We start from the raw sequence: 109796 nt of genomic DNA, 5'->3' as shown, positions 1-109796 counted from the left end.
CGGTGAATATCGCGATTACCTCGACTTTGTCAGTGAATGTAGGATCGACCCTTGCGCCCCATACCACGTTGGCCGTTGGCGCCGTCTGCTCTGTGAGGCGCCTGCCTATCTCGTTCGCGTCCCCCAATGTCAGTTCAGGGCCGCCGGTTATGTGTATTAGCGCGCTCGTCGCACCCTCGTAGTTGACATCAAGGAGCTTGTTCCTGAGCGTGTCCTCGACGACGTCCTCTACCTTGTTGGAGCCTTTGCCCTCGCCCACGCTTATCATGGCGAGCCCGCCGCCGGACATTATGTTCTTAACGTCGGCAAAATCGAGATTTATGAAGCTTGGCACGTTCACGGTCTCGGTTATGCCGCGCACCGCCCTCGCGGTGACCTCGTCTGCTACCTTGAACGCCTGCTCAAGCGCAAGATTCGGGTACAGCTCCACGAGGCGCTGGTTGTCTATCACTATGAGTGTGTCGACGTTCTTCCTGAGCTCCTCTATGCCCTTGAGAGCGACGTTGAGCCTGACGCGCTCCAGCCTGAACGGGAATGTCACGATGCCTATGACTATGGAGCCGTTGCGCTTTGCAGATTCAGCAGCAACGGGCGCCGCTCCTGTGCCTGTGCCTCCGCCCATGCCTGCTGTTACGAACACCAGATTGTAGTCGTTGAGCACAGCATCTATGTCGCTCTTCGAGTACTGCGCGGCCTTCTCGCCTATTTCGGCAAAACCGCCAGCGCCTAGGCCTCTGGTAAGTGCGCCGCCTATGAGCACGCGCCTTATCGACGGGTCAAGGCTGTTGATGTGCTTCGAGTCTGTGTTTATGGCTATCAGCGAGGCGCCCTTTATGCCGAGCCTGCTAATCCGCTGCACAGTGTTGCTGCCGCCGCCGCCGACTCCGCAGACCGCTATCTTGGCCCTGAACATGCCCTCTTCGTCGTTGGAACCAAGTGCATCTTCGATAAGCTCCATCCTACCGCCCTTAATATTTCTAGGCGCAAGTATAAATTAGTATGGCGCCGCGCCGAAAATACGTTTTTATAGGTTCTTGTGCATAATGATAGCGTTAGCTCTTTGTAGCCGGGCACATGGCCGGCTTACAGGATTACTAATGATGGCGATACAATGGGAAGGCTAAGGCCGGCGCGCACGTTCAGGTACATCTCATCGCAGTCGTGGTCACGCTATTCGCAGAAGAAGCCGAAGAAAAACTACATACGCTCGCTTCCGCACACCAGCTTGCTCATATTCAACATGGGCGTCGACAACAAGAGCTATGATGCCGCTATAACCCTCAACACCAGGGGTGCAGTGCAGCTGCGCTCCAACGCGATAGAGGCAGCAAGGCAGCAGGCCAACAAGTACCTGGAAGGAGCAATACCGGGCGGCTACTACTTCAAGGTGCTTGTGTATCCGCACAGCATCATAAGGGAGCACAAGATGGCAACCGGAGCTGGCGCCGACAGAATATCGCAGGGAATGAGCCACGCCTTCGGCAAGTCGACGAGCGTCGCGGCCAGGCTCAGGGAGGGGCAGCCGCTATTCATGATAAAGACAACGAGGCAGAACATAGGCCACGCGAAAGAGGCATTCCGGAAGGCAGCCAACAAGCTTTCCGGGCTATACAAGGTCAGCGTAGCATAGAGCATATGCCTGCCCTCATTATAAAGGTAAACAGGTCCTGCGCATGCGCATACTATTGCAGTTTCCCGAAGGGCTCAAGCAAGAGGCGCTGAAGCACGCCAAGCGCCTCGAGAGCGAGGGCAACGAGGTGTTCGTGTCGGCCTCGCCCACTTTCGGCGCCTGCGACCTCGCGCTTGACGAGGCGCACGCCATAAAGGCCGACAAGCTCGTGCACTTCGGGCACGCCGAATTCCAGCACGTGGACTTCAACGTGGAGTATGTCGAGTATAGCATCGATGCCCCGCTGGCGCTCCTTGGCAAGTCGCTGGGCATGCTCGAGGGCTTCGAAACTATAGGTATAGTCACTACAATACAGCACGTGCACCAGCTCGATGCCATAAAGGAATTCTACGAGCGCAACGGCAAAGTTGTTGTGATAGGCAAGCCGTACGGTTTCGCGAAGAGACCGGGCCAGATCCTAGGGTGCGACGTGGGCAGCTCTGCAAGCATCGACAAAGCTGTAGACGCGCACGTGTATTTCGGGGGAGGCATATTCCATCCGCTCGGCGCGCTGCTCGCCACGACCAAGCCTTTTCTGGCCATCGAGCCTTTCGAGAACAGGATAGAGTTCATTGACGGGATGCGAGATACCTATGCGAAGAGAAGCAAGGGCAAGGTGCTGGCTTCGTTGGAAGCCAGGAACTTCGGCATAATGCTTACCACGAAGAACGGCCAGCACAACGCGCAGCTGGCCGGGCTTCTCAAGAAAATGATAGAGAGCAAGGGCCTCAGCGCAGCGATACTCACGGCCAACACCTTCGATTTCGAGTCGCTGAACAACATGCTGGAGTTCGACGCCTTCGTCAACACCGCATGCCCGAGGCTCGCCATAGACGACACCGACAGGCTCAGGAAGCCCATGCTCAGCGCCAACGAGCTTATGGAGGTGCTGAGGATGAAGGCGGAGCTAAAGAAGATGAGAGCTGGCGCTGAGGGCTGACTAAGAAAAAGAAGAAAGGAAGGCGAGCCGATCAGACTGCCTTCAGTGACACAGTGCCTATCTCTGCTATTAGGCCGCTTGTAGATGCAGTGCTGTAATCTGCCCACAGCGCGCCTGCAACTGAACTTCCGACAGTGCTCGGGAGCGCGGTGCATGTGGTTGCGCCGCTGCCAGTCATGCCGTCAGACACTGAGAATGTAACTGTGCTGCCGCTCGATATCCCGTTGCTGGCGGCATATGCGCATCCGGCAGTGAAGGAAGTCGAAGTTGGCGTGCCTGCACCTGACTCAACGAATATTATGTTGGCAGAGCTCCAGCTTGTGCCTGTGCCCTGACCCACCAGCGCATTGAACGTGCCAGCATGCAGAACTGGGCCCGAGCATATGTATCCCGTGCTAGAAGAGCATTCGGTCCCGAGGAACGAAGTGCTGAAGACGTTCAGTGAAAACAGTGCTGCCAGCACTACTGCTATTATTAGGATGGCCCAGCCGTAGGTCATCAGGTATTCCATAGCGCTTTGCGCTTTTCTGCCTGCGCGGTTCATAGCATCAACTTTCTGGTCTAGCTACAATGAGAAAGGCATATATAAAAAGCTTTTTCATTTTCATATTTAAGTCTCATCTTTGGCTTCGTGCTGTACTCTCTGCAATACGTCGTAACTTTCAAATTAGATTGGAGGCCACACCGTCTGTTTCAAAAGGGCAAACGCTTAATAATCTGATATGCTCCAATACGATTTGTTGAAGGGAGGGCATCATGGCAGGTAATGATGGTTTGGGCTTCAAGGACGCGCTCAGGCTCATAAGCGAAAAGGATACTAAGCTCGTATGGCTGGGCGCAGAGCCAAAGGAGCGCATGAGCAAGCTGCTCAACGTCGGCAAGGACAGGATAATCAGCATGGACCCGGAGCAGCTCCTTTACAGCGACGAGAAGGAGCTAAGCAAGCTCGAGAACCACGTGTTCTTGTGCTACCACGGCAACACTTCCAGCTTCATGTCAAAGCACCTTAGGAAGGCCCACAAGCTGCACAGCTACCACGTCAAGGGCGGCGCTGCAAGCGTGATAGGGGACATACTGTAATCTGCGACCTTGCTAGGCTCAATGTTTTAGAACGCCGACTTTGTCGACGTTAAACTGCGAATGGGCCCGCGGAGAGTCGAACTCCGACCTCTAGCGTGTAAGGCTGGCGTCGTAACCGTTAGACTACGGGCCCGTTTCATTGCTTCCTGGCGTTTCGCGCGCAGAAATCATCTATCTTGTCCATCGCATACTCTAATATCTTTTTCTGCGGGAGCGCGACGATCCGTATGTGCGATGGCGCGCCGAAACCCGAACCCCTGCTCAGCTGCACGCCGGTGCTCTTAAGCAATTTGTCTACGAACTCGTGGTCGCCCTTCAGCCTGAGGGCCTTGAAGTCAACTCTCGGCAGTATGTAGAAGGCGCCGTTCGGCCTCACTGCGCTCAGGTATTGGTTCGCATTTATGCGCTTCATTGCGTAGTTCACGCTGCGCTCTATAGAGCTCACCATTTTGCTGATAGACCTTGCGTGCTCCTTCACGTTGTTCATTGCTTCTGCCACCGCGTACTGCGCGGGCGTGTTGACCGAGAGCCTGACGCGCGCCATGTCGGCCAGCTTCTCCTTGAGCTGCATGGATACCTTGTCACGCTCCGGCACGAGCGCATAGCCTATCCTGAATCCGGTCGCATCGTAGTCCTTCGACGCGCCGTTGAATATTACATGCGGCATGCCCTTCGCTATCTTGCTCATTGTGGTGAAGCTCGCCCCGTTGTATATTATTTCATCGTATATCTCGTCGCTTACCAGGAGCACGCCGTAGTCGTTCGCTATGTCAGCTATATCCTCCAGAACAGAGCGCTTCAGCACCGTGCCAGTGGGGTTGTTCGGATTCGTTATTATCATGTATTTTACTTTGTGCAGCTTCTTCTGCGCCTTCAGGCGCAGCAGCGAGCGCTTGACGCCATCCGTATCGATGTTCCACGAGTTTGACTCGTCGTAGCGCTCCAGTATAGGCACGCCGCCGTCCATCCTGAGCTGGGACATGTACTGGTTGTAATACGGGCTGAAGATTATCGCCTGGTCGCCGCCGTTTATCAGCGATGCGTTCAGGAAGTGCAGGCCTTCGGTTATGCCGGCCGTTACTATAATGTCATGCTCGTCGGCGCTCACGCCGTACATCCTGGAATATCTCTTCAGTATTGCGTCGATGAGCTCGAATATTCCTTCTGCTCTGGAATAGCCGGTATGATTGGCACGCAGCGCCCTCACGTACGCATCAATTATGTACTTTGGCGTGGGAAAATACGCTGGAGGGTCGCCCCTGTTGAGCGCTATAACCTTCCTGCCCTCCTTTTCCAGGCTCTCCACCACGCGCTCCTCTTCGAGTATCGAATTCTTCGCGAATGCGCTTCTCCTAGAAAGTATGCTTTTCACCACATCGCCGGGATTAGAACGCATGGCAACTATTTATTCCTGCGCACGCTGCTGCTTTTCGGCCAGTATTGCATCGTCTATCACATAAGTTCCAACGCTGCCTTGAATCTCGTTGTGCGCCTTCCGTACTACGATGCGCTTACTGAACATCGGAGCATCGAGCACGAACGACTCAGCCTCTCCGCCTTCGAATATCAGGCTTATTCCGTAACGCCTGTTCAGCTGTGCAAGCCTTTCGGCCATTGCAGTGTCAATACGCGCGCCAAGGAAGCTCGCATCCAGGCCTTCGGCGGCAACGTGCGTTATTATGGCTTCGTAATTCTGCGCAAGCTCCCTGAGCTCTTCCGCTGGATCGATGCCCCATAACGGCGCCACGTGCTTTATGCCGAGCCTGTCGCACATGTCCTGTATGCGCTTGCGTTGGTAGTTGCTTGCTATTGCACCAGTTATCAGCGTACTGATATTGTTGGCATAGAGCGCACTCTCCAGATCATCAAGCTCCTTCTCTTTCTCGCCCTCAGTCTCGACAAATACCTGCCTGATTCCCAGCGATTCAGCCTGCAGTCTGGTCTGCATTATGTTCGGCTTGTGAAACATGTAGCTTTCGGGGCTCTCTGGCACCATTGTGAGCAGCAGCTCTGCCTTTGAGCCCTGTTGCGCGGCTTTGTGCAGTGCCAGCGTAGAGTCCTTGCCGCCGCTGAACAGGCACGCTATCATCTTTTCACCGTGCTTGATGGGCATAAGCCATTTAGCACGCATCTCTCGCAGCGCTTTTCCTTGGCGGTGCAGACGTCCCTGCCCAGGGCTATGAAGAGGTGCGTCAGGTTGCCCCAATCCTTCCTCGGGACTATCGTCATGAGGCGCTTTTCTATCTTTTCAGGATTTCTAGTATGGTACAGGAAAAGCCTGTTCGAGACTGTTATGCAGTGGGTGTCGATCGCTATGCCCGCGTTGGAATTAAATGCATTTGACAGAACCACGTTCGCGGTCTTCCTACCTACGCCGGGCAGTTCCAGCATGCCCTCAATTGTCCTTGGCATTCGGCCGCCCAAGCGATTTTGTATGTGCTTTGCAGCCGCGACTATGTTCCTTGACTTGCTCCTGTAGAGGCCCAGCGTTTTTACGTATGGGTACAGGCTGGAAGGTTTAGCGCGTGCAAAGTCCGCAATCGTCTTGTAAGCTCTGAATAGCTTCGGGGTGACTTTGTTCACCTGTGCGTCCTGCGACTGGGCTGAGAGGATTGTGGCAACGAGCAGCTCCCACGGACTTGAATGGGAAAGCGTAGTGTGCATCTCGCCGCCGTACCGCCTTTTCAGCCTGCGGATTATGATGCCTATTTCCTTTTCGTGCTTGTTTGCCATGCCGGTTCAACTTTGAAAAGCTGCGAAGCTGCTGCCCACAAGGCCCGCAGCAACGGTATATAGCTCTAATGCTATTAATTCTTTATGGCAGGGGTGAAGCTTCTGGACAGGGGCACCGCCCAGAAGGCAATCGCGATTCTCAAGAAAGAGTATCCTGATGCGAGGGAGATACTCAACTTCTCCAATCCGCTCGAGATGATGGTCGCTATAATCCTTGCGGCGCGGTCGAAGGATGAAACGGTAAACGCGTGCACCAGTGAGATATTCAAGCATTACAGGACTGCCAAGGACTATGCATCGGTAAAGCCGGAGGACCTGCTCAAGTACATACACGGAATACTCTTCGCAGGCAACAAAGCCAAGAACATAATAAATGCGTGCCAAGTTCTCGAACAGAGGTATGATGGGAAGGTTCCGGACTCGATGGAGAAGCTCATCGAACTTCCAGGCATAGGCAGGAAATCCGCCAACACTATACTGATAAACGCCTTCGGAATTGCAGAGGGTATACCGGTCGATACGCACGTGATGAGAGTGTCGTACAGGTTAGGCCTTACAGGTAGTCAGGACGCTGATCGGATAGAAAGGGACTTGATGCTGCTTGTTGATAAGAAGGACTGGGAAAAGATATCTTACGTGATAAAGTTTCATGGCCGGGCCGTATGCAAGGCGCCTGCACCAGAATGCAGCAGGTGCGTGCTGAACAGCATCTGCCCGAGGAACGGGGTCGCAAGGAACATATGATATTCGTGATTTGATGGTAAAGAAATGCATAATAGCAAGCGGCTTGGTAATCAGGAATGGTAAGATACTGTTCGTGAGGCACAGGAAGCTTGGCGTATGGCTGTATCCCGGAGGGCATGTCAAGAAGGACGAATTTCCCAGCGAGGCTGTGATAAGGGAGACGAAGGAGGAGACTGGCTTCGATGTGGAGATAGTCTCAGACAAGAGCATGAAGGTAGGAGATGGCATGGCGCACAATATAGCGCAGCCGTTTGTCATAATGCTTGAGAACGTTCCGTACAAGGACGGGCCACACACCCATTTTGACATGCTTTATGTAACCAGGATTATTGGCGGAAGGCAGCAGCTGGACGAAAAGGAGAGCGATGACATCAGATGGTTCAGCATTGACGATCTCAGAACGCTGGACACATACGCCAACGTAGTGGACGTTGCGATTGCGGCGCTTGAAAAGTATGGTGGTTAGACGAGGGTCATAGCCGACCTGCATACTCATTCACGCTTTGCCAGAGCATGCAGCTCAGCGATAAACATCAGGTCGATGGAAGGCACGGCTGTCGAGAAAGGACTTACAGTTGTTGGCACTGGCGACTTCCTGCACCCGGAATGGCTCGCGGAGCTGAAAGCAGAGCTTGCCATGGACGGCGATTCCGGCCTGTTCATGCGCAGAGGTTCGCCGAGCCCAGTCAGGTTCGTGCTGAGCGATGAGATATGCACCGTGGAGAGCGTAAACGGCGCATCCAAGCGCATACACCACTGTGTGCTGCTGCCAAGCTTCGAAGCAGTTGATGCGCTAGCTGACGCACTTAAAAATTATGGCAGCCTTGGCAGCGACGGGCGCCCTATACTGTCTATGAGCGCAGCGCACCTTGTAGAGGAGGTTTTCAAGGTTGATGAAAATGCCTTCGTGTTCCCGGCGCATGCCTGGACACCGTACTTCGGCGTGCTTGGGGCCATGTCGGGATTTGATTCTATAAAAGAGGCATACAGCGACCAAGAGAAGCACATACATGCGCTGGAAACGGGATTGAGCTCAGACCCTGCCATGAACTGGCGCATATCCGAGCTCGACAAGTACGCCCTAGTCTCAAACAGCGACATGCACTCCCTCGGCAATATGGGGCGCGAATCCAACGTCTTTGAGATTGATGGCGCGCTTGAATACGGAAAAATCATCAAGGCCATAGTTGATAAGGACGTCAACGCTTTCAAGATGACAGTGGAGTTCTATCCTGAGGAGGGCAAGTACCACTATGACGGCCACAGGGACTGCAGCTACTCCGTGAACCCCGAGCTGGACGGCTCTAAGGTATGCAGGGTATGCGGCAAGCCGCTTGTCGTAGGAGTGCTGCATAGGGTCAACGACCTGGCTGACAGGCCTGCAGGTTACATACCAAAAGGCGCAGTGCCTTACACGCACCTCGTGCCTCTTGCTGAGGTGATATCGTACGCGCTTAGGAAAACGAAGTATTCTATGGCTGTCCGCGAGGTATACAGCAAGCTCGTGGGGCGCTTCCATGACGAGTTCGCAGTGCTGGCGGAGGCGAAGCCAGAAGACATAGCAGAAGTTTCGAACGACGACATAGCGCGCTGCATAGACAACGTCAGGCACGAGCGCATAAGCATAAAACCGGGCTATGCAGGCGTATACGGCGAGCTCGACCTTCTAGGAAGGAAGAAAGACGTAGCCGCAAAGCCAATCAGCCAGAAGAGCCTGCACGAGTTCCCTACTTGACAGTCTCCTGCACAAATGAGGGATAGACGCGCCTCACCCCTTCTATCTTCGAGAGCTCCGCGAGCCTGCGCTCAATCTCTTCTGATTCTGCCACCGCTATTGCTATGGCGACGTGGTCACCGGTGGTGCGGTACACCTCGCGTATGAAGCCCTTCTTCTTTAGGGAGTCTATGGCTGCCAAATAACGCTCCGGTGCTATGTCAAAGCCGATGAGCACTTCTTCCATGCCTAGCTTTCCGAGGCGCACCCTCGCCTTGTAGCCCACTATGGTCTTTGCCTTCGAGAGGTGCATGAGCCTGTTCCTGACAGTGCCCTTGCTCACAGACAGCCTCTTAGCCATGGAGCTTATCGGCGCGCGCCCGTCCTGCATCAGCATGGAAATAATCTTAAAGTCAAGGGAATTGTCCATTTAATCAATTATATTGATTGAAAAGCAAATATTTATATATTATCATGTACAGTATAGTAGTGCTGCAGCCCAGCGCTGCGGCTGTGATTCTATGAATATGGTAACTATAGGGGAAAAGGCCCCAGTGATAGAGGCAGACACATACTTCCCGAAGGAGGACAAGATAAAAAAGGTGAAGATACCAGCAGGCAAGGGATGGCAGATCCTAACCTTCTACCCTGGCGACTTCACGTTCGTGTGCGCCACAGACATAGAGGCATTCATGGCGATGTACGACAAGTTCAAGAAGAACGACGCAGAGGTATACGCCATAAGCACCGATAGCGTATTCTCGCACAAGGCTTGGGCACAGAGCTCGCCGAGGGTCAAGACAAGCTCAATACCTATGATAGAGGACTTTAACAAGAAGGCTACGCAGGCATACGGCCTACTCAACGAGCAGAGCGGCGCTGCCAGGCGCGGCGTAGTGATAATAGACCCGAATGGCAACGTGCAGTATTTGGCAGTATTCAACGACGGCCTGGGCAAGGACGCCGAGCATATCTTCACTGCGTTCATGGGCCTGAAGTACATGCATGACCATCCGCAAGAGGCGGGCCACATGTGCGCGATACCGGCCAACTGGCGCGTGGGCAAGGAAGCTCTAGAGATAGACGTCGTCAAGGACATAGGCAAGCTATGAGCGTGACAAGGGCACAGCAGCCGACAATACAAAAAGCATATATATCTTTTACGGCGCTAAAATCAACGCTGGCAGAGAACGTCGCATACCTCTGGATTTCGAGAAGGCACTGAATAGGGCCAAAGAGCATCTAAAATAATTTTAGCAGGCGGTGCAGGACCACGAATAAGCTTAAAAGCTTTTGATTCTATACTGTGCTGGATATAAGGACTAGTCTTAGCTGTTTGCAGCTTTCGAGTGTATTTACATGAGTGACAATTCGCTAAACAACAAGCTGGTCGCTATCGTAAGGATACGCGGCCGGGTAAACGTCAGGGGCAGCATTGCCGAGACGCTGGAGAGGCTGAACCTCAAGCGCGTCAACAACTGCGCCCTGGTCAGGGTGAATGACTCCTATTACGGAATGATAAAGAAGTGCAACGATTATGTGTCGTACGGCGAGATAGACGCTGCAATACTGGCAAAGATGCTGAAGAAGAACGGCATAAGCGCCGACGCCAAGGCATTGGTCGATGGCGGCGACCTCGCCGCGATCAAGGACGCGATGCCGTTCAGGCTGCACCCGCCGAGGCACGGCTTTAGGAGCACGAAGCTCGGTTTCAGGCAGGGCGGGAATCTGGGCTACATGGGCGATGCTATAAACGGCTTGATAAACAGGATGATCTGATGGTAATAAGGAAGGAGAAGCGCAACAGGAAGTACCACGGCACAAGGCGCTGGGGAGCCGGCAACATAAAGAATGCGAGGGGCGCTGGCGACCGCGGCGGAGTTGGCGTGGGCAGGCGCAAGCATAGGTTCACCTACTTCACGGCGAAGGAGCCGTGGATGATAGGCAGGAAGGGCTTCACGAAGTGGAAGCCGAGGAAGCTGGAGAGCATAACGCTTGACGAAGTGAACAGGATGGCTGCCAGGGCAGGGAGCAAAAGCCTTGAGCTGCCAGGCAGGAAGGTTCTGAGCAATGGCAGGCTCGAGAACGGCATAAGCGTTAAGGCCAGCGCCTTTTCGAAGAAGGCGCTCGACAAGATAAAGGAAGCGCACGGCGAGGCCGTGACGATAGGCTGAACATTTATTATCATACAGGCAGAAGCATGAAAAAGAAGCTCAGGATTTATTTCTACACCGACACGTTCCTGCCGGCAGTTGACGGCGTGGTCACATCGATGCTCGGCTTCAAGAAGGAGCTCGAGCGCCGAGGCCACGAGGTGTACATTGTCACGCCCGGCGATTCGGAAACCAAGAAACTGGCGATGATGCACGACCACATCATACTTGTGCCAGGGCTGAAGTTCAGGAGATACCCGCAGTACAGGTTCGCGCTGATGCCTTTCATCGCCGCGATGAAGAACGACCTCAATAATGCAGACATAATACACCTGCAGACGCCGTTCTTCATGGGTATATACGGCCTGCTGCTGTCAAAGATGAGCCGCATACCTGCGGTGGGGTCGTTCCATACGCTCTTCACCAGCTCCAATGTAATAAGGGAGTACGCATCGGCGAGCAGGCTCGCCAACAACGTGCTGGTGCGGTACGCATGGCCATATGCAAGGTTCTTCTACAACAAGTGCACTTCGGTGATAGCTCCGAGCGCCTCGATAGACGGGCTGCTCAAGCGACAGCAGATACACAACGTCTCAGTTGTGCCCAACGGCATAGACACCGAGCGCTTCAATCCGAAAGTGAGCGGCAGGCGCGTGCGCGCCAGGCTTCTAGGCAGGAGCAGGGACAAGCTCGTGCTTTACGTAGGCAGGCTGAGCACTGAGAAGAACGTCGAGACGCTTATAAGGGCCGCGCACATACTGCGTGGCAAGCCAATAAGGTTCGCGATCGTGGGCACCGGGCCTGCGATGAAGAAGTACGTGCGCATGGCGGCGCGCTACGGACTTGACAGCAAGGTAAGGTTCATCGGCTTCGTGCCGGACAAGGAGCTGCCGCAGTACTATGCGGCTGCCGACCTCTTCTGCATGCCATCAACGTTCGAGACGCAGGGCATCGTTGCGCTGGAGGCAATGGCATGCGGCAAGCCAGTCGTGGGCGCTGATTATATGGCGCTGAAAGAGCTGATAAGGAACGGCAGGAACGGCGAGAAGTTCATGCCCAGGAACAGCCGCGACTGCGCCAGGAAGATAGAGAAGGTTATAAATAACATGAGCTCTTACAAGATGATGGTAAGCACGGCAGACCAGTACTCTGTTAAGAAAACCACTGACAGGCTGCTTGATGTTTATGAGAGGGCCATAGAGAAGGGAGTGGTCAAAAATAGTAACTCTTATTATAGCAGTTTAGTAGGGAGATTGAGTGACAGATGAAGGCCAGGCGGCCGGAAAGCAGGAAGAGGCAGGGCGTACGGTGCAGAACGCCGAAGGTGCGACGCATGTGCAGGCACGCGCAGCAGACACTGAAGCACCGCAGCACAAATCTCTCAACGACCTGATAAAGGAGTCGGGGAGCCCGCAGGCGCTTGAGGTAAAGAAGGCTATAGACGACATGCACAAGGAGCGCAGCGCGCTGATAGTACAGATAAAGCGGGCCAGATCCAGGCTGGAATACAAGGAGCTCGAGTTGACGGCCATATCGGGGTTCCTCGAGAGCGAGAAGACGAAGGCGGCTCATGATCCAAAGAACGGCGGGAGCCTCAAGCGCATGAAGAACAGGCTGGAGTTCAGGCTCTCTACCGATGCGAAGATGTCTCTGGCTGGAGAGAAGGAGATAGTGAGGCGCATAAACGAGATAAACGCGCAGCTGGACGACTACTACAAGGTGGTCAGGCTCGAGCGGAAGGTCGGGTTCATAAAAGGCGACATAGAGCAGTACAGGACTAGCCTTGCCGGACTGGAGAAGAAGGTGTCCGACATGGATATGGCGCTCGACGATATGTACAGGAACCTCAGGAGGCTCCTAGGCGTATCCAGGCAGAAGACGACGAAGGCTAGGCAGAAGCCGCGGCACATCCAGATACAGCAGCAGGAGATAAACCTAGAGGACATAGCAGTAATAAAAAAGAAGGAACCGAAGGAGAACCATGCAGTACAGGCGTGAGCGCCGGCGCATGGTTAAAGACAGTTTGAAGAAATTAAAGGTGTTTTATTGGAAATAGCTTTTTTTGGAGCTGCAGGCGAAGTAGGCCGCAGCTGCATAATGGTAAAAGGAAACGGAACTAAGATACTCCTCGATGCAGGAGTAAAACTCGGAGAGCAGACGGAGTACCCGCAGCTGCCGCAGGAAGAGATAAAGGACATTGACGGCATAGTGATAAGCCATGCCCATCTGGACCACTGCGGCTACCTGCCGCACATCTACAGCCATGGCTACAAGGGCAAGACGTACGCCATGAAGCCGACGCTTGAGCTCATGAACGTGCTGATAAGCGACTACATGCGGCTCTCCAGCCCCAAGGACGTCACAAAGGAGGGCCTTGCTGGGATGAACAAGGGCTCTGTGGCGGTTGAGTACAAGAAGGAGTTCAAGATAAAGGGGCTCACCATAACGCTGATACCCGCAGGGCACATACTCGGCAGCGCGCTGATAAAGGTGAGCGACGGGCACGATGCATTGGTTTACACGGGCGACATCAACCTCTCGAAGACGAGGCTGCTCAATGGAGCGGACCTTAGGGGTCTGACGGCTAAGACGCTGATAATGGAGAGCACATACGGAGGTGAGAATGACCATTTCAAGCCTGAGCACGATAACATACACGACTTCATCGGCAGCGTGAGGGAGTCGATAAAGGCTGGCGGCAAGGTCGTTGTGCCGAGCTTTGCGGTCGGGAGGAGCCAGGAGGTACTTTTCATCCTCGACGACTATATGAACTCCGGAGCAATACCGAAGGTGCCGATATACGTGGACGGCATGATAACCAAGGCCATGCGCATACACAGGCACAACGTGATCTACTGCAGGAAGGAGCTTCAGAGCATGATACTGATGAGCGACTACGATCCGTTCAAGAGCGAGAACTTCGTTCATGTGGAGAAGAAGAGCATGAGGAGCACCATAACCAGCAAGGACGAGAGCTCCATAATAGTCACGACAAGCGGCATGATAACCGGCGGCCCGATAATGTTCTACCTGAAAAAGATGGCAGGCAACCCGCTCAACAAGCTCATACTGGTAGGCTACCAGGCGGAGGGCACGCTGGGGAGGGCGCTGCAGGATGGCGCGAAGAAGGTGAAAGTCGACGGCAAGGAGCTGAACGTCCAGATGGACGTCGAGCGCTACCACATGTCCGCGCACGCCGACAGGAAGCAGCTGGAAAGCCTGCCGGGAAAGATAAACGGCATCAGCAACATATTCATAGTGCACGGGGAGCAGACGAAGAGCGAGTCGCTCAAGAAGTTCTTCGAACATAAGTACAACGCGATAGTGCCGCGTCTTGGCGAAAAGTTCACTATTTAATCTTTCGCCCGGCATTAGCGGAATAACGAATGGCAGAACGCTGCCCGATACCAGACGGCAAGGCATAAATAGGGATGTGGGCCTATTTACGAGAAATTACCGCGTGAGCCGATGAAGCGAAGAAACAGCAAGGCAGACAGCAGGGAGATAGAGCAGATAAGGCGCATGAAAGACCTAGAGGGCATCATAAAGAAGAGCGATATAGAGAACGCCTTCGTCTCCACCATATCGAAGGATTCTGAAGCTGTGAGCAGCAACATAGCCGACAACATAATAGGCAAGCTCGCCGCAGAAAAGATAAACGAGAAGGAGCTGTCGCTCATCGAGCGCATGACCACAGGGCAGAAGCCCGCTCAGGCAACCCATTCGAAAGGGAGCCGAGACAGGCGCATCCATCTTGTAAAGAGGGCGGGCAAGCCAAAAGGAAAAGCGAAGCACAAGCCTGCCAAAAAGAAAAGCATAAAAAAGAGGCACAGGTAATCTATTTCTACCGGGCTCTTGGCTCAATGGTAGAGCGCCCGCTTTGCAAGCGGGAGGTTGCGGGTTCGATTCCCGCAGAGTCCATTGCGTGCATCTGAATAATTACCATCGGGTTTATTAGGTATAATTATCCTACGCCGGTTCTTGTCGTGTTGCCGCATTCTGTGCACTTCGTTATTATGAGGGGCGGCTCGTCGCCTATGCGTATCCCGTAATATATAACCCATGCGCTGTTGTTGCCGCAGACGTTGCACAGCTGCTCGATCTTCTCAGGCTTGAGCTTGAGGCGCGGGTCAGCCATGAAGTCCTTAAGCGGCATTGCCGAATGCAGCAGCATATCTGAAAACTCCCTGTAAGCATTGACCTCTGTTGCATCTGTTGTTTTGCGGCCCTGCACGCTGTCCGTCCGCTTGGCACGGTCGACATCATGCTTGATGAGCAGCACAGCGTCGTCGGCCAGGACGAAATCGTTGATTTCGATGCCTTCAGGTGTATGCATCTCGAAAAATTTCTGCTTCTCTATCATGTACACCTTGCCGCCGCGCTCCTCTATGTGGGCATCGTGCGCGATCTCAAGCTCCATGTAGTTGGTTAAGGGCAGCGACACGACATGCAGCAATGAGAATGCGGCGCCTCTTGAGGCCATAGGGCCTAGCTGCGAGTAGTCGGCGAATGCCTCATCAAATATGATATCAAGTTCTTTGGGCGACAGACCGCGCTCCAGCTCGGCCAGGATCTTCAGCTCGTCCACCACGTCATACCAGTCAAGCATACGGAACTCGAATGCATTGCGCTTTGCCGCGGCTAGCATGCGCCTCTTCTCCATGAAGCATTCTGCATTGGATAGTATTTCGGCCAAGGTCGCACCCGCACCAGGAAGTTGGGCTTGTAACCTTTTTATTTTGAACGGATAGATATTTAACCGCGGCAGAGTTGCACGCTGACGTAAAACGACAAACGGTGAATATTACTTATGATGCCTAACATAGACCCACGCGCGCTGAAGAGCATGATGGCCAAGATGGGGATAAAATCAACAGAGATAGACGCGAGAAGCGTGGTAATAGACTGCCAGGACAGGCAGATAGTCATAACCAATCCGCAGGTCACGCAGATCGAGGCGCAAGGTACGGTGAGCTTCCAGGTCGCCGGCGAGGTGGAGGAGCGGGCGAAGGAACAAGAGCACGCGGCTGCAGAGATCACGGATGACGACGTCAAGCTCGTAATGGAAAGGACCGGGGAGAGCGATGCCGCGAAAGTGAAGGAAGTGCTCGAGAAGAACAACGGCGACCTCGCGGCAGCCATACTCGAACTAAGCGGTCACGACTGACCTGGCTTGCCGAACCAGTAGGCGTGCGCGTAAGGCACGCCTTTTATTTTCTTGACGTTCTCCTCTTTTATCAGCTCCCTGCCTATGGCCAGGCCGACCGATTCCTCGCCCACTATGTTTGCGGAGCTTATTCCGGCAGTTTCAAGTTCGGAGAACTCCTTGGCTCCTACCAATGAGCCCTTGTAGAAATCTGCATAGCCCTTTATGTCGACATAGGCGTCGCCCTCTTCGAGCACGCGGTCTATCAGCGATTCGTCGCACATAGCCAGTATGCGGCCCTCGTTAGTCTCGTGGAGCTTTAGGTATATCATACGATCAGCCGTACTTGTACAGGAACGCCGTAGTGAGCAGGTACATTACGCCATAGCCGAACAGCCACAGGCTGCCGGTAAGGTTCTGCATCACAGCGGCGACGGTGCTGGACGACAGCACTACCGAGGCGAAGAGGAGCTCAAGCTTGGTGTTGCGCAGCGACATGGCGAACCTGCTCCCCATCGTGGAATTATCGCGGTTCCACTTCAACAATGGATTCGAGTGCAGCAGGGCCGCGAGGGCGGCCTTCGCCCTCACAAATGCAAGCGCGTAGTTCAGCGCGAAGAGCATCATGCCTTTCTTGATCGAGCCGAAATACAGCTTGGTGAGCGCGATGGGTGCAAGTATAGACAGCAGGAGCGCCACGCTGCCCACGAACTCAAGGTCAAGGCTGACCATAGGCGTGGAGAGTATCTGGTGCAGCGTAAGGTGCGCTATGGGCACTGACGAGAAGACTATGAATATCGAGATTATCGTGAAGAATATCAGCACCACCGATATGTAATTGAGGCCGAGGCCGTGGGTTATGTAGTCCATGCTAGAGATAGGCGAGCTGCGGGCCTTGTTCCTGCGCTTCAGGAAGTAGCCTATGAACTGCGTGTCGCCATAGTTGTACCTCCACTGCTGCTTGGCCAGCTCGGTGAACGTCTTTATAGGGCCGCCGACGGCATATACCTTGGGCACGTAGATGCTCTTGTAGTTGTTCCTGTCGGATTCGAAGCTGAAGAATGTGTCCTCTATCACGTATTCTGGGAAGCCGTGGAGCTTATTCAGGATGGAAGTGCGTATAAGGCCGCAGGAGCCCGCGAATATCGCGGTGTTGTTCAGGGCCCTTGCCGGCTCTATGAACTTGAAGAAGAACGCATCGAACACGTTGACGGTCTCGGAGAACAGGCTGCCCTTGGAGCGCGTCTTCTCTGTCTGCACGTATGACATGCGCGGGTCGTTGAAATAGGGCAGCAGCTCGTTGAGGAATTCCGGATTCGTTATCTTCTCGTCGTAGTCGAAGATCGCGACGAACTCCTCCTTCGAGTACTTGAGCATGTTGTTCAGGGCACCGGCCTTGAAGCCCTTCCGGTCGTCCCTGTGCAGGTAAGTTACGTTGTGGAGCGCACTGTACGACTCCAGCGCAGCGCGCGTCTCTGGCACTGTTGAATCATCCAGCAGGTACATCTTAAGCTTGTCCTTTGGATAATTGAGCTTCGACATGCTTTCCAGCGTAGCTTCCACCACCTCGACATTCTCGTTGTAGACGGGAACCGCTATTGCGACGTGAGGCTTGCGGCGCATCGGCTTCAGGCCGGTCTCTATGCCACGGAGGTGCTTCAGGTAGAAGTACGATCTGTAGTAGAGCACAGACGCCGAGATGTTGAAAAAGCTGGAAAATGCGGACATGCTGAAAAAAGCAGTGGCAAGCAGGTACATGTACAGGCTTGACGCAACAAGGAACAGGTATACCGAGAAGGCCATGCCCGCAACGGTAAGCGCCGAGAACAGCACTATCGTTAGTATGCGAAGCGTGAAACCATCGCCAAAGAACTTTCGGTTCGTGCGAAGCATCAGAAATCCCCAGTGCTCTGTATCTAAGTCTCAGCAAAAAGCCTATTTATTGGTTTGCGTTTAATTTGGTATTGCATTTTAATGCATGCGGCCCTTATGATGCTTTATGCCGGGGTGGCAGAATCCGGTAATGCGCCGGTCTCGAGTTTACAAAACGTCGAGAGCTGACTTGTGATGCGACGGGCAAACCGGTGCCCCTTTGGGGCGTTAGGGTTCAAATCCCTACCCCGGCGATTTTACATAAAACCAGAATGCGCCATTAATTTTACGCATCGGCTTCCGACCGCCCGAGCTTTGAATCGATGAGCTCGTCGAGCAATGCAGTTGCATAGGAGCCCGCAGGCAGCGAGAACCTCAGTCTCGCCTTATTTTCGCCGAAACTGCGCTCCATGCCGGTGTATGGCGCGAAAAGCACCCTTGACGAGCCCTTTGCATTGAGCTCGGGCATGCCATTGACTTTGAACATGTCCTTAGTTATGCCGAGACGCTCAAGCTCAGATGCTTCTGCCGCGCTTGTTTCGCTGTCATAGCCCACCACAGACCCTACTATGAACATGCCGCTTTCATTGGCATTGAAGGCATGCGCCTTGCTGTAGTCAGGGAAGCCCAGCGCGTCGGCAGGGCATACGGTGTCGCCATTGATCGGCGAGACAAGCCCTGCGCGTATGCGCTCCTCCAGAACAGAGTTGAACACCTGTGCCTCGACAGCATGCACGAACATCAGCAGTATGGAGCGCGGAAGGCGCCTGAGCGCATTCGCATAGTTGCCTGGAAACCTGTGCAGATACTCTATGACCGTGCGTTCGTACTTCAGGTAGCTGGGAAAATACTGTAGCGCGTTTCCGAAATCCCATTCCTCTGCCAACTTTTTCCTTGCGGCCACAGCGTCTACGTTATTCTCGTTGGTGGTGCTCGTCAGGAAGGCGCGCGCTGCGCCTTCGAAGTCGCCATGCAGGATCAGCATGCCTATGTCTGCATTGCTGCCTCGCGTACCGAAGCGCTGCTGACCGAAGTAGTTGGGAAACCTTCCGTCAAGTGCGGCAAGCGCGTTGTCGAGAAGGCCTTGGCCATCGAGCTTCCTTATCGTAACCGTAAACCTGTTGCCGGCCAGCCCCCCCATCTCCACTGCATTATACGACCTCCACGCCCCGTTTATCGATATGTCCTTTACGTGAACGCGCATCAGCGCGTCCGGCTTGGCGCCGAAAATGCTGCATAGCTGGACGCTCACCGCGTTCCTGTCCTTCGTTCCGGCGAAGCCCATGGACCTTATGCCCCTGCCTGCCCTCTTTGCGATGGCGGCGAGGGCCTGCGAAGTGTTCCACGAACGTTTCTGCATGACGAATGCGGAGAACTTGGCTTCTTCGCCTGCTTCGTCCATGCCAAGCATCTGCGCCGTGTAGGTCTGCCCGGCTTCGAGCACCGTGGCCGTCTTGGTGATCTCCTCTACTATGAAGTCCTCTGGCACCGACTTCAGCTCGCCCGACGGGCGCGCGCCCTTGTACAGATGCTCCATTGTACCATTAGGGTTTTGTGGCTGCCTAACAAAAGCCTTGCGGCGCGGCGCCGGACAGGCTTTTAAATGTTTTCCCTACAATAATATCTGCACGGGGCAAACTTTTGCCTTTTCCTTAAGGGATTCTGATGACAACAGTGTATGACGTTGAGGCAGGGGACCTGATACGCGTCGCCTCCGAGAGGCTGAAGGGCTCGGCAAAGAAACCAGGCTATGTGAACTTCGTCAAGTCCTCGCAGAGCCGTGAGAGGCCACCCGAGGATCCAGACTTCTGGTACAAGAGGTGCGCTTCCATACTGAGGCAGGTGTACGTCAACGGCCCTATCGGCATATCGAAGCTCAGGACGCGCTATGGCTCCAGGCAGGACCACGTAGTGCACAGGCACCATCACCTGCGCGCCGGCAGCTCCATCATAAGGAACGCTTTCGCTGAGTTGGAAAGGCTCAAATATATAAAGAACACGGGCAGAGGCAGAACGATAACGCCAGAGGGCAGGGCTTTCCTTGACAAGATAAGCAGCGAGATAAGGCAGGGCAAGGTACAGGAACATAAGGCTGCGTGATATGGCAGCGCAAGACAATGGCGATGAGAGGAACAGCGCCGACATGAAGAAGGCGATGTCTAAGCTCTACAAGCAGATGGAGCAGGACCAGCAGGTTAGGTCGATGCTGCGCCAGCTGCTCGATGACGGGGCTTACGAGCGCATGATGAACATACGCGTATCCAACAACGAGCTTTACACGCAGCTTGCTAGGCTCATAGTCTCGCTCGCGCAGTCGAACCAGATTGCCGGGCGCATCACGGAGCCGCAGCTCGTGAGCCTGCTTGGCAGGCTTACCAGCAGGCCTGATACGAAGATAGAATTCAAGCATAAGTGAGGCATCGAAATGTCAAAGAAGAGCCAGTACAAGAAGCGCAGGCTTGGGAAGCAGCTCAAGCGCTCAAGGCGCATGCCGCTCCTTGCCACGCTGAGGACGCACAGGCGCGTGCAGTACAACCGCTACACCAGGGACTGGCGCAGGATGAAGCTGCGAAAAAAGATAAAGCTGGATTGATCGAATGGCGAACAGGCTGATAACGATAAGCATACGCAAGTACCTTGTGGCGCAGCCAAGGACCAAGAGGGCGCGCAAGGCGGTGCGCTACATCAGGGAGCGCATCGCGCATTTCACGAAGCTGAGCAGCGACAGCGTGAAGCTGAGCCCAGAGCTCAGCGCGATGATATTGAAGAAGCATGCGAGAAGCATGCTGCCGGTCAAGGCTAGCGTCAGCATAGAGAACGGCATTGCTACAGTATCGCCGCTGAAGGAGGCGCGGCCCGGCGCGACGGGCGCAGACGCCAAGGCCCAGCAGAAGGGCAAGCCCGAAAAGGCCAAGGCAGCAGAGGCAGGCAAGCCCTCGCAGGCAAAGGCCCCTGCACAAAAAGCCTGATTCCCAGGTCATGGCGCTTTGAATGGGAACCGTCAAGTACAGGATAAGGGGGAGCGACTATGTCGGCGCCTACGCAGTAGCTACGGAGCGCTACTGCTTCGTGGGCATCGACGCGAACGGCACGATGGAGAGCATAATCGCAGAGGCGCTTAAGGTTGATGTGGTGCGCGTGTCGGTAGGCAGCTCCGGATTCATAGGCGTGCTGGCCAAAGCCAACTCCAATGGCATGCTATTGTCCAACCTCGCTGAGGAGCGCGAAGTCGAGGCGCTGAAGAAGGCGCATACCGGCATGAACATAAGCGTAATGAGGAGCGCGCTGAACGCCACAGGCAACAACATACTCGCCAACGACAAAATAGCGATAGTAAACCCCGACTACGATGCGGACGACGTCAGGCAGATAAGCGACATCCTGGGAGTCGAGGTGGTCCGCGCAGAGGCGGGCGGCTTCAAGACGGTCGGGGCCAACAACCTCCTCACAAATTCTGGGTTTGCCGTGAACAACAGAAGCACGGATCCGGAAAAGGAGCGTATGGACGCATGCACTGGCTTCGGATCTGTGCGCACGACGGCCAATGGCGGCTCGCTCAGCATAGGGATCAGCGCCCTGGCGAACTCGAAGGGCATCATAGCAGGTGCGGCAACTACGGGCTTCGAACTCGCTAGGATCATGGAGGCGCTGAATTTGAATGATTAATTAGGTGATGCAATGGATTACGTGGTAAAAGGAAGCATAACCGAGAAGGCGAAAGGCAGCTTCGAGATAGTCGTGACAGCGAAGAGCGAAAAGCATGCAAGGGCCCTTGCCACTACGACGATAGGCAGCAGGCAAGGTATTAATAAGAGCAAGATAGAGATAAGCTCTGTTGAGAAGCGGTGAACGCATGGCTGAAAAGGCGCCAGATGGGCGCACCACAATCGGCGAGGAAGCTGCGGAGCTAAGCTACCTTCAGCAGCTCTATCAGGGGCAGTATGAGGAGCTCGGCAGATCTGTAAACGCGGCGATCCAGGAACTCAACGAGCTCAACCGTGTGAAGGAGACGCTGGACAGCACTGAAAGCATAAAGGACAGGAACATGCTCTCACAAATAGGCTCTGGCGCATACATACACTGCAAGGCCGACAGCATGGAGAAGGTAGTCGTCAATGTAGGGGCTAACTACTTCGTAGAGAAGGGTATAGACGACGCAAAGCAGTTCATCACTAAAATGACCGAGAGGCAGACTATGACGATAAACGCCCTGCTCAAGAGCAGGGACGAGCTTGAGGGCGCCCTCATCGACGTGTCGATCAGGCTGGAGCGCCTAGCCAACAGGCAATGAAGGATCATCATGTTTGATGAACTCAAAAAGAGGCTTTCTTCTGCGATACGCGGCCTGGTGAAGCGCGAAGAGACCGAGATCGGCACGGGGGAAGGAGCCGCTGACGCAGAACATACGGGGCGGGCAGAGAGCGCAGGGCAGACCGCCAAGCACGATGAACCGGCCGCTGTAGCAAGGCGTGAGGGCGAGGCCAGGAGCGCCGACAGCATGGTGAAGCTCTCGGCCAAGACAAGGATAAAGGGTGTATTCCTGAAGTCCGTGTCGCTAAGCGACTCGGACATAAACAATTTCTTGGACGGGCTCAAGCTGTCGCTGCTGCAGGCTGACGTTGCGTATTCCACGACGGATGATCTGATTGGCACATTGGGAGGGGCGCTCCGCTCAGCGAAGTTCGATTCACGCAACATACAGGCCCAGATCGTGGGCAATGTAAGAGCCTCGATCCTTGAGGTGCTAGGCAGGGGCAAGCCAGGTTTCGACTTATACGTCCGCATAAAGGAATTGTCGAAAGGGAACAGCGCGCCTGCAAAGGTGCTCTTCCTTGGCCCGAACGGCACAGGCAAGACCACCACGATAGCCAAGGTGGCGCACGGGCTCAAGCTCATTGGCGTGAATGTGGTTCTCTCGGCGAGCGACACGTTCCGCGCAGCAGCGATAGAGCAGACGGAGTTCCATGCGATGAAGGTAGGCGTGCCTGTGGTGAAGAGCAGGTACGGCGCCGATCCGGCGAGCGTTGCCTTCGACGCAATAGCCTATGCAAAGTCCCATGGCATAGGTGCCGTGCTGATAGACACCGCAGGCAGGCAGGAGACAAACAGGAACCTGATAAGCGAGGTGGAGAAGATAGTCAGGGTGGCGAAGCCAGACATAACCGTATACGTGGGAGAGAGCACGTCGGGAAACGCGATAGCAGAGCAGATAATGGAGTTCAGCAAGCACGTCGCTATAGACGGCATAATACTTACTAAGCTCGACTGCGACGCGAAGGGCGGAAGTGCGCTCTCGATAACGAACGTGACCGGCATACCTGTGCTGTTCTTCGGCACCGGCGAGTCGTACGATGCGCTGGTGCCCTACGACCCGAACTTCATAGTCGACGCAATACTGCCTGCTGCTGGCTGACGGGTACGCAACGCTTTTATTATGTGGCAAACAAACCCGTTATAGCTGGCGTGGTGCGATGGACGAGAAGCTTTACAAGGTCGAGGATGCGCTGCTCGATGGCCTTGCCGGGAAGTTTGTTAACATCACGAGCCAGGAGAAGCGCAACAGCCTAATCACGAGCATGGCTAAGGGCATATCGCCGGACATAACCCGCGATGAGATAGACGTCATAATACAGGACCTCAACGACCTGAGGCCCGTTGCTGAGCTGGTAACGGACGAACACATAGAGGACATAATGATCAACAACACCAAAAGCATGTTTGTGTATGACACCACCGAGGGGCAGAAGAAGCTTGGGTCTGGTTTTGGGAACAAGGACGACTTGGACAGGTTCGTAAAGAAGCTGAAACTCTATGCGACCAACGAGGCAGCGAACGGCAACATAATGGACGTGCATCTGCCGAGCGGGAGCAGGGCGAACATAGTCTCGTCGCCCCTTGGCTACGACATAACGATAAGGAACTTCAAGAAGAATCCGCTGAGCATAATAGACCTGATAAACTACGGCACTATGGATTACAGCATAGCTGCCAGGCTCTGGCTTTACATGGACGGCTTCAGGGTGAGGCCTGCCAACCTGCTCATAGGGGGAATGCCGGCATCGGGCAAGACCACGCTGCTCAATGCACTGTTCTCGTTCCTGAGGCCCGAGCAGAGGATTGTCACGATAGAAGAAACATACGAGCTTGACACCAGCACTATGGAGAACTGCGTCAATCTAGAGACCAGCGAGGATCTGCCAATGGAGGAGCTGGTCAAGAACGCGCTCCGGATGCGCCCGGACATGATAATAATAGGCGAGGTGCGCGGCAGCGAGGCCAACGACATGATAACTGCAATGAACATAGGAAAGATAGCCATGGGCACGATCCATGCGGCGTCGTCGCGCGACATAATAAACAGGCTGCAGCATTCGCCAATGAACGTGCCCAAGGACATAATATCCGTCATAGACGCGCTCATCGTCACTTCGATAGTGTACGAGAAGGGCGTGCCGCACAGGAAGATAGTGCAGATATCGGAGCTGGCAGGCATGGAGACCCAGATCCTGCTCTCGGACCTGTATAAATTCGATTACAAGACGCACAAATCTGCGCCGATACTGCCCAGCGTGGCGTACAGGGACGCGCTCTCCGGAGTGATAGGCGTGCCGCCTGCCGACCTGCTGGCGGAGGAGAACGTCAGGGCTACGCTGCTCGCACAGATGAACAAAATGGGCAAGCGCGACATAAGGAGCATAAGCGAGGCGGTGCGCGACTACTACAATGATCCTGATGCCACGCTGAAGGCTCTCGGCCTTGGGCAGTTGCATCCTATAATAAGAGTCTAGGTGACGTGCTCCTGGTTCTCAGGTTTCTCGGCGCCTTGAGGCGGCTGCTCGCTTATCAACGGATACAGCGACGACAGCATGGCAGATATCTGCTCGCCCTTGCCGGTAAGCCTGATGGTCTTCGTCTTGCCATGACGCTCGCCGGTGGTTATGCCGAGCCTTTCGCACTCCTTGACGAAGTTGCATGTGTGGACGTAAGTGGCGCCTGCCGACTTCGCGAGCGTGGCCACATACCAGTCCTTGCTCGTGTCGCGGAGGGCCATCAGTATCCGCGCCTGCTTGCCCTTGATTATTATGCTGCCGGGCATTGTATCGTTAGCATGCCTACATTGCCTGAAAAGGCTTAAATTTTAGTCCCCACAAGCATTACGGGTGCGCTGCTAGATGCTGACATACATAAGCGGGAGAGACGTGCGCCTGTTCGCGCTGGTTATAATAGTGGTGGGTTCGCTCCTGCTCCTCGCAGCAGTGGTTAGGGGCGCAACGCTTGCCATCGCACTAATAAAAGGCATACCGCTGCGCTCGCTCAGCGAAATCAGCTTTTCCATCATCAACATGCTGTTCGATTTCATAATACCTGTAGCAGGAGGAGGCCTGCTAATAATTGCGGGCAACACGTTCCTCCACGCACAGGATGCCGCACAGGAGAGGCTCATGGCGCGCGGACGCGCCGAGGCCGCGAGCACGGAGCGCGCCAGGATAATAAGCAGGGTGCTTGGCCCGGAGGAGCGTGGCATGCTCGACCTTCTGAAGGGCAAGGACTTCATCCTTCAATCCGACCTGATGGCGCTCACCGGTTATTCGAAGGTAAAGGTGCACAGGGTGCTCAAGAAGCTTGAGGCAAAAGGGCTCATCAGGAGGAGCAGGTTCGGCATCACAAACAGGGTTTTCGCCGTGCAGGAGCGGTAGTTCCGCATTTCCGTGCCAAACATATACCTATTAATTAATTCCTGTTGAATATGTTATGAGGAGCCAGTGGTGAAAACATGGTGAAGTTTATAATAGGGCGACAGCTAGTTGGGAAGAAAGTTGTAACGAACGACGGCTACGATGTGGGAAGGTTTGTCGACGCAGAGATAAGCCCCGTTACGGGCAAGATCAACGCGTTTCTCGTTGAGCCCAACCTTGACAGCAGCTTCGCAAGCAAGCTCAAAGTCGACAGCGGGCAGCTCAAGGTGCCTTATGCTTCAGTGCAGGCAGTAAACGACTACATCGTTGTAGATAGGAAGAACATTGTCTGATTGCTGCTTCTGGTGGTTGCATAATCATCTGCGGCGGGGACGAGGCAGGTAGGGGCGCCCTTGTCGGGCCGCTCGTGATAGCGCTTGTAGTCAGTAAAAGGGACGCTGAGAAGCGCTTCACTGCAATAGGCGTGAGAGACTCGAAGCTGCTCAGGCCAAAGCGCCGCGAGGAGCTGTACGGGCAGATAAAGAAGCTGTCGCTTGAGGTTAAGGTCGACTGCATAGAGCCTGGCGAGATAAACGAGGCTATGAGGAGGCGCATCTCGCTCAACGAGCTCGAAGCCATACACTTCGCGAAGCTCTTCGACCAGGTGGAGAACGAGGTCGGCGCCTTCTACCTTGACTCGCCGGACGTCATCGCCGAGAAGTTTGGCGTGAGGGTCAACATGTCCAGCGCAAGGGCCGCCAGGGTCAACGGCATCAAGGCAGACCGGCCAAACGCCGGACGCGCAACAAGGATAGTTTCGGAGCACAAGGCAGATTCCAGGTACCCTATAGTGAGTGCAGCGAGCATAATAGCCAAGGTCACGCGCGACAGGGAGATGCGCAAGATAGAGCACAAGCTTGGAATCAAGATCGGCTCTGGCTACCCCTCTGATTTTTCGACGGTCGATGCGGTGCGCGAGCACATGAACGAAAGCGCGTTCCTTGAGCATCTTAGGGAGTACTGGTCGACGATGGACAACATACGGCAAACCAGGATAACAAGCTTCGTGCGGCCACATTGACACGCACTAATTTTTATATCTGAGACCAGCAAGCCTATTGTCGGATCTGTGGCGCAACTTGGATAGCGCGTCGGGCTTCGGACCCGGCGGTTGCGGGTTCAAAATAAACTTCCTGGAAAAACTCAATCAGGAATCTATGAAAATCCCGCCAGATCCGCTCATGCTTATCCAGAGCAGGCGCACGCGTCAGCTCGGCGCCGTCACGAAGTTTGCCGAGAGCGTTCCGTTGCCGGTCACTGTGGCGGTGGTATTTTGCGAATTCTGAGCAGAGACAATCACGTTGCCTCCGGCAGTCCAGCTGCTGAACGCGTAGCCTGACGGCGGAGAGCCGTATACCGTGTACTTCCCTGAAACGAGTACGGCCTCGGTGCCGGTGTAGTAGTTAAGGCCGTTTATCACTATGTGACCAACATTGGGCGAGGCTGAAAGCGTCACATAGGCCAGCGCAAATTGCGAGGCCATAAGCGACTGCGTCGACGTACCGGTTGATATGTACGGGCCGGTGCATGCGCCGCTGGATGCGCACAGGTCGTAAGATATTGCGAACAATGCGCTGCTCTGCGAACCGACGGCCGGTTCGGTGGTGCCAGGCACCTCTACTTTGCAGATTATATGCGCGCCGTTGGCGGCCTTTGAAGGGTTGCACGAGCCGTAGTAGCTGTTTGTTCCAGAGCTGCCTAGGTTCGTGACTGTCAGGTTTATCGCGTTGGCCGGGAACTCCATAGTGACGCCCAGCTGGTTGACAAATTCCATGATAAACGATATGGGCGCAGATGAGCTGTAGCCTGTCAGTAACGTCTCAGCGCACGGGAGCAGAGGCTGTATGCTGCATGTGCCAGGCAGGTAGCCAGACGGCTTTGTCGAGCCGGATATGACCAATGCCAGCGCCACGAAAATCCCGATGAGTAGTATTGCCCACGAGTAGACGACCAGCATCTCAAGCGCTGACTGCTGTTTCATGGAAGACACGATTAGATGTAATGTCGTCTATTTAATAGTTAACATTAATATTTTGATGTTCGCATGAGGGGCAAGTTTGCAGCCGTGCTCAGGCTGACCAGGATAGAGCATAGCCTAATGCTGGCTATCGCGGTGGTGGCCGCGGAGCTCATAGCAGGTGGTCTGCCCGGGCCTTACAGGTTCCTGCTGGCTCTGGTGCCCCCTATACTGGTAAGCATGGCCGCGTTCGCCATAAACGACTATTACGACGTCGAGACCGACAGGCTTAACAAGAAAAGGCGGCCGCTCGTCGAAGGCGCGCTGAGCATGACAGAAGCGCGCAACATCGCCGTAATTCTTTTCGTTGTGGGAGTTGCAACTGGGACGCTCGTGAACTGGTATGCATTCTCAATAGCGCTTGCATTCGCCGTGCTGGCATGGCTATACAGCTACAGGCTGAAGGAGATGCTGCTGGTAGGCAACGTCTACATAGCATTTACCATGGTCATACCGTTCATATACGGCGACTTCGTCGTGTCGAGGGTTATACCGGCCAACATAGTGCTCGTATCCTTCGTGATATTCCTGAGCGGATTGGCAAGGGAAGTGCATGGGATGATGAGGGATGTTAAGGGCGACATAAAGGCAAGGCACGCAAGGAGCCTTGTTGGCAAGATAGGGGCGATACGCTCGGCTGCAATCGCACTGGTGCTCTATGTAGAGGCGATAGCGATAAGCTTGCTCATGTTCTTCCTGTTCCTTCCGTTCGCATACAACCTCGTCTACATAGCGCCTATAGTCGTGTCGGACTGCGCGCTGCTATACGTTGCAATAGGCCACATGTACAGGCGCGATGCGCGCTTCTATTCGCTTTCGCGAAGCGTGAGCCTCGGTGCAATGAGCCTGGCGCTCATAGCGTACCTAGCAGCTGCCATCCTGTATATAGGGGTATAGGGCAACGGGTTGGCATGAAGCAGAATCAGTCTTGAGGAGCAGAGAGCGACGTCTTCTGCTGGATTTCGCTCTTGAGCTCGAAGTCCCCGACCTGGTGCTTGAACTCGTCGTTGTCTTTTATCTCCCCTCTTTGTTTGAGCACCTCTCTGGCCAGTAGGAAATAGACGAACGCGAGGGAGCGCCTGCCGCGGTTGTTGGCCGGTATGATCAGGTCTATGAACTTTGTGGAGTTGTCAGTGTCAGACAGACCTACTATAGGTATGCCGACCATGCTTGCCTCCTTGACGGCCTGCTTCTCGTTGCGCGAGTCGCTTATGACCAGCAGCTTCGGCTCCGTGAAGTCCTCGCGCAGCGGATTGGTGAAAATGCCGGGCGTTACGCGACCGCGTATGAACTTCACGCGTATTATCTCCGCAAACTTCTCAGCTGCAGCTATAGCATATATCCTCGAGGCAGTGACTATCACGTCCTTGGGGTCGTATCTAGCTATCATCGTCGCCGCTATCTTTATCCTCGAGTCTATCGTCGCGAGGTCTAGCAGGTAGAGGCCGTCTTCTCTTACCTTGTAGATGAAGCGCTCCATGCCGGGGCTCTTCACCTTCGTCGCAATGTGTATGCCAGCCTCCAGATAGTCGTTCTGGTTCGCTATGAATTCTTCTTCAGCCATATCAGCACCTTATGGGGCCGCCGAGATTTTCAGGCACGCCTTTTGAACTCGGGTCGCTGCCACCCCAAGGCAGAAGCCTAGCCAAGCTAGCAGACGGCCCCGTGTTAATTGATTCCTTAGCGCCATCATTTCCTTCCCGTTTCCATGAACTCGTCGATGAGCTCGACGTTGCTTATGAACATGCGCCTGCAGCAGTACCGCTTTATGCCCATGTCATCGAGCACCTTTGCTGAATCCTCGTGCTCGACGTTGACGCGCTTGGCGTATTCCTCCCAGCGGTCAGCCAAGACCGCGCCGCACGTGAAGCACCTCACCGGCATCATCATTCAATCACCAACATCATCTGTAAGAGGTTTGTGTCCTAGCCCTTGCCTTCGGGCCCCTGAACTTCTTCGGCTCTACGCGCCTCGGGTCGTCTATTACCAGGCTCCTGTCGAAGCGCAGGTATTCCTTCTTGACGGTATCGCCATTGGAGAATCCCATTATGACCCTGGCTATTGCGCCACTGACGGCCTGCGCCCGCGAGCTCACTCCACCGCCGCTCACATTGACGCTTATGTCTATTTTGTGCGCAAGCTCTTTAGTCATGTCAGACACGTAGACCGGCCGGAGCATGATCGCGCGCAGCTCCTTTGGCTCGTAGACGCTTATAAGCTTTGAGTTGATGCGTATCGAGCCGGAACCCTTGCGGCCTGACGCCCGCGCCACGCTCTCCTTCCGTTTGCTCTTTGCGAATACAACCTGCGGCTTCGCGGCGCGCTTGCTCGGCTTCTTCTGCGCCGGCTTCGGCTCGTCGGCCTGCGGCGCTGCCGCTGGCGGCTGCACCCCGACTTGCGCGTCCTTCATTGCATCAACTGCGCTTTCAACCATCAACATCACTTGACCCTGTATCCTAGAAGCTTGGAGAGCTCGCCTACAGTCACGTACCCTGTGTATATGTGCGCTGGGTTCTTCATTTCCAGCTCGACAGGCTTCGTTCCCTTAAGCCCCTCGGGCACGTTGGTAAACACGCGAAGCCTGCTGTATGCCTCCTTGCCCTTCGGGCGCCTGTATGGCAGCATGCCCCTGATTATGCGCTTCACAAGCATGTCTGGCCTTCTTGACCAGTAGGGCGAGTGCTCAGGGTTCTCGCTCTCCTTCAGATTGAGCCTTGTGCGGTACCTGCTGGCTAGCACGCCGGCCTTTCCGCTTATCACGGCCCTGCCGGCGTTGACCACCGCGACGTTCTTGCCGAGCACGAGCTGCTTCGCGACGATGCTGGCAAGCCTGCCGAGCACCATTCCGCTGGCGTCATACACTTCAACCTTCCGCTCCGGCTTTGTTTCCATGTAAGCACTCATATTATTATTTTCAGCCTGCTGCGCTTCATCATTTCAGGAAGCGCAACTATCTCGCACTTGGAGCCCTTAAGGCTCTCAGTGGCGCTGCCTGAAAACGCTATCGCGGTTATCGAGACCGGATGGCTAAGCGCCCCGGCAGAGAGTACCTTGCCAGGCACTATTATGTTATCGCCAGAGCTACTATTTTTGTCTATCTTGTAGAGGTCAACCTCGACGCGCCTGCGCGTGGGCCTGGCCGTTAGCTTATAGAGCCGCTTCCAGAGCTTGGCTCTCTTGGCGTCGCCCTGCGCATCCGCCAGGGTGGCCAGCCAGCTCTTCACGTCGCTCCTCTCTACATTCAGCTTCATACGTTTCACTTCGTTATGCGGGGGATGGGATTTGAACCCATGCAGTCTCTAAAGACACAGGAGTTCTAAACATAATTTCGCTAAAAATTACGATCCTCAGTCCTGCGCATTTGGCCATGCTCTGCCACCCCCGCGTCAAATCTTCTTAGCGAATTTCTCGACATCCTTTATCTGTTCCTTAATTGCCTCGCAAGCCTTATTAACTATTTCTCTGGGCGGCATCTGCCCGAAGGCCTCGACGGTGAATTCATAAACGCCATTGTTTTCTTCGTAGGTCACAAGCCCTGGCTGGAACTTGGCATGTCTCAAGGCAGTGCCCATGCGGGCCTTGCCCTCCAGCCTGACTCTCTGGCCTTTGGCCAGCTTTATTATAGGTATGCCGGGGATGGCAACCTTTACCTCCTTGTCGCGGCTCTCGAGATCCTTCGAATAGACTGTGCACGGGCCCTCGGCCTCAATGGAGAACAGTATCTCGTCCTTGTCGGTATAGCCCTTGGACGGGGTAACTATCGGCACCAGCCCTATCCTGTGCGCTATGTATTCGTCGAAAAGTGCGCTGGTGTTCTCGTATAACGTCACCGTGTCTATGGCGAATGTGCTTACGCTGTTTATTGCGGCTCGGCGCAATGCGTTCGCATAGTATGGGCTTGCGCCCTTCAGCCTGAATCTGAACGTTTTCGCGTTCTCTTCCATGGGTTCTATCTTTATCTCCATTAGGTCATCTTTGCATAGGCGATCCGCCGAATAAATACTTAATAACTATACGGCACAATAGGAACTGATTAAGGAGCAATCAGCAAGTATAGATTGTGGTAAAAATATTTATAAAGGTGTCAGGTGGCAGGGTGGGCTTCGAAAAAGAGCTGGCTGAGGCGCTGGAAGCGCAAGGCGGCTCGGGCAAGGCGCTCCGCATGTGCTCAAAGGAGCGGCCGCACGCGTCGCGCTCCAAGATCGAGGCGTTCGATAATGCGCTTTACATAGGCACTGACGGAATGGAATCTACTGGATACGAGGGCGAAGGCTCGGGGCTGAGGCGCTACCTCGCATGCAAGGACCTAACGTACGACCTGATGCTCAGCATATACGACGTAAATACCTGCTCGCTGGCGTGCGCCAGGACTTTCTCTGACTACAGCAAAGCAGAGAGCCGGCTCAGGAGCTTCGTGGCAGGGCTCAGAAAGCCAAACCTCGAGGCGAGGCTCATAGGCCTCCAGGACGGCCAGGACACAGGGGCGCTCTCGAAAGCCATCGCTTTCCTGGCATCGCTGCATGCACCGGTCGTCGAAGCGGACCTTTTCGGCACAGATACAAGACACGTGGCAATCGATGCCAAGCAGGGCATGAGCTTCAACGTGCTCATCGAGGACAAGTTATACAGGCCGGGCGAACTCATGAACAGGCTCACGATGGACCAGTTCAGGCGCTCGCTCATGGCGAAGGGGCCTTGAGGAATAAGCGTGTGTAAGTCGCGCCGTTTTGGTTAAGCTCGCTGCGTATCAGGCTTACGCCGGGCATTCGCATGGAGCCCAGCTCATGCACAGATGCGATTGCGGCGAAAAGCCTTTCTGCGGAGGACTTGCCCAGCCTGCGGTGCAGTCTTGCTACCGTTATGTGCGGAGAGTAGGCACGCTCCTCGACATGCATGCCAATGTCTTTCAGCACAGGGAGCATGCTGTCGTATATCTCAATCAGCTCTCTGCTTCCTTCTCCGATGCCAGCGTACACGACGCGGGGATTCTTTGCATCGAACGTGCCGAACCCGCGCACCGTTATTAGGAATGGGGTTATTTCAAGATCCGACAGCAACGACGTTATGCGCTCGCGCACCTGCGCGCTCGTGTCGCCGAGAAAGGCGAGCGTTATGTGGAGGTTCTCTTCCTGGACTATGCTCACGCCCGGCATGGAAAGTGCCAAAGCAGCAGAATGTACGGATCTGCTGAGTTCCCGCGTGAGCTCAACGCCAATGAACACACGTGCCTTGCCGTTGGCCAACGCATCATCTGCCATGCAATTGGTTTGGCGCAACAAGCTAAAATAATGTTGGCGCAGCGCAAGGTTTTTTTAATCTATTGCACAATACGCTTATGCCAACCGAATACATAGTAGTGATGGGCTCGCTGCTGAGCGGGATAGGGAAAGGGATAGTGACTGCTTCTTTGGGCAAGATGCTTGCAATGCACGGCCTGAGGGCCATGCCGATGAAGTTCGACGGCTACCTGAACTACGACTGCGGGACCATGAACCCGTTCAGGCATGGCGAGGTATATGTGCTCGACGACAAAAGCGAAGTCGACATGGACTTCGGCACCTACGAGCGCTTCCTTAACGTGAGCATGACGAAGGATTTCTCCATGACGGGCGGCAAGCTCTTCAGCGAGATAATAAAGAAAGAAAGAAACGGGGACTTCTTAGGGAGGGACGTGCAGATAATACCCCATCTCACTGACCTTATACTCGAGAAGATAGAAGATGTATCGAAGAGGAACCGGCTGGACGTGATGCTCATAGAGGTCGGCGGCACAGTGGGCGACATAGAGAACAGCTACTTCGTGGAGGCGATGAGGCAGCTGGCGCTGAGGCACACTACGGTGTTCGTGAACGTCGTGTACGTGCCCGAGCTAGGCACTGTCGGCGAGCAAAAGACCAAGCCGACGCAGATAGCGCTTAGGAGCCTCATGCAGAGCGGCGTGCAGCCGCATTTCATAGTCTGCAGGTCAGAGAGGCAGCTTGGCGACTCTGCCAGGGACAAGATAGCGCTATTCTCCAACCTGACAAAGGAGCGCATAATAGACGACCACGACGCGAAGAGCATTTACTCCACGCCGCAACATTTCATGGCGCAGAGGCTGGACAAGGAGATCCTGCATGAGCTAGGGTTCGAGGGCCTGAAGCTCGACAACGAGGCGTTAAAGCGTTGGAACGGCTATGCTCGGAGCGCTGAGGAGAATGGGGGGAAGCCTGTCAATGTCGCCATAGTGGGCAAGTACGTCGGCCTGCACGATTCGTACGCGAGCGTCAAAGAAGCTCTCGTGCATGCAGGAGTGGCGAACCGCGCCTCGCTCAGGTTGGATTGGATAGAATCGGAGGAGCTCGAGGGCATTGGCGACGATGCTATAGCAAAGAGGCTTGGCGCCAGCGACTGCGTGCTGGTGCCCGGAGGCTTCGGCAACCGCGGCATAGAGGGCATGATCAATGCGATACGCTATGCAAGGGCGCACAGTGTGCCGTTCCTAGGCCTGTGTTTGGGCATGCAGCTCATGACGATTGAGTACGCAAGGAACGTATGCATGCTGAAAGACGCCAACTCTTCAGAATTCAATCCAAAGGCCAAGCACAAAGTCATAGACATAATGGAGGACCAGCTTACAGTAAGGCAGAAGGGAGGCACAATGCGCCTTGGCGCATGGCCTTCGAAGATAACCAAGGGCACGATGGCAAGGAAGGCCTATGGCAAGGCTCTGGTTTACGAGCGCCACAGGCACAGGTACGAATTCAACAACGCATATCGAAAGAGGTTAGAGAATGCAGGACTTGTGATAAGCGCCACCACCCCCGACAACAGGCTCGTTGAGATTATCGAATGGAAGGGCCATTTCGGCATTGGAACGCAGGCGCATCCGGAGCTAAAGTCCAGGCCTGAGGCACCGGCCCCGCTGTTCGTCGAGTTCATAAGTAATGCAATGCAGGCTCATCCTACAAAGAAGCCGTAAGCCAGCAGCGCGTTTATTATCCTGCCGACGACGGGTACGTTCGATGATACCGCACGTATTCTCCCGAGGTCGCTCTCGGATATGCCGCCTACGAGCACCAATACCGGCGTGTACAGCAGCAGCATCGCCGCAGCGGATGTCGCTAGCAGCGGGATGTAGTTGCCGCCCCATAGGATGCTGAGCGGGAGGGCCGGGGCTATGCTGATGACGTTGGCCAGGAAGACCCGCGAAAGCTTGCCGAGAGAGAAACGCACCTTCAATACGCGCACTATGCCGCTTATGTATAGGATGTCGCCCGCGAGCGGCGTTATTATGAAGAGCAGCGTGATCAGGCCGATGCCCTTGAACTCCGGCACCAGCACGAACAGGAGGGCCAGCTGCACAATGGCGATCAGGCCGCCGTATCTCATGACCCTGCGCACCTCGCTGGCGCTTATCAGGAGGGTGCTGGCATACGAGCCCGCTATGCTTATCAGCAGACCTATCGCCACCAGCCTTATGTAGACCGGCGCGAGCGTGTACTGCCCGCTGAATGCAACGTAAGATACTGGCTTTGCGAGGGCCGCGACGAATATTATGAGAGGGGTAACCATTAGGAAGGCCATGTAGAGCGAGTAGTTGAAGAACTCGCCTATGCGCGAGCGCAGCTTCGAATTGACCAGCGTAGAAGAGAACGTAGGCAGCAGCGTGATGGTTATAGAGCCAAGAATTATGTCGAAGAACGCGTTAGTATTTGACGCTATTCCGAAGTTGCCGAGCACGACAGTCGTGGCGAAAATGCCTAGGACGAGTGGCGAGACGCTGCTCACCGCGGATCCAAAAACATTGTAGAGCGCAACCGGCATGGAGAACGAGAGCAGCTTGCGCATGCCTGCAAGTGTTGGCATGCCAAGAGATATGCCGTCTCTGAGTATAAGGAGCACCATGGCAACGAAGTAGCCTCCGACCTGGCTTACCACAAGCCCTAGCACTGGAGCCAACGCGCCGAAGCCCAGCACTGCCAGCGATATGCCGACGCTGGCCTGCAGCACCGACGCCGTCATCGAGACTGCCGCGGCATGAGAGGCCCTGCCTATGCCTATGAGCATCGAATAGCCGGCGCCCATAAGCATAGATGCCAGTATGCTGAGCGATATCACCTGCAGCAGGTACGCGTCATGAGGATTGTGCAATGAGTACGATGCGATTGGCACGCTCGCAGCCATGGTTATGAGCACCAGGACTATGCCTGCGGCAAGCAGCACAGCGTGACCGTTCGAGGCCAGCTCGCTGACCTTATTCAGCTCGCGCCTCGCCCTGTATTCGGCACCGAACTTGCTGAAAGCCGTGGCTATGCCCATGCTGCCAACCGAGCCGAACAGGCCGGCGACAGCAGCCGCAAGTATGTATATGCCGTAGATGCTCGGGCCCAGTATGCGCGCTATTACTATGACGGTCAGAGCCCCAAGCGCGAATGAGACTATCTTGCCGGCAAGCACGAAGCTGGCAGTGCTAGCAGTGCGCACGCCGACGTCAAGAGCGCTTTCCTCCTCCATGCTCGATGCATTGACCAAATACCCACTTCCTGTAGCTGCTTCGACTTTCTGCATATAAATTTAAATTAACCTGCCAGCTGCATCATCAATAAAAACCTTTATAGGTGTAAATTAATGAGTTCTTGCTTTTATTATAATGCGGTTCTTGCAGCAATGAGATGTATAGATGGCAGGCGAAGCTGAAATAAGGAGCGATGGTGCGACGGGGAGCCCGGCCGGAGCAGTGCATGGCGCAGCAGACGGCACGGCAAGGCAGAGGAAGGGCAGCGGAAATGCGGCAAAAGGCTTCCTGCGTGGCGTTTCGCGCCATGTAAGGATGGAAGACGTGTATGCGGCGTTCGCTTACTTCCTTATTACGCTTGTGGTGTTCACGCCGGTAATGGCGCACTTCACAACCTATGCGCCAGGCTTTGGCGGAGACACTTATCAGAATCTCTGGGACATATGGTGGGTCGTGCACGCTGTCGCGCAGGGCCATAGCATCTGGAGCACAAACCTGCTATTCTATCCGCTTGGCGCAAACCTGATCTACCAGACCATGTCGCCGATAGGCGCTATAGTGACCGCGCCATTCCAGGCGATAAGCTTGCCTGCTGCGTACAACGCCATGCTTGTGCTCGGACTCGTAATATCGGGGCTGTGCATGTACGTTCTTGCCAAGTACGTGACAAACAACGCATACGCAGCGTTCATCGCGGGGCTCGTATTCGCGTTCAGTGCCTTCCACGTAGCGCAGGCATATGCGCACATCGATTGGATAGTCATAGGGTGGGCACCGCTTGCGCTCTATTTCTTCATGCGCATGCTCAAAGGCGACGGCAGGTATCTCAGCGCTGTCGGGTTGGGCATAGCGTTCGTGCTTACGGTTTTCATGGGCGACATAGAGCAGGGGCTCATGGTCTTGCTGCTGCTCGCGGCCGTGCTAATCGCATATGTCATAAGCAAGAGCACCAGAAAGCTGCTCGTGCGCAGGAATCTGTGGATCGGAATCGTAGTGGCAATCGTAGTGGCATTCATATTCGGGGCATGGGGCTTCGTGCCGATACTGCACGGCGTGTCTGCAGAAGGAGGGCTGCAGCAGGCGAGCTACCTGAACACTGCATCAAACAATGAGCTGTGGAGCATACCAATAGCGTCCTTCTTTGTGCCCGGCTACTTCAACGGCATATTCAACGTGAACGGCAGCACGAGCTACTTTTCTGGCATATTCTCGTACGACCCGACGGAACGCATCGGCTATATAGGTTATACGGTGATAGCGCTTGCGGCATATGGGATGTACAGGGAGCGCAGGCTGTACAAGCTCTGGCTCGGGATAGCAATCGTATTCGGATGGCTGAGTTTGGGCCCGTACGTGCAGATAGGCGGAGCCGTGACGCACATACCAGGCATTTACCTGCTCTACAAAGGCCTGCCCATATTCAACATAATAAGGGAGCCGGGCAGGTTCTTCATGATATTCAGCATCGCTACGGCGATGCTCGCATCGCTGGGCTTCGTCAAGCTCATTGAAACCCATGCACGCTCATCTAAGGGCAGGGCCTTGCTTGCCACCTGCATAGTCACCGTGCTCTTCATAGTGGAAGCACCGGGCATAGGCCTAACGCACTCATTCGCGCAACTCGTATCCTCGAATGCCGCAGTCCCGCAGCTGTATCATCAGTTAGCGGCGCTCAAGGGCAACTTCAGCGTGCTTGCACTGCCTGCGCTTGCCGACCAAGCAAGCCAAATGCCTGACCTTTACCCAGGCTTGAACACATATTACTCTGCCATATCCGGCAAACCGCTCGTAGGCGGTGATTTAACCCGCTCGAACAGCACACAGCAATTACTGATTGACAATGTGCCGCTGGCTGTACAGGCGCAGAACCTGGAAACATCGGGCAACTTCACGTATCCGACGCCTGCCAACGAGAACCTGACGGCAGAGAGCTTACTCAGCCTCTACAATTACAACACCGCGTTTGTTGTGGTGAACAAGAACGCATATACCAGCGCCGAGCTTCTCGGCCTGGAGAGCTACCTGTTTGGGGTTTTCGGCAATCCTGTGTATAACGACAACACGACGATAGCTTTCAGCACGGCGAGCGCGATAAACTCTTCCGTATACCGCACGTATGCCGTCTATCCTTACCTGCCAGACCTATATCCGAATTATTACGCCGTGAACGGCACGGAGCAGCTGCTATGGCTTGCAAGCACTTACGGCTGCAGCTCGCTGGGCTGCTACATCCCATTTCTCGTATATGCGCCGTATGCGAACACGACGCAGATAGGGAATAAGATATCGACAGGCAGCGTCTACAGCATCAACACCACAGTAAGGTTCGAGGCAATGTCTATCGTGCAGGGCACATCAAAGCTTACGATAGGCATACCAACGTCAAATTCCACTTACAAGACACTGGCTGATTTCAACGTCACTACAGGGCTCTCATACTATGCCTTCAATACCAGCCTGATATCTGGGCCGTTCGGCAACTCGCTGCTGTTCGTACAGGGAGTATCGGTTTCAGGAGGAGAGACCGTAGCCATAAGAAACGTGACGTTCACCAAGGCGTAGCAAATGGAGCGCGAGCTAAGGCTCATAGTCGATCAACGCGAGAAGAACGCTGAGCTTTTGGAGGCGCTGGCAAGCAGCAGCATGAGCGTTGAGATTAAAACACTCCCGGTCGGCGACTATGTGGTATCTGACCGCGTATGCATAGAGCGCAAGTCCGTGTCTGACTTCGAGGGCTCTATGGTGAGCGGAAGGCTTTTTGAGCAGGTCGGCAGGCTCAAGGAAGCGTACCAGTCCCCGCTTCTGCTTGTCGAGGGCGACATAGACTCGTTTAGGATGAATCGCACGTCGATATACGGGGCGATAGTCTCGATATACGTAAAGTACGGCATGCCTGTTTTGCTTTCCAGGAACGCGCTGGAAAGCGCGCAGATTATAAAGGCCATAGCCAACCAGGAGCAGTACGCCGACGAGCGGCTGCCTTCGTTGAAAGGAGGGCTTAGGGCATACACCGACAATCAGTTCCAGGAATATGTGATAGGCAATCTTCCGGGCATAGGCCCCAAGCTGGCACGCGCGCTGCTTGCGCATTTTGGCAGCGTAAGGAAAATTTCGAATGCCAGGCCCGAGCAGCTGGCCAAGGTTGACAAGATAGGGAAAAAGAAGGCCGCACGCATATACGGCATATTCAACAGCGCATACAAAGAGAGTTAGAGCCTTGAGAGCGCCATCTTCTGCAGCACCGCGACGTCGTCATTCTCTACATCTAAGGCCCTAGATGCCAGACCTGAACTGGATTTGCCAGGCCTGAATTCCTTGCTCGATGATATAAGGTCTGACACCTCCTTGAGCATATTCCTGTCGCTGCAGAAAAGTATGAAATCGGAGCTTTTCTTAGCCCCTACCAGCTCTATCGCATCTGATATCTTGCGGGTCATTGCGGCGAAAAGCAGCATTTCCGTAGCTGCATTCTTAGCTATGTTGCGCCTTTCGCTCAGAGCATAGAGCGCATTCAGGTAGGCACCGGCTATATGTGTGCGGCTTATCACGCGGCCTGGATCGAAGATCTGCGCGACTCCGTGCTTTGCTGCATTGGCGGATAGCGCTGTGTGCAATTCAGCAATGCCGAGCTTGGATGACGCCTCGATGATTACTGCCTTGCCTGCGGCCTCTGAAAGCTGCTTGTCGTCAGGGTGCATCAGACTCCCTCCCTATACCATACCGTGCCGAATTCGGTGTCCTCAAGTAATATACCATAATCAGACTTGAGCTTGTCGCGTATCCTGTCTGACTCTTCGAAGCTTTTGCTCTTCCTCAGCTGTTCGCGCTCCTTTATCAGGCGGTCTGCCGCCATCGGTATGGAATTCTTGTAGGAATCATGGCTCAGTATGCCGAATATCGATGCTGATTCGAGAATTGCAGCTACCATCTTTGACTTCGCTGCGCGCCCCACCTCGTTGTGCTCCTCGGCGAAGGCCCTGAGCTGGTTTATTGCGACAATGAGCCTGGATAGCGCAAGCGGCGTGTTGAAGTCGTCGTCCATCGCTGCTGAGAATTCAGCAGAAAGCCTGTCGGCCATAGAGCTTATCTCTGCATCTCCTGCAGATTCCTGGACCTCGCGCATATTGTAGAATATGCTGAACGCTGCATACATGTAGTTGAGCCTCTGGCGGGCTTCTTTCATGAGCGCAGCCCGGTAGTTGAGTTCCTTCCGGTAGTGCGTCGATGCTGTGAACAGCTTCAGCACCTCAGCGTCGAACTCCTTCATCACCTCGCGTATCGTCACGAAGTTCTTCAGGCTCTTGCTCATCTTCGCATCATCAACTCTGAGCACCCCGGAATGCAGCCAATACTTGACGAATGGTGATACCCCGTATGCTGCCTCGGCCTGCGCTATCTCATTCGTATGGTGCGGGAATATGAGCTCATTGGCCCCCCCGTGCAGGTCGTACCTTGGCCCGAATATCTCATGCGTCATCGCCGTGTCCTCGATGTGCCAGCCAGGCCTCCCTATGAGCTTTATTTCCTTGCCTTCTGCCTTCAACTTTATCTCCCATGTGGGCTCTCCAGGCTTCGAGGCCTTCCACAGGGCGAAGTCATAGACGTTTAATTTGCCCTCCTTGGGCTCTATCCTGTGCTTTTCCAGCTCGTCGAGCTTCATGCCTGAAAGTTTAGTGTAGTCCTTGAACTTAGCGACGTTGTAATAGACATCGCCGTCAAGAAGATAGGCATAGCCCCTGTCAAGAAGCAGCTGTATCTGGCCGCGTATCGCGTCTATGTAATCGTGCGACCTCGGATATATGTCGACGTCATCCTTTATACCCAATGCGGCCATGTCTTCGAAGAACCGCTGCTCGTAATAGCGCTCCAGCTCGAACGGGTCAATGCCGCGCTCGTGGGCCCTTGCTATTATCTTGTCCTCTATGTCCGTTATGTTCTGCGCGTATTTCACCTTGAAGCCCCTGCGCCTGAGCCAGCGCACCACGAAAGCGAAGCTTATGAACGTCTTGGCGTGGCCGAGGTGTGCGTCGTCGTATGGCGTAAGCCCGCACACGAACATGCTGACGTTCATGCCATCGATAGGGACGAACTCCTCCTTCGACCTCGAAAGCGTGTTGTACACAAAGAGCGCCATCATGATCACATTGCTTGGCAATTATAGCTTAAAATGGCTTTTGTGTGGCGGTTGGAGAAGCCATTGCTTGCATGGCGTCGTGCCTCACGAAGAGTAGTTGACAGCAACGCCCGGCGTTGAGCTGGGCTGCGGCTGCAGCGAGAAGTCGCCTATGGCTATGTAATTATGCTGCTTGAGCGTATCAGCCACTATGCGCACCTGGACTACCTTGCCAGCCACGCTGATCATTGGTATGGTTGCGTTCCTGAACGTATATGACGAAGTGGCGCCGAAAGCTGTGGCATTGTATGTGTTGTAATGCGCTACTATCACTGGCGTGCCGTTAAGCAGTATCTCTACATAAAGGCTATCGTCTTGGGGGCTTACCAGCCTGAAATCCAGGAACGGTTCATCAACTATGAACGGGCTCGAGGTTAGGTTGCCTGGAGCATTGCTCAGCCCGCAGTTGAACGTTGTGGCGAAGAAAGTGCCGTTGTAGCCTGTCCACGGGGCACCTATGTAGCAGCGCTCGGCATTGGCCTTCGTTATGTTCATAGGGCCGTCGGCGAAGCCCTTGCCCGTCATGTTCCAGCCTGTGAAATCGCCTGTGACGAAGTCGCCATTGTAGACCTGCGTATATTCCTGGAGAGGCGGCGGAGCAACGCTGGTATTCAGCTTTATCGATGAATACGAATTGCATGTGCCGCCGGATGGGCCCGACTCTAGGATTATGTTGTAGTTCTGGGCCTTCGCATCGAAACTCTTGAAGAACGTTGTGCAGCTGTAGACGTCATGGCTTACGGTCGAGTTGACGTACGTGACATTGTTGGCGCCGCGTATCTCGAAGTGGATCAACGAGCTCATGCCGCTCGCAACCCATATGCCCAATGCGCCGCCTGTCCACCTGCACGATACCTGCGCGATTGAGTTCGGCGCGCTGAGAGATAGATAGGTGCCGTTGCAGCTGTTCAGATACTGTATTGTTGTCGTGGAGGTGGAAGACACGTTGTGATTTTGGGGTATGGTGCTCGTCGTGACTGAGCTTAGCGGATTGATGGAGAAGCCGCGGAAGCCATCGGTGCTGATATAGCCTATGATCACGACTATCGCCAAGACTATTATGTATGCTATGATCCCTTTGTGCATCGCTTCACCGACCATCAGGGTATTTAATGATTGGTAGACAATACGTTTTCAGATTTAAATACCTGAGCGTGCGTCAACGCAGCATTTAGGTGAAATGTTTGGGAAGCATACCTAGAAAATGGAAGAAAAAGGGAAGGATGCGCTGGAAATGGAAGAAGAAGCGCAGGAAACGCCTAAAGAGGGCGCAAAAGCGCAGAGTGGGACAGCTCTGAGCCCTAGTTGTACGGCAGAAGGCACATTTGGTTATTTCGGGCAGAGCTGGCGCTCTATTGCTTCGCTATCTTGTTGAGCACCGGATACGTCTCGTAGAGATTCTGCTGCTCGAGCTGCTGGTAGAGCATGTAGATTATGCCGACAGTGAGCAATATGCCCATGCCGGTGCCTATGGCGCCGGTTATCTCTGCAAGCGCTGCAAGTAGGCCAACGAAGATGCTGCCCAGCACAGTGACGGTTGGTATGTACTTGTTGAGCACGCTCTCGACTATGCGTGGGTCGCGCCTAAAGCCTGGGATCTGCCAGCCGGTGTCGCCCAGCTGTTCCGCGAGGTTCTTGGGACTCTGACCCGTCATCTCTATCCAGAACTTGCCGAAAATTACGCAGAGGCCTATCAGCACCAACGTGTAGATTATCACATGGATCCATTCCGGCACCAGAACCATGCCGCCCCATGGAAGGAAGAGCTCGCTGACATGCGTTGCCAGGTAGCTGAAGTAGGGGCCGTAGCCGCCTATGCCGCCGTATGCTGCCGAATACGGGAGCGGGAAGGAGGGCGATATAAGGTATATTACCCCGCCGGCGAGCTGCGGGCCTGACGACGACGCCTGGTAATAAGCGAAGAACCTGGCAAGGTTGGCGAGATGCCCGGTGACGCCAGACAGGAACCTGAACCATACGGTGAAGCTGAGCTCCAGCGATGATGCCAGGATGACCGGCAGAACGCTTACATACAGGAAAGGTATAGGCAAACGGCCGCCGACGCCACGCAGCTGCTCGAAGCTCAACGGCAGCTCTATCTTCATCTCATAGGCGTATATGCTCACCAGGAATATGATTATGGCGAAGAAGAGCGGGCCGAAGGCCAGCAGGGCGTTCGATAGCGCTGCAGCGCCGCCAGCTGTTATGGCTGCAGCTGCCTCCGGGAACAGTATTCCTACGGTTCCTGCAACTATGGCGAAAGAGACGCCAGCAGCTATGAACACGTTTATGCCCGAAGTTATCCCGTATTTTGTCATTGTTTCGTCAAGGAATATTATGGTGAATGCCCCGAAGATCAGCTGCAGCACCACTATAGGTATGATGCTGTGGCTTGCTACAGGCACGTAGCCGCTTATCACGAAGACTATGGCCTCGACTACGGCTATGCCCATGGCGAACATCTTCTGCATCGCCTGGAAGCGGCTCTTCACCACGGGATCATTCATGTCAAGATGGATTATGCCGGAGCCGTTGACAAGCTGCAGTATTATGCTCGCCAAGACTATCGGCCCTATGCCGACGGTTATGAGGCTGCCTATCCTGGCCGCGAATATTATGCTTATGAGCTGGAGCACGGGCTGCGACACAGCCTGCTGGTTGACTCCTATCGCATAGATGTTATAGAGCAGGAAATAGACTGCCAGTATGCCGGCAGTCCAGTACATCTTCTCCCTGAGCGAAAGAGGGTTCTTCGGGCCTTTTATCGTAGGGATTAAGCGCCCTATCTTGTCCATGAATTCTAGTGCCATGAAAACCAGCCAGGTTGGACTTCAGTGGGTCCGCGGCTCAGGCCGCCGGGCTAACGTTATTGTATAGGGATTGTTCTTATTACTTTCTGTGGCGACGGCGCCGACCGCAGATTTGCCAAGTATACCGTCAAGGAATGCGACCGATATCTCAACCCACCCGTGCCTGGCTGTCGACCTGCTGAACGACAGCTTTATCCCCAGCTTGCGCATGTCTCCAATAGATGGGGTGCCCAATCCGAGCGTGCTCATAGCATTTGAAACGTACTTGGCCTTGCCAAGCTTACTGCCCTGCATCGAGTCGAACCCGGTCCTCAACGAGGAGCCCATGTATTCCATCAGGCCCTTCAGCGTATCCATGCTGACGTTGTCTAGCACCATTGATGAGACCAGCGCATGGTAGCTCTGTGAGAACGCGCCACCTTGGCTAGCACCGCGGCTTGCTATATCTTGCATGTGGCCAACGAACCGGCTTATTGAGTCACGGCTCATTGACATGCGAGTTGCAGATGTAGAGGTGGTGAATGTGCATTCGCGCGCGCCTGCGTTGCGGCACTCTTGCTCGGCCACGCTTATGTATGCGTGCTTGGCCGCGCTCAGAAAGCCGGCGATTATGCCAGCCTCGAACGTATGTATGCGTGCCCCAAGGTATACGCCTGCGCCATGAAGCCTGAACACAAACTGGTCGGGGAATATGCTGTATGTAACGCGGTAACCTGCGCGCTCAAGGAATTCAACAAGATACGGCGCATACTCGCCATACGTTGGCCGCGGATGCGCCTCCAGCTCGATTTCGTACAGCGTGCTGCCTACCGAGAGGCCAGACCTGTAAGCTAGGGTTGACGAAGATGGCGTTAGGTTTAACAGCAGATGGTTCAGCAGAAGGGCCTCTTCTGGCACCCTGTTCTTGCCGGGCCCTGCGCCGAGCGCTATGTCATATACGAGCGCGCTGTTGTAAGATGCGCGCCGATAAGCTGACAACTGCGATTCTGGCCTTTTTAGGATGCGCCTGTGACGAGCTGCACTCTGAGACGCCTGCCTTCCCATTGGCTTTTTTGATCGGCGTGTCTGAGCAGCCATGGTGCCGGGCTTTATCGAATGCTTGGTATGCGTCCTTCGCAACGTCATATCATCGCCTTTTTCGCCTGCTTGTAGGCAGGCTGCACTCTGGCCTCGAGAGCTTGTACAGGTAGTATGATATTATCGCTGCATTTATAAAAAGCAGGGCCAGGAGCAAAGGCAGCTCATAGTCCGATATGAAGACGTCGGCCCCCAGCGCATTGGCGCTGCCCACGAAGAGAGAAAACACGCTGAAGAGTATTGGCGCCTGGCAGCCGCATCCAAGAAACAGGCCACCGCCGATGGCCGTGAACGTACCTGAGAGGCTAGCTGAATACTTGGCGGCATTGCGCCTGGTGTTTTGTATTGAGTAGACTGACAGTGTAAGCAGTACAGACGCGGTTGCCAGCACTGCATAGAACAGCACGTTCGAGTACGGGGCGAAGATCACAACGCCGCTGCTGAACTTCGCTATGCTTGTGGCTGCAAGGTAATACACGGCGAATGCCGCAACGTTCAGCGCGACGTATTTCGGGCTGTATACCTTCCTAAGCAGTTCATAGAGACGCATCACGCTGCACCCGCATCGGCCTCAAGCTGCTTTATGGCAGGAAGAGAGCAGATGCTTGCCGTGTTGTTTATCGCAGGGCACAGGTATGCTATGTACACGTCTGCAGCTGCATACTCGCCCCACGCAAATCTGTCATTGAAGTTCTTGAACTGGCTGAGCACCTGCTCGTGCGTCATGTAGGTAAGTGGCAGAGTAGTACCGCTCGGCGTGGTGTTCCCGAACACGACACCGTCAGCTCCGGGCGACAGCACATTGCCCCACAGGGTGAATGGTGTGCCCTCGAACTTGTTGGTGCTGTTCATGAACGACATAGCTGCCAAATAAGTTGAGTTGGGTGCAAGCGATACGAAATAGCTTAGCGGCTGCACCTGGAAGCCCTCCACTATTGGCGATTCGTAGTCGGCGGAGAAGAAGTTTATGTAGTTGCTGTGATAGCCATTGCCATAGCCGACGCCAGATGGAGTTGTGTAATTGTCATTTGTCCAGTAGAGTGTCGGAACGTCCTCGTCGCCGAAGCTGCTGTAGCCCTTATACAGTTTAGTGAAGCTCCCAAACTGGCCGAGCGCAAGCGCCATGGCCCACCTGTTCTCACCGCAGTATATGCATGATATGGCGCCAATGTATATAACGCTGGGCTTGCCGCCATATGTGAATTGCTGCGTCTTGTATGTAGAGTTCGCAGTTGGGACTTGCACTAGGTCAGAAATGCTGCCATTGAGCAGCATAGCGCCAGCAGTCTCGAAGTATGACTGCGGCGCATTGTTTATGACGGCCAGCTCGCTCGAGTTGAGAGGCTGGTCTATGTTCGTAAGCCTGCTGCCGAATTGGGTGAATTGCGCTGAAAAGCTGGATGAATGACCCGTGCCGTTCTGTAGGGACAGAACCTCGACAGCCAGTGCGTTGACCTTGCCCTGCGTGGTGTAGAAAGCGTAAACGTTGAACGCTATTCCTGCTATAACTATTATGAACAGCGCAGTAAGCATGCGATCCTGCTTCCTGACCAGCGCCCTTTCACGGCTTTGAACGCTCTCCATTGCAACACCATAGATGCGGAACGCCGTCTCGGCAATGCCGCAGTTACTCTTTGCCCAATAAAGGGCTATATATATTGCGGGACAACGCTTTACGTGTGACGGGAATGGTAGAGGCGCTCAGGTCAAGGGAACTCCTTGTCAACAGGCTGGAAGTGCGGAGAAGCAGGCCAGAACTGGCGGATGCCCATTGTCATATAGAGAGCCTCAGTTCTGAGACGCTCAGGGAGAGCATAGATTATGGTGTAAAGGTGATAGTCGCTAACGGCGTTGACCTGGCCTCGAACATCAAGACGCTTGCTGTGAGCGACGGAATAAACGTATTTGCGGCCGTAGGCGTGCATCCAGAGTACGCTGGCGCAATAAGCGATGCGGAGTTGGAAAAGAACATGCAGCTTGCAAGGGACAATCGTGGCTCAATAGTGGCGATAGGCGAGATAGGCATAGATAAGAAGTTCGCGACCGATGGGCGCATGCTGGAAAGGCAAAAACTCGTATTCGAAAGGCTTGTAGACCTGGCAATAGAATTGGGGCTTCCGGTTTGCATCCACACTAGGAATGCGTTGGTAGAGGCGCTCGATATACTAGAGCAGAAGGGCGCGAAAATGGTGCAGCTTCATTTCTTCGAGGGCGATGCCGAACAGGCAAGGCGCGCTGCCGGCCTGGGCTACATGGTCTCGATCCCGCCTATGGAGTCGTCGAAAAGGAAGCGCGCGATAAAGGCAGTGCCAATGCAGAACTTGCTTGCAGAGACGGACTCGCCCGTAAACAATGCGGTGCCGAAAGACGTGGAAAAATCCATAGCCATCATAGCCAATGTAAAGGGGATCGGATTCGACGAGGCAGCAACCGCGCTGATGCAGAATACTAGAAGATTCTTTAATATTAGGATGTCAAACCTTATGCGTTAGGGCCCGTAGCTCAGCTTGGACAGAGCAGCAGCCTTCTAAGAAGCTTCCATCTAAGAAGTTTCATCAGGTATGAAGAAAGCTGACGGTCGCGGGTTCAAATCCCGTCGGGCCCGCTCTTCTCGTGCAGCGCACGGCCACCCCGCTTGTCCTGCTTGTCTGTGCGCGCGTTTGGGAACTGCACAGAGAGGTCGTCAATGACCTGCGACTCCATCCATGCCTTTATGTACGATGCTATGTTGCGCAGCGGCCTGCTGAACCTGTCCGTGAGCTCATACGCCGTGCCCTCATGGCTTAGGAGGCCCAGCTGCACGGCGTAATCCAGATAGCGCTTAGCGGTAGCAAGTGGTATAGTCCCAGGCACGTCCTTCAGCCTGAGCTTCTTCAGCTTCTTTACCTCAAGGAGCAGCGCGGCGAACCGGTATGCCTCTGTTTCGTTATCGAAGAAAATCTTGGCTACGTCCCTCACATTGGCGCCCTTCAGCTTTTCCTTAAGGGGCGCATCCTCGAATTCCCAGTACTTGATGGACATGATCACTCGCCAGTCATATTTCGCTCGTTTCGTTTAATAGTTTATCTTTTTCTCTGCCATGAAACGCTTTACGTCTTCCGTATAAACGTGATGACATCGCCATCCGCAAGCACATGCTTGGCGCCGACGCGCTGGTTGGAGAACTTGACGCTGCTTCCCTCTATATACGCGCACTTCATCTCGTCCAAGATGTCAGTATGGACGCGCCTAGCCAGCTCACCGACCGTGAAGCCTGACCTTACGGTTATCGGGGAACTCTCCTTGTCGAGCCGAGGCTTCAGGTATACCCTGATCAGCCCGGAATTCGAGTATATGCTTGCCAGCAAAGGGGCCAGCGTGCTGGAATCTATGGCGCTGACAGGCACAACTTCTATCCCATGGCGTCGTGACAGTTCCTGAGCGATGGCCTTGTAACCTGCATTCGTATCTATCTTGTTCATGGCCACTATGGCCCTCTTGTAGCATGACTTGCCCGCAAGCAGGGATATAAGCTCGTCCTCGCCGATTGCATCCCATATGCGTATCGTTGCGTTATACACCCCGAAACCTGCAAATATTGCGCGAAGCGTGTCATCCTGCAGGCCGGAGCGGTTGACCTCGAACCTGAGGCCGGAATACGACGACGATTCGTTAATCTGCACCTCCGGCTTACGCTTGTTCACGTAAACAGACAGCTCCGACAGCTCGTCCATCAGCACATCGAGCTGGGCAGTGTTGTTGACTTCGACCACGAACACCAGCAGGTCTGCCACGCGTATCTGCGCGGTTATGCTAGCCGCGTCTCCCAGCCCGGTATGGGCATTCTCTATCAAGCCGGGCATGTCGAGCACCTGTATGTGCGCATCACGGTAGACCATGGTGCCGGGTATTATGCCTGTCGTTGTGAATGCGTATGGCGCAGTCTTCGAGTTTGCCTTAGTAAGCGCATTTAGCAGGGACGATTTGCCGGTGCTGGGGAACCCGACAAGCGCTACTGTCGCGTCTCCGCCCTTCTTTACGAAGAACCCCTTCCCTTTGGCCTTTTTGCTGGCTTTTACTATCTCGCGCCTGGTTTCCGCTATCTTCGCCCTGAGTTTCGCAAGATGCTTGTTTGTCGCCTTATTGTCCTTCGTCTTTGAGAACTCGGATTCCAGCTCGACGAGCCTTGATTCCAAATTTTCTTTCTTGCCAGGCATTGAAATGCGACCATATCGTATACTTTGATAAAATATCATGTAGCAGAATACACTTGCTTTTACATTCTACGACTGCAATATGTATCTACATTTAAATAATTATTGTGACAACTTAAAAATGTTACTAAACGTGAGAAAAATGGCAAAGAAAGCAAAGAAGAAGTCACAAGGAAAGAAGAGAAAAAGATAAGCATTTGATTGTTTTGCTTTTTCTTTTTCTCTTCCTCTTCTTTAATATCGTGTTCTGCTAATTTAGCCGCCCATCTTCGAGAAGAACCTCTTCATGTTGCGGTCGTTCTTTAGCATCTTGAACGAGCGCTTCATCTTGTTGAAGTCTGATATCAATTCGCGCACGTCCCTTTCCGTCATGCCGCTCCCTTTTGCTATGCGCGCCACTCTCCCCTGCTCGTGCAACAGATGCTCGTCGTTCCGCTCTGCCTTGGTCATGGAGCTTATTATTATCTTGTACTTGTTAAGCTTGCCCTCGCTCTGCTCGACGAGATCCTTAGGCATGTCAGGCGCGCCGAGCATGCCAAGGACGCTCTTCAGCGGACCCATCTTGTTCAGCGCTTTGAGCTGGGAATAGAAGGTATCGATGTTGAACTTCTCTATGTCAATCTCTTCCGGCTTTATGTTTGCCTCCTTTACCGCGCTCTGGACATGTTCCACGAGGCTCGCTATGTCTGGCACGCCGAGCAGCCCGCCTATGAACTTGTCGGCATCGAACGGCTCCAGGTCCTTTAGCTTCTCCCCTATGCCTATGAATAGCACGCGCGCGCTTGCCGCATTGGCGGCGCTCAGCGCGCCCCCGCCCTTGCCAGTGCCATCCATCCTGGTTATTATAACGCCATTTATTTTGACGGCGTTGTCAAACTCGCGGGCCTGCTTGCCCGCTACCTGGCCTATGTCGGCCCCTATGACAAGCATCTTGCTATCGGGCATGAATTCCGCGTTGACACGCTTCAACTCGCTTATAAGTGCCGGATCGAGCGCATTCCTGCCGCTCGTGTCGCATATCACAACCTGCTTGTCCTTGAGCGCTGCAAGGCCCTGTCGCGCGATCTTCGATGCGTCTTTCTCGCCCTTTATTCCAAAGAAAGCGACATTCGCCTGCTTGGCCAGCGTCTCGAGCTGCTCGTAGGCAGCAGGCCTGGAGACGTCGCAGCATATGAGCCCCGCGCTGAGCCCGCGCTCCTGATAGAAGCGCGCCAACTTTGCCGCGGTGGTCGTCTTACCGGAACCGTAAAGACCCATGAGCAGTATGCGTTGTTTCTTTATCTCGGGTTCGTAGGTGGGGCCCATCAGCGCGACCAGCTCGTCGTACACTATGTTTGTTATGTAATCCCGGGGCGCGAGCCCTGCCGGTGGCCTGCTCTTCAGCGCCTTCTCCTCTATGTTCTTAGTGAGCCTGAAGACCAGCGATACCTCTACGTCCGCGCTTAGCAGAGTCTTCTGGAGCTCCTTGTTGAACTCTCGTATGGTCTTCGCGTCTATGATTGTGGCGCGCGATATCTTCGCAAGGGCCTGCCTGAGCCCCTCTCCCAAGTCCATTTTGTGCCAACTCTTAGTAATTTACGGCGTTTATTTTCAAAGTATAAAGCACTTTGCCTTTTAATAGTATTAGGTGTTTCGCTGAAGCTCATCATGACACAGGCGAATCTTACGCTCAGGGGCGGCGCAGAGATGGTGGTGCTGAAGATAGCGCAGCACTACAAGGCCAGGATATACACTGCGGAATACAACAAGGAGGGCACATTTCCTGAGTTCGCAGACCTGGACGTAAAAGTGATTGGGAGAAAGGGATTGGCATTGCTCCCTTATGGTAGGGTGGTCCAGGGACTTAACTATGGCCTTTCGTTCTACAACCTCAAGCTAGAAGACGACTATGACGTTATAAACGCACACGTCGCACCGAGCCACTGGGTGAGGAACAACAACGAGCGCGTACTCTGGTACTGCCATACGCCTCTCAGAGACCTATACGACCTATACCAATTCAGGATGGCGATGAAGAAGCCTTACCAGCGGCCCCTCCACATGATAGGGCTTAACTTCGTGAGGCGCATTGACAGGAAAATGGTAAGCAAGATAGAGCTGATACTCGCCAACAGCAAGAACACTCGCAGCAGGATTCGCACCTATCTAGGTAGGGAGGCGAAGGTCCTCAATGGCGGTATTGAATACAAAGAATATGCAAACGGTAGCGATGAGAAGTATTTTCTTTATCCATCAAGGTTCTCGCCTAACAAGAGGCAGCTATTCGCCATAAAGGCATTCAAGGAATTCAGGCGGATGAGCAGGCCAGGTAATTACAAGCTTGTATTGGCGGGCGCTCTCTCTGGCGATCGGTTTTACAGCGATTACTATGCAAAGGTTGTGGAGGAAGCCAAGAAAATCAAGGGAATATCGGTGCTGCCAAACATAGATGACGACAAGCTGAAGAGGCTATTCTCACATGCTACTGCGGTGCTTTACCCACCGATAAATGAGGATTACGGGCTGACGCCATTGCAGGCGATGGCAAGCGGCAAGCCCGTAATAGCCGTGAACGAGGGCGGGCCAAAGGAAACCGTTGTTGACGGGAAGACTGGCTTCCTTGTAAACGACGAAAGGGAGATGGCAGCCAAGATGAGGTTCATTGCCGAGCATCCTAGCACTGCAGAGGAAATAGGCCGTGCAGGAATTGCAAGAGTCAGGGAGCATTACTCATGGGACAGGTTTTTTGAGACCTTCGACAAGGCCCTAAACAGAGTAAAGAAGATGTAGCGCTCATTTCGCCTTGCTGCCTTCCTTGGCCGGCGGATTGAGCGATATGACATACTTCGACATTATCTTGGCTGCATAGTCAAGCACGCGCCTTATGTCGGCTTCCGTGCTGGCCCCTGTGCATATCATCTTGCCGTTCTTGAACAGTATTATCACGGCCTTCGGCTCTGTCACCCTGAATATGGCACCGGGGAACTGCTCCGGCTCATAGTCAACGGCCTTCACCTCCTTCGAGAGCGTATAGAGGTCTATCACTGCGTGCAGGTCGGCGCTGACAACTATGTTCTGTATCTTTATCTTGGGATTCTCGAGGCTGCCTGCCTGAGGTTCCTTTTTCCCCTTCTTATCGGCCGTGCGAACACCAACAAATCAGTTATTAAGGTTTAGATGGAAAGCTTTAAATATCGATAATCGTGGAGCGACGGACATGAGGGTAGTTGTTGTTGGGGCAGGCATTATAGGGCTCATACTTGCGAAGGAACTGGCGCAGCGCGGCATCGACACTCACGTCTATGATGGAAAGCGCAGGGTCGAGGAGGGAGCAGACAAGGCGTCCGGCATCCTCTCAAGGAACGGGCTGGGGCGCATCGGCATCGATTACAGAAGCGCAATAGTGAACGAGCTGGACGGCGCGGTGCTGCATGCTGGAGGGGAAAGCCTGAAGGTCAAGGCGAGAAGCGTGCAGGCTTACGTCCTGGACCGCAGCAAGCTGGCGAGGAGATGCCTCGACGAGGCCAAGCATGCAGGTGCAAATATCACATTTGCCAACAGGCTCGGGGCAGATGAGCTGAAGAGACTGGCAAGCGACAGGAACAACATAATAGTGGGAGCTGATGGTGCGGTATCGGGAGTTGCAGCGGCTTTCGGCTTCCCGCCCATAAAAGAGTATGTGCTTACATACAAGGCAGAGTACAGCGGCGCCAATGTTGAGGACAGCCATTCGGTAGATCTCTTCTTCGCAAACAGACATGCGAGGAGGTTCTTCGGGTGGTCCGCGCCATATTCCGGCGATATGGTAGAGCTCGGCATAGGCACCAGCAGCATGTCGAAGAGAAGCAGCGCCAGCGCATTCGCAGATTTTGTGAAGGAGGACGAGGTTAAAGGCATAGTGGAAGGCGCGAGAATGGTTGCAGGCCATGCAAGCATCATACCGTTAGGGTCTAGGAGGGTCACCGTTAAGGGCAATGTCATGCTGGTCGGCGACGCTGCGGGCCAGGTCAAGGCGACGACCGGCGGCGGCATAATATTCGGAGCTTCGTGCGCCAAGGTAGCTGCAGAAGTGATAGGCAACCACATAGCGAGAGGCACAGCACTTACGTCTTATGAGAAGGAGTGGAGAAAGCAATATGGCATGGACCTGATGCTGCACTCCGCGCTTCACGGCTACTACTCCAACGCTGGTCCGAGGAGCCTCGCCATACTTATGCGTATGTCGAGACTTTTCGGCGCTGAGCAGTTCTTCAGCAGATACGGCGACATGGACAGCCCAAGCACAATGCTGAAGCGCTTTATCTTCAGGGGTCTGGCGAAATAGCCGTTCACAGCGCTAGCAGGCTGTGCATGACAGAATTCGTTATCGCCATGAGCGGCGCAGGATATATCCCGAAAGCGATTACCACGGCCAGCGTAACTATAACTACTGCCTTGACGCTCCGGTCCATGGCAAGCTTGCGCTCGTACCGCCTGTCGTATATCGCTGAGATGAGACGCCCGTAGTAGTAGATCGAAAGGAAGCTGTTGATTATCCCGATGAAAGCTAGGGCCACAAGGCCGGAGCTTATTGCACTCGAGAAGAGCAGGAACTTGCCCATGAAGCCCATAAGTGGCGGGATCCCGGCCATCGACAGCATAATTATTGTCAGCGCAATGCCTGCGAATCCGTTCCTCATGGCCAGGCCCTTGTAGTCCTCCACGCTTTTTATGTTGCGTTCTTCCAGCCAAAGCACTATTGCGAATGCCCCGATTATCATGAACATATGCGCCGCCATCTGGAATGCGCTCGATGACAGGCCGTACTGGCTTGCTGCCGCTATGCCAACCATTATGTAGCCTGCCTGTGATATTGACGAATAGGCGAACATGCGCTTAACGTTGCTCTGGACCATTGCGGTGAGATTGCCAAAGAACATCGTGAGCACGGAGAGCACGGCTATGCCTGCAATAAACGCGGGCCTGCTCACCATGAACACGGTAAAAAGTATCTCGATGAGCGCTACAATCGCTACGGTCTTGTTTATGCCAGCTATCAGTGCGGTGATGTTTCCCGGCGCGCCCTGGTACACGTCTGGCACCCAGAGATTGAATGGGAAGAGCGAGGCTTCTATGGCCAGGGCCGCTATGAAGAGCACCATTGACAGGAACACTACGTAGCTGCCACTTATTGCAGGATTCGCGGTGAGCATGCTCAGGCTCAGCTGCATGTCGTACGGGAATACCAGCGACACGGCAAAGGCGAGCACGGCAATGGCTATCGAGCTGAGCAGGAGCAGCTTCACAGCCGGCTCGAGGTCGCGCTTGCCTCCAATAGCAATCATGAGCGCAGTCGGGACTGCCGTGAGCTCGATGGCGATGATTATTGTAAGCAATGAATATGCCATTGGCAAGACGAAGATTCCGACGGCCGCGAAACCGAGCAGGGCCGATATCTCTATGAAGCGCGTGCTGTGGCCGTAGGATAGTGCGTTGGCCAGCTCCAGACCCACCGCGAATAGTGTGGTGAAGAACATCGAGAATGCGTATACGTGCAACAGGTCGAAGAGCACCAAATTCGCAGACATGGCAAATTCGTATGCTGCTAGTGCCGCGAGCGCCAGGAGAAATGCAGTAGACAGCCAGAAAGCCATTCCTTTCTTCCTGTGGAACTGCGCAGCCATGCCGGAAGCGACGAGCAGTGCCATCAGTACTACAATCGAGTATGCAGCCCATATCTGTGGTATGAATCCCATTCAAGCACCTATACTTTGACAAGCTGCAGCAGCACCGGTACGATGCCGAAAATGAATATCGATGAAAACAATACTGCATATGCCACATTCTGCGATGCGCCGATGCGCCATCTTGACGGGGTGAAGGTAGCTGTCGAGAGGAACGACCTCCTGACCGCATAGTACATGTATGCGCCCACAAGTATTATGCTGAGCAGCGGAACTATTCCAAGCACACCGAATGCGGTTATGGCTCCAATGAATATAAGCACGTCTGCTATGAATGTGGCAGTGAGCGGCATGCCTGTCGTCGCAAATATGCCGAGCAGGAAGGTGTACGCTGTGGGGCCGGCATTTTTCGCTATACCGCGCAGGGAGCGCATGTCAGTGTCGCCGAAAAGCTTCTGCACAGAGCCTGCCGCCAGGAAGAGCAGCGCGACTGCAAGCCCGTGCGCGAGCATCAGGTATGCAGAACCGTATGTCCCGAAGTAGTTCAGCGCGCTTATGCCTGCGAGTATTATTGAGCCTTCAAGCATGCTTGTGTAGCCGACCATGCGCTTTATGTCTGACTGGTGCATGGCTGCGAACGCAGCGTAGAATGCTGATATGGAGGCGAGGGCGAAAACATATCCAGACACCTTCGATGCAATAGGGAGCATTGAGAAGAGCACCAGCATTCCATATGCGCCGAACTTGGAGAGGACGCCGCTCAGCAGCATCGAGCCCTGGGTCGAGGCCTCTGCATAGGCATTGGGCATCCACGAATGCAACGGAAAAACGGGCATCTTGACGATGAATGCTATGAACATCGGAAGGAATATGAGCTCCTGCAGCGCGACAGGTATGGAGCCGGCCGCAGCTTCTATGCCTGATATGCTGAACGTGTGCACCGGGGTGTAGAAGTATATCAGCAGTATCCCAAGGAGCAGCATGGCGCTTGCGAATATGGAATATACAAGGTAGGCGTTAGCGGCGACGCGCTTCATGGCGCCGCCCAGCGAATATATCATGAAGAAGCCCGCAATTACGCCTATGTCCCAGAAGATGTAGAACAGGAAGAAGTTGGCAGACGCAAACAGGCCTATGGCAGAAAGCTCGAACAGCATGACCAGGGCGTTCGATGCCTTCACGTTCTCTGCTTCTACATTGCCGCCGATGACGGCCGCGAATGCCACTATGGAGGCCATCGTTATCAGCATCAGCTGCACCGCCCCGGCCTGGAGGCTGAACGATATCCCGAATGCGCTTATGTAAGGCAGTGATCCGCTGAACGCTGCGCCATACTCGAGCGCAGTTATCAGCATGAGCGCGACCATTATCAGGACAGCGAGAGTCGCAGCGATCGCTATGCCGCGTGAGGCGCGCTTCCCGAAAGGCAGCGTTGCCAGCACTCCTGCCAGAAGCGTGCCAAGCATCACGAACAGGTATGGGAACATCAGACCACCATCACTACGACCAGCAGCATTATGCCGATGAGAGCTGCAACTAGATACATGTTGGGCTGGCCGGTCACTATGCGCCGCAACTGCCTGCCAGAATATACTACGCCGTTGCCGCCCGAAAGCGCTGCCTCATACAACCCATTGTCGATCGAGTCGATTCCTGCGCCGATCGCATAGAAGAACCTGGCTATGAGCTGGTAGGCCTTGTTGACGAGCAGGCTATTGTAGAGCGCGCTGACCGCCATCCTGTGGCGCGAAGGCGCGAATGGCTTGACGTTCCTGAACAGCACATATGCTATCGCTATGCCAGCAACCGCCACGCCGCTCTCAATGGCCGCATCTAGCACGCCTATGTCGGATAGATGCTGCGACAGATAGCCCGGAAGATATAGGTAAAGCACTGAGACCGCAACCACCATAACCGCGAGAATTGCGGGCGCCGCGAGCATGGATCTCGGAATATGCGCGTATTTGCCTGAGAGGCGCACCTCCTCACCTTCCGGCGCCTTGCGCATCGGCACGATGAGCCACCTGAATATGTAGATGCTGCTGGCGAACCCTATCACCATGAGCACGGCATACACGAGCGCATTGACTGCGAGCGACGCTGTGCCTATGGCCGCCTTGCCGAAGAAGCCGCTTAACGGGGCTATGCCTGCCAGCGAGAGCGCACCGATTATCGATGCCGCAGCAATGATTTTTCGCTTCGACGCCCCGTAGAGGTCGTATATGTTTGTCGTTTCATTGTTGGCGCGCATTATCGAGCCTGCGCTCATGAACAGCAATGCCTTGTAGAACGCCTGCACAACGAAGAACAGCATGGCTGCTGCAAGTGCGTTCAGGCCGAGGGCCACGAACATCAGGCCTATGTCCTCTATGGTGGAATAGGCGGGTATGCGCTTCACGTGCCTTTCGGCCAGCGCGTTCGATGCACCGAGCAGCGCGGAGACAAGCCCGACGACGAGCATGACCCTTAGCAGGCCGGCCTTGGCAAACAGGGGCAAAAGCACAGCCGCAAGGAACACGCCCGCCTTGACCATGGTGGACGAATGGAGGAAGGCTGAAACCGGAGTTGGGCCTTCCATGGCGTCAGGCAGCCATTCGTGGAACGGGAATTGCGCCGATTTTGTGAAAATGGCTACGAGCAGAAGCGCCATCGCGACAGTCAGGGAGCTGCTGTATGGCGCAGCAAGTATGGCGTTGAAGCTCATCGTATGGTAAGTGCTGAATATCAATAGGATTGCAGAGAGCATCAGCACATCGCCTATTATTATGGTAGTTATAGCTTTGCGCGCGGCTTCGGCCGCGCGGCCCTTGTAGTACCAGAAGCCTATGAGCAGGTAGCTCGTTATTCCTAGCATCTCCCACGCCAGGAACATAGTTATGAGGTTGCCAGCGATGGCAAAAAGCATCATTGCAGCTGCAAACACGCTGATCTCGAAGTAAAAGCGGCCCTGCTCCGTGGGCACGTCCATGAAACCTATCGAGTACAGGAATATCAGCGGTGTTATAACGCCGACCAGGAGAAGCAGCAGCATGTTCAGGCTGTACGTCTCCAGCACTATCGGGAACGAGTACTGGCCTATGCCAAACCATGGTATTGAGTATGTGCCTGCGCTTCCGTACACAAATGCATACGTGATGATTGCCAGGGCCGCAAGGCTGCCAGCCAATGCTATGTACCTGGGCGCAAGCACATGCCTGCGGGAGAGCAGCGCGGCTATCCCGGCGATGACGAGCACGACCACTGCATATATCGCTATCATGTCAATCCTTCAGCTCGGAGAGCTTGCTCACGTCGAGGCTCATCTCATTCCTGGCCATGTACTTGTAGAAAACGATTATCAGTATGGCCTCAACAGCGGCAACCGACCACACCGTGAAAAGCAGCGGCACTATGGCGCCGTTTGCAGACAGATAGAAGAACGCCGTGGCAACGAGGGTGCTGGCTACGAGCGCCACCTCTATCGACATCATCATTACCACCAGATGGCGGCTCGTGGCCATTCCAGCCATGCCGATGGCGAAAAGCGCGAAGCCGAGCATTATGAACTCAATCGGTATCATTTCCTCTCGCCTATTTTCTTGAACAGCAGTATGGAGCCCAGCGCTACAGCGAACGTCATGAACGTGAGAAGGTAGAATATCCCTATATACTGGCTGACCTCTGCACCGGCGCCCGCCACAGTTGCAACGTTGGACTGCGTGCTTTGGAACGACATGCCGGAAAGTGGATATGCCATCACAGCAAAGAGCACAGCAGCGAGAAGCACCATGACTGCCGGGCGGCCGTGCCTGAACATGGAGAAGCTCGACGATGCCACCCCTATTATCATGTAGGTAGATATGCCCCCGATGAGTATGAAGAGCTGTATGACCGCGAGCAGGGGCTGTTCAAGCAGCAGGAACATGACGGAGTTCAGGAAGAACAGAACGGCGAGGGCGAGGCTCGAGTGCAGCAAATCCCTTGACATCACGATTAGCGCAATAGCAACGAACTCTATTACCGAAATCAGGAGGAACAGTGGCGTAGGCAGCATTGTACCACGCTATCTGAGGTCCTCAGGCCTTTTTATGTATTCGCGCCTGTCGTAGGCCTCGAAGCTGTAGTCCTTCGTGAGCACGAGGCATTGCGTAGGGCATACTTCCTCGCACAACGCGCAGAATAGGCACCGCTCCAGGTTTATCTGAGGCATCTTCTTCGTGCCGTGCTCGGTTTCCGTGTCGACCATGTCTATTGTCTGGTTGGGGCATATCCTTGCGCATGCCGCACAGCTTATGCAAGTCTTCATGTCGAGCTTGTGTATGCCGCGGTAGTTGTCTGCCAGGGATTCCTTCTGCTCGGGGAACTCGAGAGTTGCGGGCTTCTTCAGCATCTGCGTACCCACCTTTACGATTGGTTTAAGTATCACCCGCTCACCTGACAAACAATGCGAATGAAATCAATAAATTAATTACTGAGAGAGGGAGGAGGTATATCCAGCCAAAGTGCAGCAGCCTGTCCAGGCGCATGCGCACTGTGGTGGCGCGTATCACTATTATGAAGAACGTGAGTATTACCACTTTCACCATTAGCCATACGAACGGCGGGAGCACCGGCCCGTTCCAGCCGCCGAGGAACAGTATTGATATTAGGAGCGTGCCGACGAACATGCGCGTGTAGTCTAGGAAGAGCGCGAGGCCATAGTACGGCGCGCCCACGTCGGTGAGCCAGCCTGCGATCAGCTCATTGTCGGCCTCGCGTATGTCGAACGGCGGCCTTTCCAGCTCTGCGAGCATCACTATGAAGAATATCACGAAGCCGATGGGCATAAGCACCGCGTACCACATGCCGGACTGGGCTCCCACTATGCCGGAAAAGCTGTAGCTTCCGGCCATCAGCGCGACAGCAGCTATTACCAGCAGCAAGGGCAGCTCGTAGCTCACCAGCATCACCACAGAGCGCTGCGCGCTTATGGAACCGTACTTGTTGCCGCTCGACCATCCGGCCAGGAAGAGGAGCAGCGGCACGAACGACAGCAGCAAAAACACCACTATCAGGCCCAAGCTCGTGCCTATGCCAATGAACGCGTTTGTGAAAGGTATGAAGGCGAGCATCATGACAAACGACGCGTATGTGATGGGCAGCACGAGCCGAAACAATAGCTTGTCTGCGCCGTCCGGCACTATGTTCTCTTTCGAGAGCAGCTTTATCACGTCAGCCATGTTCTGGAGTATCCCGAACTTGCCGACGTAGGTAGGGCCGTGCCTGGACTGCATGCGCGCCATCGTCTTGCGCTCGATCCAGCCGAACATGTACGAGAATACCATGACCAGAACCGCCAGCAATATGGCGAAGATTATGAATGAGGCGAGGAGCGCGAGCGCAGAGCTGGCAAAGTGCGGCAGGTATGCAGAGAGCCACGACTGCACTGCGGAATAGTAGTGTGCAATGAATGCTGAGCTTATATCCATCGCGGCGCCCGATTACGCTTAGCGCCTCACAAATAAAAAGATGACGTGCATGTAATGTGTTTTAAGCCTTGCATCGCAAGAATTGCCGTGGAAGCATGCTGAGCGAATCTGCAAAGCGCATAATAAGGGAGGGCAGCCTGAGGGAGCGCGTCAAGCGCGCCAGCATGCTGCAGTTCCAAGTATTCAAAGTAAAAAACGTGAAACTTGCGAACGAGGAATTCGTGGAGCTCTTCCTTGACAAAGTAATAGACATGAGCGAACTCCAGAGGCTTGCCGACCAGTTCGGCCTGCCTGTCGAGACGCAGAACGGCCGCGCCTTTCCGAAGGGCATGGGCGCCAAGGACTTCATAGTTTAAGGTTCAGCCCAGGTACGCGTTGGTGGCGTTCAGGTAGCCGTACAGCGAGCGCGCTGCGCCGCCATAGCTGTAGTTCATGTACAAAGTATAGCTCGTAATTGCGCTGACAGCAGCTATCGGCAGATTGTGGCAGGTTATGCTCTCTTCTGCTGAAGCGCCGTGCTTCAGCGTCGCGTTCATAGTCTGGTTGTACCGCAGGCCTGCCATATAGCATGCAAGACTGTTTATGCGCATAGACATCGGCAGGTCATTGGTTATATTGATGAGCGCAGAGTCGCTTGTAAGATTAAACGATATCACTCTGCAGCCTATTGATGAATTGCCAGATGAGCAGGAGTTGGAGAATGCCGGCTTCCAGCTCGCCGACCTGCCGCTTATGTTGAGGGAGCTCATCAGGCTGCCCGCATTATAATGGGCTGCAAGCGTGTATGTATTGTTGATGAACGAATAGAGCGACGCGGTGTAATTCGGATGTATGTCGATGCTCGATATGAGCGATTCGTTGGAATAGCCGGAGCGGACTGGGGATATGTAGACTGAGCACATTGTGGTGTTGGTCGAGTTGCTGTAGTACACAAGGCCCATGCACGTGGAATTGAAGCTTGACAGGTTTGTATGCGAGTCTGATATAGATGAGGCGAAGTATCCATACGCGTTGTCAAACAGGTAGGTAGGGCTCAGCGTATTTGATGTGAGGTTTAGGCTTATTGCAGTCCCGATTGATGTTGAGTTGGTGTAGATGAAGTTGCCCTGATACGCGAACAGAGTGTTGGCCCCATCGATGGCTGCGATCAGCGAGCCGTTCATATATGGATTGTATGTCGCATTTGCCAGGGACACGCACGTGCCGTTGGCAGAGGCGTTGTAGTACGCCAAAAGCTTTGTCCAGCCTTCGGTTGTGAGCGCGCATACGCTCACTGTGTTGCTTACGGCGCTGTAATAGGCGCTTCCCTGGCGTGTCTGTACAGCCTTTGAACCGAACGAGTAGGTAAGCAGTATGCTGCTCACCGAGCTGCTGTTCAGCGAGCCCTGCAGCCACAGCGCGTACGCTGCGGTGCCGTTGGCATAGCTGGAATAAACGCCATTGGCAAGGTTCACCATGCCGGCAGCTACAAGGTCGACGAGTGTGGTAGATGTAACTGTAGCAGCGGGACCGAGCAGCGGTGAGAACGCGCTCAGGTTGTAGTCCCTGCCGAGAATCGTCGCAAATGCGATTCCCTTGCCGAAGAGCGTGAAGCTCTGCGTATATACTGTACCATTGTTAGGCACCGATGTGTACAAGTTGGGCACCTCTGGCGCAGTTATAGTCACATTCATGGAGCTGTGCGCGGCTGACCTGTTTGCTATGTCGAACACTTCGGCAGGATCTGCCACAGCATTGATCACGAACGTGCCGTTGGTGGTGAACGTGTAACTCTCGTTTATCGTCACGTTGCTGTGCGCAGGCAGGCTCACCTTGTACGAGTCTATCACAGAGTTGTTCAGGTACACGCTGAGAGGCATGTCGCTCACCGTGCTGCCAAAGTTCCTTACTATGACCTTGAAATCGAAGTTCTGGTAGGGATACATGACAGCTCCCACCTGGCCAGTCCGCTGCATAGATACGCTTATGTCGTATGGATGATGCAGCTGCATTGCCGTGACTGTGAATACTGTGGCCGCCACTACCGCGGCTATTACTATGTACACAAGCGCGTTTGTCTTGTTGACCATTAGATGCACCGCTTACCTGCCTTTCAGCTCCCTTATGACCGTCGAGACCTTATCGCGTATAGGGGCGAGTTCATTGCTGAAATAGCTCTCAATCCAGGCCAACTCGTCGTATGGTTCGCTGTTGTCCGACCTAACGAATGAGTATCTGCCCTTTGAATGAGTCAGTATGTTGGCGTTCTTCAGCTGAAGCAAATGGTAACGCAGCGTTTTCTCGTTCATTGCTCCCCATGCCTTGCTTATGTAATCCGAAAGCTCCTCCACGCTCGGATCCTGGCGCTTGGTAAACTGGAAGTAGAGCATCGCATCGAGCACGCCGAGCGCGCTGAGCCTTGTTTCTCCTGGGTTTATTATGCCTAGCGACAGCGCAAGCCACCTCACCATCGACCTGCGCGTCTCGGTCACCTCCTTTGTGAGGCGCAGGTTCCTCAGGGTCACCTCGCTCTCTATCAGCTTTGCCTCGTTGAGCTCCAAACAATCAGCCGCTGGCTGTATGCCATAAATCAGTAAGAATGCTGCATCAAGGTATATATTCTTTAGCGTGAGCATATAATCGCAGGCGATAAACTGCAGATGCAGGCGACCAGATGGGGCTCATAAACGTCAGCGCATCATTCGAGCCTAAGGAGTTGAAGGCTTATTCAAAGAACGAGGCAGTGATGACGCTCAGGCTTGAGAATACCGATCCTGGAAAGACTTACTGGTGCGAGTGCGACGTAAAAGTAGACAGGCCGCTCTCGCTCGAGCATGATGGGGAGCTTCTCCAGGGCAGGACAAGGGTAGGCATACTGCCGCCGCATGGAACAAAGGAGAAGCAGATACGGCTCTATACGGGTACCAACAGCGTGCCTGACGAGTATGTGCTCAACATAACAGCATATGCGTATGACGAGGACGGTGCGGTGAGCGACAGGATGGAGAGCAGGAGCATATTGCAGTGCGTAGAAGCCAAGAGCGCCGGCGGGCCTGGCATGTAGGGAGTAAGGGCCTGTGCCATGCATGTAGCAAGCTACTATTACGCAGAATGAATGTTTTTTATACGCTTTCAGACATGACTCAACAGGTATTGGTATGGCGAGCAAAGGTGCGATAGCTGGAATAGTACTTGGCATAATAGTAGTTGCTGTTATACTGTACGCTTTTGCGTCTTACCAGAGGGCGCCTGCTGCGCAGGCCGCTCAGGGCACGATAGTGCTGCAGCTCACCGACCCTCCACTTGTGCCAAACGGCACGCAGTCGCTGGTCATAACTTATTCGTCCGTGCAGCTCCACGAGGCGGGCGCAGCAAACACGACAGGTTTCGTCTCAGTCAACGCAAGCGGCTCGATCAACTTGATGAACTTGACCAACATAACGCAGACCATAGCTTCACTGAAAGTGCGTCAGAACCAGAGCTTCAACATGGTCAGGTTCAACATAACCAATGCCAATATAACGATTAACGGCACGACATACGCTGTCACGGTGCCGAGCTCCAGCCTGCTCGTCAAGCTCAACAGCAATCTGAACGTCACGAATGGCCTGGCCGTGATAGACATGACGCCGACCATAGTGCAGATCTACACGAGCACACAGGATGTCTTTGTGCTTGTTCCATCGCTCAAGGCAGTTGTTACTGGAAATGGAGCCGTATCAAGCGCGCAGGCGCGCGTCGGCGCCACTGAGCGCATCCAAACCGGCGAGAGAGAGGCGCTGAACAGGGCAGGGGCCACCATATCGGTAACTGGTGCTAGCCTGGCAGTGTCAGGCAACTCAACTTCGCTAGCAGTCACAGTGCAAAATGATGGCAACTCATCGGTGGTGCTCAAGCACGTAGTACTCTCAGGTTACATGCGCGCCGCAGTATCAGCCACAGCATTGGGCGACATGAGTCCACCAGCCGGATCATACGGCTACGAGGCGGGCTACAGCATAGACTTGAGTCACGCTGAGGACATGATGAATGCCAGCATATCAGGCTTGCTGGGCGGTGCCAGCACAGTCGAGCATCTCAATGAAACCGGAGACATAGGAGAGGCGCTCGGCCTCAACTCGTCGGCCGTAAGCAGGCTGATGCTGCAGCACTTCAACTTCAGCAGCAACAACAGCGTGGCCACAGCGCTTAAGGCACTCAACATAAGCGCCAACGCCACACAGGTACGCAACATGATGCTCTACATGAGCAACAGGATGAACGCCAGCATCATGGAGGGCATGCACAACTTTAATGCATCCAGCCCTGAGCTCCATAAGACGATATCCGAGGCCGAGAATTACACGCACAGCTACCATAACGCGCTCAATTTCATAGTAGCTGCCAACGGCACGCTCTCGCTGCCGTTCACAGAAGCAGAAGCGGAGGGCCCTAACGGCTACTCGCTCGCGCCGGGGCAGAACGTCACGCTTTCGTACAACGGGCCAATCCTGTTTGGGAAGAGCCATATCGGGATATCGTTGATCGCCAACCTTACTTATACGGTAAGCATAGCAGGAGAGGATGGAGCCACTGCGAGCACGAACGTCACTGCGAGCTAGAAAGAGGCAGCATGGCGTGTGTCAGGTGCTTTTGCGTAAAATGTCACTGACGCGCTTGGCCGCTGAATCACCTGCCATGTTGTCCAGTTCTCTTGGCACCGACTCTGTGAGCAGCCTTATTATATTCTTGTGCGACGATGCAGTGCCGTAGACGAACAACGACTTCCTGGATTTGGATTCTTGGCCTGCGGCCCTTATGAGGGTGCGGGCATGGTCTTCGGGCATGGCTGCAAGCAGCTCGATTATGACCTGCACGACTCTTCGTTGGCCGTGCTCTGTAGTCTTCAAGTCATTTGCGAGCGCTTTTCCGAAGTTCTCTGCGATGGAAGTTGTAAAGGCTGTGCCACAAATCGTGGCTATCTCTTTCGGGGGGAACGACATGTGTCTGTTGCCTATGTGGTGGAACTGGACGTAATCCTGTATGAACTTGGGGGGATTGGTGCGAAGCTTGTTAACCATATCAGATGCGAGCCTGCTCTTCACATCAATCCACAGATAGATGAACTTACCATCGGTGCTCGGGGGCTCTGGCGTATACGTTATGCTGTCCTTGCCGAGCAGTTTCTCGATTTCCTCGCGTGCATTGCTCTTTGCAACCAGTAGGAACCTGCCATCCGGAGCTACAGCGGGCGAAAGCATAGCTCGCTGCTGGCCACGATTGTTATCTGATAGTTTTGCATTGATGCTTATCTGCAATCCGGAGTCTGTCAGAAGCTGGGATGCCTGGTACGCCATTGCGTCGCGGCTCTTAGCCAGCAGTGAGGGGTTGGCGGTCGGAGAAAGATTGGTAAGCGCCTTCACGTCGAACATTGGTGCGAAGAAATCGAGATTGTGCTTTATGCTGTAGTTTATCTCCTTGTCTATGTGGCTGAACGGCACCTGCATGCATTTGAGCTGGATGACTGCAATCTGCACCTGCCTCTTTGTGTTCTCGTCAAGCACACCATTATCAGAAGAGGCGTATACGGGCATGGCTGCCCTTGCAGCTATGGTGCTATCCCTGCATATCGCCTTGGCACCCGCAATTATGTCTGATACCAGCTCTTTGCGGCCTTCCATCTCTGGAAAATAGTAGATACCCAAATCTGAGCCTATCCCCTTCGGCAGCGAGAGCTTCGACGCAATTATCCTGTAGTCGTCGGTTGTGAGTGCCTGCGCTGCACTGGGCTTTGTGTCTGGCATGTTTTGAATTGTGTGCGTCATGTAAGTATCGTATCCGCTTAGCCAGTCCAGATATTTATTATTTATTTATTGCATGCTGCATTCTGAAAAGTTGCTAATTCTGTCGCGCATGCAGTACTTTGTAGCAGAACCTTAGGGCCTGCCGGGGGTCCAGCGTATCTGACATGCTGCCGGGGTGAGTTATTATTTTCATGCCCGTTTCAGCTCTTCTATTCCCAGCATGGTGTCATGGTTAATCGGCAATATGTACTTTTATGCGTTGGTGACATCCTCCAACCCCTGAAGGATGTGGGATTTCCCGCTATGCAAAGTTAAATCATTTCAGCGATTCGTAGATCTCCGCTATTCCTCTTACGAGCACGTAGATCACCAGGAGCGCTATGAGCGCATAGCCTATCCAGAGAGGATACGCAAGCACGTAGACCAGCACTAGGTAGGAAAATGTAACTAATTTCATTATGTTTATTCCTGCGCGCGACGCATTGGAAGCGTATACTGCGCGCGCGAATCCGGACTTCATTTTCGAAGATGTGCCTCTGGAAGCCATGAGCGCGTCAGCGAATGAATGCCTTATCACTATTATTATCACTACGAAGAGGGGCACTATGTGGAGGAACATGAAGAGAAGCCATGGGACATACTCGACCACACGGTCGCCGGCCACGTCTATGCGAGCGCCGTGGGGTGCCTTCTTCGACAGCGAAAGCTTGATTTGCTTAACACGCGCATGGGCCTCCTCATTGCCCATGGAAGCGCGAAGATAGTATATAAGGCCTATTGCGCCGTTGCTCTCCTCCCTAACGGCCAGGAAGCCGTCTACCCCGTCAAGCGCGATTATTAACACGAATAGCACAATTATTGCTATGGCATTGAACTTCAGGATTACAAGATACGCGAACAGCACTATCAGTAAGGTGCGTATTATCGTTGCAAGGTCTGCGCTTCTCATTACATCACGTCCCAGGCTGCGAGAGCAGCTGCTCTGACTCAACCTTCACCGCCGTATAGACATAGAGCCGCATGGCCTTCTGCACCTTGACCTGTTCAAAGCCTGAGCCTTCAAGCGCAAACTTGAATTCACGCTTCATTGAGGCACTCGTTACGACAACATGACCTGACTTGCGCAGCACCCGATAGAGCTCGGAAAGCACCTTTGCGCGCTTTTCAGGATTGCTAGGCACTAGTGGCATGCAGCCTACTATTATGTTAAAGCTCTCGTCTTCCAAAGGCAGCTCGTTTGTGCTGCCTTCGATGAACCTCATAACGACCCTATTGTGGTTCGCAAGCGCCAAAGCCTTTGTAAGCTTGGCCTGGCTCTCTGACAGCACTGTTATCCAGAGCAATGGGTACCTGCGCTTCATCGCAAACAGGAGCTGCATATTGCTGCAGCCGAGGGCAAGGAGGCGTTGCCTTTTCAGTTTTGGCAGGCTCTCGTAAATCATGCGTTCCAGCTCTCTAGTCCGGACGCCGGCTGCAGCTCCGCCTTTAGTCGATGCCATTTTAACAGAGACTTTTGTAAGAAAAGCTTAATAAAAGGAATGAGGGCACGCGCCAAGATTGAGGATCATCGCCACAGGTCAGCCGTGCGCACTGGAGGAATGCTGAGCATTATATCTGATTTGCGCTCCTGGCGCATGCCTCTGCTCCTTCCCGCGCAGCCATGATAGCGCCGCAGCTATCGCTAGTATCACAGCTGATATGATGAATACGGCATGTATTCCTGCTACGAACTCAGTAGATATGTGTCCGGTAAGATCGGACGTGCCAACGAATATGCTGAACGCGACATTCCTCGACACGGCAAGCGATGCAATGCTCACTGTCATTATAAAGCTGCCAAGGGTGCCTATGTTGGCCATTGTGCGCGTTATGCCTGATATGGAACCGTAGGCGCCCTGCGGCGCGTTGGCCATGACTGCGCTGTTGTTGGCAGGGAAGAACATCGCGGAGCCGAGGCCGCTTACCAGCGTCAGCAGTACTATCACGTAGTAGGGAGTGGTTGCCGTCAGAATAACGTGGTATGCAAGCACCGAAGCGAGCATTAGCAGTATGCCGGTTGTTGCTATAGACCGCGCGCCAACCCTGTCTGACAGCCTGCCCGTGTAAGGTGATATGAAGCTACTGAGCACATAGCCAGGAAGCAGAAGCATTGAAGCGGTGAATGGATCCAGGCCGCGCACCCCCTGCAGGTACATGATTATGATGAACGCGACTGCAAGATAGCCGAGGCTCTGGAAGAATGCCGCCATTATGGAATTTGAGAGTATGCGGTTTTTGAACGCCCTGAAATCTATTGTAGGCGCCTTTGAGCGCAGCTCAGCCACTATGAATGCTGGCACCAGTGCGGCACCAGCTATAAGCATTAGCAACTGGTATGTGCCTATACCTGTGGTTGCAATGCTCACTCCTCCAAACGTTATGAGCAGGAGCGCGGCGCCAAGCAGTACCATCCCGCGTATGTCAAGCGCGTGCTTGCCCTGCACGTCTGTCGGTATGTACTTGTAGCCGAGATAGAGCGCGATTATGCCTATCGGCACGTTTATGTAGAATATGTATGGCCATCCGACGAACGTGGTGAGCACGCCTCCAAGCACTATGCCGAGCATGGAGCCCATGTTCCAGCCAAGGCCCGTGAATCCGAATGCGCGGCCGCGGTTATGACGCTCGAACGTGTCAGCAATTAGCGCGCCGCTGTTCGCCTGCATTAGGGCGCCGCCTAGGCCCTGCAGCACCCTGAACCCTATTAGCATGACGACGTTGAATGATGCGCCGCACAGGGCCGAAGCGACTGTGAAGACTAGGAAGCCGAGCTTGAACATGCGGCCCCTGCCATAGATATCGCCAACCCTGCCCAGTTGTGTTGTCAGTATGGTCACGGTGAGCAGGTATGCAAGTATGACCCATATCGTACCGGCCAGGTTGGTGTGCAGGGCGTTTGTCATGGCAGGAAGGGCAAGAAGCACTATGGTTACGTCTACAGCGCTCATCATCGTGCCCAGCATTATGACTAGCAGTATGCGCTTCTGCGCTCCGGTCATAGGCTCGGTTTTGAAAGGCGCGCCTGCGCTATGGTCCTTGCTATCCGCCATAAAGAACTAGATTTATTTACCGAAAGGCTATTTAACCCGTAGGCAGCCAAATTTTGAGCGGTTTGGATGCATTTGCATCGTACAAAGGAAAGGCCATTACTGCTTGCGTATGCCGGGGCCTACCTCTAATCGTCCAGCAAGGTAGTCGTGTATGGCTTCGTTCGCCTTGGCGATATACGCTTTTCTTTCGGCAAGAAGCGATCCTGGGTCCTTCGCGATCTGTGCCGCCATTTTTCCATCGTCTGAGAGCCCGAATGTGGATTGCGGAGCACGTGCCGCTGCGACACCGCCCTGCCCTCTGCTTATAAGTTCAGAAGGAGGCATAAGCAGCAGGTAGTAGCGCAATTCTCGGAATGACTTTTCGCTTATATGATAAGCATTCAGTATTTCATCTTTCGTAAGGAATACGTCCATCTCCTGGAAGAGGCGCTTGAGCGCACTGGTTTCTTGGGTCCCTGAATTTAGAACTTCTGCGATCTCATTGATCGAGGTTATGTCGGCTTCGGCGCGCTTAATGTCGTACCCGAGGCGCACGTCTAAGGTCGCCATCTCGATATTGGCTTGTTCGTTGCTCAGCCTGTTAATTAGGATGGAACGCCGTTGAAGCGATACTGATATCTTATCGACTGGGGTAAGCTCAACTGGAGCTGGCTGAGGCCACTTTCTAAGCACAAATGGCATAATCCCACTGCGCTTACTCACATTGACCAGATATTTATTGTTTTCTGGGAGGATTTTGCCGAATGGCAGCCATTCATTCTTTCAGGTTTTATTTGCCCCTGCTTATGGCATGAGTGCTTGCCCTGCTCATGAACGACTTTCCAACCATTCTGTATGCCAGCCGCTGCTCGCCGGGCTTTGCATAGAGCATCGGTGTGCCAATCAGGGTGCCGCATTTCAGGCACAAGAGGTTTGGCATGGCGCTGATGTCGAGGGCGCGCCTGGCATGCTGCAGTTCCTCGTATTTAGGGGGCCAGAATATCCTGTCGATATAGCAGCGCCGCAGCATGCCCTTCGGCGCATCGTTTTGGTAGATCAATGCCAGCTCGCCGCAGTTGGCGCAGTATATGTCAATTAGCTTCGCAGTGCCGCCGCGGCGCTTCCTGTACATGTCGTGCTTGAGCCTGTAGACCGGCAGCCGTGGCTTGGCTGCCGATGCAGCGCGCCTTATTTGCTTGCGTTTCGGCTTTGCACGCGCCTTATTTGCCCTTCTTCGCTTGCTTGGTATCGGCACCACCTATTGTCTGGCCGTACATCTTCTGCAGATCTGCTATGCCCAGGGTACCTATCGGAGTAGGTATGGAGAATCCCTTGCTCTCGACCGGCACGAATACCATGAGGTTCTTGCCCGCGAGGCTTATCTCGTACATCATGTTCATGGCCCTGAGCTGCATCGCGTAGATGTCGCTCTGGTACTTCTTCGACGCCTCTAGCATCTTGTCAGCTGCGAGGCTCTCGCTCTCCGCAAGTATGACGCGCGCCTGCTTCTCGCGGTCCGATGTGGCCACCTTAGCCATCGCGTTCTGGAGCTCCGCTGGTATGGTCACGTCGCGGATCTCTACACTTATGGCGTTGATGCCCCAAGATGTTATGCGCTCCTCTATCAGCGCTTCTATGTCCTTGCCGATTATGTCGCGGCCTGATAACATAGAAGAGAGCTCGTTCTTGCCGATTATGTCCCTAAGCGCAGTCTGCGCGGCCAGCTGCACCGAGCCGATGTAATTCTGCACCGCCAGTACTGCCTTTTCGGGATTCCTGGCCTGCCAGAACAGTATCGCATCGACGTCTACCGGGACGTTGTCCTTCGTGAGCGTCTTCTCGGCGCTGAATACTGTGCTTATGACGCGCAGGTCGACGCGAACAGGCGTGGTATCGAATATTGGGACTATGGCATAAAGGCCTGGACCTATCAGACCCACGTATTTGCCCATGCGCAGCACGGCCATCCTGTCCCACTGCCTAACCACGCGAAGCGACAGTGACAGCACGATCGCGATTATGATAAGAGTGAGCACGCTGCCGGCCAAGTAGCCCTCGAAGTATATGGCCAATCCGCCCAGTATTATGATAACTAGCGCATCGATTCCGGCAGCGGCGCTGCCTGCAAACTTCCTTGCCTCAGAGGCAACTGTCTGCTCACCCACAGTAACACCATTAAGCATTGTTGTTCAAGGATTAAATAAGCATTGCCAGGGCAAGCAACTGGCCCGTATTGCTGCCTGTCACATAATCTCCAGGCAACAAGCAACGAATGCCTTTTGCATACGTCTGAAATGGATGAATTTGGTTACAGTGTCAAAATTTACTTAGCTGCATGCGTGGCTTAGTTCTGCAGTCGATGAAAGCCGGATATCATCGAACTTTAATACCTTTACGTTTCCGTTCTCGAAGTTGTTCCTGTAGAACAGGTAAGCATCATCATTTACGAATACAACTACTGAGTCGTACTTGGACTCTCTGCTCTTGAGCATCGCGGCGGTTTCCTTAACGTTCTTCCTGCCGGTTTCATACTCTATCGCTATGCGCTTGCCGTTCACGTAGGCAAGCATATCGGGCCCATTGGAGTTGTCAATTACGTAGTGCCTTATGCCATGCTTGCGCAGCGACTCGCTTATCTGCATCACGCGCACCTCGTGCTCTATACTCAGAGAGGGATTGCGTTGCATTAGCCACTCCACGGCATGGCCGTCCGATGCTGTAGTGAACGGAACTAGAATGCCGTCGGATAGCGCACGATTAGTGGCCTCGCTGCCGATCTTTGCTTCAAGCGCTTCGCGCTTTATTGGATGCCTGATGGACTGCAGGGCCAGCACCATGGAATTGTCCGGTTGGGGCGCAGCAGGGAGCGATGCGGCACTGCGCGTCTTTGCTATGACTGGCTTGCCGTCTGCTATGAGCAACGCTTCGTTAACATCAAGGCGCACGATCCTCTTTGCAAGCTCCGCTGATGCATCGGGACTGCCCCTAGACAGAAGGTCGGCCATATAGCGCGCCTCCTTGGGTTCGATGGTGCGCAGAGCTATGAAGTTGGCAGCATTGGCCAGCATCTGCCTTGGCAATGAAGCTATTGATGTGGTTGCAGCTATGACGCCTATGCCATACTTCCTGCCTTCCTCCATAAGCCTGCGCACTATGCCGCTCTCGCTGTAGCGCCTGTCCAGCAGCGCCTGCGCCTCGTCTATCACTATGAGCATGCGTATGCCGCGCTCCTTATCGTTGGAGTGCATCAGCGAATAGATGCGTGAAAGCAGCTCGTGCATGTATATGTAGCGCGCCTCGCCGTTCTGCAGGCCGGCCAGCGAGAACGAGTGCATCCCGTGCATCAGGGCGCGCGTGTCTATGAATTCGCTGTTCAGCGCAGGAGTATTGAGCAGCGAGAGTCTTGAGCGCAGGTGAAGGAGCGTGCTGCGCTCGGACGCCAGCCTGGCATTCTTCAGGAATATGTTTATTTCGTCCAGGAGCGTAGATATTGTAGGGGCATGTCCGTCGCCAGAAGACTGCGCCTTCCTGTAGGCGTAGCGCATGCACTCCATAAGTTTAGTGACCTGTATGTAGCCTAGGCCGTACACCTCCTTGAATAGCATGGAGAGCTCAGAGATGCGCTCCTCTGTACGGAGGCCGTCGAGCTCGAAGATGTTCAGGCTCGAGCTCTGCGCGTAGTGCACGCTGCCGTGGAGCGCATCTGCTATGCCTGCGTACTCGTTGTGGGCGTCGAACACTATTGAGTTAGTGTGCGCCCCGCTTATGTCCACGAGGAACGACTTGAGCAGCGTGCTCTTACCCATGCCGCTCATGCCCACCACTATGATGTGAGGGTTTGTCTCATTGGCAGGAACTATCACCACACTTCCGTTGACGTTCTTCCACGCGTGCTGCATATACGATCCTATCTCTGCGCCGCGCCTTCCCTGCCTGTAGCGCATCATGCGGACCGGCTCGAGCGCCTGCGATGCGGAGCCGACAAGCAGCGAAAGCTCGCTGCTTGCCGCTTCGGCAGGCCCACCGCCAGCAAACATCGACTTAATCATTCCAACCATTTTCGATATAAAGTTATTCGACATCATAAAATCACCAGAGCGCGCGCTAACGCTTAAATACCATAGCGCGCAATGCTTCACGTGCCAGGGTGGCAGAAACTGGTATTGCGCCGGTCTTGAATCTCAGAGATCAAGAGCTGATTGGTGATGCACGCAAACCGGTGCCCGCAAGGGCTTTAGGGTTCAAATCCCTACCCTGGCGTTCTTTGCGGTCAAGTACTGCAACCGGCTTAGCAAGTTCATTTTGGCAAAACTAGCGAGTATAGCTATAGGCGTAGCATTGGTTGCCCGTGCGGTTCCGTTAAAGAGCCTTGCATCGGTTTGCTGTGCTCCTTTAGTATGCTTAGGTACCTGTATACTGAACCGTTCTCGTCCTTCAGGTTTATTTCCATGTGTTCTTTCTGGTTGTACTTTATGTATATGAGCTTGTCGCATATGTCCTCTTCGTTGTAGCCGTGCTTGTTCATCATTATCCTGAGCGTGTTCTTTTTCTTTGGCCGTGCATTGGTTATCAAGATGAAATAATATTCTTCTGCGGCTCGTGAATCCATAAACTCGCGCAAAATTTCAAGGTAGGTAGGGGTGAAGTAATTCATTGAATGAACCTCAGCCAGCACTCGCCTGCCATGGTACGCTACAGGTATGTAGAAATCAGGGCTGAATGTATAATCGGTGCCATTTACTGTAACCTTGAAATGCTTTGTGTGCGTTGAGAACGGGATTTGGAATACACTCAGCTTTGCGGCAAGACTGTTCTCAAAGCTCGTCTCTAACTTTATCCCGTGGTCGCCAGCTGCAATAGCTGCTATCTGATCTTCCACGAACAATTCGTGCTTGGAATTGTTTTCCTTCCTTAGCGCGCGTTTATAGGCCCGTTTAATTATCTTGTATTCCCAGCTATATGGGCTATACAGTCCGACGACATATTGCCATATATTCAGGTCGCAGTGGCCCAGCATTGAGATTACATCAGTGACTTTGTAAGATCGGATCAAGTGGTAAAAGTCCGCTTTGCTAGTTTCTGGCTCGCTTTTGACCCTTAGCATGCTTTGCGTTGCATAAATAGTATTTGATTCTTGCGCGTCAATTTTACTGGCAGTAGCATGGCTTGGGCTAAAGCTTCTCACCATAGAGCTTACGCTCCTCCCACTGTTGTCATATGCCAAAACGGTCACCCAATCCCCGTTGCCAGCGCAGGCAACATCTGCGCCGTTTTGAATTACGCCCAAAATGTTTTTATTAGTTTTGAATGCGTTAAATGTATAGCCTGGAAACTTAGCAGGCGGAGCCTGGCTTGTTATTTAGGCATGTACAGAAAATTAGATAGATTAATTAGTACAATAGCCTTTGGTTACTAGGGCAGGTGGGGCAATGTTTAGAGGCGCCTTCGTATGCGTATTTGACAAATCTCTTTCTAGTGTACTATTGCTGAACAGGAACTGGGAATGGAAGCGGAAGCAGGGAAAGGTGTGGGAAGGCATGCCAAGGTGGGGCAATGTTGGTGGGGCGGTAGAAGCCGGCGAAACACCACTGCAGGGGTGCATAAGAGAGGTCAAGGAGGAGATCGGCATAAGACTAGACCCTAAGAGGCTTGTTGAGGTAGAGGTGAGGAAATCACCTACAGGATCGGCGCCTTACACACTGCATTTCTACGCTACTGCGATAGACAGGAACACAAAGATTTCTCTGAATGGCGAATCGAAAAGCTACAAATGGTTCAGCTTAATGGGCTTGCCTAATGATATGCTTGACTCAAGGGATGACGTGCTGAGGTGGCAGGGTCTGCTGAAGGTTAAAACCGGCATCGCCTAAATGGTGGGGCAATGGACGCGCGACACAGGCGCAGGATTCTTGCAAAGTATGAAATTGGGTGGTGGATGTGGCACGGTCGCAAGGACTTCGATAAGGCTACGGCATTCATGATCAAGGAGTACCAACTGCAGTTCGGTATGCCATATTCAAGGGCGAAACTGGCTGTTGGGTATAGGATAAAGGCCGCGAAGATGCATGATATAGCAGAGGATCTTGAGAGGAACGGCCATGTGAAGGAAGGTGCCAAGTACTGGAAGCGCGTTGAGAGGCTACTTGAGAGGCATTTCCGTATCGTAGTCGGATAGACGCTGGAGCTAGGTAAACCTAGCAATTAAAATTATCGTTGCGTGGATGTATTATACTCGGGTGCCGATATGCGCGTGAGCTGGCCAAAGTTCATCGTGCTCATAGTAATGTCGCTGTTCGGCCTGTGGAGCTCATCCATGGTGCTCTTCCTGTTTTACACGCTGCACAGCCCGCTGCCATTCTGCGTGCTCGGCAATACCCTTGCGTCGAACAGCATCGTGATAAACTGCTACAAGGTGCTCCAGAGCAGCTACGATTCGGTGTTTGGCGTGCCGCTTGACGTGCTGGCCGCGGTTTACTTCGTGATAAATCTTGGTCTGGTGTATCTTGTAAGCTTCGGAAGCGACCGCGTGTTCAAGCGCGCGTTCAGGTTGCTATTCGGATGGCGATTCTTCGGCCTGGTGCTGGTGCCATACTTAATTTATCTCGAAATTTTTGTAGTGAAAGCCATATGCATATACTGCACTGTGATGCATGCCGCAATAATAGTCGACTTCATAATAATAACGTACTTCCTTTTCTACAAGAAGAGCTTCAGGGGCTTCATCGCAAAGAGTTGATTCACAAAAAAAGAAAAAGATAGGGAAAAGAAAATCACTGAAGTGCACGGCCTATATCATCCGAGGAGACACCCTTCCATGACACACGCATGCGGATCTGGTACTGCCTGTCGGCGCCCATGTCCAACTTCATCTTCTGGCTTAGCTTCTCGTAGTCGATTGCTTTGACAACGAGCTCGGTGAGCCCGCTAGATGTGCTTGCGTCGTTTGCCATTCCTTCGCATGCTTCCATGCGCTCCTCTGTTATGCCGTACATCTCATTCCTTTCCCCTATCATGGAATCCAACACTTTCCTTAGTTTCCGCTCATACATGAAGCGCCTGTGAAAGTGCTTCTTGTAGAGCTTCCGCTCTGTCTCCAAGTTCTCCATTTCCACAACCCAGGAAACCTGCTGCTGGCCCTAGCGACAACCCAAGAAGAAGTGACACACCGGTTTGCCACTTGTATAGCGCAGGCAGCGCATTTCCTGCTAAAAGTACGCAGATAAACTATTTATACTTTACTACAAAAATAAGAAGTTAAATAAACAATTAAATACTTTTATGTTGCAATAATTTCGCCAGGCTCTCTGGCACAACCCAGAAGACCGGTGGAAACATCGGCCGTGCCCGCGTTTCGACGCGGGCACGCTTAGTTTTGTGACTTTGGTCAATCGGCCGTTTTATATACTGGACTGACGCCCAGCTTATTGAGCACACGCATCGTCTCGTTGAAAAGCTCCTCGTAAACCTTCTCGCGGCTCTGCGATGCATCAATGTAGAATGCATCTGGGAAATTGCGTCTGTAGCTGTCGCTTATGTTTCTGATGGATTCCAGTTTGTCGAACCTTTCCTCTATGCCGCCCCGCTGCTGAACCCGCTTCAGCAGGATTTCAGGAGGTGCATAAAGTATGAATAGCTTGTCTGGTTTCGGGAATCTGGAATTTATTAGCTTAAGGAAATCTGCGTACGCCTTGTTTGGACCTGAGCTCTCCGCATATGTTATTGTGGATGGGTACCCACGGTCCGATATAACCGCCATGTCCCTGCGTTCCAGAAAGGGCTTTAGCCTCTTCATGTCCTCGCTCCTTACAGCTGTGAAAAGGAGCTGCAATGACTCTACATCTATCTTATTTGCGGCAGACATGGATTCTAGCAACTTGTCGAAAACAGTATCATCGTGTATGAGCCCTTTTATTGTGGAATAGTCGCTCTTAATAGTGTCAATTACTTTGGGGCCGCGGTATTCATTGCTTGTTAGGTGATCCAGGAGAAGTTCAATTTCGCTTCCGTCCCGGATAAAGGACTTCAGCCTTTCATAATCGTGTTTTTTTATGCCGCTCAGGGTCGCCCTCACCAGCGTGCCAAGCGTACCGTTCCCTGGCTCATGATTTACCATCACATCGTAGCCTGCAGACTTGATTCCAGCGAACAGACGTGCAGCCCCTTCTGTTTTACCTGCGCCTTCGGGACCCTCTATCATTATGTAAGCCATAAAATCGCCATTCAACCTAGTTTTTCGAGCTTGCCTTCAGTCCTGTGCAGCGCAGCCAGCCTGCCGAGCGGGTAATCGTCCGAGTCTACGAACTTCATGGTAATGCGGTTGACAAGCGAAGGTTGCTCGCTGCGCAGCAGTTGGTAAGTCTTCTGCATCAGCTTTCTGTAATCGGGATGCCCCTGCGGGCCGGTCCTTAGCTCCAGCATCCAGATGAACTGGCGCAAATCGGCGCTCGCTATCCATCTGACTCTGTGTGCGAGAGTTACGCATGCCTCTGCGTATTTGGGCGCAGTTGTGAGCACGTCCTTGTACAAGCTCTGCACGGCTTCTATAGCGTCCTTGAACTTGCCATCAAGGCCTATGTCAATCAAGAGCCTCGGCGTATCATAGCCGTTCGATATGCCGAAACGCTGCCTGGTTTGCAGGGTGAACCGGTTGCGCTGCAGGTCGCGGAATATACCTATGTTTCCGACTAGTTCCACATCATAGTTTGCCAGCTCGAACGATCTTGGCGGCTTGTGGCGCCTGTTGCTCCGGCCTGCCGAAGCTGTCCTTATCACTGCCCGTGAATCTAGCAGACCATTCTGAAGATCAGGAAGCTCTGCCATGCGCTCTTGATGACCAATTGCATTGTCGTGGTTGGTTGTTGTTATGGCCCTTATATCAGAAGCTCGGTCTGCTGACTTAAGCCTAGCCATTATCTGTCTCATTCTCAGGTTCGTGTAAGGGTATAATGTAGCTGCAGCCACCCTGACTAGCGCGTCCCTTTGGGTGTCATTGTGGAAAAGCCTGACGTCCGGGCCGTCTTCCTTGTCATTAGTAGGGTTATTATCCATCCTGCTGGCGAGTATGCGTAGCCATGAATCTCTTTGCTTTAGGAACTTTATCTCTTCAGTCCCGTGCCTGTCCTTCACCCTGCTTATCAGCGGTTCGTTTTCCTTCGCAAGCTCGTTGTAGACGGAATCTGCGGTTTCCAGTATTGGAGGATAATCGTAAGAGAGCATCTTCACAAGAGAATGGTCAGCGGTTCTGTATGAGGAATGCCAGCCGATATTCGTCATGGTCGACATTGGAAGCAGAACACGCACTACATCAAAAGATGCTGCCTTCACTGACGAATTGTATGCCTTAGTTGCCTTCCTTTTCTCGGCTTCTATGTCTATGCCGTTTATGTGCTCTATCTCGGAGAACAGGACCTCCTGCTCCTTTCCGTTTATGCTTATCTTGAATGGAAAGCCATCCAGCGGGTACCTTTTGCGCAGTTCGTCGGCAACCGGCTCCTGCAGGGTCTTCACCGTCGAGAAAAGCAGGTCCATCGTCTGCCTGTAGGCATTGCCTAGGCTAGAGGCCATTATTTCCGGGTATTCTTTGTAGAGATAGCTGCCATTATCACTCTTGCCTGCTATGTAGCCCTCATTGTCGATTTTATACCTGCCAGTGAAGTCAACGAACCGCGTAGATTTCTCTATGTAGCCAGCGAGCCTGCCGTCTTCTATGTACTTTGCCTCGACCTGATCGACTCCCTCGAGCGCGATGTGGGCCGATGCCGAGTCTATCACAGAGTCGTCACCGTACTCGGAAAACACCCGCCTGAAGAAGGCCTCCGACCTAGGCCCGCCAACCTTGAACTTCGAAGCCTTTTCAAGGGCATCTATGTGATCTTGCAGTCCTCCGTGGTATTCTCCAGTATTTGGATCCCTAACGAATTCGTCGAGGAAAAGCGTCCTCATACTCTTTGAGGAGCGCGAATACCTACCGAACAGTGCAGCCTTGGTGGTCTGCGACAAGGAGTCGCGCAGAACAAAGACATTGCCGTAGATGCTGGTAAAATACGGAGCTAAGATGCGCTGCTGCTCATCTGTGTATCGCTCCTTGTATTTCAGCATGCCTGGAATAGTAACACCCCTACAGCCCGCATGGAGCGCTCAGCCGGAAGAGATATTTAAGCTTATCTGGGCAGGCTGGCTATTGGGGTATAGGGTCAGAAAGAGAAAATAGATTAGAGCTTGGCGGTTCTCTGTTCCTGGTCCCTGACAGAGTGGATGTAATCGTCTGCCTGCTCCCTTGGCACTATGCGCCACATGTCTTCCTTGTCGTTCACTATAGCAACGTCGCTGCCGATCTGCGTTAGGCCACGGGGCCTCGGTCCCGCATGTCTGGCGGCAAGTGATGCATTGACCTCGTCAAGATAGTGCTTTCTTTTGCCCTTTGTCAGGAGCCATGTAAGGGGATTCATGTGTTCACTGTATGGTGTTACAAAAAGTACTACGTCACTAAACGTATGAAATCCATTCTGCAGATAGATTATTAAGCGTTGCTGTTCGGTGTAAATATCTGTAAATACTTAAATCGCGCCCCACATTGCCTATGATATCCGCGTATACTTGCCATTGCAGCAATGCCCAAATACATTGATAGGGCTTGAAAATCGCATTTCCTTTCAATTGAGCGCCTATTATAAATTATTGCTATACTTATGTATAGCGGTGGTGTGATGAAGCATGAAGATAGGGTAGCCGGTCTGATAAAAGGACATGAGAACCTGCTGATCGGGCTTGTCCATAACAGGGAGGTGAAGCTTCCCGAGCACGTCAAAATGGACAAGCTCGAGAGCGCATACGACAAGCTGGGGCAGTATGTCATGGTTCTCGTGAAGAGGCCTGCAAGCGGGAAGTGACTGCAAGCCCTGCAGCACCATTGCAGGAGCAGGGGCTTTAGACTTTTGCTTGCAAATCTACCTTGTCTTTCTTAGTTGTCGGGTATTATTGTGATAGACATAGTCAGGCTGAGAAAGCGCTACAAGGACGGCACCGTAGCGCTCAAGGGCGTCAGTCTGAGCTTTGACAAGCAAATAACTACCGTAATAGGCAGGAACGGCGCCGGCAAGACAACGCTCATGCGCATACTGTCGACGCAGCTCCTTCCGAGTTCTGGCAGGGCGACCGTCGATGGCCTGGACGTGGTGAAAGATGCCGAGGCCCTGAGAAAGAAGCTGGTCAGCATACCGCAGGAAGCCAGCCCGATGGGGTTCCTGACGCCTATGGAACACCTCAAGACGTATCTCATAGCCAGGGGCTCGACCGTGCGGCAGGCAGCCAGGGACGCGGAAGACGCGCTCAGGACGCTTGAGCTTTACGATGCAAGAAACACGCCGTCGGACGAGCTCTCTGGTGGCATGAAGCGCAAGATATTCGTTGCGATGGCACTCGCGGCAAACGCAGACGTAGTTTTCCTTGACGAACCAACTACTGGTCTTGACCCGCTCTCGAGACTGGAGGTGTGGAGCGCGGTGAAGATGCTCAAGGGCACCTTGGTGCTCACCACGCACTACATGGAGGAGGCAGCAGAGCTATCTGACGAGATAGCGATGGTTGACAACGGGGAGGTTATAGGCCACGGCACGATGAAGAGCTTGCTCAAGAGGTTCAACGGCATGGTGCGGGCCGAAACGACTGCTGCTAATGTGGGAGGCAAGTACACCATAGGCAACACGAAGATAATGTATATTAGGGAGCATGAGGCCGAACGCTACGTCGAGCATAGTTACACCATAAAGCCGATAACGCTTGAGGACCTGTTTGTGATAAGAGGTGTGGAGCTTGAATCTTAAGTTCATAGGTGCATTTACCTGGTACTACGGTATAAACAGCATACCAAGGGGCATCTCGTACGTTGTATCATCGCTCATGTACCCGCTAGTATTCCTCTTCTTAATCACCATATTCTCAGCCGGCAGACTCATCGACTTCGCGGTTATAGGAGGATTTCTCACCATAGTCTCATCGAATGCAGTCTATGGAAGCGCTGACGCGGCATTCCAGCGCATACAGCTCAGGATACAGGACCTTTTCGTCGCTACACGGCTCTCGCCGTTCGATTACAATTTCGGCCTTGCCTTCAGCTACCTCGCCACATCACTTCCTGGCATTGCGCTATACGTGCTGATAGGTTTATACCTTGGCATCTTCTCTGCATTACCCTTCCTGGCCTTCATAGGCGTTATGTTCGTGCTACTCATCGCCGTGATGGCCATATCGATCGTGATAACCGGCCTGATAAGGCACGTGCGCAACCTGTGGGGAGTCATGGCCATAGTGAGCGTGGTGCTGACCACCATACCGCCGAGCTTCTATCCTTACACGATATTGCCCAAGTGGGCTCTTTACGTACTCATGGTGTCGCCGGTCACGCCCGCCGCGATGTTCAGCCAGTGGCTTTTCGGGCTCTCGCCGTTTGCTTGGTATGCGTTGCCGGTCCTTGCGATAGAAACGCTTGTCTACTTTGCAATCGCGATGCGCATGTCTGGCTGGCGCGAGAAATAAATTGTGCGTAAACGCAGCTAACACACAATATTTATAAGCAGGCGGCGCAAATCTACAGATACAGCCCGGAATGGTGCAAAAATGCTCGCTCCTGACCTGATAAAGTCTGAAGAGGAATCGCTCGCGAAGTGGGAGCGCGAGCATACGCGGGAGCGCGTCAACACGTTCAACAAGGAGGGCAAGCCCTACTTCTTCCTTGAGGGGCCGCCATACGCCAACGGGGAGCTGCACCTCGGCCATGCACGGGGCTATTCCAGGAAGGACGCGATACTGCGCTTCTGGCGCATGAATGGCAGGAACGTCTTCGACAGGGCTGGCTTCGACGTGCATGGATTGCCTACCGAAAACCGCGTCGAGCGCGACCTTGGCATAAAGTCGAAACGTGAGATCGAGACGGGAATTGGCGTGGGGGAATTCGTAAAGGCCTGCACTGCGGCCTACAGGACCTACATGAAGGATCAGATCGAGGTAGCAATGCGCTACGGAGTATGGATGGACTTCGCCAACGCCTACATACCGGCTGCACCTGATTACATAGAGAAGAGCTTTGGTGTGTTCAAGAAGATATACGACAAGAAGCTCGTTTACAGGGGCACACAGGTGATGCCGTACTGCGTGCACTGCGGCACAGTGCTTGCGAAGGGCCCTGAGGTCGAGGAAGAGGACGACACGGATCCTTCAATATACGTGCTTTACAAGGTCAACAAGGAGCTCTCGAAGCCGAAGATAGAGCTTGGTGGCGGGGCGTACCTTCTCGCTTGGACCACTACCCCATGGACAATACCGGGCAACATGCTTGTGGCAGTCAATCCAACGGCCATGTACGTGAGGGCGAGCATCAATGGCAGGGAGATGATAGTCGCGAAGGACAGGCTCGACGCCATAGCGAAGGATTTCGGCCTCTCACCCATAGTGCTCAGCGAGTTCCTCGGCTCGGAACTCGACGGCATCTATTACACCAATCCGCTCGAGAAGGAAGTCCCTAGGCAGAAGGGCTTCAGGAAGTACCACAAGGTGGTCATGTCAGAGGAGCTGGTGAGCATGGCGGAAGGCTCCGGCCTGCTGCACGTTGCGCCTGCATACGGCCCAGAGGACTTCGCTCTTGCCAAATCGCTGCGAGCGCCAATGCTGTCGCTAGTGGGCACCGACGGCAAATACACGGTCGATGCAGGCAAGTACGCTGGCGTGGCCCTCATACACGACGCCAACCGTGAGGTCGAGAAGGACCTCGAGGCTAATGGCGCCCTGCTGGCCAAGACACAGCTGACGCACAGCTACCCGCACTGCTGGAGGTGCCACGAGAAGCTCGTCTACCTGCCTACAGAGCAGTGGTTCGTAAACGTGGCTAAGATGAAGAAGCGCATAATCAGGGAGTGCGACCGGATTGAGTGGCATCCGCCTGAACTTAAGCGCATGTTCCTGGACAGCATAAGGGATGCGCCAGACTGGGTGGTAAGCAGGCAGAGGTACTGGGGCATACCTATGCCAATATGGGTGTGTGATTCATGTGGTAACAGAAAAGTAATTGGCTCCTTGGATGAGCTTGAGCAAGGCGAGGGTAGGAAGGTGCACCGCACTGAAGAGGACCTGCATAAACCCTTCATAGATGAGATAACGTTCAAGTGCGGGAAGTGTGGGGGCACGATGCACAGGGTGCCGGACATATTCGACGTGTGGTACGATTCTGGTGTGGCCCACACTGCCAGCCTCAGCAGCGATGAGTTCACGGCGATGTACGGCAAGAGCTTTGTGACAGAGGGGCCTGACCAGATACGCGGATGGTTTGCGACACTAATGAAGACCGGCGTTGCTGCCTACAACAAGACCCCTTTCAACACAATAATGCTGCATGGGTGGGTCACGGACAGCAAGGGCTTTGCCATGCATAAGAGCAAGCATAACTATGTCGGGGCCAAGGACCTGATTGGCAAGTATCCGGTCGATGCGGTGCGACTCTATCTTACAAGGTTTGTCACGCACGAGAACATAAAATTTTCAGAAACAGGCATAGAGGAGATGCAGGGAGTGCTTATGCTGATGCATAACATGGCCAACATGATAAACGAGTATGCCAGTGTGGTAGGCTACACTCCGAAGAGGGTTAAAACCCCGAGGAACCTGGAGGGCCTGGACCCCGAGGACGCTTGGATCGTATCAAGGCTCAACAGCGCGATCGCAGAGGCCACAGAGGGCTTCGACGGATACGAAACGCACAAGAGCGTCAACGCAATCGTCGATTTTGCGGTCAATGACCTTAGCAGGTTTTACCTGAAGATAGCTAAGAAGAAGATAGTCGGCAGCGCAAAAGGCAGGGCCAGGAAGACGCTCGACATAGTGAACTACGCGCTCTTCAACCTCATATTGGCCATGGCACCGCTTGCCCCAATGAACATGGAAAGCATATACCTGCGCCTTTACCACTACAAGGAGAGCGTGTTCATGGAGCGCTGGCCCAAGGCAAGGCAGGGGCTCATAGGCAAGGAGCTCGAGAAGGATTTTGATGTAGCGACAGAATCGATAACGGCGCTCCTCAACAGCAGGGAGAAGGCCGGCATAAGGCTCAGGTGGCCAGTTGTCAGCGCAACGCTGGAGCTGAGCAGCGAAGATGCATTCGCAACTGCACAGAAGCTGTCAGGATTGATAGAGGATTATACGAACTCGAACAAGCTTGTGGTGAAAGAGGTAGAGGGCTTGAGCGAGGCTGTAATTCCTGTTTTCAAGAAGCTCGGTCCCGACTTCAAGGAGAATGCGAACGCGGTGGCTGACGCCCTGCGGAAGGCCGATGCCGCAGAGCTACGCTCGGAAATTGAGTCACATGGGCACTTTGCGCTGCACACAGGCGCAGGCACGTTCACCATAGGGCCGGAGCACTTCGCCACAGAGAAACGTGCCGAGGAATCTGATGCCGTGCTGTTCAAGTACGGCAAGGCATACGTCGACACTGCAAGAGACGAAGCGGTGGTAGAGGATGCGACGCTGAGGGAGTTCGAGCGCAACGTGCAGCTGATGCGCAAGGAGCTCGGACTGAAGCGCATCGACAGGATAGAACTTTATTATGACACGAGCGCGCAGCTAGCTGGGCTGCTGCAGCGGAGCACCAAAAGGCTGGCTGCAAGCCTAAATGCCAAGAACGTGGTCAATGGAATTCCCGAAGGCCAGCAGGCCAAGGAATTCGACGTCATGGATACGCCTGTAAAGGTATTCGTAAGGGCGCAAGCCCGCTGATTTTTGCCATGCGTAGCTAATCTGGACCCGAGCGCCTGGACCTCTCGATCCTTTCCATTATAGAAGACCATGCAGACATGTTCTTGGCCAGCCACTTTACAGCACCATGGACCATAGGCCTCTGGAGATTCCCGAGGCTGCTTATCTCTAACATCTCTCTCTGCGTGAGATGCCAGCCTGCTGCGCCTGCATTCTCCTTCACGTGCGCCATGCTGCTCGCCTTCGGTATGGCCATTACCCCGACATGGGATATAAGATAGTTGAGCGCGACCTGCACGGGCGTCTTTTTGTGCTTATTCGCCAGCTCTTCAAGCGCTTCCTGTATGCTTGTCTTGGATGCATTTGGTATCGAACCTCTGGCAAGGGGGCTGTATGCCATGACCGTGATGTGCTCTTTCTGGCAGAATTCGAGCAGCCCGTCCTCTATGGAGCGTACGTATACGCTGTATTCCATCTGATTTGCAGCTATCTCCTCCTGTTTCAGCGCAGCCTGTGCCTCCACCATCTCCTCTACAGAGAAGTTGCTCACACCTATGTGCCTGACCTTGCCTGCCTTTACAAGGCCTTCCATGGCTCTCATCGTCTCGCTTATAGGTATGCTGGCGTTGGGCCAGTGGAGCAGATACAAGTCTATGCTTTTGACTCCGAGCCTCCTCAGGCTGGCATCGCATGCCTTCTCAACGTCGATTGCATGGAAATGGTGCGGCGATACTTTCGTGACTACGAATGCATTTCTACCATTTATCGCTCGTCCGGCCATCTCTTCGTTTGCGTACATTTCTGCGGTGTCGATGAGGTCCATGCCACTGTCTATCGCAGCGCGTATCGCGCTCTCGCATTCCTTCGAGTCGTTGGGCATCTTCCAGGTGCCTATGCCGATCTTTGGTATTAGTTCGCCGGTCCTGCCGAGCTCCATGCGCTCCATTAAACCACTAGTCGACCGCACTCTCGAGCATCTGCACGGAGCGTTCCTCTGCATCTATCTCCACGCGAGTGCCGAGTGGCATCGTGGTTATATAGTTGCCGTGGCAGCATGAGAACTCTATGAAAGAGGGCTTGCCTGGTGCCTTGCTGATGAGCATGTCAGATATGACGCTGTTTAGAGTGGCCTTTATGTAGTCCTCGACAAACAGGTTCTTCGAAAGATAGGGAGAGACCGCCTGGGACAGGAGGGCATCGGATAGCGTGTAGTTAGGGAACTCGCCGAAGAACAGGCCGTTCGCTTTCTGTATTATGCCCTTCAGCACCAGCGACGAGAGCAGATTGTCGACCATCCATGGCTCGACATTGACGTCCTCGAAGAAGAGTATGCTGTCTGTAGGGTCTGGCATATATGCGGTGTTTGCAACAAGGGCGTAGACCGACAGGTTGCCGCCCTGGAGCGTGCCCCTCGCCTTGCCCTCATTCACGGTCCTGGACCAGCTGCTCTCGTTTGGGGCCCTGAGCTTGAGCGCATTGCCGGTGCTCACCATATCGGACAGCACCGACCAGTTGTACTGCCTGAAGGTAGAATCAGAATCCGTAAGATCAACTAGCATTGGCCCCTGAAACGAGACCATGTGCGCCTTGCGCAGGAAAGCGAGCTGGAGCAGCGTTATGTCGCTGGCCCCCACGAATACCTTCGGGTGATCCCTCACAACGTCGTAGTCTATCCTGGATAGTATGTCTATGGAGCCCGCGCCTCCGCGCAGGGCCATTATTCCGTCTATTTCGTCGCTCTTGAAAGCGTTCTCAAGCTCCGTCTTGCGGACGTGGTCGCCCGCTGTGAGAAACCTGGTAGTCGATTCCTTGGTCATGCTCTTCGAAAGGCTGACCTTGAAGCCATTGCCCTGAAGGAACTGCACGGCGCTCGACAGGCCGGCCATCGATGTCATCATGCTCGACGGCGCGATTATCTTTATCGTGCTGCCTGGGCGCAGGGCCGGAGGCTTAACCATGCGTTCGTGCATCACTAATGGTTGGCATGCAACGAATTTAACTCTATCTTGGCAGCGAATCTGCGCTGCGGCAGGAGCAAGCTCAACACATTGGAATATGAAGCTGGAGAGATTGCTGATGCGCTACTGCGTTATCAATGTTTGATTTCGTTGTTACTGCACATCCAATCTAGCAAATCGGCGCACAGCAGCAGCTTTTTATTACTTCACTGATATTTTAGCTCGGTGGTCAAGAATGGCAACCGGAAACAAACCTACTGCGGCATTTGTCCTTGTCTTGCTAGGAGGGATATTTGTCCTGATAGGAGGAATCATGGAAGGGGTATTGGGCGCGGCGCTCACAGGGATATTCGGCCTTGGAGCCTTGGGTGCTATAGGCGGAGTGCTTGGCATAGTATCGGGCATAATAATGATACTCGCATCTGTTATGCTGTACAATACTAATGTGAGCAAGGTCAAGACCTGGTCTATTATCGCGCTCGTGTTCTCGATAATAAGCCTTGGCGCCTTTGGCGGCTTCGTAATCGGCTTCATACTCGGCTTGATAGGCAGCATACTAGGCTTGACCTATAAGGGCTGAACGCCTAATTTTATTTTTCTTTTTCTTTTCCTTTTCTAACTGGTTAGTTGTTACTTTAGCTTGTAGCCCAGCTTCCTTAGGAAATCGCGCCTGACGCTCTTGTCGTCTGCATTCTCGATGCCTTTTGCGCTGCTGCCATCGACTGCGCCAAGCACAGCCCTGCCATCAGGAGTATCGGCAACTATCAGCTGCACCGGATTCGCGGTGGCGCAGTATATCCTGGCGACTTCAGGCACCCTTGCTATGCTCTCCTTCACGTTTATGGGATAAGCCTTCCTGAAGAATATCACGAACGTGTGGCCTGCGGCTATTTCCAGCGCTGCCTTGCCTGCCTGCTCCTCCAACTCGCGTGAATTGCCTTCCGTGCGCACCAAGCATGGGCCGCTCGCCTCGACAAATGCTATGCCTGCCTCTATGCCAGGGACAGCATTGACAAGAGCCTCGTAAAGGTCTTCTGGCGTCTTTATGAAGCCTGCATGCCCGACTATCAGCTGGGTGTCAGGGGCCTTTTCTATCTTTATTACCTTCGTTTCGACCGGCATGCTACCATTCATGTATCGAAGGAAAGCAATTTATCGGTTGCTTTAGGGCATGCAATCACATGAAAACCCTGGCAAACATCACATTATTTAAATTAGATTCCAATCACGTATGGTGACATCCTCCCACGAATAAATTCGTGGGCTTCCAAACACCAGATGTCTAAGCACCGAATGCGACAATCCATCTCAAGGCACCGATTATGCGACAATACCTACCCGAGCAAGCTTTTTATAGGTGATTGACGCAATTAATACCTGCCAAACGGCAATAGGGGCAGGGAAACGCCCGATCCCATTCCGAACTCGGAAGCTAAGCCTGCCCACGATATGTGTGTACTGGTTTCGGCCGGGAAAGCATGTTGCTGTTTGGCACTTTTGTTTCAAGCGGGTAAAACGCCGCCCGGATATCTATTTATTTGTATGTAGTGAAACCAGATATAACAGCTATATTTTGGTATAGTTGTTGGTGGTTTGATGAGAAACACGTTTGTATTTGTTCTCGCTGCGATGGCAATTGCAATGATACCATTGGCTTCGGCGCAATACGGATATGGCACTTCTACCGTATCGGTAACTAACGCGAGCGTTACGGTTCATCCGGGGCACAGCGTGCTTGTCGGCTACACGGTTACGCTAGTAAGCGGCAATACCTGGGGAACCACGACAAATGTAGCAAACAAGAACCAATTGGCAGCAGATGGCATAACTGCACAGCCAAGCACCACATACGGAGATCCTACCTATTCGGGCACATTGACGATATCTGCAAGCAGCAGCACAGTGGGCGGCACTTATATGGTGGAGCTTAATGCCACCGGCGATGACCCGTCGACCAATACCGCAACAGTGATGGTGATAGTGCCGTCTCCGGCTGCAAGCCCAACGATAAGCAACACTACTGCCAGTACAAGCGCACCAACTACGGCTGCCGCATCTTCAGCCCCGACATCAACTATAAAATCGGCAAGCCCAGTTACATCCACAGGCCAGAATTACACTGGCTATGAGATTGCTGCAGTGGTTGTAGTGATTGTAATAGTTGTTGCCGCGTTCTTGGCATTAAGGAAGAGGTAACAAGAAGGCGTCTTCAGCATATAGGTGCAATCGCTTATTTTCCTGCTGGGCGAGCCTGATGTGCGTACTTCCCACGCTCGCAAACAGTGCACAGCCCGGCCTTGTTATCGAAATGCTCGCTGCACACCCTTCGGCCGCATAGCTTGCATACGTGCTCCGCGAACCTTTTACCGCATATATCGCATAGAACCCTGATTTCTGGAATAGTGTCACCTGCTTGCCTTGCTTTCGGGCCTGCCCTTGCCAGCTTCTGGACCATATGCGCCGAGCTCTACAATGCTGCCGAGAAGGTCGCGCGCATTGACAAGCTTAAGCGGCTTCATCCCCTTGCGTTTGGCGTATTCGCACTGGTACCTGACGTACTTCTCTGTTATGCGGGTGTCAGGGTTAACGGCTTTGCACCGCTCTATGTACTCCATTATGACTTTTGTGGCACTCTCTACATCCATCCCTTTGATGTTGATCATGTATGGCGCCAGTATTAGGTTGACCGTCCTGTGCCGCACGTCTGGTATCGGGGTCGCAAGAAGCCTCTCTATCCAGTTTATACCCTTAGTGCCGGGCGCGAGTGGTTTCGCCTTTACAGTAAGGCGCACTGATTTGGCGAAGTCGAGTGCATATGGCGGAAGCTCTTTCTTTGGTATTGGCAGACCGGCACGTATTGCGCGACGCATCGCCTCGCTGATAAGCGCAATCATTGCTTCATAACTCACTATAACGTATCCCATTGAAAGCTTCTGATTTACAAGGGAGTGCTCTTCGACGCGGGGTGCGTTCTGCAGGAAGTCTGAGAACTTCATCATGAACTCTCCGTCTGAATTCTGGACTCTGATGCCCAGCTCGGTTGATAGGCGCATTGCATTCTGCGAGGTGTCGGAACGGAGCGCTTCCTCTGATCGCCTTGCCTCGCTGTTCACGAAGCTTTCTATGACTGTGCGGTCTGATATGGCGCTGACTATCATCCTTGATGCCACGTAGCTCAGTATGTCGCCCTGCTTTATGCCGTCTATCGATATGCTGAAGAACGATGCGCCGATGTGCTTTTTGACTTCTTCGTCAAGCGCGGCCTGAACCCTCTCCGCGCCAAGGGCCAGGTACCGGGGCTCCAGCCTGGAAATGCCCAGTTTGTCGACCACTGCCTTTGCTTCTTGCGAAAACGGGTACTTGTAGGCAAAATCAAGGCTTTCCGATGCATCCATGCCATTACATCTCATCGCAGATACAAAAAGCTTGCGCACGCCAGCCGCATAGGCATTTTTAAAAGCTGGCGCGCAATACTACACTTGCGGGGCTGTACGCTAACCTGGCAGACTTCCAGCCTCGGGCGCTGGATACCCGAGTTCAAATCTCGGCAGCCCCATTGCTTTCCGCCTTGGAGTTTCTGTAAATTATAAATATCTTGTTACATTATGCAGTATGGGGGTGTCATGGAGAAGTACGCCGATCCAGAGAAAACAGCAACGATAAGAGAATATGTAACAGTGGAGGGCAGTATCTGGCAGCGCAAGTATACTGCAGCTGCCCAGCTCATACTTCAGACCCCGAGAATGATGGCACTTAGGGGTTCAGAAGACTTTTTTACCAGAAATATAAACAAGTTTATTGAAGACAAAAAGATCGATGGGGCACTTTTCAGCGACAGCAAGAGCGGAATGACATTTGCAATCAGGTACTTGGACAGATTCAATGCCAATAAAACGCTCGCGGTTTATGTTGAGGAGACGCAGAACAGGATAACTGAAAATGAGGCCAAAAACGCAGCTGCGGGGCTTGCCAGGACACTTGAAAATATTGTCAGGAAGGATTTCCCATATATAGAAGAGATAAAAGTTTCTGATGTGAAAATGGCTGCAAAGCTAATACCAGTCAAGCACCATTAACAAGATGCTCTCCGTAGCCCTTCAGCATCGTCAGCGAACTCTTAAGCGCCGACAAACTTATCTCACGTTCTTTGCCCGTCTGCATGTCCCGAAGCTTTACCGTTCCGAGTTCGAGCTCTTTCTTGCCGACCACCATAGTATAGGGTATCGACTCGCTGTTCGCGTATTCGAGCGCCTTATTCAGCTTTTTCTCCGGAAGCAGGTCGGCGCTAACGCCTGCGGATCTCGCCTGCTGCAGTATCTTGAGGCTCTCTTCCATCGTGTCGATGGGGATTATGAGGAGCACGGGCACTTTGTGCGCTGAATAGCCCGGTACCTTGGCCTTCGTATCCTGAAGGGCGGCATAGATGGTATCCAGGCCGAACGATATGCCAGTAGCTGGATATTCCTTGCTGGACTTTAGGAAGTCGCCGACCATCCTGTCCCAGCGGCCTCCTGCCGCAAGCGTGCTCTTCATGGTGCCGTCCGCGGCATACACCTCGTACATTATGCCAGTATAGTAGCCAAGGCCCCGCGCAAGCGTTGGCGTCAGCCTGAGATCGCCAGCGGTATGCAGCATGGAGCAGAATCCGAGCATCTCCTTGAGCTCCGATACGCCTGCTTTGGCAGAGTCATTGTCGGCCTCACGCGCAATGTAATCAAGCTTCTCCTCGTTTGATGCTTCAGAGCCTGCTCTGCCCATCAGCTTGAACGTTGCATCGATGGATTCCTTGCTTATCCCCTTCTCGGCAAGCTCCTTCCTTACCCCGCTTTCCCCCACCTTCATAAGCTTGTCCACGCTCAACGCCGCGTCGGCGCGCTTGCCTTCAGGTATGCCGGCATGCTCGAATATGCCGAACAGCAGGTTCCTGCTGTTGAACTCTATGTATACGTCTATCCCGAAGTCTTTGAACACCTCAAACGCGAGCGAGATGAGCTCTGCGTCTGCAAGCGGGCTCTTGGTCCCAACTACGTCCACGTCGCATTGGGTGAACTCCCTTAGCCTGCCGGTGTTGACCGGCCCGTCACGAAATATCTTGCCAATCTCATAGCGCTTGAATGGCAGGCGCATGTTTGGATTCATGCCTATTAGCTTGGCCAGCTTGAAGGTAAGCTCATAGCGCAGAACCAGGTCGCGGCCACCCTGGTCCTTGAGCCTGTACGTCTCCTTGAGTATCTCAGCGCCGCCAGCATACTTGCTCGCGGCTATGTCGTAGAAGTCAAGTATCGATGTTTCAATGGGTCTGTAGCCGTACAGCCTGAAATGCCTTTTAAGGACATCGGCTATGTATTCCCTGATTATCTGCTCGTCGGGAAGGAAGGACTGCGTGCCCTTTATGTCACGCAGCCATCCGCCGATATCATCTGCGTCATCTTTGTCTGCAGACATCAGAGCACCAGTCGTTACTTATGGAGATGCACCATTTATTAGGTTTTGTGTGCGTGCGCACGCGCATTCCCAATGCGGGGATTAGTTAGCGGCGTTACAGGCTCGCTTTAAATATCTTTACAAGCAAACCCTACTTGTTTGTATGGCTCTAGTGGTGTAGCGGCCGCACGTAAGGCTGTGGACCTTAAAGGCCGGGTCCGACACGAGCATCGCGGAAATCCCGGCTAGGGCCCTTTTTGCTTCTCTTTGCCCTGCCTGGCATAGGTGATCGATGCGGTCCTGTGGAATATGTCTCTTATTCTGTTTGCCTGCACACACCTATTCAGTTGACGAGTTTATAGACAATACCAGGTTTGCATACGTTTTTATTTCTTTATAGAGCATTAATAATACTAATTGTGGGTGTGTAGATGTTCGAGATTAAGATTGACGATGCACGGTATTGGAAGAACTGCGTTGACTCGATAGTCAGCTTAGTTGACGAGGGCTCGTTCGCCATAGCAAAGGAGGGTATTTCACTCAAGGCCATGGATCCTTCCGGCATAAGCATGGTGTCGTTCTCGATACCCAACAAGGCCTTCTCAAAGTACGACTCTGATAAGCAGGCCAACGTTGGCCTGAACCTGGACAATTTCAGCAAGATACTGGCAAGCGCCCGTGCAGGGGAGCAGCTGCTGATGAAGGATTCTGGCAACAAGCTACAGATAGAGTTCATCGGCGAGAAGAGCAGGAGGCGCTACAAGCTCCCTATGATAGACGTAAAGAAGGACGTAGATAAGGAGCCGAAGGTGGAGTTCGAGTCGCATGTAACGGTGAAGAGCGACGCCTTCAAGGAGATCCTCAAGGACGCCAACCTGCTTTCCACGTACATTGGCTTCAGGACAGCAAAGGAGTCGTTCATGGTGGTGGCCAAGGGCGACGCGGGAGAGCTTGAGGAGGAGCACCTGAACGAGGCCGACATGATAAAGAAGCTTGAAGTGTCAAAGCCGTCTTCAGCCACGTTCAACCTTGAGTACCTGGAGCGCATAGTGAGCGCGTGCCCGTCCAATTCCCCGATTGAGATGTCCCTGAAGAACGACGAGCCTATAATGGTGAATTACAAGATAGGCGACGCGCAGGTGGCATACTTCCTGGCTCCTTACATGGAGAGCTGAGCATTAGTATGGTGAGTGGCGTGCGATTCATGTGCTGGCACGTCGAACGGTTCAAGGCGATTCCTACAGAAGGCGGCAGGTCATCTCTTCTTGAGGAGGGCAAACCCATAGAGAGCGGAGAGGCCCTGCTGATCTTCGTGAGCTTCGAGAAATCTGATGAGCCAAAGATGGTTGACACTGTTGACAGAGCGGTGAATGAAATACAGTCGATAGCCGCACAGCTGGGCGTGTATTCTGTTGTATTGAACCCATTTGCGCACATGTTCGGCGAACTCTCCAGCCCGCAGGCCGCGCAGAAGATGCTCGGCATGCTTGGCAGCAGGCTCGTTGACAGGAAATTCGCAGTACAGACGCTCTCATTCGGCAGGTTCTACGAGATAGAGCTGAAGGCCAAGGGCCACAAGCTGGCAAGGATCTCGCGCATCATATAACTGCATTGCTTAAATATTTTGCCTGGCAACTATTGGTGATAGAATGACGTTTCTGGTATTCCTGCCGCCGAAGGACTTCAGGGACGAGACATTGAATATGGTGAAGCTCTTTTTCGACAGATGGAGGGTGCCGTACAAGATAACGAGCTACAGCAAGGGTACGTGCATAGGCAGGCACGGCGAAACGGTCAAGCCGGACATAAACACCGGCATGGTGTCGGCCCAGGACTATGATGGCATAGTGCTCGTGGATGGGGCGGGCATAGACTCCTACAAGCTGTACGAGTTCAGACCCCTTCTCGACCTGATGATGCAGTTCGACGCTGCAAAGAAATACATAGCAGCAATAGACAACTCAGTGAAGATAGTGGCGAGAGCCAACATCATAAAGGGCAAGGGAATATCAACGCCATCTGACGAAGAAACGAAGAGACTGGTCGTGCTGTTCCATGGCGTTCCGACAGAGAACGAGGTAGAGTTCGCCAGCAACATAATAACCATAAGGAACGGCTCTGGAGTCGAGCGCGGCATGGATGAGATGCTCTCGCGCATAGGGGTAAAGTAAGGGCATGGTCATGTGAAGGGTTCTTCGAAGGCTCTCGTGAAGGAGATAGCGCGGCAGCGCATATCCATACTTTTCGACTTGGCAAGGAGGAATCTGCGCGACAGGCCGGAACTTTCGCGCGAGTATGTCGTGTTGCTGCGCAGCATAAGCGCGCATTACAGGATAGGCCTAGGCAGGGATATGCGCAACGTATTGTGCAGCAAATGCAACTCCGTGTTAGTACCAGGGCTCACCGCCAGCGTGGTGCTCGCCAGCAGCAAGGGCTATGCAGCCTACAAGTGCATGGTGTGCGGCACTGAGAAGCATATAGTTTATAAACGGCAGAAGGGTAAAAACTTGAAACTTCGGGCTAGCGGATAGCCGTAAAGTCTATTATTCTATTTTTCGCGGATTCTTCGTCGCGGGACAGGAGCACAACCCGGCTAGGCATGTGCTCCGCTGTATAGGCATAGCCTGTAAGCGAAGACAAGCGCGCCGCAAACTCCTTGATCTCGGTATGCGTAGGCATGCTCTGCAAAGACAGGCCGCGTGCTGGGCCCCTTGAGCCGCCTACGAACGAGAAGCCCTTCACCTCTACATAATTTGGCTTGGCCATGCCTATCAGGCTGGCATAGCCCTCGGGATTATGCATGTTCAGGCCCTTCACAAGCGTCATGCGCAGCACGGTCCTTGTCTTTAGGTTGCCAAGCATGCGCAGCGATTCTGTGAAGCGCTCCCATGTGTTCTTTATCTTTGGCCTGACCACGTTGTCGTAGCTTTGCTCGTCCGGTGCCTGCAATGATATGTAGAGCTGCGTCGGCAACGGGTCCAGTTTCGCTATCGCTTCGGGAAGCGTTCCGTTTGTTACAAGGAACGTGCTTATGCCACGCCTGTGGAATGCAGCAATGAGGGCGCTGAGCTTCGGATAGAAGGTAGGTTCTCCCGTAAGGCTTATCGCCACGTGCTTTGGCGCATTGGCCTCTTCCCAGCGCTTCTGCTTGAGCGGGGTATCTGCCATGGATCTGTAGCCGCTCACTATCCTGCGCTGCTCCTCAATCATCTTGTCGACTATAAATTCGGGATCGTCCCAGCTGTCAACTGCATTGAGCTCATTCCAGTTTATCCCCATTTCCTCTGGTATGATGCGCCAGCAGAACCTGCATCCGAGGTCGCAGCCTATGGCTGGCGTTGCCTGCATGCATCTCCAGCTCTCTATCCCGTAGAAAGCGTGCTTGTAGCACAGGATTCCGCCACGCATGCCCTTTGACGTGTATTCGCATATCTTCACGGCAGAATGCCTGCCTGCAAAGTGGTAGCCTTGCTTCTGCATCCTTGATTTAAGCGCTTCTGGAATCCCGGGCATGCGACGACCTATTTTTAATTGGCGAGGAGCTTTTTGAGCGTTTCCTGCTCTGTTTGGGAGAGCATGCCACGCTTTGAAAAATTGTTGGGCTTTCCGGCATACCTAGGTATGACATGGATATGGACGTGCATTATGAGCTGGCCTGCCGTATCCCCCACATTGGTGCTTATCTGTACGCCGTCTGCCCCAAGGCGATCCCTTAGCATGCGTCCGAGCTTTACGGCCATCAATGACATGCCGGATATAACTTCATTGGGCGTTGAAAGCAGGTCTTGATAATGCTCCTTTGATATGACGAGCATGTGGCCGCGTTCTATAGGGTACTTGTCAAATACTGCATAGCACAGCTTGTCTTCCGCAATTATCTTGCTGTTGTCGTCCTTTAGTTTGCAGAATGTGCATTCCACCTAACCACAAAGCTCTTTTCATGGCAATCTATATAGGAGTTGCGGCAGGGCGCAATGCTTGAAAGATTAGCACGCAATTGCAGTTATTAAATAGGCTTGGCGCGTATTAATGCAAATCGTATAGTGACGAGCTGATTGTATAATCAAAGATAATGTAGATGGACGGTTCAAGTACCTGCTTTACTCAAGGGCATTCAGAAGCATAGCCCTGATATACATGAGCCTTGCCTTTTCGCTTTATCTCACTGCGCTGCACATAAGCATAATAGAGGTGGGCCTTGTAGCCGCAACTACAATGCTCTTCATGGTCTTCCTCACGATGCTTCTTGGCATTATAGGGGACAGGAAGGGCTACAGGGCAGAGCTCGTAATTGCTGAGACGTTTGCATTTGCAGGGGCGCTTATCATAGCCGTATCATCCTCAGTTGCATACATAATTGCTGGTATGATAATAGCTGGGTTGAGTGGAAGCGCTGGAGGCATGCGAGGAGCATTTTCTCCTGGAACAAATGCGTTTGTTGCCAACAACTATAAAGAAGGAAAGGAAAGGGTCAGGAAGTATTCATTATTGACAATGACGGCTTCGGCAGCAGCCGTTGGAGGAAGCATAATCTTCAGTCTGGTTTCACCATTGAGCTTATATGTGGGATTGCTCAGCGCATATAGGTACCTGTTCGTCATTGCAGCGGCGCTTCTTGGCGTTTCAGTTATATTCTTGATGATGCTACACGACGCCCAAAGGCCTGCCAAGACTACAAAGATCATGAAAAAGAGCAGCATAAAATACTCTCTGAGGATGATTGTTGCAAACTCATTGGGCGGCGTGGGAATGGGCCTTGTGATGCCCCTGCTGCCCTTGTGGTTTAAACTCTCTTACGGGGCCAGCCCCCTCGAGATAGGCATAATATTCAGCGTTGTATACATCGCTACTGCATCCGGTTCATACGTATCTTCGGCCATAGCGCACAAGTTCAACGCACTCAACATATCTTCTTATACTAGGATGCTCAGCGGCCTGCTGCTCTTTCTAATGGCAATATCGCCTGCGCTTGTCATTGTAGCATTGGTGTATGTCGCTAGGGCGATAATAGCCGGTTTCGGAAGCCCGAGCAGGACTTCTGTCAATGTAAGGGGCATAGATACAGAGGATTATGGAGCTGCGACAAGCGTGCAGGGCATAGCCTCAAGGGCAGCGCAGCTAAGTTCCGGGGCAAGCGGCTACCTGATGGACTATGCATTGCCCGTACCGATATTCATCGGCGGCATATTCCAGCTTTTGAGCGGCGTAAGCTACAAGCTTCTGTTCAAAGACGCAAAAAAGCAGGGCGAGGAACCGCATTCCGGCCATAGCATGGAGAAGGGCAATGGGTAAGAAGCTCGAGGCCGTTTTGCACGCTAATTGATGGGCCTGGTGAGATTTGAACTCACGACCTACGGCTTATAAGACCGCCGCTCTGACCAGGCTGAGCTACAAGCCCATGCAAGGAGTATTTGTCTCGGAAAGGAATTAATAGGCTACGGCATGGTGTAGTTGTTGTGCACCCACGAGGGCTTGCTCGGCACAGCAGGCAGCGTGCCTGTGAAGTTGTTAAGCTCAAATATGCGTATCGGGTACGTGCCGTTGATGTAGTTTATGCCCGTAGCGTTGCTTGGGTATACCTCTGTGAATCCTGGAAGCTCGCCAAGGAAGAAGCCCCTGTAGTAGTTTGAGGTGTAGAACTTGGACGGTGCGTCGGTTATGGTGCCGTTCGGCCCGTTCGGGAGGTATATTGTCGGGTATTCTACGAAGTCTGTGCCTTGGATGGGTATTACGCCTACGTAATAGCTCAAAGGTATCATTGCATTCATTTTCGCGCCGGTAGACGTGTAGAGCTGCGCCGCTCCGGTCGATGTCGGAATCGTGCTTACGCAAACGCTTGTGTTAGATAGCGAATTGCCCTGCACCTCGTAAGACTTGATATAGGTGCTTGTCGAGTTTGATATCGAGCAGTAGAAGTTCAGCGACGATGTGTTTGCTCCGATCAGCGCATCCAATGGCACGAGCGTGTACGCTGGATCGTGGCTGAGCTCGCATGGAGAGTTGCCGAGCACATACGGCTGGGGCGGGCTCTGCAGGCGTCCCTGTGCTATCGCGTATGCCCTAGATGTCTGGTTCACGTCGACGCATGCTAGGAAGTCGAGCGCCTGCCACTTCGATATGAGCTGGTTGTCGAACAGCACATACTTCGTCTGGTTGGTGTTCATCATGTTGGCCAGTACGGACGGGCCGAAGCTGTCGTTTGTACCAAGAACGAAACTGGCTGCTGTGGCATAATCCTCAAGCGCATTAGCGTTGTCGCCCCTGAGCACCGCATTGGTATTGCCAAACCAGTTGATCCAGTCGCCATAGTCCCACCATGAGAGCACCCTTGGGGCATAGGGGCCGAGGTTCTGGCGCATCCAAGCGGTAGCTTCAAGCCAGTATTGCGGAACCACATTGCAGTACAGGTCGTAGCCTATGCTGCTCGTCGAAGCGAGCGTATTGCAGGCGGTGGTTGGGCTGGAGGCGTGAAGAGCAGCGGCAGAGAAAGCTGAAAGTATGGAAGTGCTTTCGCCCATTATAGGTGAATGGTTGACGAATATTGCAGCTATCTCTATCACTAGCAGCAGAACTATGAGCCCCCAGAGCTTGCGCTTTTGTGTGTCCATCTTGTGGGTGACTAGCAGTATGAACAGGTAGACGAATGCAAACAGGCTTGATATCATGAACAGGCCTGCAGTAAAGACCAGGACCATTATGAAATTCATATGCATAGAGTCGGCTGTGACTTCGTCCTGCTTCCACATAGATTTGCCAAGCGCCTGGCTGAAATAAAGAAGCAGCAACAGCAGCACTATGAATATGAATGCTATGGCGTAAAGCGCTGCAGTCGTCGACAGGGAGAAGCTTATGAGCAGTGATACGAGGCCCAAAGCGGCAGATACCATGAGTACGCGGTCCCGGTTCTTCAGGCCCTTGTAGTAGTCTGACTTGACCATGAAATAGATTTCGCCGAGCATTATGCCGAAAAGCATGATCAGCGCTACCCCGAAGTGGGGAAGATACTTTACTTCTGAGAATCCTGCAAGCATCAATGGCAAGGCTATGGCCACATAGAGTATACCTGTCTTGCTGTTCCTTATTCCTATAGACAGGAAAATGAAGAATATCGAGATCAGGCAAACCAGCCACAGCACTATCGGCACCCCACCGATACTTGAACCTAGCAACCCTAAGCCGCTGGATCCGAAGTTGTACAGCGGACCTGTCGGTATGTACTCCTCAACAGTCATGAAGAGCGCAGACGAAGGCGTCGTGAACTTTGTGCTTAGGTTAAGGTATGCTTTTATTGGATTGCCTACAGGCGTAGCAAATGTCAATGCTGCCACGACTACAAGCAGGAATACGAACCAGATAAGATACTCAGTAAAGTTAAGCTTCTTGAACAGCATGTTGTACTTCTTGAGCGCCTTCGGCACATATTCGAATATCGCTACGATTATGAGCGCAGCTATGGGCAGGCCTACAGTGATAGGCATGCCAAGAAGGTTTGGTATGCGACCAGAGAGCGTGGCGTGGTATGGGTGATACGCGATCAGGAAAAGCGATATCACGATTATAACTATTATGTTCATCTTGAAGAAATCGCGATTCAGGTCATTCCTGAACGCGCTTATTATGCCTTGTATAAGTATGTAAATGGCGAGAACCCCGGCATCTACTGTGTAGTAGTGGGCGCCGAGGAACGTTGAGGCGAATGCTACACCGGCCAGTATGGCTAGCCTTGTGCTCTTCATGTCCTTGACTGCAAGCATGTATGCCGCGAAGAAGAAGAAAAGCGTGAATATACCCCAAGGTTCGAGAAGCTGCTCTCCTGATACGAACGTGGTGAACAGCACAGGCATGGTAGCTGCAAGCGATGCGCCTATGAGGCCGATGTACTTTCCGTACTCGTGGTAGAGCAGCATGAACACGACAAAGACGAGTAATGCTGCAGTTATAGGGGCGTAAATCCCGCCTACATAGCTCATCAGCGAGGTGCTGAACGTTGCATAGTGCGGGCCAAGGGAGTTGGCCAGCGAGTACCAGTAAGCCTCTAGGTAGGGCACTATGGGCTGTATGCGCATCACAGTGCCTGCAGCTATGGTCGGCCAGGCGCTTGGCGAGAACAGCACCTGATAGCCGAATGTCAGTATTGACTCTGCGCTAAGCATGTCGAAGTACGGATCGAACTCGAAGAACTGTGGGGTTATGCTGACGCTAAGCATGCGCGTTGCAAACGTGAGCAGCATTATCGTGAGCAGAACCAGCCACACCCAATTTGCGCCGAGCCAAACGCCGCGATGGCGCGTTGCCTGTGTGGTGCCGCTCTTAAGCTTGGACAGCAGCAGGCGCTCCTCCTGTTCGTGGTCGCGCATCAGGCGCTCTTCCTCCTCAGAGTGAAGCCTGGATATGTGGGCGCGCTCGTTAGGGTTGAGGTTGATGCCGCTCATTTCTCCCTCATGCCGCCTGCGCATATCGCCCTCCTCTGCCTGGTGCCGCGATATCACCGACCTTGCAGCCTCGTATTGGGATAGCTCTTCGCGCAATTGAGTGATAGTCATCTTTGCCTCCTTCTCAAGAGACGCTATCTCGGCCCTTTCTGCGGCTACAACCTCCTTGCGCTTACTGCCCAGCACAGCGAACAGGCCGTCGAAGGCACCCTGCTGTATGCAGAGCGCCAAGCCTACTATTGCAAGTATAATGGCATTGGCTTCGAAGAGAGGTAGCGAGAACGTGAACGCGTGCACTGCATTCATGAAGTATGACTCTATCCAGGTGGCGCTCGCTGGCGCTATGAGGCCGAATATGAATCCTATGACAGAAATCTCGAAGAAGGATAACTTGGTTTTGCGGAGCAGTGCCAGGGCGAGAAGCTCGCCAGGCACGAACATAGTTATGAAGGCGATCAATGCAGTAAGTATTATGTAGCCCATGCAATCGTTCCGTTGCGCTGCTTCTTCCCTTTTGCGAAGCCTATGCTAAAAACCTTTCCGCACGTTTCGCTAGCCAAACCGCATTCAGCTGTTCAGTATTGCCTTTGGTATTTCAACGGCCTTTATTTCCCTGTCTGGGAACTTCGTGCCTGGCGGCACTATTCTTACTATCACGCCAATTGCGCCGTATTTCGGATAGGCTGTAGCAACGCCCACATGTACCAGCGATGTGACGTCGCCCGCTTTCGGTATGTAGCCCACGCTCTTCCGTATTGACCTGGCGCGTGCTCCCTTCGCTGCCAGCTTGCCGTTCATTATTATCTCTGCACCCAGTGCCCCATTCTCCATTATGACCTTGAGCGTCGACTGTAGGATCTTCCTGGGGTTTATAGAGCGCTCTAGCTTGAACGTTATGTCTTTTGCGACAAGCAGCGGCTCGAGCATCTTGTTGCCGACTTCCACAACGCTTATCTGCGGATTGTTGACGTCAAACTTGGAGCGTATGGTTTCGGTGAGCTCGTCAATCGTCTTGCCGGCCCTGCCTATGACCCTGCCGGGATTGAGCACATACACAGTTATGCGCGTCAGTACGGGCGTCTTCTGTATCTCGACGCGCGAGAAGCCCGCCTTCGAGAGGTTTCTCGAGAGGAACTTCGATATGTTAAGCTTTATTACCGCGTCGTCGATGAATTTTCTTTCGATGGCCATCTATTCACCTAATTCTTGCTTGCAGACTTGTCCTCAGCCTGGTTTTGAGGTGCAGAACGCGGCGGCTCGTCTGAGGGCTTGCTCTCCTTCGGTGTTTCTTGCGTGGCTGGCTTGCTGCCTGCTTCTGATTGCACCTTGGCCAGCCCTATGCCTGTTTTCAATGTTGTTTTGGCGTTTGGCGCCTTCGCCTTGACCTGCGCCTTCGGCTTCTGCGGCGCTCCCTTCGCCTGCGCATTCTTCTTTGCAGACATGGAGCTGAACTTCTTAAGCATGAGCATCGTCTGCCTGCCGAGCTTAACGTCCTCTGGCACGGCAAGCCCTATCTCCACCTTTGACAGCTCTATGTCGCTGTGCCTTATCGACGGGTAGCCATAGCTGTCAGAGTGGTAGAGCATGCCTTTTGAAGGCGAGCGTCTGACTATCTGTGTCTTGTTGGCCGATGCGTGCACAACGAACATGCCCGTATCGTCATAGCCCTTCGACCTTGCGACAGCCATGGCATTGGCGAGCACCTTCCTGACCATTGCCGCGCACTTTTTTGGGTACCTGCCCTTGCGGCCGTGCAGCTCGTGCCTAGAGCCCATTCCCTTGTTGTTTCTCTTGAACTCTATCGGGGCTCCTGCATCCACCACGCCGTCCAGTATCGCCATCGCGCTTTCTGTCGGTTTGTAGCGTATCGAGTCGCACACCGCCGCCAGATCCTTGTGGCTGGCGTTGAGGTCCTTGGCTCCAGCGAATACGAGCCTTTCTCCCTTTGCATTGAACGAATACTTCACTAAAACGCCTCACTTCTTGTCAAGGAACTTGCTGCCGCGCGTAGCCTTTATTCCAGGAGCAGAGTGCTGCACGCGCTTGGTCGTGGGCGAGAACTCGCCAAGCCTGTGCCCAAGCATGTTGGGCGTTATGCCCACCCGCACGAACTCCTTGCCGTTATGAACATCAAACTCCATGCCGACCCATGAAGGCAGAATAAGGGCTTCCCTCATGTGCGTCCTGACGGGCTTGCCCTGAGCCTTCCTGCTCTCTATCCTCTCGGACAGCTTTTTGTACTGAATGGAGTTGCGTGAGAGCCAGCGCCTCTGCCTCGACTTGACGAGCCCTTTGTATTCGCTTATGCTCATCGCTGCCAAAGCATTCGGAAGCCGGCCCTTGAACGCAATCCTTTCAGCCATGTTTTACACTTACTTCCTGCCTCGGGCCTGCTTGGCCCTCGACACGTAGCCGCTCGAGTCTATGAAGTACAGGTAGCCATCCTCGCGCGAAACCTTCTCCTGCGAGACCTTCTCCTTGCTTCCCTTCTTGCCCCTCATAGGCGTGCGCCACACGTAGCCGTCCTTGCCAAGATAGTATAGGTAGCCTGGCTCTCTCTTAACAGCCGTGCCTGATATTCTCTCTGCCATGATAACACCGTCTAAATTATCGTTGTATCGGTATTTATTCCTTACCTTTTCCTTCTGCCAGTGCGCCTTGCGGCTATGTGCCCGACCTTCCTTCCGGGCGGAGCGTTCCTCGAGGTCATGCTGCTCTTGCCCTTATGGTGCTGCTTCCCACCGAACGGGTGGTCCACAGGATTCATCTTCACGCCGCGGTTCCTTGGCCAGGTCCTGTTGATCGCGTGCATGATGTAGTGGTTCTTGCCAGCCTTTACCAACGGCTGGTCGCTCATGCCCCCGCCCGCAACTACGCCGAGCTGCGCCCTGCACGCCGAATCCATGGTGACCATTGCCTTAGAAGGCATGAGCACCGTTACGGTATTGCCCGTGCGGGACGTTATGTAGGCGTACGCGCCTGCCGCCTTGACGTACTTGCCGCCGTCGCCGGGCACGGACTCTATGTTGAATATAGGTATGCCCTCAGGTATGTCGGCAAGCCTCATGACGCTGCCAATGCTGTAGCTGCCGGAACCGAAGTGTATCTTGGCGCCGATGGCTATTCCCTCTGGCGCAAGCATGAAGCCCCTGCTGAAGTCGTCGTATGCTACCTCCATGACTGGCGATGTGTGGCCCGTATCGTTCTTCAGCCCCATCACCTCTGCGTAGCCGGTGAACGACGGCTCCTTGGCGTAGCTGACGCTCGTATTGAACGTGCCCGGCAGCTTAGTGTACAGGTTGCTGCCCTTGCCCCTTCTTTGCTGCCTGAGTTTCTTTCCCATGCATCACACCAATTTCAGCTTCATGGCGATGTCGCTGGCGTTGAAGCCCTTCGCCAGCTTTATGAACGCCTTCTTCGAGTTGGTTGGTAAGTTGGCTATGCGCACGCTCTCCACCTTCACGTTGAACATCCGTTCGAACTCCTTGCTTATCTCGCTCTTCGTCGAGCGCGTGTCCACAATGTAGACTATGACGTTGCCACGTGAGACCGCGTTGATCGACTTTTCTGTCGCGAGCGGATATCTGAGCACCGACATGCATTCACCTCAAGCTTAGCTTGCTTATCGCTTCTGTCACGCCCTTTACGGCATCTTCGCTCCATATCGCCAGCACATGGTGCGCGCCGCCTGGCGCGAGCTTCTCTATGCTGAGCTGGTCGACGGTGCTCACCTCCACGCCGGGTATGTTGCGCGCGGCCCTGGCTATGCCTTTGTCGGCATTGACCACGACGAGCACCCTGCGCGCCTTCGGCTTTTGGACTGACGAGCGCCTTACTCCCTTCCTCACCTTTGAACTGCCTGAAAGCACATATTCGAGCACACCAATGCCCTTGAGAAGCGCGAGCACGGCCTTAGTTTTGGTTACCGATTCAATGCCATTTGATACCACTACAGGAAGGCTGACCGATAGGCCTGGCGGCATGCTCTCGTTGCTTGCGGTAGCTGCTACGGCGCTGGTGACCGCGCTTCTGTATTCGCCGTCGTTTATGCTCTCGTGTATGCCCTTCTCGACAAGATGCGGGTGCGCGCGCTTGCCTTTGACGGACGAGGGTATACGCCTTATCTTGCCAAGGGCTCCGCCTCCGAGCTTCTCTCGGGGCCGTATCGCCTTGCCGACGTGCCTGCCGGAGCGCCATGACATCATGGCGCCGTAGTATGCTGCCGTAGTCTGCATGCCTGCCAGGACGAAATGGCCCTGCGGCTGCATTCGCCTTGACTGCTCGGCGACGGCGGCCCTGCTTATCAGCCAGGGCTTTACCTCACCGCTGAAGATCTGCGGCAGCTCCACCTTGCCGGCCTGCCTGCCGTCCGGAGAGTACAAGTTGGTGGTTGCCATCTAATTCAGCCCGTTATGAATGTGAGTTTGGGCTCATTCGCGCCCTTGGCGCCCTGCCCGCTTATGGATTTCCTTATCCTGACGAGCCTCTTGGCAGCGCCTGGCACAGAGCCTTCTATGAGCACGTAATCGTTCCTTACCTGGCCGTAGTTTGCAAACCCCGACTTGGGGTTTATTTCGTGCGCGCTCTCCTTTTGGCCTATCTTAAGTATGCGCTTGCCCTGCTCCGTGCGGTAGTTGAATCCCATCTGTCCGGCCCGTGGCACGCTGTAGAGCACCTTCCCTGGAGTGAACGCCCCGATGGGCCCGACGTGCCTTATCTTCTGCGTTGCCTTGTGGAACTGCCGCGAGGCGCCGAAGCGCTTTATCGCACCCTGCCAGCCCTTGCCCTTTGTTATGGAAATCGTATCTATGTATTCGCCAGGCTTGAACACGTCTGACGCTTTGAGCTCCTTGCCAAGAAGCTTCGATAGCGTGTCAAGCTTTTCCTCGACGCTCTTTCCTCCGACAGCGCTCTCGAACCTGGTAGTGTGGTGCTGGCCTACGCTCATGCCCTTCGGATACGCGGCCACGAGCGCTGTGGCGTCGCCGTATTCGCCGGCCTTCGCCTTCAGGTCTGCGAGCTTTGTTTCATCGGCCTTTACCTTTTTGATGCCTAACCTCTCTGAGGCCTGCCTGTGCAATACTTCTGTGGCAGCGCCCCTGTAGCCTGAGTTTGCATCGCGCTTGTAGAGCCTTATGCCGTAAACTTCCATCTTTGGAATTTCGAGCACAGTACCGGCGCGCATTACCTCCATGCCCTTGGTGGGCGAGTTGGAATCGTCGACAACTCCAAGGCTCACCATTCCGGCCTTGTACGCGATTATTCCGGAAAGCGCCGGCTCAGTCAGTATTGGCGAGTTCCTGATGCGTGGAAGCCTGTGCCGCGCACGCCGCCTGGGCCAGTATTGTAGCGATCCTGCCATTCGAACCACTGTGCTGCAATGCTCTAATTGAAAGTGCACCGAAGTGAAAAAGATGACACGTCGTGCGTCCTAGAGCCAAGCATATTGATGGGCGCACATATTTATAGATTTTTCATTATGCGACGAAGTACCGGTAGACACATGGATGGCGCTATATTAGGCTGGATGAACGTCGGCGCCTCGCCTGCCGACGCTTGGCAGCGCTGCCGTCCGTCTGATGCCGCCTAGCAAGCCTTCCGGTGCTTTCTATTATGCGTATGTCGCGCATTATCGAGTTCAATGACGCGCGCAACGCGGTTGCATCGTCAGCTGCTATGCTTATTGAGATCGAGGCTTTGTCCTCTTTCGTAGAGATGCTGCTGCGCCTGTATGCCTTGTAACCGCCGATAACGCCTTTGTATTCGATTGGCAGGCGCTTGGCTATTGTTATCGTTGCCTTGTAGGAGTTTGCGCTAGCCATGGGAAACACGGTCAGCGCGGCGGGCCGCGGGATTTCCTGCCGGAGCGGGTAAGGCCGCGCTGGGCCCTGCACCTTCTTGAGACGACAGAACTGTAGAAGGGGTCGGCCATGACGACCTGGCTTGCCCTGTCGAGCAATATCACCTCGTAGAAGCGCCTTTCGCCCGTTTCACCGACAAAATATGAATTTAGGACCTCCATGTTCGCGAATCTGACAGCGGCGCGCTCTTCCGCGATCGTTTGCAGGGACTTCGTCCTGGAGAAGAAGCGTCCGCTCTTCGACGGTTTCCTGCCACCGCCTACTGCAGGGCGCATGCGCCTGCCTTTGCGGATAGATACCCTAGCTATGTGCACGCCCTGCTTGGCCTTGTAGCCGAGCTCCCTTGCCCTTGCTAGGTTAGTCGGCCGGATCGCCATTGACACGGCAGACTCCTTGCCCCATGCGGCAAGCCTGTCCCTATAGGTCTGGGAGCGTTCCTTGTATTCGGTTGCGAACGCCTTCTTTGATTCTTTGTAAAAGCCCATAATCTCCCTCGCAAACTTGCAAAATAAGCGTCAGGCTTGCAGTAGAGGATTCTGCATGTAAAGGTATTTATATCATGTGCTGTGATACGGTCTCGCTTCAATCGATAACCAGCGAAGAGCGTTAGTGCGACGACATGGCAAGCGCAATGCATAAATATTTCCTGCGCTGCAATATCCTAACCAGTGGTTCTTGGAGCACAAGCAGAATTTACGAAAGCCATCATAGCAACCATTAAATACTAGAAAAGACAAAATACTAGATGCATAACAGGAACCTACGCTAAGGCGCATTTTATGGCAAAAAAGGCAGTTCACGCTTCGAAGAAACGCAGGGCAGCCGCAGCGCGGCAAAAGCGCAGCACAGCCAAAAGCAAGAAGACGAACATTGCTAAGCGTACGCACCTGCACACGACAGGCATGCGCCCCGGTGCAAGCGCCGTGAAGCGCGATCGGAGAAGCACGGCCAGGCACGGGAGTAATGCAATCAAGGGCAGGCACGGTACTGCAGCTTCAAACCGCCGTGCGCCCGCAGCTCAAAAGCAGGCTCCAAGGCCGGCAAAGGCAGGCGTTGTAGACTCTGCGGAGATGTACGCTAGAGCCGCAAGCGTGATAATAAACAGCCTGGGGAGCAACGATATGGTATCGTCTTATCTCAGGAAGAACGTGAGCAAGCGGGCTATAGAGGTAGTTGAGCTCCTAAATTCCCCAAAGACAGATGAGGAGATTGCGGACAAGCTTGGCTTGAAGATCAACGCGGTAAGGCGCATACTCAACATAATGCAAGGCTACGGCATAACCAACTACAACATTTCCAAGAACGTCGACGGCTGGCTTTCCTTTGCGTGGTACATAAACGTGAACAAGATAGGGCAGTTCCTGGACTATGTCAAGAACATGACGCAGACTGGCGATGTTGTCAAGGACAACTGCAATGACTACTTTATCTGCAAGAACTGCTATGACGACAATAAGCTTATCTTCACCTTCGATGCGGCCTACGAGGCCAGATTCAGGTGCACATGCAATGGCATGCTTACTAGGATAGATAGGATAGAGGCCGACCGGCTGGTGAGGGAGGCGAACGAGCAGATAAGCGCCGAAAGCGCCCAAAAGCTGGCCGGCGCTGATGATGAGCAGGAGACAGAGAAGGGTGCAGAGGCAGCCTCCGAACCATACAAGCTTGCGCAGGGAAAGAAGTACAGATAACAATTCACGCCTGCACGCAAAGAATGCACTATTTTAATAGTTTGGCGTGATAATATGCCTGCAGTCATTGGGGCTTGTGTTGATTTCGAAGCGAGGTGGGGTAGTCTGGAGTGCCCGCCGGGCTCATAACCCGGAGATCAATGGTTCAAATCCATTCCTCGCTATCCAAGCTTAGGGACCCTGCAATTCCGGTATTCGGCCGTTGTTAATAATATATATACCTAACAAAAAACAAAATTCAAGTATTATAGTTGCAGTGTTTGTGTTTTATGATTAGAGGAAGATAGGGGTGCTGACTTGACTATGAATATAAGTTATGATTACATCTGGCAGATTTACCAATCTGAGAAAGCAACCAATACACTTCAACTCATACCCAAAAGTTTCTATTCGGACGTGCAAGCGTTTGTTTCAGAACTGGACACAGCAAACAACGAAGAATCAACAACAATCAAAACTAATACCATAAGGATTGTAGATGCCATATTCCAACGCCGCAAGCAAAAAATAATGGTGTATGTTGCGTACGGCAAGCAGCAGCCGCAACCGGCCCCCGCAGAAGAGGCCGAATTCTACAATGCCCTGCAAAAACTTTTCAGCAACGAAAATTTAAGCGCTGGAAAAATGAGCAAACCATCATTACACGCACTCAGAGACATACCTGAGATTTTCCTCCCATCAGGAAACAAGATAGGGCCTATAAACAAATCCAGCATAGTGGAGGTTTCCAACGAGGAGGATGCGGCATACCTCATGTCGAACAAGCTCTGCGAACTATCATGATGCTACTAAACAGTGGTTACAATGAAGATACCAAAGGAAATCACAACATACTGCCCCAAATGCAACACCCATACCCCTCACAAAGTGACCATCTATTCAAAGAAGCCGAACTCGGGGCTCAATATCGGCCAGCGCCGCAGGGACAGGAAGCTGAAGGGCTACCACGGCAAGGTCAAAGGACAAGCAACAGTAAAGAAGATGGCAAAGCGGCAGAAGGTGCTTCTGGAGTGCAAAAAGTGCGGCTATACTGTCGAAAGGGTTTTGGGCTCCCGCACCAAGAAGAAGCTCGAATTCAACATATGAAATTGATTTAATAACATAGGCAAGAATTCCCCCAATCTTGTTGGGGGATGAATTGCCACAACAACCATTACTTTTTCTATCGATCTACTTCTGACGGCAGAGTTACTGCGGATCTACGCAGTCAGATTTTCTG

126 protein-coding genes, 12 tRNA genes and 1 rRNA gene (1 of these 139 running past the window's edge) are annotated in these 109796 nt (G+C 53.5%); 65 read left to right on the top strand and 74 right to left on the bottom strand.

All coding sequences use genetic code 11. The annotated features are described in order from the left end of the window. Nucleotides 1-958: the 5' portion of a cell division protein FtsZ gene (gene ftsZ / locus M1158_03375; GenBank protein MCL5100128.1), read on the bottom strand. It extends 80 nt beyond the left edge of the window; only the first 958 of its 1038 coding nucleotides appear in the window; the start codon lies at nucleotides 956-958; its stop codon lies beyond the left edge, outside the window. 153 nt (nucleotides 959-1111) lie between these two features. Here ftsZ and M1158_03370 point away from each other — a divergent pair, with 153 nt between their 5' ends. After that, nucleotides 1112-1630 carry a 50S ribosomal protein L16 gene (locus M1158_03370; GenBank protein MCL5100127.1) on the top strand — a complete coding sequence of 173 codons (519 nt, stop codon included), beginning with the start codon at nucleotides 1112-1114 and terminating at the stop codon, nucleotides 1628-1630. A 43-nt stretch (nucleotides 1631-1673) separates the two neighbouring features. After that, the gene (gene dph2, locus M1158_03365) at nucleotides 1674-2609 is read left to right on the top strand and encodes a diphthamide biosynthesis enzyme Dph2 (protein ID MCL5100126.1); all 936 of its coding nucleotides are present in this window, start codon (nucleotides 1674-1676) and stop codon (nucleotides 2607-2609) included. 31 nt (nucleotides 2610-2640) lie between these two features. On the opposite strand, the gene M1158_03360 is transcribed toward dph2, so the two are convergent. Then, nucleotides 2641-3153 (bottom strand): hypothetical protein, encoded by a 513-nt coding sequence (locus M1158_03360; GenBank protein ID MCL5100125.1) that lies wholly within the window; start codon nucleotides 3151-3153, stop codon nucleotides 2641-2643. A 212-nt stretch (nucleotides 3154-3365) separates the two neighbouring features. Between M1158_03360 and M1158_03355 the strand changes: the two genes are divergently transcribed. Further along, nucleotides 3366-3689: a rhodanese-like domain-containing protein gene (locus M1158_03355; GenBank protein ID MCL5100124.1), complete on the top strand. Its 324-nt coding sequence runs from the start codon at nucleotides 3366-3368 to the stop codon at nucleotides 3687-3689. 61 nt (nucleotides 3690-3750) lie between these two features. On the opposite strand, the gene M1158_03350 is transcribed toward M1158_03355, so the two are convergent. The 4 genes from M1158_03350 to M1158_03335 form a co-directional block, all read right to left on the bottom strand. Continuing rightward, nucleotides 3751-3822: transfer RNA gene (locus M1158_03350), tRNA-Val, on the bottom strand. A gap of 3 nt (nucleotides 3823-3825) precedes the next feature. Beyond that, entirely contained in the window at nucleotides 3826-5061 is a 1236-nt protein-coding gene (locus M1158_03345) for an aminotransferase class I/II-fold pyridoxal phosphate-dependent enzyme (GenBank protein MCL5100123.1), read from the bottom strand. A gap of 33 nt (nucleotides 5062-5094) precedes the next feature. Continuing rightward, on the bottom strand, nucleotides 5095-5778 hold the full coding sequence (locus tag M1158_03340) for a diphthine--ammonia ligase (GenBank protein MCL5100122.1): 684 nt from the start codon (nucleotides 5776-5778) through the stop codon (nucleotides 5095-5097). Beyond that, complete coding sequence (locus M1158_03335) at nucleotides 5775-6422, bottom strand: endonuclease III (GenBank protein ID MCL5100121.1); 648 nt, start codon at nucleotides 6420-6422, stop codon at nucleotides 5775-5777. The genes M1158_03340 and M1158_03335 overlap by 4 nt, the downstream gene beginning before the upstream one ends. Nucleotides 6423-6506: 84 nt before the next feature. Here M1158_03335 and M1158_03330 point away from each other — a divergent pair, with 84 nt between their 5' ends. The 3 genes from M1158_03330 (at nucleotide 6507) to M1158_03320 (ending at nucleotide 8901) form a co-directional block, all read left to right on the top strand. Beyond that, a complete protein-coding gene (locus M1158_03330) occupies nucleotides 6507-7166 on the top strand; it encodes an endonuclease III (protein MCL5100120.1) in 660 nt (219 codons plus the stop codon). A 13-nt stretch (nucleotides 7167-7179) separates the two neighbouring features. Next, a complete protein-coding gene (locus M1158_03325; protein MCL5100119.1) occupies nucleotides 7180-7632 on the top strand; it encodes an NUDIX domain-containing protein in 453 nt (150 codons plus the stop codon). Between the two features lie 75 nt (nucleotides 7633-7707). Continuing rightward, nucleotides 7708-8901 (top strand): endonuclease Q family protein, encoded by a 1194-nt coding sequence (locus tag M1158_03320; protein ID MCL5100118.1) that lies wholly within the window; start codon nucleotides 7708-7710, stop codon nucleotides 8899-8901. Here M1158_03320 and M1158_03315 read toward each other — a convergent pair. Beyond that, a complete protein-coding gene (locus M1158_03315; GenBank protein ID MCL5100117.1) occupies nucleotides 8894-9310 on the bottom strand; it encodes an Lrp/AsnC family transcriptional regulator in 417 nt (138 codons plus the stop codon). The genes M1158_03320 and M1158_03315 overlap by 8 nt on opposite strands. 91 nt (nucleotides 9311-9401) lie before the next feature. On the opposite strand from M1158_03315, the gene M1158_03310 reads away from it, so the two are divergent. The 8 genes from M1158_03310 to M1158_03275 all read left to right on the top strand — a co-directional run bounded on the left by M1158_03310 (nucleotide 9402) and on the right by M1158_03275 (nucleotide 14954). Continuing rightward, nucleotides 9402-9992: a peroxiredoxin gene (locus tag M1158_03310; GenBank protein ID MCL5100116.1), complete on the top strand. Its 591-nt coding sequence runs from the start codon at nucleotides 9402-9404 to the stop codon at nucleotides 9990-9992. 247 nt (nucleotides 9993-10239) lie between these two features. Further along, nucleotides 10240-10659: an uL30 family ribosomal protein gene (locus M1158_03305; GenBank protein MCL5100115.1), complete on the top strand. Its 420-nt coding sequence runs from the start codon at nucleotides 10240-10242 to the stop codon at nucleotides 10657-10659. After that, complete coding sequence (locus M1158_03300; GenBank protein ID MCL5100114.1) at nucleotides 10659-11054, top strand: uL15 family ribosomal protein; 396 nt, start codon at nucleotides 10659-10661, stop codon at nucleotides 11052-11054. The genes M1158_03305 and M1158_03300 overlap by 1 nt, the downstream gene beginning before the upstream one ends. 26 nt (nucleotides 11055-11080) lie before the next feature. Further along, the gene (locus M1158_03295) at nucleotides 11081-12301 is read left to right on the top strand and encodes a glycosyltransferase (GenBank protein ID MCL5100113.1); all 1221 of its coding nucleotides are present in this window, start codon (nucleotides 11081-11083) and stop codon (nucleotides 12299-12301) included. Beyond that, nucleotides 12291-13031 (top strand): hypothetical protein, encoded by a 741-nt coding sequence (locus M1158_03290; GenBank protein MCL5100112.1) that lies wholly within the window; start codon nucleotides 12291-12293, stop codon nucleotides 13029-13031. The genes M1158_03295 and M1158_03290 overlap by 11 nt, the downstream gene beginning before the upstream one ends. Nucleotides 13032-13079: 48 nt before the next feature. Beyond that, complete coding sequence (locus tag M1158_03285) at nucleotides 13080-14390, top strand: MBL fold metallo-hydrolase (GenBank protein MCL5100111.1); 1311 nt, start codon at nucleotides 13080-13082, stop codon at nucleotides 14388-14390. Between the two features lie 111 nt (nucleotides 14391-14501). Then, entirely contained in the window at nucleotides 14502-14870 is a 369-nt protein-coding gene (locus M1158_03280; GenBank protein MCL5100110.1) for a hypothetical protein, read from the top strand. 12 nt (nucleotides 14871-14882) lie between these two features. Next, nucleotides 14883-14954 (top strand) — tRNA-Ala (locus tag M1158_03275). 43 nt (nucleotides 14955-14997) lie between these two features. Here the strand turns inward: M1158_03275 and M1158_03270 are convergent. Beyond that, nucleotides 14998-15729, bottom strand: coding sequence for a hypothetical protein (locus M1158_03270; protein MCL5100109.1), 732 nt, complete (start codon nucleotides 15727-15729; stop codon nucleotides 14998-15000). 114 nt (nucleotides 15730-15843) lie between these two features. Here M1158_03270 and M1158_03265 point away from each other — a divergent pair, with 114 nt between their 5' ends. Next, nucleotides 15844-16200 carry a nascent polypeptide-associated complex protein gene (locus M1158_03265; GenBank protein ID MCL5100108.1) on the top strand — a complete coding sequence of 119 codons (357 nt, stop codon included), beginning with the start codon at nucleotides 15844-15846 and terminating at the stop codon, nucleotides 16198-16200. Here M1158_03265 and M1158_03260 read toward each other — a convergent pair. Further along, nucleotides 16191-16511, bottom strand: a complete 321-nt coding sequence (locus tag M1158_03260) for a DUF424 family protein (GenBank protein MCL5100107.1) — start codon at nucleotides 16509-16511, stop codon at nucleotides 16191-16193. The two genes, M1158_03265 and M1158_03260, sit on opposite strands and share 10 nt — an antisense overlap. 4 nt (nucleotides 16512-16515) lie before the next feature. After that, nucleotides 16516-18072: a glycosyltransferase gene (locus M1158_03255; GenBank protein MCL5100106.1), complete on the bottom strand. Its 1557-nt coding sequence runs from the start codon at nucleotides 18070-18072 to the stop codon at nucleotides 16516-16518. A 108-nt stretch (nucleotides 18073-18180) separates the two neighbouring features. On the opposite strand from M1158_03255, the gene M1158_03250 reads away from it, so the two are divergent. Further along, nucleotides 18181-18305, top strand: a tRNA-Ser gene (locus tag M1158_03250). A gap of 32 nt (nucleotides 18306-18337) precedes the next feature. On the opposite strand, the gene truD is transcribed toward M1158_03250, so the two are convergent. Beyond that, nucleotides 18338-19588 (bottom strand): tRNA pseudouridine(13) synthase TruD, encoded by a 1251-nt coding sequence (truD, locus tag M1158_03245; GenBank protein MCL5100105.1) that lies wholly within the window; start codon nucleotides 19586-19588, stop codon nucleotides 18338-18340. Between the two features lie 128 nt (nucleotides 19589-19716). Here truD and M1158_03240 point away from each other — a divergent pair, with 128 nt between their 5' ends. The 9 genes from M1158_03240 to tadA are packed head-to-tail and all read left to right on the top strand — an operon-like array spanning nucleotide 19717 to nucleotide 24839. Then, nucleotides 19717-20151 (top strand): 30S ribosomal protein S19e, encoded by a 435-nt coding sequence (locus M1158_03240; protein MCL5100104.1) that lies wholly within the window; start codon nucleotides 19717-19719, stop codon nucleotides 20149-20151. 1 nt (nucleotide 20152) lies between these two features. Further along, nucleotides 20153-20467, top strand: coding sequence for a DNA-binding protein (locus M1158_03235; protein ID MCL5100103.1), 315 nt, complete (start codon nucleotides 20153-20155; stop codon nucleotides 20465-20467). A 9-nt stretch (nucleotides 20468-20476) separates the two neighbouring features. Beyond that, nucleotides 20477-20644: a 50S ribosomal protein L39e gene (locus M1158_03230; protein ID MCL5100102.1), complete on the top strand. Its 168-nt coding sequence runs from the start codon at nucleotides 20477-20479 to the stop codon at nucleotides 20642-20644. Between the two features lie 4 nt (nucleotides 20645-20648). Beyond that, entirely contained in the window at nucleotides 20649-21020 is a 372-nt protein-coding gene (locus M1158_03225; GenBank protein MCL5100101.1) for a hypothetical protein, read from the top strand. Nucleotides 21021-21042: 22 nt separating this feature from the next. Continuing rightward, complete coding sequence (locus tag M1158_03220) at nucleotides 21043-21717, top strand: translation initiation factor IF-6 (protein MCL5100100.1); 675 nt, start codon at nucleotides 21043-21045, stop codon at nucleotides 21715-21717. A 12-nt stretch (nucleotides 21718-21729) separates the two neighbouring features. Beyond that, entirely contained in the window at nucleotides 21730-21900 is a 171-nt protein-coding gene (locus M1158_03215; protein MCL5100099.1) for a hypothetical protein, read from the top strand. 4 nt (nucleotides 21901-21904) lie between these two features. Beyond that, nucleotides 21905-22342, top strand: a complete 438-nt coding sequence (gene pfdA, locus M1158_03210; protein MCL5100098.1) for a prefoldin subunit alpha — start codon at nucleotides 21905-21907, stop codon at nucleotides 22340-22342. Between the two features lie 9 nt (nucleotides 22343-22351). Beyond that, nucleotides 22352-23464, top strand: a complete 1113-nt coding sequence (locus tag M1158_03205; protein ID MCL5100097.1) for an AAA family ATPase — start codon at nucleotides 22352-22354, stop codon at nucleotides 23462-23464. Between the two features lie 58 nt (nucleotides 23465-23522). After that, the gene (gene tadA, locus M1158_03200) at nucleotides 23523-24839 is read left to right on the top strand and encodes a Flp pilus assembly complex ATPase component TadA (protein MCL5100096.1); all 1317 of its coding nucleotides are present in this window, start codon (nucleotides 23523-23525) and stop codon (nucleotides 24837-24839) included. On the opposite strand, the gene M1158_03195 is transcribed toward tadA, so the two are convergent. Next, nucleotides 24836-25147: a hypothetical protein gene (locus tag M1158_03195; protein MCL5100095.1), complete on the bottom strand. Its 312-nt coding sequence runs from the start codon at nucleotides 25145-25147 to the stop codon at nucleotides 24836-24838. The genes tadA and M1158_03195 overlap by 4 nt on opposite strands. Before the next feature lie 76 nt (nucleotides 25148-25223). On the opposite strand from M1158_03195, the gene M1158_03190 reads away from it, so the two are divergent. The 4 genes from M1158_03190 to M1158_03175 all read left to right on the top strand — a co-directional run bounded on the left by M1158_03190 (nucleotide 25224) and on the right by M1158_03175 (nucleotide 26965). Then, nucleotides 25224-25748, top strand: a complete 525-nt coding sequence (locus M1158_03190; protein MCL5100094.1) for a MarR family transcriptional regulator — start codon at nucleotides 25224-25226, stop codon at nucleotides 25746-25748. Nucleotides 25749-25825: 77 nt separating this feature from the next. Continuing rightward, nucleotides 25826-26080 (top strand): PRC-barrel domain-containing protein, encoded by a 255-nt coding sequence (locus M1158_03185; protein MCL5100093.1) that lies wholly within the window; start codon nucleotides 25826-25828, stop codon nucleotides 26078-26080. A 74-nt stretch (nucleotides 26081-26154) separates the two neighbouring features. Beyond that, entirely contained in the window at nucleotides 26155-26808 is a 654-nt protein-coding gene (gene rnhB, locus M1158_03180; protein ID MCL5100092.1) for a ribonuclease HII, read from the top strand. Between the two features lie 42 nt (nucleotides 26809-26850). Beyond that, nucleotides 26851-26965: transfer RNA gene (locus tag M1158_03175), tRNA-Arg, on the top strand. 29 nt (nucleotides 26966-26994) lie between these two features. Here M1158_03175 and M1158_03170 read toward each other — a convergent pair. After that, nucleotides 26995-27768, bottom strand: a complete 774-nt coding sequence (locus M1158_03170; protein ID MCL5100091.1) for a hypothetical protein — start codon at nucleotides 27766-27768, stop codon at nucleotides 26995-26997. Nucleotides 27769-27831: 63 nt separating this feature from the next. Here M1158_03170 and M1158_03165 point away from each other — a divergent pair, with 63 nt between their 5' ends. Further along, nucleotides 27832-28701, top strand: coding sequence for a UbiA family prenyltransferase (locus tag M1158_03165; GenBank protein ID MCL5100090.1), 870 nt, complete (start codon nucleotides 27832-27834; stop codon nucleotides 28699-28701). Nucleotides 28702-28726: 25 nt separating this feature from the next. Here the strand turns inward: M1158_03165 and rpsB are convergent, their stop codons facing one another. The 8 genes from rpsB to M1158_03125 form a co-directional block, all read right to left on the bottom strand. Next, the gene (rpsB, locus tag M1158_03160) at nucleotides 28727-29368 is read right to left on the bottom strand and encodes a 30S ribosomal protein S2 (GenBank protein ID MCL5100089.1); all 642 of its coding nucleotides are present in this window, start codon (nucleotides 29366-29368) and stop codon (nucleotides 28727-28729) included. 12 nt (nucleotides 29369-29380) lie between these two features. Beyond that, nucleotides 29381-29469, bottom strand: a tRNA-Pro gene (locus M1158_03155). 24 nt (nucleotides 29470-29493) lie between these two features. Then, the gene (locus tag M1158_03150) at nucleotides 29494-29691 is read right to left on the bottom strand and encodes a DNA-directed RNA polymerase subunit N (GenBank protein ID MCL5100088.1); all 198 of its coding nucleotides are present in this window, start codon (nucleotides 29689-29691) and stop codon (nucleotides 29494-29496) included. Nucleotides 29692-29707: 16 nt separating this feature from the next. Further along, nucleotides 29708-30238: a 30S ribosomal protein S9 gene (gene rpsI / locus M1158_03145; protein MCL5100087.1), complete on the bottom strand. Its 531-nt coding sequence runs from the start codon at nucleotides 30236-30238 to the stop codon at nucleotides 29708-29710. Between the two features lie 5 nt (nucleotides 30239-30243). Further along, nucleotides 30244-30696 (bottom strand): 50S ribosomal protein L13, encoded by a 453-nt coding sequence (gene rplM / locus M1158_03140; GenBank protein ID MCL5100086.1) that lies wholly within the window; start codon nucleotides 30694-30696, stop codon nucleotides 30244-30246. An 8-nt stretch (nucleotides 30697-30704) separates the two neighbouring features. Continuing rightward, nucleotides 30705-31055, bottom strand: a complete 351-nt coding sequence (locus M1158_03135) for a 50S ribosomal protein L18e (GenBank protein ID MCL5100085.1) — start codon at nucleotides 31053-31055, stop codon at nucleotides 30705-30707. 16 nt (nucleotides 31056-31071) lie between these two features. Next, a tRNA-Leu gene (locus tag M1158_03130) sits at nucleotides 31072-31189 on the bottom strand. Between the two features lies 1 nt (nucleotide 31190). Next, the gene (locus M1158_03125) at nucleotides 31191-31769 is read right to left on the bottom strand and encodes a DNA-directed RNA polymerase subunit D (GenBank protein MCL5100084.1); all 579 of its coding nucleotides are present in this window, start codon (nucleotides 31767-31769) and stop codon (nucleotides 31191-31193) included. Nucleotides 31770-31864: 95 nt separating this feature from the next. Between M1158_03125 and M1158_03120 the strand changes: the two genes are divergently transcribed. Then, nucleotides 31865-32503 carry a hypothetical protein gene (locus M1158_03120; GenBank protein MCL5100083.1) on the top strand — a complete coding sequence of 213 codons (639 nt, stop codon included), beginning with the start codon at nucleotides 31865-31867 and terminating at the stop codon, nucleotides 32501-32503. On the opposite strand, the gene thpR is transcribed toward M1158_03120, so the two are convergent. Further along, nucleotides 32484-33062: an RNA 2',3'-cyclic phosphodiesterase gene (thpR, locus tag M1158_03115; GenBank protein MCL5100082.1), complete on the bottom strand. Its 579-nt coding sequence runs from the start codon at nucleotides 33060-33062 to the stop codon at nucleotides 32484-32486. The genes M1158_03120 and thpR overlap by 20 nt on opposite strands. Nucleotides 33063-33139: 77 nt before the next feature. Between thpR and M1158_03110 the strand changes: the two genes are divergently transcribed. Further along, complete coding sequence (locus tag M1158_03110) at nucleotides 33140-34765, top strand: CTP synthase (GenBank protein MCL5100081.1); 1626 nt, start codon at nucleotides 33140-33142, stop codon at nucleotides 34763-34765. Here M1158_03110 and M1158_03105 read toward each other — a convergent pair. Beyond that, on the bottom strand, nucleotides 34744-36354 hold the full coding sequence (locus M1158_03105) for an oligosaccharide flippase family protein (protein ID MCL5100080.1): 1611 nt from the start codon (nucleotides 36352-36354) through the stop codon (nucleotides 34744-34746). The genes M1158_03110 and M1158_03105 overlap by 22 nt on opposite strands. Before the next feature lie 112 nt (nucleotides 36355-36466). On the opposite strand from M1158_03105, the gene M1158_03100 reads away from it, so the two are divergent. Together M1158_03100 and M1158_03095 are read left to right on the top strand one after the other, a co-directional pair. Next, entirely contained in the window at nucleotides 36467-38863 is a 2397-nt protein-coding gene (locus tag M1158_03100) for a hypothetical protein (GenBank protein ID MCL5100079.1), read from the top strand. A gap of 3 nt (nucleotides 38864-38866) precedes the next feature. After that, nucleotides 38867-39514 carry a helix-hairpin-helix domain-containing protein gene (locus M1158_03095; protein MCL5100078.1) on the top strand — a complete coding sequence of 216 codons (648 nt, stop codon included), beginning with the start codon at nucleotides 38867-38869 and terminating at the stop codon, nucleotides 39512-39514. On the opposite strand, the gene M1158_03090 is transcribed toward M1158_03095, so the two are convergent. The 3 genes from M1158_03090 to M1158_03080 form a co-directional block, all read right to left on the bottom strand. Further along, nucleotides 39511-39999, bottom strand: coding sequence for a hypothetical protein (locus M1158_03090; GenBank protein MCL5100077.1), 489 nt, complete (start codon nucleotides 39997-39999; stop codon nucleotides 39511-39513). The two genes, M1158_03095 and M1158_03090, sit on opposite strands and share 4 nt — an antisense overlap. Further along, nucleotides 39999-41438 (bottom strand): cysteine--tRNA ligase, encoded by a 1440-nt coding sequence (cysS, locus tag M1158_03085; protein MCL5100076.1) that lies wholly within the window; start codon nucleotides 41436-41438, stop codon nucleotides 39999-40001. The genes M1158_03090 and cysS overlap by 1 nt, the downstream gene beginning before the upstream one ends. 81 nt (nucleotides 41439-41519) lie before the next feature. Further along, on the bottom strand, nucleotides 41520-42560 hold the full coding sequence (locus tag M1158_03080) for a hypothetical protein (protein ID MCL5100075.1): 1041 nt from the start codon (nucleotides 42558-42560) through the stop codon (nucleotides 41520-41522). Nucleotides 42561-42678: 118 nt separating this feature from the next. Here M1158_03080 and M1158_03075 point away from each other — a divergent pair, with 118 nt between their 5' ends. After that, nucleotides 42679-42849 (top strand): hypothetical protein, encoded by a 171-nt coding sequence (locus tag M1158_03075; GenBank protein MCL5100074.1) that lies wholly within the window; start codon nucleotides 42679-42681, stop codon nucleotides 42847-42849. Here the strand turns inward: M1158_03075 and M1158_03070 are convergent. From M1158_03070 to M1158_03055, 4 genes are read right to left on the bottom strand one after another with little or no spacing between them, the layout of a single operon-like run. After that, on the bottom strand, nucleotides 42827-44284 hold the full coding sequence (locus M1158_03070) for a hypothetical protein (GenBank protein MCL5100073.1): 1458 nt from the start codon (nucleotides 44282-44284) through the stop codon (nucleotides 42827-42829). The genes M1158_03075 and M1158_03070 overlap by 23 nt on opposite strands. A gap of 21 nt (nucleotides 44285-44305) precedes the next feature. Continuing rightward, nucleotides 44306-45409, bottom strand: coding sequence for a hypothetical protein (locus M1158_03065; protein ID MCL5100072.1), 1104 nt, complete (start codon nucleotides 45407-45409; stop codon nucleotides 44306-44308). A 1-nt stretch (nucleotide 45410) separates the two neighbouring features. Further along, a complete protein-coding gene (locus M1158_03060; protein MCL5100071.1) occupies nucleotides 45411-45911 on the bottom strand; it encodes a hypothetical protein in 501 nt (166 codons plus the stop codon). Continuing rightward, on the bottom strand, nucleotides 45911-46945 hold the full coding sequence (locus tag M1158_03055) for a DUF929 family protein (protein MCL5100070.1): 1035 nt from the start codon (nucleotides 46943-46945) through the stop codon (nucleotides 45911-45913). Before M1158_03055 ends, M1158_03060 begins: the two co-directional genes overlap by 1 nt. A 104-nt stretch (nucleotides 46946-47049) precedes the next feature. Between M1158_03055 and M1158_03050 the strand changes: the two genes are divergently transcribed. Both M1158_03050 and M1158_03045 read left to right on the top strand, forming a co-directional pair. Further along, nucleotides 47050-47853, top strand: a complete 804-nt coding sequence (locus tag M1158_03050) for a TatD family hydrolase (GenBank protein ID MCL5100069.1) — start codon at nucleotides 47050-47052, stop codon at nucleotides 47851-47853. After that, nucleotides 47853-47966 (top strand) — tRNA-Arg (locus M1158_03045). The genes M1158_03050 and M1158_03045 overlap by 1 nt, the downstream gene beginning before the upstream one ends. A gap of 484 nt (nucleotides 47967-48450) precedes the next feature. On the opposite strand, the gene M1158_03040 is transcribed toward M1158_03045, so the two are convergent. Both M1158_03040 and M1158_03035 read right to left on the bottom strand, forming a co-directional pair. Next, nucleotides 48451-49557, bottom strand: a complete 1107-nt coding sequence (locus M1158_03040) for a 50S ribosome-binding GTPase (GenBank protein MCL5100068.1) — start codon at nucleotides 49555-49557, stop codon at nucleotides 48451-48453. A gap of 252 nt (nucleotides 49558-49809) precedes the next feature. Beyond that, on the bottom strand, nucleotides 49810-51108 hold the full coding sequence (locus M1158_03035) for a signal recognition particle receptor subunit alpha (GenBank protein ID MCL5100067.1): 1299 nt from the start codon (nucleotides 51106-51108) through the stop codon (nucleotides 49810-49812). A gap of 93 nt (nucleotides 51109-51201) precedes the next feature. On the opposite strand from M1158_03035, the gene M1158_03030 reads away from it, so the two are divergent. Further along, on the top strand, nucleotides 51202-52323 hold the full coding sequence (locus M1158_03030) for a glycosyltransferase (GenBank protein ID MCL5100066.1): 1122 nt from the start codon (nucleotides 51202-51204) through the stop codon (nucleotides 52321-52323). Nucleotides 52324-52326: 3 nt separating this feature from the next. On the opposite strand, the gene M1158_03025 is transcribed toward M1158_03030, so the two are convergent. Beyond that, on the bottom strand, nucleotides 52327-52578 hold the full coding sequence (locus M1158_03025) for a hypothetical protein (GenBank protein MCL5100065.1): 252 nt from the start codon (nucleotides 52576-52578) through the stop codon (nucleotides 52327-52329). A gap of 172 nt (nucleotides 52579-52750) precedes the next feature. Between M1158_03025 and M1158_03020 the strand changes: the two genes are divergently transcribed. Beyond that, nucleotides 52751-53857, top strand: a complete 1107-nt coding sequence (locus tag M1158_03020) for an NAD(P)/FAD-dependent oxidoreductase (protein ID MCL5100064.1) — start codon at nucleotides 52751-52753, stop codon at nucleotides 53855-53857. 4 nt (nucleotides 53858-53861) lie between these two features. Here M1158_03020 and M1158_03015 read toward each other — a convergent pair whose 3' ends face one another. Genes M1158_03015 through M1158_02985 form a run of 7 tightly spaced genes read right to left on the bottom strand, consistent with a single transcriptional unit; the run spans nucleotide 53862 to nucleotide 60643 of the window. Then, the gene (locus M1158_03015; GenBank protein ID MCL5100063.1) at nucleotides 53862-55268 is read right to left on the bottom strand and encodes an NADH-quinone oxidoreductase subunit N; all 1407 of its coding nucleotides are present in this window, start codon (nucleotides 55266-55268) and stop codon (nucleotides 53862-53864) included. 8 nt (nucleotides 55269-55276) lie between these two features. Then, nucleotides 55277-56683: an NADH-quinone oxidoreductase subunit M gene (locus tag M1158_03010; GenBank protein ID MCL5100062.1), complete on the bottom strand. Its 1407-nt coding sequence runs from the start codon at nucleotides 56681-56683 to the stop codon at nucleotides 55277-55279. Next, complete coding sequence (locus tag M1158_03005; GenBank protein MCL5100061.1) at nucleotides 56683-58455, bottom strand: NADH-quinone oxidoreductase subunit L; 1773 nt, start codon at nucleotides 58453-58455, stop codon at nucleotides 56683-56685. Before M1158_03005 ends, M1158_03010 begins: the two co-directional genes overlap by 1 nt. A gap of 1 nt (nucleotide 58456) precedes the next feature. Beyond that, entirely contained in the window at nucleotides 58457-58756 is a 300-nt protein-coding gene (locus M1158_03000; protein ID MCL5100060.1) for a hypothetical protein, read from the bottom strand. Continuing rightward, on the bottom strand, nucleotides 58753-59229 hold the full coding sequence (locus M1158_02995) for an NADH-quinone oxidoreductase subunit J (protein ID MCL5100059.1): 477 nt from the start codon (nucleotides 59227-59229) through the stop codon (nucleotides 58753-58755). Before M1158_02995 ends, M1158_03000 begins: the two co-directional genes overlap by 4 nt. A 9-nt stretch (nucleotides 59230-59238) precedes the next feature. Next, nucleotides 59239-59601 carry an NADH-quinone oxidoreductase subunit I gene (locus M1158_02990; protein MCL5100058.1) on the bottom strand — a complete coding sequence of 121 codons (363 nt, stop codon included), beginning with the start codon at nucleotides 59599-59601 and terminating at the stop codon, nucleotides 59239-59241. Nucleotides 59602-59605: 4 nt separating this feature from the next. Then, nucleotides 59606-60643: an NADH-quinone oxidoreductase subunit H gene (locus M1158_02985; protein ID MCL5100057.1), complete on the bottom strand. Its 1038-nt coding sequence runs from the start codon at nucleotides 60641-60643 to the stop codon at nucleotides 59606-59608. Between the two features lie 95 nt (nucleotides 60644-60738). Here M1158_02985 and M1158_02980 point away from each other — a divergent pair, with 95 nt between their 5' ends. Then, nucleotides 60739-60999, top strand: coding sequence for a hypothetical protein (locus M1158_02980; protein ID MCL5100056.1), 261 nt, complete (start codon nucleotides 60739-60741; stop codon nucleotides 60997-60999). Between the two features lie 3 nt (nucleotides 61000-61002). Here the strand turns inward: M1158_02980 and M1158_02975 are convergent, their stop codons facing one another. Together M1158_02975 and M1158_02970 are read right to left on the bottom strand one after the other, a co-directional pair. Continuing rightward, a complete protein-coding gene (locus M1158_02975) occupies nucleotides 61003-62712 on the bottom strand; it encodes a hypothetical protein (GenBank protein ID MCL5100055.1) in 1710 nt (569 codons plus the stop codon). A gap of 12 nt (nucleotides 62713-62724) precedes the next feature. After that, nucleotides 62725-63258, bottom strand: a complete 534-nt coding sequence (locus tag M1158_02970; protein MCL5100054.1) for a hypothetical protein — start codon at nucleotides 63256-63258, stop codon at nucleotides 62725-62727. A 38-nt stretch (nucleotides 63259-63296) separates the two neighbouring features. Here M1158_02970 and M1158_02965 point away from each other — a divergent pair, with 38 nt between their 5' ends. Both M1158_02965 and M1158_02960 read left to right on the top strand, forming a co-directional pair. Beyond that, a complete protein-coding gene (locus M1158_02965; protein MCL5100053.1) occupies nucleotides 63297-63686 on the top strand; it encodes a DUF4981 domain-containing protein in 390 nt (129 codons plus the stop codon). A gap of 94 nt (nucleotides 63687-63780) precedes the next feature. After that, nucleotides 63781-65223: a DUF4382 domain-containing protein gene (locus M1158_02960; protein MCL5100052.1), complete on the top strand. Its 1443-nt coding sequence runs from the start codon at nucleotides 63781-63783 to the stop codon at nucleotides 65221-65223. 21 nt (nucleotides 65224-65244) lie between these two features. Here M1158_02960 and M1158_02955 read toward each other — a convergent pair whose 3' ends face one another. The 8 genes from M1158_02955 to M1158_02920 form a co-directional block, all read right to left on the bottom strand. After that, nucleotides 65245-66405, bottom strand: a complete 1161-nt coding sequence (locus M1158_02955; protein ID MCL5100051.1) for a hypothetical protein — start codon at nucleotides 66403-66405, stop codon at nucleotides 65245-65247. A gap of 316 nt (nucleotides 66406-66721) precedes the next feature. Further along, nucleotides 66722-67354, bottom strand: a complete 633-nt coding sequence (locus M1158_02950; GenBank protein ID MCL5100050.1) for a hypothetical protein — start codon at nucleotides 67352-67354, stop codon at nucleotides 66722-66724. A 4-nt stretch (nucleotides 67355-67358) separates the two neighbouring features. Beyond that, the gene (locus M1158_02945) at nucleotides 67359-67904 is read right to left on the bottom strand and encodes a class I SAM-dependent methyltransferase (protein ID MCL5100049.1); all 546 of its coding nucleotides are present in this window, start codon (nucleotides 67902-67904) and stop codon (nucleotides 67359-67361) included. 78 nt (nucleotides 67905-67982) lie between these two features. Then, complete coding sequence (locus M1158_02940; GenBank protein MCL5100048.1) at nucleotides 67983-69443, bottom strand: MFS transporter; 1461 nt, start codon at nucleotides 69441-69443, stop codon at nucleotides 67983-67985. Nucleotides 69444-69590: 147 nt separating this feature from the next. Continuing rightward, nucleotides 69591-70043 (bottom strand): hypothetical protein, encoded by a 453-nt coding sequence (locus M1158_02935; GenBank protein MCL5100047.1) that lies wholly within the window; start codon nucleotides 70041-70043, stop codon nucleotides 69591-69593. Between the two features lie 220 nt (nucleotides 70044-70263). Next, entirely contained in the window at nucleotides 70264-70728 is a 465-nt protein-coding gene (locus M1158_02930; protein MCL5100046.1) for a hypothetical protein, read from the bottom strand. Further along, nucleotides 70694-71638: a slipin family protein gene (locus M1158_02925; GenBank protein MCL5100045.1), complete on the bottom strand. Its 945-nt coding sequence runs from the start codon at nucleotides 71636-71638 to the stop codon at nucleotides 70694-70696. Before M1158_02925 ends, M1158_02930 begins: the two co-directional genes overlap by 35 nt. Before the next feature lie 162 nt (nucleotides 71639-71800). Beyond that, nucleotides 71801-73558, bottom strand: coding sequence for an ATP-binding protein (locus M1158_02920; protein MCL5100044.1), 1758 nt, complete (start codon nucleotides 73556-73558; stop codon nucleotides 71801-71803). 56 nt (nucleotides 73559-73614) lie between these two features. On the opposite strand from M1158_02920, the gene M1158_02915 reads away from it, so the two are divergent. Then, nucleotides 73615-73733, top strand: a tRNA-Ser gene (locus M1158_02915). A gap of 64 nt (nucleotides 73734-73797) precedes the next feature. On the opposite strand, the gene M1158_02910 is transcribed toward M1158_02915, so the two are convergent. Then, complete coding sequence (locus M1158_02910; GenBank protein ID MCL5100043.1) at nucleotides 73798-74577, bottom strand: hypothetical protein; 780 nt, start codon at nucleotides 74575-74577, stop codon at nucleotides 73798-73800. A 325-nt stretch (nucleotides 74578-74902) separates the two neighbouring features. Here M1158_02910 and M1158_02905 point away from each other — a divergent pair, with 325 nt between their 5' ends. The 3 genes from M1158_02905 to M1158_02895 all read left to right on the top strand — a co-directional run bounded on the left by M1158_02905 (nucleotide 74903) and on the right by M1158_02895 (nucleotide 76209). Beyond that, a complete protein-coding gene (locus tag M1158_02905) occupies nucleotides 74903-75343 on the top strand; it encodes an NUDIX hydrolase (GenBank protein ID MCL5100042.1) in 441 nt (146 codons plus the stop codon). 11 nt (nucleotides 75344-75354) lie between these two features. After that, nucleotides 75355-75648: a hypothetical protein gene (locus tag M1158_02900; protein ID MCL5100041.1), complete on the top strand. Its 294-nt coding sequence runs from the start codon at nucleotides 75355-75357 to the stop codon at nucleotides 75646-75648. Between the two features lie 69 nt (nucleotides 75649-75717). Then, nucleotides 75718-76209 carry a vitamin K epoxide reductase family protein gene (locus M1158_02895; GenBank protein MCL5100040.1) on the top strand — a complete coding sequence of 164 codons (492 nt, stop codon included), beginning with the start codon at nucleotides 75718-75720 and terminating at the stop codon, nucleotides 76207-76209. Between the two features lie 34 nt (nucleotides 76210-76243). Here M1158_02895 and M1158_02890 read toward each other — a convergent pair whose 3' ends face one another. From M1158_02890 to M1158_02875, 4 genes are all read right to left on the bottom strand, one after another. Then, nucleotides 76244-76579, bottom strand: a complete 336-nt coding sequence (locus M1158_02890) for a hypothetical protein (GenBank protein ID MCL5100039.1) — start codon at nucleotides 76577-76579, stop codon at nucleotides 76244-76246. A gap of 278 nt (nucleotides 76580-76857) precedes the next feature. Beyond that, on the bottom strand, nucleotides 76858-77682 hold the full coding sequence (locus tag M1158_02885) for a thymidylate kinase (protein ID MCL5100038.1): 825 nt from the start codon (nucleotides 77680-77682) through the stop codon (nucleotides 76858-76860). A gap of 11 nt (nucleotides 77683-77693) precedes the next feature. Then, nucleotides 77694-79571 carry an FAD-dependent thymidylate synthase gene (locus M1158_02880; protein MCL5100037.1) on the bottom strand — a complete coding sequence of 626 codons (1878 nt, stop codon included), beginning with the start codon at nucleotides 79569-79571 and terminating at the stop codon, nucleotides 77694-77696. Nucleotides 79572-79684: 113 nt separating this feature from the next. Then, entirely contained in the window at nucleotides 79685-79921 is a 237-nt protein-coding gene (locus M1158_02875; protein ID MCL5100036.1) for a hypothetical protein, read from the bottom strand. Between the two features lie 258 nt (nucleotides 79922-80179). Here M1158_02875 and M1158_02870 point away from each other — a divergent pair, with 258 nt between their 5' ends. The 4 genes from M1158_02870 to ileS all read left to right on the top strand — a co-directional run bounded on the left by M1158_02870 (nucleotide 80180) and on the right by ileS (nucleotide 85232). Further along, nucleotides 80180-80362 (top strand): hypothetical protein, encoded by a 183-nt coding sequence (locus M1158_02870; GenBank protein ID MCL5100035.1) that lies wholly within the window; start codon nucleotides 80180-80182, stop codon nucleotides 80360-80362. Between the two features lie 90 nt (nucleotides 80363-80452). Then, the gene (locus M1158_02865; GenBank protein ID MCL5100034.1) at nucleotides 80453-81295 is read left to right on the top strand and encodes an ABC transporter ATP-binding protein; all 843 of its coding nucleotides are present in this window, start codon (nucleotides 80453-80455) and stop codon (nucleotides 81293-81295) included. Continuing rightward, nucleotides 81285-82007: an ABC transporter permease gene (locus tag M1158_02860; GenBank protein MCL5100033.1), complete on the top strand. Its 723-nt coding sequence runs from the start codon at nucleotides 81285-81287 to the stop codon at nucleotides 82005-82007. The genes M1158_02865 and M1158_02860 overlap by 11 nt, the downstream gene beginning before the upstream one ends. Nucleotides 82008-82088: 81 nt before the next feature. After that, a complete protein-coding gene (gene ileS, locus M1158_02855; protein ID MCL5100032.1) occupies nucleotides 82089-85232 on the top strand; it encodes an isoleucine--tRNA ligase in 3144 nt (1047 codons plus the stop codon). Nucleotides 85233-85248: 16 nt separating this feature from the next. On the opposite strand, the gene M1158_02850 is transcribed toward ileS, so the two are convergent. Both M1158_02850 and M1158_02845 read right to left on the bottom strand, forming a co-directional pair. After that, a complete protein-coding gene (locus tag M1158_02850) occupies nucleotides 85249-86157 on the bottom strand; it encodes an aldo/keto reductase (protein ID MCL5100031.1) in 909 nt (302 codons plus the stop codon). A 7-nt stretch (nucleotides 86158-86164) separates the two neighbouring features. Continuing rightward, entirely contained in the window at nucleotides 86165-87181 is a 1017-nt protein-coding gene (locus M1158_02845) for an LD-carboxypeptidase (GenBank protein MCL5100030.1), read from the bottom strand. Between the two features lie 223 nt (nucleotides 87182-87404). Here M1158_02845 and M1158_02840 point away from each other — a divergent pair, with 223 nt between their 5' ends. Continuing rightward, nucleotides 87405-87749, top strand: coding sequence for a hypothetical protein (locus tag M1158_02840; protein MCL5100029.1), 345 nt, complete (start codon nucleotides 87405-87407; stop codon nucleotides 87747-87749). A gap of 50 nt (nucleotides 87750-87799) precedes the next feature. Here the strand turns inward: M1158_02840 and M1158_02835 are convergent, their stop codons facing one another. Further along, a complete protein-coding gene (locus M1158_02835) occupies nucleotides 87800-88291 on the bottom strand; it encodes an adenosine-specific kinase (protein MCL5100028.1) in 492 nt (163 codons plus the stop codon). 258 nt (nucleotides 88292-88549) lie between these two features. Here M1158_02835 and rrf point away from each other — a divergent pair. Continuing rightward, nucleotides 88550-88662: ribosomal RNA gene (gene rrf / locus M1158_02830) — 5S ribosomal RNA — on the top strand. Nucleotides 88663-88765: 103 nt separating this feature from the next. After that, nucleotides 88766-89365, top strand: a complete 600-nt coding sequence (locus M1158_02825) for a hypothetical protein (protein MCL5100027.1) — start codon at nucleotides 88766-88768, stop codon at nucleotides 89363-89365. A gap of 209 nt (nucleotides 89366-89574) precedes the next feature. Here the strand turns inward: M1158_02825 and priX are convergent, their stop codons facing one another. Beyond that, a complete protein-coding gene (priX, locus tag M1158_02820; GenBank protein ID MCL5100026.1) occupies nucleotides 89575-90564 on the bottom strand; it encodes a DNA primase noncatalytic subunit PriX in 990 nt (329 codons plus the stop codon). 88 nt (nucleotides 90565-90652) lie between these two features. On the opposite strand from priX, the gene M1158_02815 reads away from it, so the two are divergent. Continuing rightward, nucleotides 90653-90725: transfer RNA gene (locus tag M1158_02815), tRNA-Pro, on the top strand. 67 nt (nucleotides 90726-90792) lie between these two features. Next, nucleotides 90793-91245: a hypothetical protein gene (locus M1158_02810; protein ID MCL5100025.1), complete on the top strand. Its 453-nt coding sequence runs from the start codon at nucleotides 90793-90795 to the stop codon at nucleotides 91243-91245. Here the strand turns inward: M1158_02810 and hisS are convergent. Further along, nucleotides 91232-92614: a histidine--tRNA ligase gene (hisS, locus tag M1158_02805; GenBank protein MCL5100024.1), complete on the bottom strand. Its 1383-nt coding sequence runs from the start codon at nucleotides 92612-92614 to the stop codon at nucleotides 91232-91234. The genes M1158_02810 and hisS overlap by 14 nt on opposite strands. Nucleotides 92615-92759: 145 nt before the next feature. On the opposite strand from hisS, the gene M1158_02800 reads away from it, so the two are divergent. The 5 genes from M1158_02800 to M1158_02780 all read left to right on the top strand — a co-directional run bounded on the left by M1158_02800 (nucleotide 92760) and on the right by M1158_02780 (nucleotide 95124). Then, a tRNA-His gene (locus M1158_02800) sits at nucleotides 92760-92846 on the top strand. A 178-nt stretch (nucleotides 92847-93024) separates the two neighbouring features. Next, on the top strand, nucleotides 93025-93768 hold the full coding sequence (gene pcn / locus M1158_02795) for a proliferating cell nuclear antigen (pcna) (GenBank protein ID MCL5100023.1): 744 nt from the start codon (nucleotides 93025-93027) through the stop codon (nucleotides 93766-93768). A gap of 8 nt (nucleotides 93769-93776) precedes the next feature. After that, a complete protein-coding gene (locus M1158_02790) occupies nucleotides 93777-94199 on the top strand; it encodes a hypothetical protein (protein ID MCL5100022.1) in 423 nt (140 codons plus the stop codon). Nucleotides 94200-94242: 43 nt separating this feature from the next. Beyond that, nucleotides 94243-94764, top strand: coding sequence for a DJ-1/PfpI family protein (locus M1158_02785; GenBank protein MCL5100021.1), 522 nt, complete (start codon nucleotides 94243-94245; stop codon nucleotides 94762-94764). Nucleotides 94765-94776: 12 nt separating this feature from the next. Continuing rightward, a complete protein-coding gene (locus tag M1158_02780; protein ID MCL5100020.1) occupies nucleotides 94777-95124 on the top strand; it encodes a hypothetical protein in 348 nt (115 codons plus the stop codon). On the opposite strand, the gene twy1 is transcribed toward M1158_02780, so the two are convergent. Together twy1 and M1158_02770 are read right to left on the bottom strand one after the other, a co-directional pair. After that, nucleotides 95114-96106: a 4-demethylwyosine synthase TYW1 gene (gene twy1, locus M1158_02775; GenBank protein MCL5100019.1), complete on the bottom strand. Its 993-nt coding sequence runs from the start codon at nucleotides 96104-96106 to the stop codon at nucleotides 95114-95116. The genes M1158_02780 and twy1 overlap by 11 nt on opposite strands. A gap of 14 nt (nucleotides 96107-96120) precedes the next feature. Beyond that, the gene (locus M1158_02770) at nucleotides 96121-96513 is read right to left on the bottom strand and encodes an HIT family protein (protein MCL5100018.1); all 393 of its coding nucleotides are present in this window, start codon (nucleotides 96511-96513) and stop codon (nucleotides 96121-96123) included. A 217-nt stretch (nucleotides 96514-96730) separates the two neighbouring features. Between M1158_02770 and M1158_02765 the strand changes: the two genes are divergently transcribed. Continuing rightward, nucleotides 96731-97885, top strand: a complete 1155-nt coding sequence (locus M1158_02765; protein MCL5100017.1) for an MFS transporter — start codon at nucleotides 96731-96733, stop codon at nucleotides 97883-97885. Nucleotides 97886-97916: 31 nt separating this feature from the next. On the opposite strand, the gene M1158_02760 is transcribed toward M1158_02765, so the two are convergent. From M1158_02760 to M1158_02705, 12 genes are all read right to left on the bottom strand, one after another. Beyond that, nucleotides 97917-97991: transfer RNA gene (locus tag M1158_02760), tRNA-Ile, on the bottom strand. 37 nt (nucleotides 97992-98028) lie between these two features. After that, nucleotides 98029-101508 carry a hypothetical protein gene (locus tag M1158_02755; protein MCL5100016.1) on the bottom strand — a complete coding sequence of 1160 codons (3480 nt, stop codon included), beginning with the start codon at nucleotides 101506-101508 and terminating at the stop codon, nucleotides 98029-98031. An 84-nt stretch (nucleotides 101509-101592) separates the two neighbouring features. Next, complete coding sequence (locus M1158_02750; GenBank protein MCL5100015.1) at nucleotides 101593-102216, bottom strand: 30S ribosomal protein S3; 624 nt, start codon at nucleotides 102214-102216, stop codon at nucleotides 101593-101595. 8 nt (nucleotides 102217-102224) lie between these two features. Next, nucleotides 102225-102992 carry a hypothetical protein gene (locus M1158_02745; protein ID MCL5100014.1) on the bottom strand — a complete coding sequence of 256 codons (768 nt, stop codon included), beginning with the start codon at nucleotides 102990-102992 and terminating at the stop codon, nucleotides 102225-102227. 9 nt (nucleotides 102993-103001) lie between these two features. After that, nucleotides 103002-103388, bottom strand: a complete 387-nt coding sequence (locus M1158_02740) for a ribosomal protein S19 family protein (GenBank protein ID MCL5100013.1) — start codon at nucleotides 103386-103388, stop codon at nucleotides 103002-103004. 9 nt (nucleotides 103389-103397) lie between these two features. Beyond that, nucleotides 103398-103616 carry a hypothetical protein gene (locus tag M1158_02735; GenBank protein ID MCL5100012.1) on the bottom strand — a complete coding sequence of 73 codons (219 nt, stop codon included), beginning with the start codon at nucleotides 103614-103616 and terminating at the stop codon, nucleotides 103398-103400. A 41-nt stretch (nucleotides 103617-103657) separates the two neighbouring features. Beyond that, nucleotides 103658-104368, bottom strand: coding sequence for a 50S ribosomal protein L2 (locus M1158_02730; protein ID MCL5100011.1), 711 nt, complete (start codon nucleotides 104366-104368; stop codon nucleotides 103658-103660). Between the two features lie 3 nt (nucleotides 104369-104371). Next, entirely contained in the window at nucleotides 104372-104623 is a 252-nt protein-coding gene (gene rplW / locus M1158_02725; GenBank protein ID MCL5100010.1) for a 50S ribosomal protein L23, read from the bottom strand. 4 nt (nucleotides 104624-104627) lie between these two features. Continuing rightward, complete coding sequence (rplD, locus tag M1158_02720; protein ID MCL5100009.1) at nucleotides 104628-105422, bottom strand: 50S ribosomal protein L4; 795 nt, start codon at nucleotides 105420-105422, stop codon at nucleotides 104628-104630. 5 nt (nucleotides 105423-105427) lie between these two features. Further along, a complete protein-coding gene (gene rplC, locus M1158_02715) occupies nucleotides 105428-106387 on the bottom strand; it encodes a 50S ribosomal protein L3 (protein ID MCL5100008.1) in 960 nt (319 codons plus the stop codon). 151 nt (nucleotides 106388-106538) lie between these two features. Beyond that, entirely contained in the window at nucleotides 106539-106847 is a 309-nt protein-coding gene (locus M1158_02710) for a hypothetical protein (GenBank protein ID MCL5100007.1), read from the bottom strand. A gap of 11 nt (nucleotides 106848-106858) precedes the next feature. Beyond that, the gene (locus tag M1158_02705; protein ID MCL5100006.1) at nucleotides 106859-107371 is read right to left on the bottom strand and encodes a 50S ribosomal protein L15e; all 513 of its coding nucleotides are present in this window, start codon (nucleotides 107369-107371) and stop codon (nucleotides 106859-106861) included. Between the two features lie 294 nt (nucleotides 107372-107665). On the opposite strand from M1158_02705, the gene M1158_02700 reads away from it, so the two are divergent. The 4 genes from M1158_02700 (at nucleotide 107666) to M1158_02685 (ending at nucleotide 109663) form a co-directional block, all read left to right on the top strand. Beyond that, nucleotides 107666-108577 carry a hypothetical protein gene (locus M1158_02700; GenBank protein ID MCL5100005.1) on the top strand — a complete coding sequence of 304 codons (912 nt, stop codon included), beginning with the start codon at nucleotides 107666-107668 and terminating at the stop codon, nucleotides 108575-108577. An 89-nt stretch (nucleotides 108578-108666) separates the two neighbouring features. Beyond that, nucleotides 108667-108741 (top strand) — tRNA-Met (locus M1158_02695). 133 nt (nucleotides 108742-108874) lie between these two features. After that, on the top strand, nucleotides 108875-109360 hold the full coding sequence (locus M1158_02690; protein MCL5100004.1) for a hypothetical protein: 486 nt from the start codon (nucleotides 108875-108877) through the stop codon (nucleotides 109358-109360). A 21-nt stretch (nucleotides 109361-109381) separates the two neighbouring features. Next, entirely contained in the window at nucleotides 109382-109663 is a 282-nt protein-coding gene (locus M1158_02685) for a 50S ribosomal protein L44e (protein ID MCL5100003.1), read from the top strand. Nucleotides 109664-109796 lie beyond the last annotated feature (133 nt).

This window comes from Candidatus Marsarchaeota archaeon (assembly GCA_023473665.1).
GTDB lineage: Archaea > Micrarchaeota > Micrarchaeia > Micrarchaeales > Micrarchaeaceae > JAMCYM01.
Note: the sequence above shows the minus strand (reverse complement) of the source record. Positions and strands in the feature narration are given on the sequence as shown.

What these genes read in the sequence shown, in the direction of transcription:
- M1158_03050 (MCL5100069.1), top strand. Translation starts at nt 47,050, where the DNA reads ATGGTAGAGGCGCTCAGGTCAAGGGAACTCCTTGTCAACAGGCTGGAA.
- ileS (MCL5100032.1), top strand. Translation starts at nt 82,089, where the DNA reads ATGCTCGCTCCTGACCTGATAAAGTCTGAAGAGGAATCGCTCGCGAAG.
- M1158_03035 (MCL5100067.1), bottom strand. Translation starts at nt 51,108, where the DNA reads ATGGACTTGGGAGAGGGGCTCAGGCAGGCCCTTGCGAAGATATCGCGC.
- M1158_03310 (MCL5100116.1), top strand. Translation starts at nt 9,402, where the DNA reads ATGAATATGGTAACTATAGGGGAAAAGGCCCCAGTGATAGAGGCAGAC.
- M1158_03150 (MCL5100088.1), bottom strand. Translation starts at nt 29,691, where the DNA reads ATGATGCCGGTGAGGTGCTTCACGTGCGGCGCGGTCTTGGCTGACCGC.
- truD (MCL5100105.1), bottom strand. Translation starts at nt 19,588, where the DNA reads ATGGAGCATCTGTACAAGGGCGCGCGCCCGTCGGGCGAGCTGAAGTCG.
- M1158_03295 (MCL5100113.1), top strand. Translation starts at nt 11,081, where the DNA reads ATGAAAAAGAAGCTCAGGATTTATTTCTACACCGACACGTTCCTGCCG.
- M1158_02980 (MCL5100056.1), top strand. Translation starts at nt 60,739, where the DNA reads ATGCTGAGCGAATCTGCAAAGCGCATAATAAGGGAGGGCAGCCTGAGG.
- rplW (MCL5100010.1), bottom strand. Translation starts at nt 104,623, where the DNA reads ATGTCGGTGCTCAGATATCCGCTCGCGACAGAAAAGTCGATCAACGCG.
- M1158_03055 (MCL5100070.1), bottom strand. Translation starts at nt 46,945, where the DNA reads ATGGAGAGCGTTCAAAGCCGTGAAAGGGCGCTGGTCAGGAAGCAGGAT.
- rpsB (MCL5100089.1), bottom strand. Translation starts at nt 29,368, where the DNA reads ATGGCTGAAGAAGAATTCATAGCGAACCAGAACGACTATCTGGAGGCT.
- M1158_02705 (MCL5100006.1), bottom strand. Translation starts at nt 107,371, where the DNA reads ATGGGCTTTTACAAAGAATCAAAGAAGGCGTTCGCAACCGAATACAAG.
- M1158_02945 (MCL5100049.1), bottom strand. Translation starts at nt 67,904, where the DNA reads ATGGCATCGACTAAAGGCGGAGCTGCAGCCGGCGTCCGGACTAGAGAG.
- M1158_03190 (MCL5100094.1), top strand. Translation starts at nt 25,224, where the DNA reads ATGCTGACATACATAAGCGGGAGAGACGTGCGCCTGTTCGCGCTGGTT.
- M1158_03005 (MCL5100061.1), bottom strand. Translation starts at nt 58,455, where the DNA reads ATGATAGCGATATATGCAGTGGTCGTGCTCGTCATCGCCGGGATAGCC.
- thpR (MCL5100082.1), bottom strand. Translation starts at nt 33,062, where the DNA reads ATGGCAGATGATGCGTTGGCCAACGGCAAGGCACGTGTGTTCATTGGC.
- M1158_02850 (MCL5100031.1), bottom strand. Translation starts at nt 86,157, where the DNA reads ATGGAGCGCATGGAGCTCGGCAGGACCGGCGAACTAATACCAAAGATC.
- M1158_02700 (MCL5100005.1), top strand. Translation starts at nt 107,666, where the DNA reads ATGGCAAAAAAGGCAGTTCACGCTTCGAAGAAACGCAGGGCAGCCGCA.
- hisS (MCL5100024.1), bottom strand. Translation starts at nt 92,614, where the DNA reads ATGTCTGCAGACAAAGATGACGCAGATGATATCGGCGGATGGCTGCGT.
- M1158_03010 (MCL5100062.1), bottom strand. Translation starts at nt 56,683, where the DNA reads ATGTTCCCATACCTGTTCGTGATGCTTGGCACGCTTCTGGCAGGAGTG.
- M1158_02845 (MCL5100030.1), bottom strand. Translation starts at nt 87,181, where the DNA reads ATGCACGAACGCATGGTTAAGCCTCCGGCCCTGCGCCCAGGCAGCACG.
- rpsI (MCL5100087.1), bottom strand. Translation starts at nt 30,238, where the DNA reads ATGGTTGAAAGCGCAGTTGATGCAATGAAGGACGCGCAAGTCGGGGTG.
- cysS (MCL5100076.1), bottom strand. Translation starts at nt 41,438, where the DNA reads ATGATGGCGCTCTTTGTGTACAACACGCTTTCGAGGTCGAAGGAGGAG.
- M1158_02905 (MCL5100042.1), top strand. Translation starts at nt 74,903, where the DNA reads ATGTTTAGAGGCGCCTTCGTATGCGTATTTGACAAATCTCTTTCTAGT.
- rplC (MCL5100008.1), bottom strand. Translation starts at nt 106,387, where the DNA reads ATGGCAGGATCGCTACAATACTGGCCCAGGCGGCGTGCGCGGCACAGG.
- M1158_03015 (MCL5100063.1), bottom strand. Translation starts at nt 55,268, where the DNA reads ATGGGATTCATACCACAGATATGGGCTGCATACTCGATTGTAGTACTG.
- M1158_03000 (MCL5100060.1), bottom strand. Translation starts at nt 58,756, where the DNA reads ATGATACCGATTGAGTTCATAATGCTCGGCTTCGCGCTTTTCGCCATC.
- M1158_02840 (MCL5100029.1), top strand. Translation starts at nt 87,405, where the DNA reads ATGGCAACCGGAAACAAACCTACTGCGGCATTTGTCCTTGTCTTGCTA.
- M1158_03030 (MCL5100066.1), top strand. Translation starts at nt 51,202, where the DNA reads ATGACACAGGCGAATCTTACGCTCAGGGGCGGCGCAGAGATGGTGGTG.
- M1158_03215 (MCL5100099.1), top strand. Translation starts at nt 21,730, where the DNA reads ATGGATTACGTGGTAAAAGGAAGCATAACCGAGAAGGCGAAAGGCAGC.
- M1158_03095 (MCL5100078.1), top strand. Translation starts at nt 38,867, where the DNA reads ATGGAGCGCGAGCTAAGGCTCATAGTCGATCAACGCGAGAAGAACGCT.
- dph2 (MCL5100126.1), top strand. Translation starts at nt 1,674, where the DNA reads ATGCGCATACTATTGCAGTTTCCCGAAGGGCTCAAGCAAGAGGCGCTG.
- M1158_02885 (MCL5100038.1), bottom strand. Translation starts at nt 77,682, where the DNA reads ATGGCTTACATAATGATAGAGGGTCCCGAAGGCGCAGGTAAAACAGAA.
- M1158_03080 (MCL5100075.1), bottom strand. Translation starts at nt 42,560, where the DNA reads ATGCACAAAGGGATCATAGCATACATAATAGTCTTGGCGATAGTCGTG.
- M1158_03315 (MCL5100117.1), bottom strand. Translation starts at nt 9,310, where the DNA reads ATGGACAATTCCCTTGACTTTAAGATTATTTCCATGCTGATGCAGGAC.
- M1158_03040 (MCL5100068.1), bottom strand. Translation starts at nt 49,557, where the DNA reads ATGCCTGGCAAGAAAGAAAATTTGGAATCAAGGCTCGTCGAGCTGGAA.
- M1158_03335 (MCL5100121.1), bottom strand. Translation starts at nt 6,422, where the DNA reads ATGGCAAACAAGCACGAAAAGGAAATAGGCATCATAATCCGCAGGCTG.
- M1158_02955 (MCL5100051.1), bottom strand. Translation starts at nt 66,405, where the DNA reads ATGCCAGACACAAAGCCCAGTGCAGCGCAGGCACTCACAACCGACGAC.
- M1158_02825 (MCL5100027.1), top strand. Translation starts at nt 88,766, where the DNA reads ATGAGAAACACGTTTGTATTTGTTCTCGCTGCGATGGCAATTGCAATG.
- M1158_02985 (MCL5100057.1), bottom strand. Translation starts at nt 60,643, where the DNA reads ATGGATATAAGCTCAGCATTCATTGCACACTACTATTCCGCAGTGCAG.
- M1158_03235 (MCL5100103.1), top strand. Translation starts at nt 20,153, where the DNA reads ATGGCAGCGCAAGACAATGGCGATGAGAGGAACAGCGCCGACATGAAG.
- M1158_03100 (MCL5100079.1), top strand. Translation starts at nt 36,467, where the DNA reads ATGGCAGGCGAAGCTGAAATAAGGAGCGATGGTGCGACGGGGAGCCCG.
- M1158_03300 (MCL5100114.1), top strand. Translation starts at nt 10,659, where the DNA reads ATGGTAATAAGGAAGGAGAAGCGCAACAGGAAGTACCACGGCACAAGG.
- M1158_03105 (MCL5100080.1), bottom strand. Translation starts at nt 36,354, where the DNA reads ATGCAGAAAGTCGAAGCAGCTACAGGAAGTGGGTATTTGGTCAATGCA.
- M1158_02750 (MCL5100015.1), bottom strand. Translation starts at nt 102,216, where the DNA reads ATGGCCATCGAAAGAAAATTCATCGACGACGCGGTAATAAAGCTTAAC.
- rplD (MCL5100009.1), bottom strand. Translation starts at nt 105,422, where the DNA reads ATGGCAACCACCAACTTGTACTCTCCGGACGGCAGGCAGGCCGGCAAG.
- M1158_02790 (MCL5100022.1), top strand. Translation starts at nt 93,777, where the DNA reads ATGGTGAGTGGCGTGCGATTCATGTGCTGGCACGTCGAACGGTTCAAG.
- pcn (MCL5100023.1), top strand. Translation starts at nt 93,025, where the DNA reads ATGTTCGAGATTAAGATTGACGATGCACGGTATTGGAAGAACTGCGTT.
- M1158_02710 (MCL5100007.1), bottom strand. Translation starts at nt 106,847, where the DNA reads ATGGCTAGCGCAAACTCCTACAAGGCAACGATAACAATAGCCAAGCGC.
- M1158_02810 (MCL5100025.1), top strand. Translation starts at nt 90,793, where the DNA reads ATGGAGAAGTACGCCGATCCAGAGAAAACAGCAACGATAAGAGAATAT.
- M1158_02755 (MCL5100016.1), bottom strand. Translation starts at nt 101,508, where the DNA reads ATGGGCTACATAATACTTACTGCATTGATCGCCTTCATAACTATGTTC.
- M1158_03205 (MCL5100097.1), top strand. Translation starts at nt 22,352, where the DNA reads ATGTTTGATGAACTCAAAAAGAGGCTTTCTTCTGCGATACGCGGCCTG.
- M1158_02740 (MCL5100013.1), bottom strand. Translation starts at nt 103,388, where the DNA reads ATGGCTGAAAGGATTGCGTTCAAGGGCCGGCTTCCGAATGCTTTGGCA.
- M1158_02960 (MCL5100052.1), top strand. Translation starts at nt 63,781, where the DNA reads ATGGCGAGCAAAGGTGCGATAGCTGGAATAGTACTTGGCATAATAGTA.
- M1158_03265 (MCL5100108.1), top strand. Translation starts at nt 15,844, where the DNA reads ATGATGCCTAACATAGACCCACGCGCGCTGAAGAGCATGATGGCCAAG.
- M1158_03090 (MCL5100077.1), bottom strand. Translation starts at nt 39,999, where the DNA reads ATGCACCCTGACGACAAGCAGCTTTCAGAGGCCGCAGGCAAGGCAGTA.
- M1158_03110 (MCL5100081.1), top strand. Translation starts at nt 33,140, where the DNA reads ATGCCAACCGAATACATAGTAGTGATGGGCTCGCTGCTGAGCGGGATA.
- M1158_03355 (MCL5100124.1), top strand. Translation starts at nt 3,366, where the DNA reads ATGGCAGGTAATGATGGTTTGGGCTTCAAGGACGCGCTCAGGCTCATA.
- M1158_03320 (MCL5100118.1), top strand. Translation starts at nt 7,708, where the DNA reads ATGGAAGGCACGGCTGTCGAGAAAGGACTTACAGTTGTTGGCACTGGC.
- M1158_02965 (MCL5100053.1), top strand. Translation starts at nt 63,297, where the DNA reads ATGGGGCTCATAAACGTCAGCGCATCATTCGAGCCTAAGGAGTTGAAG.
- M1158_03230 (MCL5100102.1), top strand. Translation starts at nt 20,477, where the DNA reads ATGTCAAAGAAGAGCCAGTACAAGAAGCGCAGGCTTGGGAAGCAGCTC.
- M1158_02835 (MCL5100028.1), bottom strand. Translation starts at nt 88,291, where the DNA reads ATGCCGGTCGAAACGAAGGTAATAAAGATAGAAAAGGCCCCTGACACC.
- M1158_03070 (MCL5100073.1), bottom strand. Translation starts at nt 44,284, where the DNA reads ATGGCACTAGAATTCATGGACAAGATAGGGCGCTTAATCCCTACGATA.
- M1158_03170 (MCL5100091.1), bottom strand. Translation starts at nt 27,768, where the DNA reads ATGAAACAGCAGTCAGCGCTTGAGATGCTGGTCGTCTACTCGTGGGCA.
- M1158_03185 (MCL5100093.1), top strand. Translation starts at nt 25,826, where the DNA reads ATGGTGAAGTTTATAATAGGGCGACAGCTAGTTGGGAAGAAAGTTGTA.
- M1158_02730 (MCL5100011.1), bottom strand. Translation starts at nt 104,368, where the DNA reads ATGGGAAAGAAACTCAGGCAGCAAAGAAGGGGCAAGGGCAGCAACCTG.
- M1158_03360 (MCL5100125.1), bottom strand. Translation starts at nt 3,153, where the DNA reads ATGAACCGCGCAGGCAGAAAAGCGCAAAGCGCTATGGAATACCTGATG.
- M1158_02935 (MCL5100047.1), bottom strand. Translation starts at nt 70,043, where the DNA reads ATGGCGACCTTAGACGTGCGCCTCGGGTACGACATTAAGCGCGCCGAA.
- M1158_03330 (MCL5100120.1), top strand. Translation starts at nt 6,507, where the DNA reads ATGGCAGGGGTGAAGCTTCTGGACAGGGGCACCGCCCAGAAGGCAATC.
- M1158_03165 (MCL5100090.1), top strand. Translation starts at nt 27,832, where the DNA reads ATGAGGGGCAAGTTTGCAGCCGTGCTCAGGCTGACCAGGATAGAGCAT.
- twy1 (MCL5100019.1), bottom strand. Translation starts at nt 96,106, where the DNA reads ATGCCCGGGATTCCAGAAGCGCTTAAATCAAGGATGCAGAAGCAAGGC.
- M1158_03305 (MCL5100115.1), top strand. Translation starts at nt 10,240, where the DNA reads ATGAGTGACAATTCGCTAAACAACAAGCTGGTCGCTATCGTAAGGATA.
- M1158_02785 (MCL5100021.1), top strand. Translation starts at nt 94,243, where the DNA reads ATGACGTTTCTGGTATTCCTGCCGCCGAAGGACTTCAGGGACGAGACA.
- M1158_03280 (MCL5100110.1), top strand. Translation starts at nt 14,502, where the DNA reads ATGAAGCGAAGAAACAGCAAGGCAGACAGCAGGGAGATAGAGCAGATA.
- M1158_03195 (MCL5100095.1), bottom strand. Translation starts at nt 25,147, where the DNA reads ATGCCCGGCAGCATAATAATCAAGGGCAAGCAGGCGCGGATACTGATG.
- pfdA (MCL5100098.1), top strand. Translation starts at nt 21,905, where the DNA reads ATGGCTGAAAAGGCGCCAGATGGGCGCACCACAATCGGCGAGGAAGCT.
- M1158_02685 (MCL5100003.1), top strand. Translation starts at nt 109,382, where the DNA reads ATGAAGATACCAAAGGAAATCACAACATACTGCCCCAAATGCAACACC.
- M1158_03075 (MCL5100074.1), top strand. Translation starts at nt 42,679, where the DNA reads ATGGAAGAAAAAGGGAAGGATGCGCTGGAAATGGAAGAAGAAGCGCAG.
- M1158_02920 (MCL5100044.1), bottom strand. Translation starts at nt 73,558, where the DNA reads ATGATGTCGAATAACTTTATATCGAAAATGGTTGGAATGATTAAGTCG.
- M1158_03240 (MCL5100104.1), top strand. Translation starts at nt 19,717, where the DNA reads ATGACAACAGTGTATGACGTTGAGGCAGGGGACCTGATACGCGTCGCC.
- M1158_02895 (MCL5100040.1), top strand. Translation starts at nt 75,718, where the DNA reads ATGCGCGTGAGCTGGCCAAAGTTCATCGTGCTCATAGTAATGTCGCTG.
- M1158_03325 (MCL5100119.1), top strand. Translation starts at nt 7,180, where the DNA reads ATGGTAAAGAAATGCATAATAGCAAGCGGCTTGGTAATCAGGAATGGT.
- M1158_03340 (MCL5100122.1), bottom strand. Translation starts at nt 5,778, where the DNA reads ATGATAGCGTGCCTGTTCAGCGGCGGCAAGGACTCTACGCTGGCACTG.
- M1158_02735 (MCL5100012.1), bottom strand. Translation starts at nt 103,616, where the DNA reads ATGGCAGAGAGAATATCAGGCACGGCTGTTAAGAGAGAGCCAGGCTAC.
- M1158_03225 (MCL5100101.1), top strand. Translation starts at nt 20,649, where the DNA reads ATGGCGAACAGGCTGATAACGATAAGCATACGCAAGTACCTTGTGGCG.
- M1158_02870 (MCL5100035.1), top strand. Translation starts at nt 80,180, where the DNA reads ATGAAGCATGAAGATAGGGTAGCCGGTCTGATAAAAGGACATGAGAAC.
- M1158_03125 (MCL5100084.1), bottom strand. Translation starts at nt 31,769, where the DNA reads ATGGAGATAAAGATAGAACCCATGGAAGAGAACGCGAAAACGTTCAGA.
- M1158_02890 (MCL5100039.1), bottom strand. Translation starts at nt 76,579, where the DNA reads ATGGAGAACTTGGAGACAGAGCGGAAGCTCTACAAGAAGCACTTTCAC.
- M1158_02995 (MCL5100059.1), bottom strand. Translation starts at nt 59,229, where the DNA reads ATGCTGCCTACGCCACTGTTCCTCCTGATTTCGGTAATAGAGTTCGTT.
- M1158_02950 (MCL5100050.1), bottom strand. Translation starts at nt 67,354, where the DNA reads ATGAGAAGCGCAGACCTTGCAACGATAATACGCACCTTACTGATAGTG.
- M1158_03220 (MCL5100100.1), top strand. Translation starts at nt 21,043, where the DNA reads ATGGGAACCGTCAAGTACAGGATAAGGGGGAGCGACTATGTCGGCGCC.
- M1158_02900 (MCL5100041.1), top strand. Translation starts at nt 75,355, where the DNA reads ATGGACGCGCGACACAGGCGCAGGATTCTTGCAAAGTATGAAATTGGG.
- tadA (MCL5100096.1), top strand. Translation starts at nt 23,523, where the DNA reads ATGGACGAGAAGCTTTACAAGGTCGAGGATGCGCTGCTCGATGGCCTT.
- M1158_02910 (MCL5100043.1), bottom strand. Translation starts at nt 74,577, where the DNA reads ATGCTAAGGGTCAAAAGCGAGCCAGAAACTAGCAAAGCGGACTTTTAC.
- M1158_03255 (MCL5100106.1), bottom strand. Translation starts at nt 18,072, where the DNA reads ATGCTTCGCACGAACCGAAAGTTCTTTGGCGATGGTTTCACGCTTCGC.
- rplM (MCL5100086.1), bottom strand. Translation starts at nt 30,696, where the DNA reads ATGGAAACAAAGCCGGAGCGGAAGGTTGAAGTGTATGACGCCAGCGGA.
- M1158_02880 (MCL5100037.1), bottom strand. Translation starts at nt 79,571, where the DNA reads ATGCTGAAATACAAGGAGCGATACACAGATGAGCAGCAGCGCATCTTA.
- M1158_03020 (MCL5100064.1), top strand. Translation starts at nt 52,751, where the DNA reads ATGAGGGTAGTTGTTGTTGGGGCAGGCATTATAGGGCTCATACTTGCG.
- M1158_03260 (MCL5100107.1), bottom strand. Translation starts at nt 16,511, where the DNA reads ATGATATACCTAAAGCTCCACGAGACTAACGAGGGCCGCATACTGGCT.
- M1158_03060 (MCL5100071.1), bottom strand. Translation starts at nt 45,911, where the DNA reads ATGCGTCTCTATGAACTGCTTAGGAAGGTATACAGCCCGAAATACGTC.
- M1158_02970 (MCL5100054.1), bottom strand. Translation starts at nt 63,258, where the DNA reads ATGCTCACGCTAAAGAATATATACCTTGATGCAGCATTCTTACTGATT.
- M1158_02940 (MCL5100048.1), bottom strand. Translation starts at nt 69,443, where the DNA reads ATGACCGGAGCGCAGAAGCGCATACTGCTAGTCATAATGCTGGGCACG.
- M1158_03135 (MCL5100085.1), bottom strand. Translation starts at nt 31,055, where the DNA reads ATGAAGCTGAATGTAGAGAGGAGCGACGTGAAGAGCTGGCTGGCCACC.
- M1158_03370 (MCL5100127.1), top strand. Translation starts at nt 1,112, where the DNA reads ATGGGAAGGCTAAGGCCGGCGCGCACGTTCAGGTACATCTCATCGCAG.
- M1158_02875 (MCL5100036.1), bottom strand. Translation starts at nt 79,921, where the DNA reads ATGAATCCCCTTACATGGCTCCTGACAAAGGGCAAAAGAAAGCACTAT.
- M1158_02975 (MCL5100055.1), bottom strand. Translation starts at nt 62,712, where the DNA reads ATGGTCAACAAGACAAACGCGCTTGTGTACATAGTAATAGCCGCGGTA.
- M1158_03065 (MCL5100072.1), bottom strand. Translation starts at nt 45,409, where the DNA reads ATGACGTTGCGAAGGACGCATACCAAGCATTCGATAAAGCCCGGCACC.
- priX (MCL5100026.1), bottom strand. Translation starts at nt 90,564, where the DNA reads ATGGATGCATCGGAAAGCCTTGATTTTGCCTACAAGTACCCGTTTTCG.
- M1158_02765 (MCL5100017.1), top strand. Translation starts at nt 96,731, where the DNA reads ATGAGCCTTGCCTTTTCGCTTTATCTCACTGCGCTGCACATAAGCATA.